This is a genomic window from Enterobacter sp. C4G1, assembly GCF_052886895.1.
Genome location: NZ_JBQVVV010000002.1, coordinates 1,304,917 through 1,420,259, shown reverse-complemented (window position 1 = coordinate 1,420,259; position 115,343 = coordinate 1,304,917). Strand labels below are relative to the sequence as shown.

At 53.6% G+C, this 115,343-nt stretch carries 96 protein-coding genes and 1 riboswitch (1 of these 97 running past the window's edge); of the genes, 63 read left to right on the top strand and 33 right to left on the bottom strand.

The genetic code is table 11. From position 1 onward, the window contains the following. Positions 1-21: 21 nt before the first annotated feature. On the bottom strand, positions 22-270 hold the full coding sequence (locus tag ACT9TW_RS20710; RefSeq protein WP_446493568.1) for a hypothetical protein: 249 nt from the start codon (positions 268-270) through the stop codon (positions 22-24). On the opposite strand from ACT9TW_RS20710, the gene ACT9TW_RS20705 reads away from it, so the two are divergent. From ACT9TW_RS20705 to ACT9TW_RS20675, 7 genes are all read left to right on the top strand, one after another. Next, entirely contained in the window at positions 269-1,594 is a 1,326-nt protein-coding gene (locus ACT9TW_RS20705) for a glycoside hydrolase family 28 protein (protein ID WP_446493567.1), read from the top strand. The two genes, ACT9TW_RS20710 and ACT9TW_RS20705, sit on opposite strands and share 2 nt — an antisense overlap. 23 nt (positions 1,595-1,617) lie before the next feature. Then, positions 1,618-3,177, top strand: coding sequence for an MFS transporter (locus ACT9TW_RS20700; protein WP_446493566.1), 1,560 nt, complete (start codon positions 1,618-1,620; stop codon positions 3,175-3,177). Positions 3,178-3,228: 51 nt separating this feature from the next. Next, on the top strand, positions 3,229-4,464 hold the full coding sequence (locus tag ACT9TW_RS20695; RefSeq protein ID WP_446493565.1) for an MFS transporter: 1,236 nt from the start codon (positions 3,229-3,231) through the stop codon (positions 4,462-4,464). A 70-nt stretch (positions 4,465-4,534) separates the two neighbouring features. Further along, positions 4,535-5,452 (top strand): glycine betaine ABC transporter substrate-binding protein OsmF, encoded by a 918-nt coding sequence (osmF, locus tag ACT9TW_RS20690; protein ID WP_446493564.1) that lies wholly within the window; start codon positions 4,535-4,537, stop codon positions 5,450-5,452. A 12-nt stretch (positions 5,453-5,464) separates the two neighbouring features. Next, positions 5,465-6,622, top strand: a complete 1,158-nt coding sequence (locus tag ACT9TW_RS20685) for an ABC transporter permease (protein WP_446493563.1) — start codon at positions 5,465-5,467, stop codon at positions 6,620-6,622. Beyond that, positions 6,615-7,565 carry an ABC transporter ATP-binding protein gene (locus tag ACT9TW_RS20680; RefSeq protein WP_446493562.1) on the top strand — a complete coding sequence of 317 codons (951 nt, stop codon included), beginning with the start codon at positions 6,615-6,617 and terminating at the stop codon, positions 7,563-7,565. Before ACT9TW_RS20685 ends, ACT9TW_RS20680 begins: the two co-directional genes overlap by 8 nt. Continuing rightward, a complete protein-coding gene (locus ACT9TW_RS20675; protein ID WP_182061731.1) occupies positions 7,549-8,286 on the top strand; it encodes an ABC transporter permease in 738 nt (245 codons plus the stop codon). Before ACT9TW_RS20680 ends, ACT9TW_RS20675 begins: the two co-directional genes overlap by 17 nt. On the opposite strand, the gene ACT9TW_RS20670 is transcribed toward ACT9TW_RS20675, so the two are convergent. Both ACT9TW_RS20670 and mlrA read right to left on the bottom strand, forming a co-directional pair. Then, on the bottom strand, positions 8,261-8,374 hold the full coding sequence (locus tag ACT9TW_RS20670) for a protein YohO (protein ID WP_010433613.1): 114 nt from the start codon (positions 8,372-8,374) through the stop codon (positions 8,261-8,263). The two genes, ACT9TW_RS20675 and ACT9TW_RS20670, sit on opposite strands and share 26 nt — an antisense overlap. Before the next feature lie 70 nt (positions 8,375-8,444). Beyond that, positions 8,445-9,185, bottom strand: coding sequence for an HTH-type transcriptional regulator MlrA (mlrA, locus tag ACT9TW_RS20665; protein WP_446493862.1), 741 nt, complete (start codon positions 9,183-9,185; stop codon positions 8,445-8,447). Between the two features lie 218 nt (positions 9,186-9,403). On the opposite strand from mlrA, the gene ACT9TW_RS20660 reads away from it, so the two are divergent. Genes ACT9TW_RS20660 through ACT9TW_RS20650 form a run of 3 tightly spaced genes read left to right on the top strand, consistent with a single transcriptional unit; the run spans position 9,404 to position 12,319 of the window. Further along, the gene (locus ACT9TW_RS20660; protein ID WP_182061730.1) at positions 9,404-11,089 is read left to right on the top strand and encodes a sensor histidine kinase; all 1,686 of its coding nucleotides are present in this window, start codon (positions 9,404-9,406) and stop codon (positions 11,087-11,089) included. Then, complete coding sequence (btsR, locus tag ACT9TW_RS20655; protein ID WP_315686168.1) at positions 11,083-11,802, top strand: two-component system response regulator BtsR; 720 nt, start codon at positions 11,083-11,085, stop codon at positions 11,800-11,802. The genes ACT9TW_RS20660 and btsR overlap by 7 nt, the downstream gene beginning before the upstream one ends. A 46-nt stretch (positions 11,803-11,848) precedes the next feature. After that, the gene (locus ACT9TW_RS20650) at positions 11,849-12,319 is read left to right on the top strand and encodes a DUF1456 family protein (RefSeq protein ID WP_446493561.1); all 471 of its coding nucleotides are present in this window, start codon (positions 11,849-11,851) and stop codon (positions 12,317-12,319) included. Between the two features lie 78 nt (positions 12,320-12,397). Here the strand turns inward: ACT9TW_RS20650 and metG are convergent, their stop codons facing one another. Then, positions 12,398-14,431, bottom strand: a complete 2,034-nt coding sequence (gene metG, locus ACT9TW_RS20645) for a methionine--tRNA ligase (RefSeq protein WP_446493861.1) — start codon at positions 14,429-14,431, stop codon at positions 12,398-12,400. 137 nt (positions 14,432-14,568) lie between these two features. Between metG and apbC the strand changes: the two genes are divergently transcribed. Continuing rightward, a complete protein-coding gene (gene apbC, locus ACT9TW_RS20640) occupies positions 14,569-15,678 on the top strand; it encodes an iron-sulfur cluster carrier protein ApbC (protein ID WP_182061727.1) in 1,110 nt (369 codons plus the stop codon). An 82-nt stretch (positions 15,679-15,760) separates the two neighbouring features. Here the strand turns inward: apbC and ACT9TW_RS20635 are convergent, their stop codons facing one another. Together ACT9TW_RS20635 and ACT9TW_RS20630 are read right to left on the bottom strand one after the other, a co-directional pair. After that, on the bottom strand, positions 15,761-16,216 hold the full coding sequence (locus tag ACT9TW_RS20635; protein WP_446493560.1) for a GNAT family N-acetyltransferase: 456 nt from the start codon (positions 16,214-16,216) through the stop codon (positions 15,761-15,763). Further along, positions 16,191-16,523 carry an RcnB family protein gene (locus tag ACT9TW_RS20630; RefSeq protein ID WP_182061725.1) on the bottom strand — a complete coding sequence of 111 codons (333 nt, stop codon included), beginning with the start codon at positions 16,521-16,523 and terminating at the stop codon, positions 16,191-16,193. The genes ACT9TW_RS20635 and ACT9TW_RS20630 overlap by 26 nt, the downstream gene beginning before the upstream one ends. Before the next feature lie 417 nt (positions 16,524-16,940). On the opposite strand from ACT9TW_RS20630, the gene ACT9TW_RS20625 reads away from it, so the two are divergent. The 3 genes from ACT9TW_RS20625 to ACT9TW_RS20615 are packed head-to-tail and all read left to right on the top strand — an operon-like array spanning position 16,941 to position 20,736. Beyond that, a complete protein-coding gene (locus ACT9TW_RS20625) occupies positions 16,941-18,074 on the top strand; it encodes a polysaccharide export protein (protein ID WP_182061724.1) in 1,134 nt (377 codons plus the stop codon). After that, positions 18,062-18,508, top strand: a complete 447-nt coding sequence (locus ACT9TW_RS20620; protein WP_446493559.1) for an arsenate reductase/protein-tyrosine-phosphatase family protein — start codon at positions 18,062-18,064, stop codon at positions 18,506-18,508. The genes ACT9TW_RS20625 and ACT9TW_RS20620 overlap by 13 nt, the downstream gene beginning before the upstream one ends. A gap of 11 nt (positions 18,509-18,519) precedes the next feature. Beyond that, positions 18,520-20,736, top strand: a complete 2,217-nt coding sequence (locus tag ACT9TW_RS20615) for a polysaccharide biosynthesis tyrosine autokinase (protein WP_446493558.1) — start codon at positions 18,520-18,522, stop codon at positions 20,734-20,736. A gap of 53 nt (positions 20,737-20,789) precedes the next feature. On the opposite strand, the gene ACT9TW_RS20610 is transcribed toward ACT9TW_RS20615, so the two are convergent. The 3 genes from ACT9TW_RS20610 to ACT9TW_RS20600 form a co-directional block, all read right to left on the bottom strand. Further along, on the bottom strand, positions 20,790-22,256 hold the full coding sequence (locus ACT9TW_RS20610) for a pyridoxal phosphate-dependent decarboxylase family protein (RefSeq protein ID WP_446493557.1): 1,467 nt from the start codon (positions 22,254-22,256) through the stop codon (positions 20,790-20,792). A gap of 18 nt (positions 22,257-22,274) precedes the next feature. Beyond that, on the bottom strand, positions 22,275-23,651 hold the full coding sequence (locus ACT9TW_RS20605; RefSeq protein WP_182061721.1) for a diaminobutyrate--2-oxoglutarate transaminase: 1,377 nt from the start codon (positions 23,649-23,651) through the stop codon (positions 22,275-22,277). Positions 23,652-23,963: 312 nt separating this feature from the next. Next, complete coding sequence (locus tag ACT9TW_RS20600; protein ID WP_446493556.1) at positions 23,964-24,425, bottom strand: hypothetical protein; 462 nt, start codon at positions 24,423-24,425, stop codon at positions 23,964-23,966. A 593-nt stretch (positions 24,426-25,018) separates the two neighbouring features. Continuing rightward, a riboswitch (TPP riboswitch) is annotated at positions 25,019-25,116 on the top strand. Positions 25,117-25,151: 35 nt separating this feature from the next. On the opposite strand from ACT9TW_RS20600, the gene thiM reads away from it, so the two are divergent. Genes thiM through ACT9TW_RS20585 form a run of 3 tightly spaced genes read left to right on the top strand, consistent with a single transcriptional unit; the run spans position 25,152 to position 27,507 of the window. After that, positions 25,152-25,922, top strand: coding sequence for a hydroxyethylthiazole kinase (thiM, locus tag ACT9TW_RS20595; RefSeq protein WP_446493555.1), 771 nt, complete (start codon positions 25,152-25,154; stop codon positions 25,920-25,922). Continuing rightward, positions 25,919-26,719, top strand: a complete 801-nt coding sequence (gene thiD / locus ACT9TW_RS20590; protein ID WP_446493554.1) for a bifunctional hydroxymethylpyrimidine kinase/phosphomethylpyrimidine kinase — start codon at positions 25,919-25,921, stop codon at positions 26,717-26,719. Before thiM ends, thiD begins: the two co-directional genes overlap by 4 nt. A gap of 41 nt (positions 26,720-26,760) precedes the next feature. Continuing rightward, a complete protein-coding gene (locus tag ACT9TW_RS20585) occupies positions 26,761-27,507 on the top strand; it encodes a GntR family transcriptional regulator (protein ID WP_014070981.1) in 747 nt (248 codons plus the stop codon). On the opposite strand, the gene ACT9TW_RS20580 is transcribed toward ACT9TW_RS20585, so the two are convergent. From ACT9TW_RS20580 to ACT9TW_RS20570, 3 genes are read right to left on the bottom strand one after another with little or no spacing between them, the layout of a single operon-like run. Beyond that, complete coding sequence (locus ACT9TW_RS20580; protein WP_446493553.1) at positions 27,481-28,437, bottom strand: PfkB family carbohydrate kinase; 957 nt, start codon at positions 28,435-28,437, stop codon at positions 27,481-27,483. The genes ACT9TW_RS20585 and ACT9TW_RS20580 overlap by 27 nt on opposite strands. After that, a complete protein-coding gene (locus ACT9TW_RS20575; RefSeq protein ID WP_446493552.1) occupies positions 28,434-29,438 on the bottom strand; it encodes an ADP-ribosylglycohydrolase family protein in 1,005 nt (334 codons plus the stop codon). The genes ACT9TW_RS20580 and ACT9TW_RS20575 overlap by 4 nt, the downstream gene beginning before the upstream one ends. After that, positions 29,435-30,712, bottom strand: coding sequence for a nucleoside permease (locus ACT9TW_RS20570; RefSeq protein WP_446493551.1), 1,278 nt, complete (start codon positions 30,710-30,712; stop codon positions 29,435-29,437). Before ACT9TW_RS20570 ends, ACT9TW_RS20575 begins: the two co-directional genes overlap by 4 nt. 250 nt (positions 30,713-30,962) lie before the next feature. Here ACT9TW_RS20570 and fbaB point away from each other — a divergent pair, with 250 nt between their 5' ends. The 7 genes from fbaB (at position 30,963) to ACT9TW_RS20535 (ending at position 38,665) form a co-directional block, all read left to right on the top strand. Then, positions 30,963-32,015, top strand: a complete 1,053-nt coding sequence (fbaB, locus tag ACT9TW_RS20565; RefSeq protein WP_014070977.1) for a class I fructose-bisphosphate aldolase — start codon at positions 30,963-30,965, stop codon at positions 32,013-32,015. A gap of 294 nt (positions 32,016-32,309) precedes the next feature. Then, positions 32,310-33,464: a mandelate racemase family protein gene (locus ACT9TW_RS20560; protein ID WP_446493550.1), complete on the top strand. Its 1,155-nt coding sequence runs from the start codon at positions 32,310-32,312 to the stop codon at positions 33,462-33,464. A 33-nt stretch (positions 33,465-33,497) separates the two neighbouring features. Then, entirely contained in the window at positions 33,498-35,114 is a 1,617-nt protein-coding gene (locus ACT9TW_RS20555) for an ABC transporter substrate-binding protein (protein WP_446493549.1), read from the top strand. Then, complete coding sequence (locus tag ACT9TW_RS20550; protein ID WP_446493548.1) at positions 35,111-36,148, top strand: ABC transporter permease; 1,038 nt, start codon at positions 35,111-35,113, stop codon at positions 36,146-36,148. Before ACT9TW_RS20555 ends, ACT9TW_RS20550 begins: the two co-directional genes overlap by 4 nt. After that, positions 36,145-37,050 carry an ABC transporter permease gene (locus ACT9TW_RS20545; RefSeq protein ID WP_446493547.1) on the top strand — a complete coding sequence of 302 codons (906 nt, stop codon included), beginning with the start codon at positions 36,145-36,147 and terminating at the stop codon, positions 37,048-37,050. Before ACT9TW_RS20550 ends, ACT9TW_RS20545 begins: the two co-directional genes overlap by 4 nt. Then, positions 37,022-37,882 (top strand): ABC transporter ATP-binding protein, encoded by an 861-nt coding sequence (locus ACT9TW_RS20540; protein WP_446493546.1) that lies wholly within the window; start codon positions 37,022-37,024, stop codon positions 37,880-37,882. The genes ACT9TW_RS20545 and ACT9TW_RS20540 overlap by 29 nt, the downstream gene beginning before the upstream one ends. A gap of 9 nt (positions 37,883-37,891) precedes the next feature. Then, positions 37,892-38,665: an ABC transporter ATP-binding protein gene (locus ACT9TW_RS20535; protein ID WP_446493545.1), complete on the top strand. Its 774-nt coding sequence runs from the start codon at positions 37,892-37,894 to the stop codon at positions 38,663-38,665. Between the two features lie 97 nt (positions 38,666-38,762). On the opposite strand, the gene yegS is transcribed toward ACT9TW_RS20535, so the two are convergent. The 9 genes from yegS to yegD all read right to left on the bottom strand — a co-directional run bounded on the left by yegS (position 38,763) and on the right by yegD (position 53,969). Next, entirely contained in the window at positions 38,763-39,662 is a 900-nt protein-coding gene (yegS, locus tag ACT9TW_RS20530; RefSeq protein ID WP_446493544.1) for a lipid kinase YegS, read from the bottom strand. 249 nt (positions 39,663-39,911) lie between these two features. Continuing rightward, positions 39,912-41,273, bottom strand: a complete 1,362-nt coding sequence (trhP, locus tag ACT9TW_RS20525) for a prephenate-dependent tRNA uridine(34) hydroxylase TrhP (protein WP_182061711.1) — start codon at positions 41,271-41,273, stop codon at positions 39,912-39,914. 171 nt (positions 41,274-41,444) lie between these two features. Continuing rightward, positions 41,445-42,167, bottom strand: coding sequence for an envelope stress response regulator BaeR (baeR, locus tag ACT9TW_RS20520; protein ID WP_182061710.1), 723 nt, complete (start codon positions 42,165-42,167; stop codon positions 41,445-41,447). After that, positions 42,164-43,567 (bottom strand): envelope stress sensor histidine kinase BaeS, encoded by a 1,404-nt coding sequence (gene baeS, locus ACT9TW_RS20515; protein WP_446493543.1) that lies wholly within the window; start codon positions 43,565-43,567, stop codon positions 42,164-42,166. The genes baeR and baeS overlap by 4 nt, the downstream gene beginning before the upstream one ends. Then, positions 43,564-44,979: a multidrug transporter subunit MdtD gene (gene mdtD, locus ACT9TW_RS20510; protein ID WP_446493542.1), complete on the bottom strand. Its 1,416-nt coding sequence runs from the start codon at positions 44,977-44,979 to the stop codon at positions 43,564-43,566. The genes baeS and mdtD overlap by 4 nt, the downstream gene beginning before the upstream one ends. After that, a complete protein-coding gene (mdtC, locus tag ACT9TW_RS20505) occupies positions 44,980-48,057 on the bottom strand; it encodes a multidrug efflux RND transporter permease subunit MdtC (protein ID WP_446493541.1) in 3,078 nt (1,025 codons plus the stop codon). Continuing rightward, positions 48,058-51,180: an MdtB/MuxB family multidrug efflux RND transporter permease subunit gene (locus tag ACT9TW_RS20500; RefSeq protein WP_446493540.1), complete on the bottom strand. Its 3,123-nt coding sequence runs from the start codon at positions 51,178-51,180 to the stop codon at positions 48,058-48,060. Continuing rightward, complete coding sequence (locus ACT9TW_RS20495) at positions 51,180-52,427, bottom strand: MdtA/MuxA family multidrug efflux RND transporter periplasmic adaptor subunit (RefSeq protein WP_446493539.1); 1,248 nt, start codon at positions 52,425-52,427, stop codon at positions 51,180-51,182. Before ACT9TW_RS20495 ends, ACT9TW_RS20500 begins: the two co-directional genes overlap by 1 nt. Before the next feature lie 189 nt (positions 52,428-52,616). Next, a complete protein-coding gene (gene yegD / locus ACT9TW_RS20490) occupies positions 52,617-53,969 on the bottom strand; it encodes a molecular chaperone (RefSeq protein ID WP_446493538.1) in 1,353 nt (450 codons plus the stop codon). A gap of 131 nt (positions 53,970-54,100) precedes the next feature. Here yegD and alkA point away from each other — a divergent pair, with 131 nt between their 5' ends. Continuing rightward, complete coding sequence (alkA, locus tag ACT9TW_RS20485) at positions 54,101-54,973, top strand: DNA-3-methyladenine glycosylase 2 (protein ID WP_446493537.1); 873 nt, start codon at positions 54,101-54,103, stop codon at positions 54,971-54,973. Here the strand turns inward: alkA and ACT9TW_RS20480 are convergent. Further along, positions 54,938-58,267, bottom strand: coding sequence for a diguanylate cyclase (locus ACT9TW_RS20480; protein WP_446493536.1), 3,330 nt, complete (start codon positions 58,265-58,267; stop codon positions 54,938-54,940). The genes alkA and ACT9TW_RS20480 overlap by 36 nt on opposite strands. A 343-nt stretch (positions 58,268-58,610) precedes the next feature. Here ACT9TW_RS20480 and udk point away from each other — a divergent pair, with 343 nt between their 5' ends. From udk to asmA, 3 genes are all read left to right on the top strand, one after another. Next, the gene (gene udk / locus ACT9TW_RS20475; RefSeq protein WP_182061701.1) at positions 58,611-59,252 is read left to right on the top strand and encodes a uridine kinase; all 642 of its coding nucleotides are present in this window, start codon (positions 58,611-58,613) and stop codon (positions 59,250-59,252) included. 91 nt (positions 59,253-59,343) lie between these two features. Further along, positions 59,344-59,925: a dCTP deaminase gene (dcd, locus tag ACT9TW_RS20470; protein WP_182061700.1), complete on the top strand. Its 582-nt coding sequence runs from the start codon at positions 59,344-59,346 to the stop codon at positions 59,923-59,925. Positions 59,926-59,947: 22 nt separating this feature from the next. After that, a complete protein-coding gene (asmA, locus tag ACT9TW_RS20465; RefSeq protein ID WP_446493535.1) occupies positions 59,948-61,798 on the top strand; it encodes an outer membrane assembly protein AsmA in 1,851 nt (616 codons plus the stop codon). Between the two features lie 86 nt (positions 61,799-61,884). On the opposite strand, the gene ACT9TW_RS20460 is transcribed toward asmA, so the two are convergent. Continuing rightward, positions 61,885-63,468, bottom strand: a complete 1,584-nt coding sequence (locus ACT9TW_RS20460; protein ID WP_446493534.1) for a TerC family protein — start codon at positions 63,466-63,468, stop codon at positions 61,885-61,887. A gap of 684 nt (positions 63,469-64,152) precedes the next feature. On the opposite strand from ACT9TW_RS20460, the gene ACT9TW_RS20455 reads away from it, so the two are divergent. The 34 genes from ACT9TW_RS20455 (at position 64,153) to ugd (ending at position 104,833) form a co-directional block, all read left to right on the top strand. Next, positions 64,153-65,292, top strand: coding sequence for a polysaccharide export protein (locus ACT9TW_RS20455; RefSeq protein ID WP_259830312.1), 1,140 nt, complete (start codon positions 64,153-64,155; stop codon positions 65,290-65,292). Positions 65,293-65,298: 6 nt separating this feature from the next. Next, positions 65,299-65,742, top strand: coding sequence for a low molecular weight protein-tyrosine-phosphatase Wzb (gene wzb, locus ACT9TW_RS20450; protein ID WP_166716174.1), 444 nt, complete (start codon positions 65,299-65,301; stop codon positions 65,740-65,742). Positions 65,743-65,744: 2 nt separating this feature from the next. Continuing rightward, positions 65,745-67,907 (top strand): tyrosine-protein kinase Wzc, encoded by a 2,163-nt coding sequence (gene wzc, locus ACT9TW_RS20445; protein WP_446493533.1) that lies wholly within the window; start codon positions 65,745-65,747, stop codon positions 67,905-67,907. Between the two features lie 88 nt (positions 67,908-67,995). After that, complete coding sequence (gene wcaA / locus ACT9TW_RS20440) at positions 67,996-68,838, top strand: colanic acid biosynthesis glycosyltransferase WcaA (protein ID WP_014070940.1); 843 nt, start codon at positions 67,996-67,998, stop codon at positions 68,836-68,838. Continuing rightward, a complete protein-coding gene (gene wcaB, locus ACT9TW_RS20435) occupies positions 68,838-69,329 on the top strand; it encodes a colanic acid biosynthesis acetyltransferase WcaB (RefSeq protein ID WP_446493532.1) in 492 nt (163 codons plus the stop codon). Before wcaA ends, wcaB begins: the two co-directional genes overlap by 1 nt. Next, on the top strand, positions 69,326-70,543 hold the full coding sequence (gene wcaC, locus ACT9TW_RS20430; RefSeq protein ID WP_446493531.1) for a colanic acid biosynthesis glycosyltransferase WcaC: 1,218 nt from the start codon (positions 69,326-69,328) through the stop codon (positions 70,541-70,543). Before wcaB ends, wcaC begins: the two co-directional genes overlap by 4 nt. Beyond that, complete coding sequence (gene wcaD, locus ACT9TW_RS20425) at positions 70,518-71,738, top strand: colanic acid polymerase WcaD (RefSeq protein WP_182061688.1); 1,221 nt, start codon at positions 70,518-70,520, stop codon at positions 71,736-71,738. The genes wcaC and wcaD overlap by 26 nt, the downstream gene beginning before the upstream one ends. 16 nt (positions 71,739-71,754) lie before the next feature. Next, entirely contained in the window at positions 71,755-72,501 is a 747-nt protein-coding gene (wcaE, locus tag ACT9TW_RS20420) for a colanic acid biosynthesis glycosyltransferase WcaE (protein WP_446493530.1), read from the top strand. A gap of 15 nt (positions 72,502-72,516) precedes the next feature. Beyond that, the gene (gene wcaF / locus ACT9TW_RS20415; protein WP_446493529.1) at positions 72,517-73,071 is read left to right on the top strand and encodes a colanic acid biosynthesis acetyltransferase WcaF; all 555 of its coding nucleotides are present in this window, start codon (positions 72,517-72,519) and stop codon (positions 73,069-73,071) included. A gap of 20 nt (positions 73,072-73,091) precedes the next feature. After that, positions 73,092-74,213: a GDP-mannose 4,6-dehydratase gene (gene gmd, locus ACT9TW_RS20410; protein WP_182061685.1), complete on the top strand. Its 1,122-nt coding sequence runs from the start codon at positions 73,092-73,094 to the stop codon at positions 74,211-74,213. Between the two features lie 2 nt (positions 74,214-74,215). Continuing rightward, positions 74,216-75,181, top strand: coding sequence for a GDP-L-fucose synthase (gene fcl / locus ACT9TW_RS20405; protein ID WP_182061684.1), 966 nt, complete (start codon positions 74,216-74,218; stop codon positions 75,179-75,181). A gap of 2 nt (positions 75,182-75,183) precedes the next feature. Next, positions 75,184-75,663, top strand: a complete 480-nt coding sequence (locus ACT9TW_RS20400) for a GDP-mannose mannosyl hydrolase (RefSeq protein WP_182061683.1) — start codon at positions 75,184-75,186, stop codon at positions 75,661-75,663. Then, complete coding sequence (gene wcaI / locus ACT9TW_RS20395; RefSeq protein WP_446493528.1) at positions 75,660-76,883, top strand: colanic acid biosynthesis fucosyltransferase WcaI; 1,224 nt, start codon at positions 75,660-75,662, stop codon at positions 76,881-76,883. Before ACT9TW_RS20400 ends, wcaI begins: the two co-directional genes overlap by 4 nt. A 3-nt stretch (positions 76,884-76,886) precedes the next feature. Continuing rightward, positions 76,887-78,323, top strand: coding sequence for a mannose-1-phosphate guanyltransferase (cpsB, locus tag ACT9TW_RS20390; protein WP_446493527.1), 1,437 nt, complete (start codon positions 76,887-76,889; stop codon positions 78,321-78,323). A 110-nt stretch (positions 78,324-78,433) separates the two neighbouring features. Further along, the gene (gene cpsG / locus ACT9TW_RS20385) at positions 78,434-79,804 is read left to right on the top strand and encodes a colanic acid biosynthesis phosphomannomutase CpsG (protein WP_182061680.1); all 1,371 of its coding nucleotides are present in this window, start codon (positions 78,434-78,436) and stop codon (positions 79,802-79,804) included. A gap of 47 nt (positions 79,805-79,851) precedes the next feature. After that, a complete protein-coding gene (gene wcaJ / locus ACT9TW_RS20380) occupies positions 79,852-81,246 on the top strand; it encodes an undecaprenyl-phosphate glucose phosphotransferase (RefSeq protein WP_315686133.1) in 1,395 nt (464 codons plus the stop codon). Positions 81,247-81,255: 9 nt separating this feature from the next. Continuing rightward, positions 81,256-82,734, top strand: a complete 1,479-nt coding sequence (gene wzxC, locus ACT9TW_RS20375; protein ID WP_446493526.1) for a colanic acid undecaprenyl disphosphate flippase WzxC — start codon at positions 81,256-81,258, stop codon at positions 82,732-82,734. Positions 82,735-82,748: 14 nt separating this feature from the next. Then, entirely contained in the window at positions 82,749-84,029 is a 1,281-nt protein-coding gene (gene wcaK, locus ACT9TW_RS20370) for a colanic acid biosynthesis pyruvyl transferase WcaK (RefSeq protein WP_182061677.1), read from the top strand. After that, entirely contained in the window at positions 84,026-85,246 is a 1,221-nt protein-coding gene (wcaL, locus tag ACT9TW_RS20365) for a colanic acid biosynthesis glycosyltransferase WcaL (protein ID WP_446493525.1), read from the top strand. The genes wcaK and wcaL overlap by 4 nt, the downstream gene beginning before the upstream one ends. 12 nt (positions 85,247-85,258) lie before the next feature. Further along, entirely contained in the window at positions 85,259-86,650 is a 1,392-nt protein-coding gene (wcaM, locus tag ACT9TW_RS20360; protein WP_446493524.1) for a colanic acid biosynthesis protein WcaM, read from the top strand. A 176-nt stretch (positions 86,651-86,826) separates the two neighbouring features. Next, positions 86,827-87,726: a GalU regulator GalF gene (galF, locus tag ACT9TW_RS20355; protein WP_446493523.1), complete on the top strand. Its 900-nt coding sequence runs from the start codon at positions 86,827-86,829 to the stop codon at positions 87,724-87,726. A 259-nt stretch (positions 87,727-87,985) separates the two neighbouring features. Then, positions 87,986-89,383 (top strand): mannose-1-phosphate guanylyltransferase/mannose-6-phosphate isomerase, encoded by a 1,398-nt coding sequence (locus ACT9TW_RS20350; protein ID WP_446493522.1) that lies wholly within the window; start codon positions 87,986-87,988, stop codon positions 89,381-89,383. Next, on the top strand, positions 89,383-90,768 hold the full coding sequence (gene cpsG / locus ACT9TW_RS20345) for a phosphomannomutase CpsG (protein ID WP_446493521.1): 1,386 nt from the start codon (positions 89,383-89,385) through the stop codon (positions 90,766-90,768). The genes ACT9TW_RS20350 and cpsG (ACT9TW_RS20345) overlap by 1 nt, the downstream gene beginning before the upstream one ends. A gap of 34 nt (positions 90,769-90,802) precedes the next feature. Continuing rightward, positions 90,803-92,119: an O-antigen ligase family protein gene (locus ACT9TW_RS20340; protein WP_446493520.1), complete on the top strand. Its 1,317-nt coding sequence runs from the start codon at positions 90,803-90,805 to the stop codon at positions 92,117-92,119. Then, positions 92,116-93,252, top strand: a complete 1,137-nt coding sequence (locus ACT9TW_RS20335; RefSeq protein ID WP_446493519.1) for a glycosyltransferase — start codon at positions 92,116-92,118, stop codon at positions 93,250-93,252. Before ACT9TW_RS20340 ends, ACT9TW_RS20335 begins: the two co-directional genes overlap by 4 nt. After that, positions 93,245-94,411 (top strand): glycosyltransferase family 4 protein, encoded by a 1,167-nt coding sequence (locus tag ACT9TW_RS20330; protein WP_446493518.1) that lies wholly within the window; start codon positions 93,245-93,247, stop codon positions 94,409-94,411. The genes ACT9TW_RS20335 and ACT9TW_RS20330 overlap by 8 nt, the downstream gene beginning before the upstream one ends. After that, a complete protein-coding gene (locus tag ACT9TW_RS20325) occupies positions 94,408-95,901 on the top strand; it encodes a lipid II flippase MurJ (protein WP_446493517.1) in 1,494 nt (497 codons plus the stop codon). The genes ACT9TW_RS20330 and ACT9TW_RS20325 overlap by 4 nt, the downstream gene beginning before the upstream one ends. A 12-nt stretch (positions 95,902-95,913) precedes the next feature. Next, positions 95,914-97,113, top strand: a complete 1,200-nt coding sequence (locus ACT9TW_RS20320; RefSeq protein ID WP_446493516.1) for a glycosyltransferase — start codon at positions 95,914-95,916, stop codon at positions 97,111-97,113. Then, positions 97,091-98,272, top strand: a complete 1,182-nt coding sequence (locus ACT9TW_RS20315; RefSeq protein ID WP_446493515.1) for a glycosyltransferase family 4 protein — start codon at positions 97,091-97,093, stop codon at positions 98,270-98,272. The genes ACT9TW_RS20320 and ACT9TW_RS20315 overlap by 23 nt, the downstream gene beginning before the upstream one ends. 44 nt (positions 98,273-98,316) lie before the next feature. Then, the gene (wbaP, locus tag ACT9TW_RS20310; protein ID WP_446493514.1) at positions 98,317-99,753 is read left to right on the top strand and encodes an undecaprenyl-phosphate galactose phosphotransferase WbaP; all 1,437 of its coding nucleotides are present in this window, start codon (positions 98,317-98,319) and stop codon (positions 99,751-99,753) included. Between the two features lie 157 nt (positions 99,754-99,910). Further along, positions 99,911-100,975 carry a dTDP-glucose 4,6-dehydratase gene (gene rfbB, locus ACT9TW_RS20305; RefSeq protein WP_446493513.1) on the top strand — a complete coding sequence of 355 codons (1,065 nt, stop codon included), beginning with the start codon at positions 99,911-99,913 and terminating at the stop codon, positions 100,973-100,975. 15 nt (positions 100,976-100,990) lie between these two features. Then, the gene (rfbA, locus tag ACT9TW_RS20300; RefSeq protein WP_446493512.1) at positions 100,991-101,857 is read left to right on the top strand and encodes a glucose-1-phosphate thymidylyltransferase RfbA; all 867 of its coding nucleotides are present in this window, start codon (positions 100,991-100,993) and stop codon (positions 101,855-101,857) included. Positions 101,858-102,008: 151 nt separating this feature from the next. Next, entirely contained in the window at positions 102,009-103,415 is a 1,407-nt protein-coding gene (gene gndA / locus ACT9TW_RS20295) for an NADP-dependent phosphogluconate dehydrogenase (RefSeq protein ID WP_446493511.1), read from the top strand. Between the two features lie 251 nt (positions 103,416-103,666). Continuing rightward, positions 103,667-104,833: a UDP-glucose 6-dehydrogenase gene (gene ugd, locus ACT9TW_RS20290; protein ID WP_182061662.1), complete on the top strand. Its 1,167-nt coding sequence runs from the start codon at positions 103,667-103,669 to the stop codon at positions 104,831-104,833. 70 nt (positions 104,834-104,903) lie between these two features. Here the strand turns inward: ugd and ACT9TW_RS20285 are convergent. Both ACT9TW_RS20285 and ACT9TW_RS20280 read right to left on the bottom strand, forming a co-directional pair. Further along, a protein-coding gene (locus ACT9TW_RS20285; protein ID WP_446491829.1) for an IS3 family transposase occupies positions 104,904-106,267 on the bottom strand; the annotation gives its coding sequence in 2 pieces (ribosomal slippage) (positions 104,904-105,790 and positions 105,790-106,267; 1,365 coding nt in all). 72 nt (positions 106,268-106,339) lie between these two features. After that, on the bottom strand, positions 106,340-107,344 hold the full coding sequence (locus ACT9TW_RS20280) for an NAD-dependent epimerase (RefSeq protein ID WP_182061661.1): 1,005 nt from the start codon (positions 107,342-107,344) through the stop codon (positions 106,340-106,342). A gap of 193 nt (positions 107,345-107,537) precedes the next feature. On the opposite strand from ACT9TW_RS20280, the gene wzzB reads away from it, so the two are divergent. Continuing rightward, entirely contained in the window at positions 107,538-108,518 is a 981-nt protein-coding gene (gene wzzB / locus ACT9TW_RS20275) for an LPS O-antigen chain length determinant protein WzzB (RefSeq protein WP_446493510.1), read from the top strand. A 40-nt stretch (positions 108,519-108,558) separates the two neighbouring features. Here the strand turns inward: wzzB and hisIE are convergent, their stop codons facing one another. The 8 genes in view from hisIE to hisG are tightly spaced (at most 5 nt apart) and all read right to left on the bottom strand, a layout consistent with a single transcriptional unit that may run on beyond the window. Next, a complete protein-coding gene (gene hisIE / locus ACT9TW_RS20270) occupies positions 108,559-109,170 on the bottom strand; it encodes a bifunctional phosphoribosyl-AMP cyclohydrolase/phosphoribosyl-ATP diphosphatase HisIE (RefSeq protein WP_182061659.1) in 612 nt (203 codons plus the stop codon). Next, positions 109,164-109,940 carry an imidazole glycerol phosphate synthase subunit HisF gene (hisF, locus tag ACT9TW_RS20265; protein ID WP_182061658.1) on the bottom strand — a complete coding sequence of 259 codons (777 nt, stop codon included), beginning with the start codon at positions 109,938-109,940 and terminating at the stop codon, positions 109,164-109,166. The genes hisIE and hisF overlap by 7 nt, the downstream gene beginning before the upstream one ends. Beyond that, a complete protein-coding gene (gene hisA, locus ACT9TW_RS20260) occupies positions 109,922-110,659 on the bottom strand; it encodes a 1-(5-phosphoribosyl)-5-[(5-phosphoribosylamino)methylideneamino]imidazole-4-carboxamide isomerase (RefSeq protein ID WP_446493509.1) in 738 nt (245 codons plus the stop codon). The genes hisF and hisA overlap by 19 nt, the downstream gene beginning before the upstream one ends. After that, positions 110,659-111,249 (bottom strand): imidazole glycerol phosphate synthase subunit HisH, encoded by a 591-nt coding sequence (hisH, locus tag ACT9TW_RS20255; RefSeq protein ID WP_182061656.1) that lies wholly within the window; start codon positions 111,247-111,249, stop codon positions 110,659-110,661. The genes hisA and hisH overlap by 1 nt, the downstream gene beginning before the upstream one ends. Beyond that, on the bottom strand, positions 111,249-112,316 hold the full coding sequence (hisB, locus tag ACT9TW_RS20250) for a bifunctional histidinol-phosphatase/imidazoleglycerol-phosphate dehydratase HisB (RefSeq protein ID WP_446493508.1): 1,068 nt from the start codon (positions 112,314-112,316) through the stop codon (positions 111,249-111,251). Before hisB ends, hisH begins: the two co-directional genes overlap by 1 nt. Further along, positions 112,313-113,374, bottom strand: coding sequence for a histidinol-phosphate transaminase (hisC, locus tag ACT9TW_RS20245; RefSeq protein ID WP_446493507.1), 1,062 nt, complete (start codon positions 113,372-113,374; stop codon positions 112,313-112,315). The genes hisB and hisC overlap by 4 nt, the downstream gene beginning before the upstream one ends. Then, positions 113,371-114,675 (bottom strand): histidinol dehydrogenase, encoded by a 1,305-nt coding sequence (gene hisD / locus ACT9TW_RS20240; protein WP_446493506.1) that lies wholly within the window; start codon positions 114,673-114,675, stop codon positions 113,371-113,373. Before hisD ends, hisC begins: the two co-directional genes overlap by 4 nt. Positions 114,676-114,680: 5 nt before the next feature. Then, positions 114,681-115,343 carry the 3' portion of an ATP phosphoribosyltransferase gene (hisG, locus tag ACT9TW_RS20235; protein ID WP_014070900.1) on the bottom strand. 237 nt of this gene lie beyond the right edge of the window, so only the last 663 of its 900 coding nucleotides appear in the window; the start codon falls outside the window, past its right edge; it ends in the stop codon at positions 114,681-114,683.

Sequence of the window (115,343 nt, the reverse complement as noted above, 5' to 3'; positions counted from 1 at the left end):
TGACCCACAACGCAACTTTTCTTACTCCTCACTACAAAAATCCCCAAAACCCGCTTTTTTCCCCTCTCTGCGCCCCTGAAATGTGAGGTTTTTCACACTTCTTTTTTGCGCCCCGGGCGAGAACGTGAACAACATCAAAAGTGTCGGCAATGCCATCAGACAGGCGTGATGACCTTCACTCTTCGTATAAATTCCCGCTGATTGCGCCACGAGCATGCGCTGAAATCCCCGTTTAATGCCTGTTAAATCAATACTGACAGGTAACGACATGAAACTCACATTAGAAAACGTCGAACTGGACCGTACCGGGGCTTCGCTCGTGACGGCGACCCTGCAGGGCTTAATCGACGAGCTGGCGATATCCGGGGGTGGCACGCTGGTGGTCACGCCAGGCATCTATCTGACAGGAACCCTGGTATTGTCCTCACATATCACGCTGCATCTGGAAGCTGGTGCCCGGCTGCTTGCCAGCCATCGCGAAGAGGATTACCAGGCGGCGGTGACGCAAAGCATGGCGGAGCTTTCGCACATGGCGCTGATATACGCCCGTGATGCGCGCGGCGTGACGCTGAGCGGGGCAGGCTGTATTGACGGGAATGCCACCGCCTGGTTTGAACCACAGGTGGATGAGCAGGGGTATCGCCAGCCGAAAACCCACCGTCCTCGTCTGGTGGTGTTCGAAGGCTGCGAGCAGGTGCGTATCAGTAATATCACCCTGTATGACTCACCCATGTGGACCGCCCATCTGGTGAGCTGCAACCACGTCTTTATCCGTAATCTCACCATCGATAACGACCTGACGCTCTCCAACACCGACGCGCTGGATATCGACAGCTGCCAGCATGTACACATCAGTGACAGCTACTTCAGCGCCGCCGATGACGGCATCTGCCTGAAAACAACCGCCAAAGCGCCTGAACTCCAGCAGCCAATTTATAACGTCACGGTGAATAACTGCATTATTCGCTCTAAAAGTTGCGCCATTAAAGTCGGGACTGAAACCCACGCGGACATCCGCAATATTGCCGTCAACAACTGTGTGATTTTTGAATCCAATCGCGGCATCGGCCTGGTGTCACGCGATGGCGGCGCGTTCAGCCAGATGGTCTTTAGCAATATCCTGTTTGATTGCCGTCATGGCGATCCCTGTCACTGGGGGAAAGCCGATCCGGTCTTTGTCTCCCTGCGTTACCGCGCGCCGGATGTCCGTCCTGGCAACATCAGTCAAATCACCTTCTCCGGCCTGAATGGCGTGGGCGAGGGCGCCATCAATCTTCACAGTGAAATACCCGATGCCATTTCCGGTATCACCTTCAGCGGAGTGACCTTCAACCAGATTTGTGGGCCGTCAGACGAACAGGGCTGCTACGACGTGCGCCCGCCATGTAACCCGGAACGACCAACCGGAATGGGGCTGGACAACGCCTATAAGGTGAACCCCGATACCGGGCGCGCCCACGGTGTAGAGCGTTATCCGCAAGGGCTACCTGCGATTTTCGCCAGCGGTGTCAGTCGGCTGCAATTAAGTGATTTACACATAACGCGTCCTTCACCGCTGCCTGAGGGTTGGGATGTTGAGGAAATCCGGGTTTAACACGGTAAATTCAGGGGATAAAAATGATAAAAAAAATACGTGAAATAAAGCTGCGTAACTATGTCTGTTACGGGCTGGCGGATGTGATTGGTTCTGGGGCCTTTACGCTTGTCAGCGCCTGGCTTTTGTTCTTCCTGACCACATTTTGCGGCCTGACGCCTCTCCAGGCGGGGTCGCTGTTTGCAGTGGCAAGGATTGTCGATGTGATTATGTGTCCGGTTATCGGTTATGTTTCCGATAACTTCCATAAAACCCGACTCGGACGTCGGTTTGGTCGCCGCCGTTTCTTCCTGCTGGCCAGTATTCCGCTGGTGTCGGTCTACAGCCTGCTGTGGGTGGAAGGGTTCAATTACTGGATGTATCTGCTGTTCTATATCCTCTTTGAAATCGTCTACACCATGATAATTATCCCGTACGACACGCTGTCGGCGGAGATGACCTCTGATTTCAAAAAACGCTCAAAACTGACCAGCGCCCGCATGTACATTGCCCAGTTGGCAGGGTTTGCGGCGGCATTCCTGCCCGGACGGCTGGTGGGTTACTTCGGCCAGGACTCTTCGGATTCCTTCTTCTACACCGGGGCCATTTTCACCGTGTCGTTCATGATAGTGCTGTTCTTTGTCTATTTCGGCACCTGGGAGCGCTCGCTGGAAGAAATTCAGCAAAACGAGCACCACGCGCAAGACGAGGAAAAGGAGCCGTTTGGGACCCGCATCTTCCATATCTACTACGATTTTGTCTCAACGCTTAAGATAAAAACCTTCCGTTCGCATCTGGGCATGTACCTTGGCGGCTCCGTCGCGCAGGACATCTTCAACTCGGTGTTCACCTATTTTGTGGTCTTCGCGATGATGACCTCATCCGTGATGGCCTCTAACCTGCTGGGGGTGATCAACGGCCTGCAATTCTTTGGCGTTGGTATCGCCACCTGGCTGACGCTGCGCTTCTCGCCTTCCCGGGCTTTCGCCACTCAGGCCACCATGGCGCTGGTCGCTTTTGCTCTGTTTGTTTCGGCGTACATCAGCGGCGTGGGTGGAATGACCCTTCTGTATGTGGGCGCTGCGGTTGCCGGTCTGGCGCGCGGGGGGATTTATGCCATTCCGTGGAACAACTACACCTTTGTGGCCGATGTGGATGAAATCCTTACCGGGAATCGTCGTGAAGGGATCTTTGCCGGGTTTATGAGCCTGCTGCGCAAAGCTTCTCAGGCGCTCTCGATCTTCCTGGTCGGGGTCGCGTTGCAGATGTCGGGCTTCGTCTCCGGGCAGAGCGCTCAGCCGCAGTCAGCTATCAGCATGATCATGATTATCATGATTGCCCTGCCGGTTGTCCTCACCCTGTGGGGGATTTGGTCTGCCTTCCAGTTCAGGGTGAACAGCCGTACGCACGCCATTCTGAACGAGGAAGTCGCGCGTCTGAAACAGGGCGGCAGTAAGGCCACCGTGAGCACAGAAAACCGGGCGGTGATCGAAAGCCTGACCGGGATGCCATACGAACATTGCTGGGGTGAAAACACCGTCGGCTACCTCAATCGCAAGCGGATGCTTGCCCGCAAACTGGCCGGGCAACTGGAAAACGCCTGACTTTCTGATTTGGCCGGGCTCGTGCGCCCGGCCTACTTAAGATGAACTGACATGACAGAACACAGTATGATTATCCAGCAGGGGATCTGGGCCCGGTTAGGGCTGCCCCGTGAGTTGTGCTGGGGATTTTTTGGCATTTTCTTGTTTATTACCGGGGCGACTATCGAACAAAGCTGGCTCGCCTCTTTGTTACAGCATCGTGGGTTTGATGCGGTGCATATCAGCCTGCTTTCGTCGGTCTTTGGCTTGTGTGTGGCGCTGGTGTCGTGGTTCTCCGGCATTGGCGCGGGCGTGCTCGGGCTGCGGCGTCTGATGTGGGTCGCTACGCTGATTTACTTTATCGGCTCAGTCCCGTTTATTGGCTGGGCGCTGCCGCAGGGGCATTACCCGCTGATGGTGGCGAGCTACGCTCTGCGCGGCGTGGCATATCCTCTGTTTGCCTACTCGTTTCTGGTGTGGGTCAACCAGCGCTGCGAGCCGGGCATTCTTGGCCGAGCGGTCTCCTGGTTCTGGATTGCCTTCGGCGTGGGGATGACCATTGTCGGGCCGTGGTATTCCGGCATGATGTTGCCTGTTATCGGCGAAACCGCCACGCTGCTTAGCGGCTTTGTATTTGTGGTGCTGGGGGCGTTTTGCGCGCTGGTACTCAACCGCGACCGTCCGCAGTGGCAGCACGAGGGCAGGCTTGGCACCGCGCTGGCGGAAGGAATACTGGTGCTGGTACGCGAGCCAAAAATGCGCCTTGCGGTTATCGTCAAAACCATCAATGACATCGGCAAGTTCTCGCTGGTGATCCTGATGCCGGTCTACCTGCCGCGCTTTGGTTTCAGCATCGCCCAGTGGCTGGGCATCTGGGGGCTGGTGAACGTGGTCAATATCTTCGCCAACTACTTCTTCGGCTGGCTTGGGGACACTATCGGCTGGCGCAATACGGTGGTCTGGTTCTCGGGCACTCTGTGCGGGCTGGCGATGCTTGCCGTCTGTTACGCGCCGGTGTGGTTTGGCAACAGTGAAACGGCCCTGTTTATGGCGCTGGTGTTATATGCCATTGGTCTTGGGGCGTTTGGCCCGCTGAGCGCGCTGATACCTTCTCTGTTACCTCACAACAAAGGGGCGGCCATCTCCTGTCTGAATCTGGGCTCCGGGTTAAGTAATTTTGTCGGGCCGCTGATTGTCACACTCTGCGTTGTCCCGCTTGGTGTGGAGGGCACGTTATGGGTGATCGCCATTCTCTATTTTGCCGCCAGCCTGCTGAGTGTGCCGCTGACCTTACCGGAAGAAGGCTGAGTTCTGGTTTTTAGGCTACGCTTTTCTCTCAAGCCTATGAAAAAGGCGGCAAAATAATGAGGAAAGCCCAATGACGATTACAAAGGGGATCACTGGCTCAGCGGTACTTCTGGCAGCGCTGAGCCTGCCGCTACAGGCGGCGGAGCCGGTGAAAGTTGGTTCTAAGATTGATACCGAAGGTGCGCTGCTTGGCAATATCATCTTGCAGGTGCTGGAAAGCCACGGTGTCAAAACGGTCAATAAAGTACAGCTTGGCACAACGCCCGTTGTGCGTGGTGCTATCACTTCTGGCGAGCTGGATATCTACCCTGAATATACCGGCAACGGGGCCTTCTTCTTCAAAGATGAGAACGATCCTGCCTGGAAAAATGCGCAGGCCGGCTATGAAAAAGTCAAAAAGCTGGATGCGGATCAGAACAAGCTGGTCTGGCTGACCCCAGCGCCTGCCAACAACACCTGGACCATTGCCGTGCGCAAAGATCTTGCCGAAAAAGGCAAGCTGACGTCGCTTGACGATCTGAGTCGTTACCTCAAAGAGAAGGGCGACTTTAAGCTCGCCGCGTCCGCTGAGTTTATCGAGCGGCCAGACGCGCTTCCGGCGTTTGAAAAAGCCTATGACTTTAAGCTTGATCAGAGCCAGTTGCTCTCTCTGGCCGGGGGCGATACTGCAGTGACCATCAAAGCGGCGGCGCAGCAAATCTCCGGGGTGAATGCCGCTATGGCCTACGGGACCGATGGCCCGGTTGCGGCGCTTGGCCTGCAAACCCTGACCGATCCGAAAGGCGTTCAGCCAATTTATGCTCCAGCACCTGTCGTGCGTGAAGCCACGCTGAAGGCGTACCCGGAGATTGGCGCGTGGCTCAAACCGGTCTTTGAAAAACTGGATGAGAAAACGCTGCAACAGCTCAACGCCAGTATTGCCGTCGAGGGGCTGGATGCCAAAAAAGTGGCTGCCGACTTCCTGAAACAACAAGGGCTTGCGAAGTAACAGGACAGGGCTGTGCCAATAAAATGTCATAACCGCGTTCTGCTGATGCTGACCGGTGTCGCTATCGTGGCCGTTGCGCTTCCGTTTGTGAATGTCGCGCCTAACCGCCTGGTGTCAGGTGAAGGGCGCGCGCTCTGGCAGGTCTGGTCATTTACGCCGCTGCTGCTGGCAGGGGCGCTGGGCGCGATTATTGCGTTATCGCTCTGGCAAGGACGTGCGGCCCAGTGGCTGACACTTATCCTCTGCGAAGCGCTGTTTATTGTGTTGTTCTGGGGCGCAGGCCTTGCGGCAACGCAGATGGTTTCTGCCGAAAGCCCGCTGGCGCGAACCTCTGTGGGGAGCGGCCTGTGGCTGTGGCTTGCGCTCTGTCTGCTGGCAAGCAGTGATGCCATTCGGCGTCTTACGCCGCACGCCGTCTGGCGCTGGGTGCTAAATGCGCAGATCTGGTCTATCCCGCTATTGCTGCTGTTCAGCGGTGCGCTGGATAATCTCTCATTGTTAAAAGAGTATGCCAACCGCCAGGATATCTTTGATGATGCCCTGGCCCAGCATCTGACTATCCTGTTCGGAACGCTGTTCCCGGCGCTGCTGCTGGGGTTGCCGTTGGGGATATGGTGTTATCGCCATCCCACTCGGCAGGGCGCGGTCTTTGCACTGCTGAACGTCATTCAGACTATCCCGTCCGTAGCGCTGTTTGGCCTGTTGATTGCACCGCTGGCAGGCCTGGTCAAATCATTCCCGCTGCTTGCTTCACTCGGCATCGCCGGTACGGGATTAACCCCTGCACTGATTGCGCTGGTGCTGTACGCGCTCTTGCCGCTGGTTCGCGGTGTGGTGGCGGGGCTAAGCCAGGTTGCACCGAATGTGCTGGAAAGCGCGCAGGCGATGGGAATGAGCACGCGCCAGTGCTTCTGGAAGATACAACTGCCCATCGCGCTACCGCTGCTATTGCGCAGCCTGCGGGTGGTGGCCGTGCAGACGGTAGGGATGGCGGTGATCGCGGCGTTGATTGGCGCAGGCGGGTTTGGCGCACTGGTATTCCAGGGCTTGCTCAGCAGCGCACTGGATTTAGTGCTGCTGGGCGTTGTTCCGGCGATTGCCCTGGCGGTGGTGGTGGATGCGCTGTTTGCCCTATGGCTCGCGCTGCTCAGGGGGAGGGAGAATGATTGAATTCCACGATGTAAGTAAAACCTTTGCGGGGCGTCCGGCGGTAAGCCATCTGAATCTGCATTTTGAGGAGGGGGCCTTTTCCGTGCTGATAGGTACCTCGGGTTCGGGAAAATCCACCACGCTTAAGATGATCAACCGGCTGGTGGAGCACGACAGCGGCCTGATCCGTTTTGCCGGTGAAGAGATCCGCAGCCTGCCGGTGCTCGAGCTTCGCAGACGAATGGGATACGCCATCCAGTCTATTGGCCTGTTTCCGCACTGGACGGTGGCGCAGAACATCGCCACCATACCGCAGCTGGAAAAATGGACACGGCAAAAAATCAATGCGCGTGTGGATGAGCTGATGGCGCTGCTGGGGTTAGAGCCTGTCCTGCGTGACCGTTATCCGCATCAGCTTTCCGGCGGGCAGCAGCAGCGGGTTGGCGTGGCGCGGGCGCTGGCTACCAATCCGCAGGTGCTGTTGATGGATGAACCTTTCGGTGCGCTGGATCCGGTGACGCGTAGTGCATTGCAGGCGGAGATGACCCGTATTCATCGTATTCTGGGGCGCACGATAATCCTCGTGACCCACGATATTGACGAGGCGCTTCAGCTAGCCGACCGGCTGATACTGATGGACAACGGCGAGGTCATTCAGCAGGGCACGCCGCTTGAGATCCTCACGCGCCCGGCGAACGCTTTTGTGCGTGAGTTTTTTGGCCGTAGTGAACTGGGCGTGCGCCTGCTTTCGCTGCGAACCGTCGGGGAGGCGATGCATCGGCAGGAGACGCAAACTGGTGGCGAACCGTTGCTGGAGCACATGAGCCTGCGCGATGCGCTATCGGCTTTTGTTGCCCGGCAGTGTGACGTTCTGCCTGTGGCGGACGCGCAGGGCAAACTCTGTGGCACGCTCTATTTTCGCGATCTGCTGGTGGGGGAGGTGGCGCGTGAAGTGGGTGCGTGATCCGCTTATCTGGCTGGTGCTGGTTTTTGCCGCACTGTTAATCCTGATGCCGCACAGCGCCAGGGTATTCAGCGCGCTTTTTCCCGGGCTGCCGCGCCCGGTCTACCAGCAGGAAAGTTTTATTAATCTGACGCTGGCGCACTTCTGGCTGGTGGCTGTTTCCAGTGTGCTGGCCATTGTGCTTGGCGTGGGTGCCGGGATTGTGGTCACACGGCCTTCGGGCCGGGAGTTTCGCCCGCTGGTTGAAACCATTGCCGCCATCGGCCAGACATTTCCGCCCGTAGCCGTGCTGGCGATCGCCGTCCCGGTGATAGGTTTTGGTCAGGAGCCTGCGATAATTGCCCTGATTTTGTATGGCGTGCTGCCCATATTGCAGGGGACGCTAGCAGGGATTTCGGCCGTGCCCGCATCGGTGATGAGTGTGGCAGAAGGGATGGGAATGAGCGCCTGGCAGCGGCTTCGCAATGTTGAGCTACCCTTGGCCGCCCCGGTCATTATTGCGGGGATCCGCACATCCGTAATTATTAACATCGGCACTGCGACCATTGCCTCCACGGTAGGGGCAAACACCCTGGGCACGCCGATCATTATCGGCCTAAGCGGCTTTAATACGGCCTATATCGTTCAGGGGGCAGTGCTGGTTGCGCTCGCGGCCATTGTGGTTGACCGCGGTTTCGAGCGTCTGGCGAATTACCTCAGCCGACACCGCCGCGAACAATAAACGAGTAACCTGCCAGCATAACACCGCCGATCCCGCTGACGGCCATCAGGACGAAAAGGGTGATCACGGCCAGTTTAGTTGCCTTCATAAATGTGCTCCTGTTGTTAACGGAGCAATTATACGGTGAAGCGTAGCTGTTAATGAACCATTAAATGCCATTACGACTCATTCGGACCGAGCGAATAAATCGGGTAGCCGTGTTCGCGCCACTCCGTCAGCAACTGTTGCTGTGAGGCTGTCGGGACTTCGCCACACCAGACCAGTAGCGTCTGTCCGTCAAAGAATTCGGGCCGAAACTGGGCCAGAGAATGCGCCAGTACATCCACGCGCCAGCCCTGCTGGGTGGCTATCCACGCTTCCAGCCACAGACGGGTGGTATCGTGCACATTCCAGCCAACGACCAGCGCATCTTTCCCGTTTTTGTTTCTTGCCGAGGCCAGGCAAACGGAAATGTAATTGATCAGAACCCCATCGAGCATACTCAGCAGCGCCTGCAAGGTGGACTGCTGGCACTGAAGACGGCGGCGTAATGGGATAAAAAGATGCGTGATCAGGGTTTGCGCAGGGTAGTCGCGCCCTTGCTCTTTAATCCACGCACGCAGGCGTTGCAGATTCCCCGCCTGTAACAGACGTAGCAGGGTTTCTTGTTGTTCGCGCCAGATATGCTGTGTGTCAGGATCGTCCTGGCTGAGTAACGATTTAACTTTCCCTACCTGAACACCGTTGTCGATCCAGCTTTTGATCTCGCGGATCCGGTCGATATCCGCGTCATTAAACAGGCGGTGACCACCGTCTGTTCTCTGCGGTTTCAGTAATCCGTATCGTCGTTGCCAAGCCCGTAGGGTCACGGGATTGATATCACAAAGGAGTGCCACTTCACCTATTGTGTAAAGCGCCATATTCGCCCCCTGGCTTACGCGTTCCCAGCTTAACTGTAGACCCAGAATGGTGAACCAGGAAGGATTGGCGACTTTTTGAACAAATAATGCGAAGGTAACGTTATGTTCAGCAAAAGATGTGATGCCGAACACGAATTACATCTTTTTCGGTACGCTTCAAAGAAAGTTTAACCACATCAGTGTATGTTACGCGTTTTTAGAACGTGCGGTTTGCGAGTATGTACGAGTTTAACCTGGTGTTGCTGCTGCTTCAGCAGATGTGTGTTTTCCTTGTCATCGCCTGGTTGATGAGTAAAACGCGCCTGTTTATCCCGTTGATGCAAGTTACCGTACGACTGCCGCACAAGCTCCTCTGTTACGTTACCTTCTCTATTTTCTGCATTATGGGGACTTACTTTGGTCTTCATATCGAAGATTCTATCGCCAATACGCGCGCCATCGGTGCGGTGATGGGCGGGCTGCTCGGGGGGCCGGTTGTTGGCGGCCTTGTCGGGTTAACTGGTGGCCTGCATCGTTATTCGATGGGCGGCATGACGGCGCTAAGCTGCATGATCTCGACGATCGTCGAAGGGCTGCTCGGCGGCCTGGTTCACAGCTACATGATTAAGCGCGGTCGCCCGGATAAAGTCTTTAGCCCCATTACCGCGGGTGCTATTACGTTTGTCGCAGAAATGGCGCAGATGGCCATTATTCTGCTGATTGCCCGCCCGTTTGAGGATGCGCTGCATCTGGTGAACAGCATCGCCGCCCCAATGATGGTGACGAATACCGTAGGCGCGGCGCTCTTTATGCGTATCCTGCTGGACAAGCGCGCCATGTTTGAGAAATACACCTCGGCGTTTTCCGCTACCGCTCTGAAGGTTGCCGCCTCTACGGAAGGCATTCTGCGCCAGGGGTTTAACGAAGAAAACAGCATGAAGGTGGCGCAGGTTCTTTATAAAGAACTGGATATTGGCGCGGTGGCGATAACCGACCGCGAGCGGCTGCTGGCGTTTACCGGAACAGGGGATGACCACCACCTGCCAGGCAAACCGATTTCGTCCACCTATACGCTACGTGCCATTGAAACCGGCGAAGTGGTATACGCCGACGGTAACGAGGTGCCATACCGCTGTTCGCTGCATCCTCACTGCAAACTCGGTTCTACTCTGGTGATCCCGCTGCGTGGGGAAAACCAGCATGTGATGGGAACCATAAAGTTGTACGAGGCAAAAAACAGGCTGTTTAGCTCAATCAACCGCACGCTGGGTGAGGGGATTGCGCAGCTGCTTTCGGCGCAGATCCTGGCCGGGCAATATGAGCGACAAAAAGCGCTCTTAACCCAGTCGGAGATCAAACTTCTTCATGCGCAGGTGAACCCGCACTTCCTGTTTAACGCCCTGAATACGCTAAAAGCGGTTATTCGCCGTGACAGCGACCAGGCCGCGCAGCTGGTGCAGTATTTATCGACATTTTTCCGTAAGAACCTCAAACGCCCTTCGGAAATTGTCACCCTGGCCGATGAAATTGAACATGTGAACGCCTATCTGCAAATCGAGCAAGCGCGTTTTCAGTCGCGGCTGCATGTGTCGTTATCCGTGCCGGACGAGCTGGCGTATCAGCATCTTCCGGCCTTTACCCTGCAACCTATCGTGGAAAATGCCATCAAACACGGCACGTCGCAGCTGCTGGGCATCGGGGAGATAACCATATCGGCCAGCTGTTTTAATCACCATCTGGTGCTGGATATTGAAGATAACGCCGGGCTCTATCAGCCAACCGCCTCGGGCGGATTAGGGATGAGCCTGGTGGATAAACGCCTGCGCGCTCACTTCGGCGATGCGTGCGGCATTACCGTCGCCTGTGAGCCGGACCGATTTACCCGCATTACCTTACGATTACCGCTGGAGGAAAACGCATGTTGAAAGTGCTGATTGTTGATGATGAGCCGTTAGCACGAGAAAACCTGCGCATTCTGTTGCAGGAGCAAAGCGATATCGAGATCGTTGGTGAGTGTGCTAACGCTATAGAAGCGATTGGGGCCGTACATAAACTGCGCCCGGACGTGCTGTTTCTGGATATCCAGATGCCGCGTATCAGCGGGCTGGAGATGGTCGGGATGCTTGACCCGGAACATCGTCCGTATATTGTGTTTTTGACGGCGTTTGACGAATACGCCGTGAAAGCCTTTGAAGAACATGCCTTTGATTATCTGCTTAAACCGATAGAAGAAAAAAGACTGGAAAAGACGCTCATCCGCCTGCGCCAGGAGCGTACCGTGCAGGATGTTACCCTGTTACCGGAAAACCAGCAGCCGTTGAAGTTTATTCCCTGTACCGGTCACAGCCGAATTTATCTGCTGCAAATGGACGATGTGGCTTTTGTCAGTAGCCGCATGAGCGGCGTGTTTGTCACCAGCGCCGAAGGTAACGAAGGCTTTACCGAGCTGACCCTGCGCACGCTGGAAAGCCGCACGCCGTTGATTCGCTGCCATCGTCAGTACCTGGTTAACATGGCGCACCTGAAAGAGATCCGCCTGGAGGATAACGGCCAGGCTGAGCTGGTATTGCGTGCAGGACAGACCGTACCGGTGAGCCGTCGCTATCTGAAAAGTTTGAAAGAGGCGATTGGCCTGTAAAGCTGGTACACTGCGCGCCATTGCATCATCGACATTCGAAGGCTCTATGCTCAGTAACGATATACTCCGTAGCCTGCGCTACACCCTGAAAGCAAACAACAACGATATGGTGCGTATTCTTGCGCTGGCCGATATGGAATCCACGTCAGCCGGTTTCGACACCTGGATAACCAAAGAAGATGAAGAGGGCTTTGTGCGTTGCCCGGACATCATTCTGTCTGGTTTCCTGAACGGCCTTATCTACCATAAGCGCGGCAAAGATGAATCTGCGCCGGAGCTGGCGCTGGAGCGTCGTGTGAACAACAACACGGCGCTGAAAAAGCTGCGTATCGCGTTTTCACTGAAAACCGACGATATTCTGGCGATCATGACCGAGCAGAAATTCCGCGTGTCGATGCCGGAAATCACCGCGATGATGCGCGCCCCGGACCATAAAAATTACCGCGAGTGCGGCGACCAGTTTATGCGTTATTTTTTACGCGGGTTGACGGTACGCGAGCACGCCAAAAAAGCGTAGGTTGCAGACCGGGTAAAGCGGAGTCGCCACCCGGCAAAAAAGCTAAAAAAAAGCCGGAGATTATCTCCGGCTTTTTTATTATTTCACCTGCTGACCAGGTTTCGCGCCTTCATCAGGGCTTAACAGGAAGATATCTTTCCCGCCAGGACCTGCGGCCATCACCATGCCTTCAGAAATACCAAAGCGCATTTTACGCGGTGCCAGGTTAGCAACCATGACGGTCTGACGACCAATCAGTACCTGCGGATCAGGATACGCAGAACGGATACCAGAGAAGACGTTACGCTTCTCGCCGCCCAGATCCAGCGTCAGACGCAGCAGTTTATCGGAGCCATCCACAAATTCCGCGTTTTCAATCAGCGCTACGCGCAGGTCAACTTTCGCGAAATCATCAAAGGTAATGGTTTCCTGAATCGGATCGTCAGCCAGCGGGCCGGTGACCGGTGCAGCAGCGGCTTTCACTTCTTCTTTCGAGGCTTCAACCAGCGCTTCAACCTGTTTCATCTCGATGCGGTTATACAGCGCCTTGAAGGTGTTCACTTTGTGGCTGAGCAGCGGCTGAGCGATCGCATCCCAGGTCAGTTCAGTGTTCAGGAACGCTTCTGCACGGGTGGAAAGCTGAGGCAGAACCGGCTTCAGATACGTCATCAGCACGCGGAACAGGTTGATACCCATAGAGCAGATGGCCTGCAAATCGGCATCACGGCCTTCCTGCTTCGCCACAACCCACGGTGCCTGCTCGTCCACATAGCGGTTAGCCAGATCTGCCAGCGCCATGATTTCACGTACGGCTTTACCGAACTCACGTGCTTCCCACGCTTCGCCAATGGTCGCAGCCGCGTCGGTGAAGGTTTTGTACAATGCAGGGTCAGCCAGTTCAGCCGCCATCACGCCGTCAAAACGCTTGGCAATAAAGCCTGCGTTACGGGAAGCCAGGTTCACCACTTTGTTCACGATGTCTGCGTTCACGCGCTGCACGAAATCTTCCAGGTTCAGGTCGATATCGTCGATGCGTGAAGAGAGTTTCGCGGTGTAGTAATAGCGCAGGCTGTCCGCGTCGAAGTGGTTCAGCCAGGTGCTGGCTTTAATGAACGTACCACGAGATTTGGACATCTTCGCGCCGTTGACCGTCACATAACCGTGCACGAACAGGTTGGTCGGCTTGCGGAAGTTGCTGCCTTCCAGCATTGCCGGCCAGAACAGGCTGTGGAAGTAAACGATGTCTTTGCCGATGAAGTGATACAGCTCGGCATCGGAGTCTTTCTTCCAGTATTCGTCAAAGCTGACGGTGTCGCCGCGCTTGTCGCACAGGTTCTTGAAGGAGCCCATGTAGCCGATTGGCGCGTCAAGCCAGACGTAGAAATATTTGCCCGGTGCGTTCGGAATTTCGAAGCCGAAGTATGGTGCATCGCGGGAGATATCCCACTGCTGCAAACCAGACTCGAACCACTCCTGCATTTTGTTCGCCACCTGCTCTTGCAGCGCGCCACTGCGGGTCCACGCCTGCAGCATTTCGCTAAACGACGGCAGGTCGAAGAAGAAGTGTTCGGAATCACGCATCACCGGCGTTGCGCCAGACACTACCGATTTTGGTTCGATAAGCTCGGTTGGGCTGTAAGTCGCGCCGCACACTTCGCAGTTATCGCCATACTGGTCGGGTGATTTACATTTCGGGCAGGTGCCTTTCACGAAACGATCCGGCAGGAACATGCCTTTTTCTGGATCGTACAGTTGAGAGATGGTGCGGTTTTTAATAAAACCGTTCTCTTTCAGACGCGTGTAGATAAGCTCCGACAGCTCACGGTTCTCGTCGCTGTGCGTGGAGTGGTAGTTGTCGTAGCTGATGTCAAAGCCAGCAAAATCAGTCTGATGTTCCTGACTCATTTCGGCAATCATCTGCTCTGGAGAAACACCCAACTGCTGTGCTTTCAACATAATTGGCGTGCCGTGGGCATCGTCCGCGCAGATGAAGTTGACCTGATGGCCGCGCATTCGCTGGTAACGGACCCAGACATCAGCCTGGATATGCTCCAGCATGTGGCCGAGGTGGATTGAGCCGTTGGCGTACGGCAGTGCGCACGTTACCAGAATTTTTTTCGCGACTTGAGTCATAGTAGTCATTACTTCTTTTAACTGTGAAAAGGGTTTTTGATATTACCAAATGGGGCATTATTAAGTAAGCACAAACCGCGGCCTTTCAGGTAAACTTGTTCAACTAAGGTCTTATTCACAAGAACAAAGGAGTCGGGATGAGTTCGCAATCCCAGGCCAAATCACCGGAAGTCCTACGCGCAATGGTTGCCGGGATCCTGGCTAATTTTCAGCATCCAACCCTGAAGCACAATCTCACTACGCTGAAAGCGCTGCATCATGTCGCCTGGCTGGATGAAACGCTGCACATTGAACTGCAAATGCCGTTCGTGTTCACCAGCGCCTTTGATGCGTTAAAAGAGGAGTGCAGCTCTGATCTGCTGCGCATCACCGGGGCGAAAGCCATTGACTGGAAGCTGACCCACAACATCGCCACGCTTAAGCGGGTGAAAAACCATCCGGGTGTGAACGGCGTGAAGAATATCATCGCGGTCAGCTCCGGTAAGGGTGGGGTGGGTAAATCCTCCACGGCGGTAAACCTGGCGCTGGCGCTGGCTGCCGAAGGGGCAAAAGTGGGTATTCTGGATGCTGATATCTACGGCCCGTCGATTCCCAACATGCTGGGCGCAGAAAACCAACGTCCAACTTCGCCAGATGGTACGCACATGGCGCCTATAATGGCGCATGGCCTGGCAACCAACTCGATTGGCTATCTGGTAACAGACGATAACGCGATGGTCTGGCGTGGCCCGATGGCCAGTAAAGCGCTGATGCAGATGTTGCAGGAAACGATGTGGCCCGATCTGGATTACCTGGTTCTGGATATGCCGCCGGGTACGGGTGACATTCAGCTCACTCTGGCGCAGAACATTCCGGTTACTGGTGCCGTTGTGGTGACCACGCCGCAGGATATCGCGCTGATTGATGCCAAAAAAGGGATCGTCATGTTCGAGAAAGTGGACGTACCGGTGCTCGGTATTGTCGAGAACATGAGTATGCATATTTGCAGCAACTGCGGACACCATGAGCCAATCTTTGGCACCGGTGGCGCAGAGAAACTGGCTGAGCAATATCACACTCAACTGCTTGGTCAGATGCCGCTGCACATTACGCTGCGTGAAGATCTGGACAGCGGTAAACCGACGGTCGTGAGCCGCCCTGAAAGTGAATTTGCTGATATGTATCGCCAGCTGGCAGGACGCGTTGCGGCGCAACTCTACTGGCAGGGTGAAGTCATTCCGGGTGAAATCGCCTTCCGCGCGGTGTAATTTCAGCTGGATTGCCGGGTGGTGGCTTCGCCTTACCCGGCTCATCACGTAGGTCGGGTAAGGCGAAGCCGCCACCCGACTTTTAACGCAACCGGTAATGCATCAAATAATACTCTCCGTCCGGAGAATCTCCCGATGCCTCGATATGCCAGCCGTGGCGCTGGTAAAAGACGACGGCCCGTTTATTTTTCACCAGACACTTTAATGCCCCGGTACTGGTAAACGTCTTTTGCGCCTGTTCCAGTAGCAATCGTCCCACGCCCAGACTCTGGTACTGCGGGTCGACAAACAGGTTGTGCAGAAAGTTATCGGTAATCCAGATGGATGCAAAACCCAGGCGATGGCCGTCTTGCACAGCGACCCAAATCTCTTCGTCGCGGGTTGCTGCGTCAAAGTCTTCAGGTTGCCATTGCGAACTGTTTAACCACGGCCAGGCATCACGGCGCGCGTGTAGGTAGAGCGTGCGCAGGAAAGGACGGTCGCTTTCCTGCCACGGGCGGATCGTTATTGAATCAGCGGTGATAGAAAATATCTCCATTGTACGCTTTATAGATTTTGCCATCGGCATCACCGATCAGAACGTAATTCTCGCCCATATAGGTCCAGTGCGTGCCCGCATCCGGTGCTGGAAGGTTACGCAGTTGATACTGTTTGATGGTGTATTCCGGTGTCTGGTACAGCGCAGGCGCCGTGTCACCGATCTTGAATTTCGTGAAATCGGCAATGAACTCTTGTTCTGCGTATGCCTGGATGCCCGCAGGGGCTGCCGCCGCCTCTGGCGCGGAAAACGCGATACCTGCAACTGACATCAACGCGCCCAGAAGCAGTAATTTACCTTTCGACATTGTTTCTCCGATGTTTCATTTAGCGATAATCTGGCCTGTGGTTCCGTGACCAGCCAGAAACAGTGTATCTTATGACTGGCAGTGTGACTCGTTTGAGAAAAAATGTAACAAATGGTTGTGTCTTGTCTTTATCAGAAAGAGCGATGTGATAGCGCTGGCTATCGGACGAGCGAACACTCCACTCTCGCTGTAATAGTCTGTTTATTCTCCTTAGCGCTGTTTCCGTTAATTTCTATTACCTGCCTGTTTTTTGGATAGTTTTTCGGGTCGCTTTCTGAATTTCTATTATTGTTGGGCGCAATTCTTGTATTAGCACACCCTCTAACTTAGGATGCAGACTTTATCACTCGCTGATATTTAATATTTATTTCCTAAATATTTCAGGCGATTAACCCATGCCTATCATCAATATAAAAAATGAAATTAATAAGAATTCCCTTGCTTATATCGGCCATTTTTATCGCGGGCTGCCAGATGGCACCGGGGCAGTATTTAAATACATTCGGAAAAAATAAGCCCCCGGTTATTGACGAAGAATTTGATCTGAATAAAAGAGTCGATATTTATCCTCTTACACCTTCAGTTATTGAAAACCTGCGCACTGCGCCACTGAAATCACAGACTAATCCTGGACTGGACGAACAACTAAAGCGGTGGGAATACCGTATCGGTCCGGGGGATGTACTGATGATTACAGTCTGGGATCACCCTGAGTTGACCACACCTGCCGGGCAATACCGTAGTGCCAGCGATACCGGAAATTGGGTTGGGGCAGACGGGACGCTGTTTTATCCGTATGTGGGGAAAATATCAGTAGCAGGCAAAACGATAGCGGAGGTGCGCGACAGTATTACTGCGCGCCTGGAGCAGGTGATTGAAAGCCCGCAGGTGGATGTCAGCATTGCCGCTTTCCGCTCGCAAAAAGCCTATGTCACCGGCGAAGTGGTGAAATCAGGGCAGCAGCCGATCACCAACATCCCACTGACCGTGATGGACGCGGTGAACGCAGCTGGCGGCTTGTCTGCAGATGCTGACTGGCGTCACGTGGTGTTAACCCATGAGGGTAAAGATGCACCCATTTCACTCTATGCGCTTATGCAGCATGGCGATTTAACACAGAATCATCTGTTATTACCGGGCGATATTCTGTTTATTCCGCGTAATGATGCCCTGAAGGTCTTCGTCATGGGGGAGGTGGTTAAACAGAGCACCCTCAAAATGGATCGCAGTGGCATGACCCTTGCCGAGGCGTTGGGAAATGCCGGTGGGCTAAATATGAATATGGCGGATGCCAGTGGGATCTTTGTTATTCGTTCCGTGTTGCGTAGCAGCGACAAAGAGAAAATAGCCAGGGTGTACCAGCTGAACGCGCGGGATGCTTCAGCCATGGTTCTGAGTGCTGAATTTCAGCTTGAGCCCTACGATATTGTCTATGTCACCACAGCGCCACTTTCGCGCTGGAATCGCATCGTCAGCCAGCTGGTACCAACGATTAGCGGTATTCACGACCTGACCGAAACGGTCCGCTATATCAAGTCGTGGCCACAATGATTATCCAGTCAATATTGGTTGTGTGCACTGGCAATATCTGCCGCTCCCCGGCAGGGGAGCGTCTGCTGCAAAAATACTTTCCCCTTATCCGCATTGAATCCGCAGGAATTAATGGTCTTGAAGGACAGGCTGCCGACTGCTGCGCAGCAGATACGATCCTTCAGTACGGTGTTTCGCTGCAGGGACATGTGGCGCGTAAATTGACGCACGCGATGATGCGCCAGTCTGACTTGATCCTGGTGATGGAGAGCCGGCAATTAAATTATATCTCAGCGATTGCCCCCGAGATGCGAGGCAAAAGCCTGCTGTTTGGACGGTGGCTTGATAACAAAGAAATACCCGATCCGTACTGTAAAAGTCCGGATGCATTTGAATACGTTTTTGACCTGCTGGTCAGGGCAAGTCAGGAGTGGGCCAGACGGCTCAACAGGTAAAGGATTAACCGATGTTATCGAAAAATGAGTATGCCTACGGCGAATCTACTGAGATTCAGCAGCTGGATATGGGGCGTCTTTTCGCCGAACTGTTTGACCATCGGCTGCGCATTATTTTCGTCACCCTTTGCTTTGCATTTTTTGGGGGGATGTACACGCTGTTTGCAACGCCGCAGTACAGTGCTGATGCCCTGATCCAGATTGAGGACAAACAACAAAACAGCCTGCTGAAGTCTCTTAACCAGCTGACGCCGGGTTATACGCCAGACTCAATGGCGGAAATACAGCTGCTCAAATCGCGCATGATCCTCGGAAAAACCATCGATGATCTCGGTTTACGTTATCAGGTCATTCAGTCACGACTCCCGATTCTGGGGGCCGGTTGGGCCAGGCTTACCGGTGAAAAACCGGGCGCGCTGAGCCTGACATTCCTGCAATTCCCGGCTCAGCAAGCCGGTGACAAAAACCTGACTGTCATTGCCGAAGGTCAAAACCGTTTTCGGGTGGAAGCTGCGGGGATCCGCGCTCAGGGAAAAACAGGACAACTGCTGAAAATGGCTGGCGTATCGCTGCTGGTCAGCGAACTAGACGCCCCGGTGGGCACGCGTTTTCAGGTAAAACAGCGTTCTTTACCGCAAACCATCAATGATTTGACCACGCGTTTTAACGTAAAAGAGATGGGAAAAGACAGCGGCATTCTGAGCCTGAGCCTGACGGGCGCTAGCCCGGAGCTTATCACCCGGACACTGAAAAGCATTGCCGATAACTATCTTCAGCAGAACATCGCCCGCCAGGCTGCCCAGGATTCGCAAAGTCTGGATTTCCTGCAGCGGCAGCTGCCCAGCGTGCGGGCCGATCTGGAACAGGCAGAAAAACGCCTGAATACTTATCGCCAGCAACGTGACTCGGTTGACCTGAGTCTTGAGGCGAAATCTGTGCTCGAGCAAATAGTGAATGTGGATAATCAGCTCAATGAACTGACATTTCGCGAGGCGGAAATCTCGCAGCACTTCAAGAAAGATCACCCAAGCTACCGCGCCCTGCGCGAGAAACGGCACACGCTGGAGAATGAACGCGCAAGGCTGAGCAGGCGTGTCTCGGGAATGCCCTCAATGCAGCAAGAAATATTGCGTCTTAGCCGTGATGTCGATTCAGGCCGGGCTATCTATCAGCAACTGTTGACCCGCCAGCAGGAGCTGAATATCTCCCGCTCAAGTACGATAGGTAATGTGCGCATTATCGATGAGCCGCTTATGTCTCCTGAACCTGTTCAGCCGCGTAAGTTATTGATTGTTCTTCTCTCAACGCTGATAGGACTGATTCTGTCTGCCGGTTCGGTCATGGTGAAAGCAGCCTTTAAGAAAGGGATAGATACCCCGGAACTGCTGGAAGCCCACGGGATGAACGTCTATGCCACGCTGCCCCGTTCATCCTGGCTGAGAGATAAAACCCGGATCCCGAAAGTGCATTTCTTTGGCGCTGCCGAGAAACACAAAACCACTAACGTACCCTTTTTACCCATCGACAGACCGCTGGATATTTTCGTCGAGGCAGTGCGTGGGCTGCGAACCAGCCTGCACTTTGCGATGATGGAGGCTGAAAACAACATTCTGATGTTCAGTGGGCCGACGCAAAACTGCGGCAAGACGCTGGTCAGTACCACCCTGGCGGCACTGGTGGCTCAGGTGGGGGAGAGGGTATTACTGGTGGATGCCGACATGCGTAAGGGCTATGTTCACAACATTTTTCCGCTGAGAAATGATGCGGGGTTATCCGACGTTCTTTCCGGGAAAGTGTCATTCCAGCAGGCAATCCAGACTTATGAAACCGCGAATTTTGATGTAGTGACTTGCGGGCAGATCCCGCCAAATCCCGCGGAATTGCTGATGCACGATCGCTTCCGCAAATTTATACAGTGGGCCAGTGAACGCTATGACATGGTGATTATTGATACGCCGCCTATCCTGGCAGTGACGGATGCCGCACTGGTTGGAAGCCTTGCTGCATCGACACTGTTGGTGGCGCGTTATAACGTCACCAGTGTGAAAGAGATGCTTGCCTGTACGCGGCGACTGCAAAAAATGAACGTGAATATTAAGGGCGTTATCGTCAATGACGTGGTGAGATCGGCAGTGAGTTATTACAGTGCAGGCTACAATCTGCAAGGCGATGATTATGAGAAGGTTGCTTACGCGAAAGGGAAAAAACGCAGGGCGGGAAACAGATAAAGGGTGGGCAAGAACAAACGGGTGCGGGCGAATGCTCGCACCCGTTAGGGATATTACTTCGCCAGAACTTCCTGCGCAGTACGCTCAACCAGAGACAGCAGGATTTTGATGTCCTCCAGCGTCACGGTTGGGTTCAGCAGCGTCAGCTTCAGGCAGGTGATACCGTTATGCTCGGTGACACCGACGTTGGCACGGCCGGATTCCAGCAGTGCATCGCCGATTTTCTGGTTCAGCAGCGCAATGCCCGCATCATCCATCTGCATTTGCGGACGGAAGCGGAACAGCACGCTTGCCAGCTGAGGTTGCATCACCAGTTCAAGAGCTGACTGCTCTTTCACATAGGCAGCAACCTGCTGCGCCAGGGTCACACCGTGATCGATGACAGCAGCGTACTGCTCCTGACCCAGTGCTTCCAGGCTCATCCACAATTTAAGCGCATCGAAACGACGCGTGGTTTGCAGAGACTTGGATACCAGGTTAGGCACGCCAGCTTCTTCGTCGAACTCAGAGTTCAGGTACGCAGCCTGATAGCGCATCAGCTCATAATGACGCGCTTCTTTCAGCAGGAACGCGCCGCAGCTGATAGTCTGGAAGAACTGTTTGTGGAAGTCCAGGGTAATGGAATCCACCAGCTCGATACCGTCCAGATAGTGGCGATACTGCTCAGACATCAGCAATGCGCCGCCCCAGGCCGCATCAACGTGTACCCAGATATTCTGCTTCGCCGCCAGCTCAGCAATCGCACGCAGCGGATCGATAGCACCGGCATCGGTAGTACCTGCTGTCGCGACAATCGCCAGGATCTGTTCGCCGTTGGCATTACACTGCTCAATTTTCGCCGCCAGATCGGTCAGATCCATGCGGGAGAATTCGTCAGTTTTCACCTGTACCACGGACTGGTAACCCAGGCCCATCAATGCCATGTTTTTCTGCACGGAGAAGTGCGCGTTTTCGGAGCACAGCACACGAATTTTACGCAGATCGCCAACCAGACCGTCCTGCTGGACAGAGTGGCCCAGACGCGCAAAGAACGCATCACGTGCCAGCATCAGCCCCATCAGGTTGCTCTGGGTGCCGCCGCTGGTGAAGACACCTGCGTCGCCAGCCTGATAACCCACGCGGGTACGCAGCCATTCAATCAGTTTGATTTCGATAATGGTTGCGGACGGGCTTTGATCCCAGGAGTCCATACTCTGGTTAGTTGCGTTAATCAGCACTTCCGCGGCCTGGCTTACCACCAGGCTTGGGCAATGCAGGTGCGCAACACACTGCGGGTGATGAACGGACAAACTGTCTTTCAGGAAGAACTCAACGGCGCGTTCAATCGCCGCGTCGTTGCCCAGCCCCTTCGGGTTGAAATCCAGCTTAATACGGTCGCGCAGTTCTGCGACCGTTTTGCCCTGGTACATCTCAGGCTGTTTCAGCCACTGCATCACAGCCTGAGTGCTTTGTTCAATCGCCTGCTGGTAAGCTTCAATGCTCTGCGCAGAGGAGAACAAAATTGGGTTTGAATCAGACATCGTAATCAATAACTCCGGTTACGCCGGGCGAACGCCCGCAGCAAGCAGTGCCTGCTCGAATTTATCCAGGAAGATCTTCAGCTCTTCATCGCTGATCAGCAGAGAAGGCAGCAGACGCAGCACAATGCCGTTACGACCGCCACGTTCCAGAATCAGACCAGCTTCGAAGCACTTCTTCTGAATCAGCGCAGACAGCTCGCCATCGCCCGGGTAGCAACCCATGTGGTCAGCCGCTTCGTGTGGCTTAACGATCTCGATACCGATCATCATGCCCAGACCACGAATATGACCGATTACCGGATAACGTTTTTGCAGCTCAGCCAGCTGTGCTTTCAGCCATTCGCCTTGTGCAGCCACTTTGCCTGCGATGTTCTGGTCTTTGAGGATTTTCAGCGTCGTCAGACCGGTTGCCATCGCCAGCTGGTTGCCGCGGAAAGTACCGGTGTGGTGACCTGGTGCCCATGCATCGAACTGCTTTTTGATACCGAGCACGGCCAGTGGCAGACCGCCACCAACAGCTTTGGACATCACGATGATATCTGGCTCGATACCTGCGTGTTCGAAGGCGAAGAATTTACCTGTACGGGCAAAGCCTGCCTGAACTTCGTCGAGGATCAGCAGAATGCCGTGTTCCTGAGTCACTTTACGGATGCGCTGCAACCACTCAGCCGGAGCCGGGTTCACGCCGCCTTCGCCCTGAACCGCTTCCAGAATAACGGCAGCAGGTTTGCGCACGCCGCTTTCTACGTCGTTGATCAGGTTATCGAAGTAGTAGGTCAGCGCTTTCACGCCCGCTTCACCGCCGATACCCAGTGGGCAACGGTACTGATGTGGGTAAGGCATGAACTGAACTTCTGGCATCATGCCGTCAACCGCTTCTTTCGGAGACAGGTTGCCGGTCACGGACAGTGCGCCGTGAGTCATACCGTGGTAGCCACCAGAGAAGCTGATGATACCGCTACGGCCGGTAACTTTTTTCGCCAGTTTCAGCGCTGCTTCAACAGCATCAGCACCAGATGGGCCGGTGAATTGCAGGCAATACTCTTTGCCCTGACCAGGCAGCAGAGACAGCAGATATTCGGAGAACGCGTCTTTCAACGGCGTAGTCAGATCCAATGTATGTAACGGCAAGCCGCTGGTAATGACATTTTGGATGCTTTTCAGCACATCAGGGTGGTTATGGCCAAGCGCAAGGGTGCCTGCGCCTGCTAAACAGTCAAGGTATTCTTTATTATCTGCATCGGTGATCCACACGCCGTCTGCTTTAGTGATAGCTAAAGGCAGCTTGCGCGGATAACTCCTGACGTTAGATTCAAACTCGGCCTGACGGGCCAGATAGGTTTCGTTGCTTTTATGGGCATCTACGGTGTCAATACGGACTTTATCCGTCATCATATCACTCCTACAACCGCCGCTTCGTTATGAGCCACGATTGAATAAAAAGTTAAAAAACAGATGGGGCCTGAAAAAAACGCCGCCAATATAGAGCCTTTTGCCACGGGGCTCAATGGTTAATTTGTTTACTGTTTTGTTACATGGCGCTCAGGGGGAGGAATATCCTCGTTTTGAGAATGAAAGTAGTGGGTTCCGGGTAATAAAAACAGCACGTTACGCTGACTTCGCTGTGACCGTAAAAGTCGGGGGGAGAGTGTTACAAATCGTGCCTTTTTTTGCTGGAAAAGGAGGCTTATTGCCTCCTCCGCTTCGTTATTTCTGTGTCACCTGTAAAAGTCCGTGCTCGCGTCCTTTGGTTTTATTCCACGAAGCATCCGTAATACCGTTCTCATCAAGGCTAATGGATATAACAAATCCGTTACCATGTATTTCATAAAAATTTGCATTTAAGCGTTTAACGGTCGCTTTTTTGCTATTAACCGTTGCGCTAAAAAAGCCGTTCGAAATGGTGGCATTAAGTCCGTTCGATGAGAACGAGGCTTCACGCATGGGATCGTGGATCTTGGCTTCTTGCGCATGTTGTACCGCTGCTGCGGCATTCTCCATCGCTTGCTTTTCAGCCGCTGCGTTTACCGCTGCCGTCCGGTTTTGCTCGGCAAGGTAGCAGGTATCGCGGCTGATGCCCTGCGCTTCGCATTTCGCCATCCGATCCGCCTGGGTTGTACAACCTGCCAGCGTTGAAAGGGCCACGGCTATCATCACTAATTTTTTCATTATATGACCTTGATTATTGAAAACGACACAGAGTCAATTCGTTTATTTACCTGACAACTATAAGCACTGGTTTATTTGCGTAAAATAAATCATGCCAATAAAAATGCCCGTCGCGACCAGGCACAAAGAAACTATTGCGCTATATATAATTAATTTCATCGAACAGTATCAATATGGCGATTAAGGAATATCGTAAATATTATGAATTTTCGAAGAGCTTATTTTAGTATGCGTTTCTTTAGTAGCGACACTGGTTACGGAGGACAACTATCCAATATCAGGACTGACTCCATTTTGATGTAGATCACATTTGATACTGTTAGATAAGCCTATGACTACATGAATATTACTGTCGTAACACATTGTTTTTAATTGGTATTTGTGAGTGGCGCACAAGCGGAATAAATCAGGCTGAGCGTTTAATTACTCATAAATCAATAACATTAAATGTATGCATTTAAAAATAGTTGCGGCAAAAAATAATGGATAAAAATTTGATTGTTTAGCGTGGGTATCGCTGGGGATGTTGAAAGGGGCAGGGCTTGCTATTGCGTGCAGCTTACCTTAGTCTGCCTCTGTTACATTATTTTGTGTAATTTGACTCGGGGTGCCCTTCTTCGATGAAGGCTGAGAAATACCCGTATTACCTGATCTGGATAATGCCAGCGTAGGGAAGTCAGATGCCTTCCCGGTCATCGCTTCTTCACGCAAGGCAGGAGCGACACCATGCAGCCTGACCTGCTCGACTTACACGTTTTACATCAGTTCCGAACCCGTTCCCCGCTCACGCACTGCATGACTAACGATGTCGTGCAAACTTTTACCGCTAACGTGCTGCTGGCGCTTGGTGCTTCTCCGGCGATGGTCATTGAAGCGGAAGAAGCTGAACAGTTCGCTACTTTTGCAGATGCATTGCTGATTAATGTCGGCACGCTTACCGCCCCCCGCGCGCAGTCGATGCGCCGGGCGATAGAGAGCGCCGTTGCCGCAGGTAAACCCTGGACGCTCGACCCGGTTGCGGTCGGCGCGCTGACGTTCCGTACCCGATTTTGCCATCAAATCCTCGCGCTCAAACCTGCCGCTATTCGCGGTAATGCCTCGGAAATTCTGGCGCTTGCCGGAATGAGTGCCGGTGGCCGTGGCGTTGATACCACCGATACGGCCGCAAGCGCGTTGCCCGCGGCGCAAGCGCTGGCGCGACAGACCAACGCCATCGTGGTGGTTACCGGGGAAGTCGATTATGTGACTGACGGGCTGCGAACCCATACGGTGAAAGGGGGTGATCCGCTGATGACGCGCGTTGTGGGAACCGGATGCGCGCTTTCGGCGGTGGTGGCCGCCAGCTGCTCATTGCCAGGTGATAGGCTGGATAACGTGGCGGCAGCCTGTGGGTTTATGAAGCGTGCAGGAATGGTCGCCATTAAACATTCTCGCGGCCCGGGCAGCTTTGCCAGCGCGTTTCTCGATGCGCTTTACACCCTGGAGGAACAGGCATGAAGCGGATTAATGCACTGACCATTGCCGGCACTGACCCAAGCGGAGGCGCGGGTATTCAGGCCGATCTGAAAACCTTCTCGGCGCTGGGGGCCTATGGTTGTTCTGTTATCACTGCTCTGGTGGCGCAAAACACGCGCGGCGTGCAGTCGGTTTATCGCATTGAGCCTGATTTTGTCGCAGCGCAGCTGGACTCAGTGTTCAGCGATGTGCGCATCGACACCACAAAAATCGGGATGCTGGCGGAGACAGATATTGTCGAAGCGGTGGCCGAGCGGCTTAAACGCTACCAGATACAAAACGTGGTGCTTGATACTGTGATGCTGGCCAAAAGCGGCGATCCGCTGCTGTCTGTTTCTGCTGTCGAGACGCTGCGACAAAAACTGTTGCCGCAGGTGGCGTTGATCACGCCAAACTTGCCAGAAGCCGCAGCGCTGCTGAATGCGCCGCACGCGCGCAATGAACGCGAGATGAAAGAGCAGGGCAGTGCGCTGCTGGCAATGGGCTGTGGCGCGGTGCTGATGAAAGGCGGCCATCTTGATGATGCCGAAAGCCCGGACTGGCTCTTTACCTGTGACGGAGAAATGCGTTTTACCGCGCCGCGGGTGCAGACCAAAAATACGCACGGTACGGGCTGTACGCTTTCGGCGGCGCTGGCGGCACTGCGCCCGCGACATAACTCCTGGGCCGATACGGTGCAGGAGGCCAAAACCTGGCTCTCTGCGGCACTGGCAAAAGCCGATACTCTGGAAGTGGGTCACGGTATTGGGCCGGTTCATCATTTTCATGCATGGTGGTAAGCCGTATACTTACAGGAAACACCACGCCTGAGAAAACACAGATGGAACAAGCGCATACCCGGTTAATCGAGCAGCTTAACGAACGGATCGCCGCGCCGGACAATACGCCGCTGTATCTTAAGTTTGCCGAAACGGTCAAAAACGCCGTGCGTAGTGGCGTGCTGGAACACGGGAATATTTTGCCGGGTGAGCGCGACTTGAGCCAGCTGACCGGGGTATCGCGCATCACTGTGCGTAAAGCGATGCAGGCGCTGGAAGAAGAGGGCGTGGTCACCCGCGCCCGGGGTTATGGCACGCAAATTAATAATATCTTTGAATATTCCCTCAAAGAGGCGCGCGGGTTTTCTCAGCAGGTGGTGTTACGCGGGAAAAAGCCCAATACGCTGTGGGTCAATAAGCGAGTGGTGAAATGCCCGGAAGAGGTCGCCAGCCAATTATCACTTGCGCCGCAAAGCGATGTCTTCTTACTTAAACGTATTCGTTACGTGGATGATGACGCCGTGTCGATTGAGGAATCCTGGGTTCCGGTGGGATTAATTCACGACCCGGATGCGATTGGCATCTCGCTGTATGATTATTTCCGCAGTCAGAATATCTTCCCGCAGCGCACCCGTTCCCGCGTCAGCGCCCGGATGCCAGACAGCGAATTTCAGACGCATATAAAAATGGACGATAAAATACCGGTGCTGGTGATAAAGCAGGTTGCGCTTGACCAACAACACCGGCCCATTGAGTACAGCATCAGCTATTGCCGAAGCGATCTATACGTCTTTGTGTGCGAGGAGTAACGCGTCCCGCGTAGGGGCGCAATCGCCGCCCCGATGGCTGACCACCCACGCCGCGACCGCATTGCCAAGCTGCACCGAGTCGGCCAGACTCCATCCCGCAGCCAGCCCGGCAAGCGTACCGCCTGCATGACTATCGCCCGCGCCGATGGTGTCCACCACCGTGGCAGGAAAGGCTGGAACATACCCGCTCTCTTCCCCGTTAAAATACCCGGCGCCGTCTTTATCGTGACGCACAATCAGCGCTGAGGCGAACCGCTTTTGCCATTGCGCGCCTAATGACTCCGGATCCATGCCAAACCTTTCGGCGGCAAAGTCTGCCTCCTGGCGATTCAGGGATACGATAGGCTGACGGGCCATAATGCGTGCCATCAGCGCGTCGGGAATATCGGCAATGCGCGGGCCAAAGTCGATAAACGCAGTCACGTTATGCAGGCCTTCCAGCCATGTCGTGAGCAGCTCGCCGCAGGGTGACGCCAGCTGGTAGCCGGATAAATAAACCAGGCTTGCGGGCGGTACGCTGAGCGCATCCAGCCAGGGTTGCTGCCACTGGTTTTCCACGCCGCTGAACGACATAAACGTGCGTTCACCGTCAGGCTCGACCAGCGCCAGACACCAGCCGTTATCGCCTGTTTCGGCTTCCACCGCGCTGTGCAGATCCTGTTTTGCCATCGCGTTACGGATGATATCTGCCCATACGCCGTGGCCGACGGGCAATGCGTTTTGCGCGGTAATGCCAAGTCGTTTCAGCGCAATGGCAATGTTCAGCGCACAGCCACCAATGTTCACGCCCTGCTGCTTGAGCTCGATATCACACCCGCGCCAGGGCAGGGCGTAGGCATCAGCAATGACGTCAATCACTGCTGCGCCCAGTACCGTTACCGGGCGTGTAGCCTGTAATGTCTCAAGGTGACGGACAAAATCTGACGTCATACGCCCTCCCTTTGCTCCCGGTAGTGCAGTAATTTTTCGCAGTAATGACCAAAGTCGAGCTGGTTAACGGCATCGAGTTCATCCTTAAGCGCCGGATCAATCGCCTGCACACCATGCAGCGCGCCGCAGATGGCCGTTGCCATCGCCCCGATGGTGTCAGTATCACCACCCAGGTTGGCACATAAAATGGCGCAGCGGTTCGGATCGGTTCCAGCCAGTTCAACCATCGCAATGGCTGCCGGAACAGATTCAATGGTACTGGTGCCCGCCCCGACGAGTTGATAAACCTGCTCGCTGGCGGACTCGATCCCCTTTGCAGTACGCACGGTGTGCAGCGCCAGTTCGATACGTGCGGCCAGAGAAGCGCTGAATGTGGTGGGCTTCGCTTCCTGGGCGTAACGGGCGATGCCGGGCAGAGCATCAACAATGTTTTGCCAGCGCTCACCATCAATGGCACGCGAAATCGCCCAGGCAATCACCACCGCTCCGGCAATCGCGAGGTCAGATTTATGCGTGGGGCTGGACGCCAGCGCCACCTGTTCGACAAAGTGCTCAAGACGGGTCGCGGGCAGCAAACATCCCAGCGGGGATGCGCGCATGGCCGCGCCGTTGGTTACGCCGTTGTTCTCAAGCGCACTCACCGGTTTACCGTCGCGGATGGCATTCAGCGCTATTTTGGACGTTGGGCCAAGCACGTTTTTGTTAAACGCGTCGAACGACTCGGCCCAGTGCAGAATATGTCTGCCGATGACATCAGCATTGATCTTCCCGTCGCATTCGATAATCGCATCGGCCAGGCACAGTGCCATTGAGGTGTCATCAGTAAACTCTGCCCGGTCAAAATAGCAGGCCGCGTTGTTCTCGGCCGGCCCTGGTAAGAAGCGGTCTATCCAGCCGAAGTGGGCTTTTACACGGCTTCTTGGCCACAGCTCCGATGGCATCCCCATCGCATCCCCTAACGCCTGCCCGTAAAGAGCCCCGAGAACACGTTCGTGTTTCATTTCACTTCCCCTTGTGTCAGCGCGGCATCGCCATCAACCACCTCAATTGCGGTGATCTCATTATCCGATTCGCGGAAAAACAGCATAAACATCACGGCGATCACGGCAATCATGATCCCACCAAATGCCCACATTCCGGCCCAGTTGAAGGTCAGCCCGTTCACCGGCTCTTTGTATGCGAACATTTTTTCCATCATCACACCGCCCAGGCGGTAACCCAGCAGGCTACCAAAGCCCTGACAGCACAGCGTGATCAAACCCTGCGCGGCAGTACGCATGTGCGCGGGCGCTTTTTTATCAACGTAGATGTACGCGGTTACGTAATAGAAGTCATAGCTCACGCCGTGCAGCAGAATACCGAGGAACAACAGGGCGTAAGTGAAGTATTGCTCGGCGCCGCCGTACACAAAGAAACCATAGCGGACTGCGGCGGTGATAAGCCCCAGAAGTAATACCTTCTTAATACCAAAGCGTTTGGTGAAGAATGGCAGCGCCAGCATAAAGAAGATTTCAGAGAACTGGCCGAGCGTCATCCAGCCGGTGGCGTTTTTCATGCCCACTTCGGTGAGATACCCGTTGGCGAAGATGTAGTAAAATGCCAGCGGCATCGCGAACAGGAACGAGCAGAAGAAGAACACCAGAAAGTTCTTGTCGCGCAACAGGATCAGCGCATCAAGCCCCAGCATCACTTTGATGTCCAGCTTGCCGGTGCTCTTCGGTGGCGTATTCGGCAGAAACAGCGCAAACACGCCAAGCAGCGCGGAGCTGGCGGCGGTCATCAGCAGCGGGATGTTGGTATCAGAGATGTCGCTATAGCCCATCATTTGCGGCAGAAAACCACAGGCCAGGCCGGAGGCGATCCAGCCGATAGTGCCCATCACGCGGATACGCGGGAAATCGGCCTCCACATCGTCCACGTTAGAGAAGGCGATACTGTTGGTCAGGGCGATGGTGGGCATATAGGTCAGGGAATACGCCAGCAGCAGCGGGAAAAAGGTGGCGAACTGGGTCTGCTGCGCGGCGAAGTACATCAGCACAGCCCCGGCAAACATCAGCACTGCCAGCACTTTCTGGGCGGCAAAGAAGCGGTCGGTTAACGAGCCGACAAGAATCGGCGAGAGGATCGCGGCGATCGCGGTACAGGCGTAAGACCAGCCAATTTCCCCGGCGCTAAAGCCGCTTTTGCTCAGCCAAAGCCACAGCGGCACAAACCACGCGCCCCAGATAAACCATTCAACAAACATCATGAATGACAGTTGGACTTTCGTTTTCATTGTTTAATCCTGCATGTCAGAGAGGGTACTCCTTTAACATACCATTCAATAATACCTTTTAAATACCTTTGTGGTGATTGTTTGATCAATGTAACATTTTTGTTGTACACGAATCGAGCCAGCGGATTGTGCTGAAAAAATCCCTGCTGGTGGAAAATCTGTTAAGTCAGTACCAGGCTTAGTCTGCCCGCAAAAATGTGGGTCTGGATCTCACTCACCGACACGACGTCGGAATTACGGGAGCATCACTATGACTGATATTGCGCAGTTGCTTGGCAAAGACGCCGACAGCCTTTTACAGCATCGTTGTATGACCATTCCAGCCGACCATCTCTATCTGCCCGGTCACGACTATGTCGACCGCGTGATGATAGACAACAACCGCCCGCCAGCCGTACTGCGAAACATGCAGACGCTCTACAATACCGGGCGTCTGGGCGGAACCGGGTATCTGTCCATTTTGCCGGTTGACCAGGGCGTAGAGCACTCGGCGGGGGCATCCTTCGCGGCCAATCCGCTCTATTTCGATCCGAAGAACATTGTAGAGCTGGCGATTGAAGCGGGTTGCAACTGTGTGGCGTCGACTTACGGCGTGCTGGCCTCGGTGTCCCGCCGTTACGCGCACCGCATTCCTTTCCTGGTGAAGCTGAACCATAACGAAACCCTGAGCTACCCAACCGAATATGACCAGACGCTGTACGCCAGCGTCGAGCAGGCCTTCAACATGGGCGCGGTGGCGGTAGGGGCGACCATCTATTTTGGCTCTGAACAGTCGCGTCGTCAGATTGAAGAGATCTCTGCCGCCTTTGAGCGTGCGCACGAACTGGGGATGGTGACCGTGCTGTGGGCCTATCTGCGTAACAACGCGTTCAAGAAAGACGGTGTGGATTACCACGTCTCCGCTGACCTGACCGGCCAGGCAAACCATCTGGCGGCGACCATCGGCGCGGATATCGTGAAGCAGAAAATGGCCGAGAATAACGGCGGTTATAAAGCAGTTAACTTCGGTTACACCGACGATCGTGTTTACAGCAAACTGACTACCGATAATCCAATCGATCTGGTGCGCTACCAGCTGGCGAACTGCTATATGGGCCGCGCGGGGTTAATTAACTCCGGTGGCGCGGCAGGCGGTGAAACGGATCTGTCAGACGCGGTACGTACAGCGGTTATCAATAAACGCGCGGGCGGCATGGGGCTGATCCTTGGCCGTAAGGCGTTTAAGAAATCGATGGCCGACGGCGTGAAGCTGATTAATGCGGTTCAGGATGTGTATCTGGATAGCAAAGTGACCATAGCGTAATCTCTGACGTCTCCCTCTCCCTTTGGGAGAGGGCTGGCATGAGGGAATAAAACAGCATCTGATTCAATTCGAAATAACATTTCATTTCATTCAAACACCCGTCCCGATCGACATCACATTTCAGATCCCTTTTGTGAAAACTGTCACTCCCTTACGTGCATATGCACAAAAAATGGCCGATGCTTAGCGGAATTTGTCTAAGGCAGCGGACGAATTTTGCGCTTAAAGTTAGTTTCGAAACAGCTTTTCAAATTACAAAATCGCTCTGAACCTCTGTAGTGTTAAGGACTGATAATGAAAATAGAATCTGTAAACGTCACCGTCTTCCAGTACCCGACGCGTCGTGTTTCTGACAGCGCTGGGCATTCGCATCCAGGGCCGGAAAGCATGGCCAAAATGGCGATGCTGACCATCACGGCAGACGATGGCACCAAAGGGTATTCGTTCGCGCCGCCGGAAGTGGTGCGTCCCTTTGTGGTCAACACCTTCTTTCGCAAAGTGCTGGTCGGGCAAGATGCGTTCAACCGCGAACGTATCTGGCAGGATCTGGCGCACTGGCAGCGCGGCAGCGCACATCAGCTGACCGAGCGCGCGCTGGGCTTCGTTGAACAGGGGCTGTGGGATCTCATTGGCCGCAAACTCAACGTGCCGGTCTGGAAATTGCTGGGTGGCTACCGTGACAAAGTCCCGGCTTACGGCAGCACCATGTGCGGCGACGATCTGCCCGGCGGGTTGTCGACTCCGGAAGAGTACGCCAGTTTTGCCGAAAAGCTGGTGGCGCGCGGGTATAAGGCCATCAAGCTGCATACCTGGATGCCGCCGGTTTCCTTCGCCCCAAACCCGAAAATGGACGTCAAAGCCTGTGCTGCCGTCCGTGAAGCCGTCGGCCCGGATATTGACCTGATGATCGACGGCTACCACTGGTACAGCCGTACGGAAGCGCTCTACATCGGTAAAGAGCTGGAAAAACTCAACTTCGCCTGGTTTGAAGAGCCAATGGAAGAAGAGAGCATGGCCTCCTACGTGTGGCTGGCGGAAAACCTGTCGATCCCGATTATCGGGCCGGAAAGCCTGGGCGGAAAACACCACAGTCGTGCCGACTGGGTCAAAGCCGGGGCGTGCGACATTCTGCGTGCCGGGGCAAACGGCGTGGGCGGCATTTCACCCACGCTGAAAGTGGCACACCTGGCCGAGTCGTTCGGGATGGACTGCGAAGTTCACGGTAACGGCGCGGCAAGCCTTGCTGTCATCGGCGCGATTAAAAACTGTCGCTGGTACGAGCGTGGCCTGCTGCACCCGTTCCTCGACTACGACGAACCGGCGGCGTACCTCAACAGCCTGGTCGACCCGATGGACGAAAACGGCATGGTCAGCCTGCCGACCCGTCCGGGACTGGGCGAAGACATTAATTTTGCATATATCGAAGCCAATACCGTCAGCCACGACTGACAGATAAAAACGTACCCTACAGGCGATATATACATGAAACGAACTCCCTTGGCCGGAGCGTGTTTACTCGCGCTCGCGCTGATGATGGGGAGCGGTGCGGCGTACGCAAAAACGCCGCCCGATCAGCTCATCATCGGCATGAATATGAACAATCTGCTGACGCTCGACCCGGCGGCAATGACCGGTAACGAAGTGGTCGGCATTGTGGTTAACCTCTACGATTCCCTGGTAGAGCTTGATCCGAACGAACTCACCAACGTCAGGCCCGCGCTGGCGAAGTCCTGGGATATTGCCCCGGACGGTAAAACCCTGACCTTTCATCTGCGCGACGACGTGAAATTCCACTCCGGCAATCCGCTGAGGGCAGAAGATGTGGTCTGGTCGATGCGCCGCCTGCTGCACCTTAACCTTGCCCAGGCGTCGGTGTGGAAGTCCTACGGTTTCAGCAAGAAAAACATCGATAAACAGGTCAGCGCCCCGGATGATTACACTGTACAAATCGTCCTGCCTAAAGCCAATGACCCGCAGCTGGTGATCTACTCCCTGGGCGCGTTGGGTAACCTGGGTGTGCTCGACAGCAAAACCGTGCAGCAGCACGCAGCCAACAACGACTGGGGCAACCGATGGCTCACCACCAACGAAGCAGGTTCAGGCCCGTTTATGCTGGAAACCTGGCAGGCGAAAGATGTGCTGCGGATGCAGCGTAATCCGCACTACTGGCGTGACGAGCCGAAGATGAACCGCGTGGTATTGCGCCATTTTCAGGAGTCACAAACCCTGCGTCTGATGATTGAGAAAGGCGACCTCGACATTGCCAACAACATGGCGGTGGCGGACATCAATGCCCTGCGTAAAGACCCGCAACTCACCGTTGAAGCCGTGCAAAAAGGCACGGTCTACTACGTGGCGATGAGCATGAAAGAGGCGCATTTCGCCAACGCTAAAGTGCGTGAGGCGGTGCGCTATCTGATTGATTATCAGGGTATCAACAAGGCGCTGATGCCGGGTTACGGTGTGCTGCATCAGCGTCCGATCAAAGCGGGGATGCCGTCCACACTGCCGGATCCTGGCTACAGGCTGGATATTCCGCGCGCCAAAAAGTTGCTGGCAGAAGCGGGTTACCCGAACGGATTCGATACCACCCTGCGTGTGTTGGCGGATCAGCCGTTCCTCAATATCGCCATTGCCGTGCAGTCCACCCTGATGCAAGCGGGGATCAACGCCAAAATCATCACTGGTACCGGCAACCAGATTTACGGTGCCATGCGCGAGCGTAAGTTCGACATGCTGGTGGGGCGCGGCGGCAGCGGGGTTGAGCCACATCCGCACTCCAGCCTGCGCGCGCTGGTCTATAACCCGGACAACAGCGATGAAGCCCGGCTGACCAACTTCCAGGGCTGGCGCACCAGTTTCTATGATAAACCGCTCAACGAAATGATCGATAAAGCTCTGCTGGAGCGCGATCCACAAAAACAGGTAGCCGATTACCAGCAGATCCAGGTGCGTTACGATGAGCTGATCCCGGCGATGATCCCGCTCTCGCAAATGGTTGATTCCGTGGTGGTGCGCAACGAGGTGAAAAACTTCCAGTCGCACCCGTCGGCCACCACCTTCCTGCGTGAAGTCTACAAAACCGGAGGTGAACAATGAGTGTGGCGATCCTCGCGCCCGGCTCCCGTACCCGGCGCTTTTCAAAACGGTTGACGCAGGTCGTCATTACGCTGTTTGGCCTGCTACTGCTGACCTTTTTCATCGGCCGCGTAATGCCTGTCGATCCGGTGCTGGCGATAGTCGGCCCGGATGCCGACCACAGCACCTATCAGCAGGTGTATCACCAGCTGGGGTTTGATAAATCATTGCTGACCCAGTTTGGCATTTACCTGAATAACCTGCTGCACGGCGATTTGGGCAATGCGCTGCTGACCGGCAAACCGGTAACGGCGGATATCCTGCGCGTCTTCCCGGCCACGCTGGAGCTGGCGACGATGGCGATTATCGTCGGCGCTGGCCTCGGCATTCCGCTGGGCGTGCTGGCGGCGGCGCGTCGCAACAGCATTTCCGATTACGTGGTGCGTATCATCAGCCTGGCAGGTTATTCCACGCCGATTTTCTGGGTGGGGATGATGGGCCTGTTGCTGTTCTACGCCTGGCTTGGCTGGGTGGGCGGTGCAGGGCGTCTGGATCTGGGACTGGACGGTGTCGTCCCGCGCCGCACCGGGCTGATGACCGTCGATGCGCTGCTGGCCGGAAATGGTGAAGTGTTCTGGAACGCCATTAACCATCTGGTTCTGCCTGCTTCGCTGCTCGGTTTTCACTCGCTGGCCTACATCAGCCGTATGACACGCAGCTTTATGCTGGCGCAGCTGTCGCAGGAGTTCATCATCACCGCACGGGTAAAAGGCTTAACCGAGCGCCAGGTTATCTGGAATCACGCGTTTCGCAACATCCTCGTACAGTTGCTGACGGTCGTCGCGCTGGCCTACGGCTCGCTGCTGGAAGGGGCGGTACTGATTGAAACCGTCTTCTCCTGGCCGGGCTTTGGCTCGTACCTCACCGGTAGCCTGCTGCTCGGCGATATGAATGCGGTAATGGGCTGCGTGCTGCTGGTGGGCATTATCTTTGTGATGCTCAACCTGCTCTCCGACATGCTGTATCAACTCTTTGACCCGAGGACGAAATCATGACCGTTTCTCTGGATACGCCGCTGGGAGCCGGGCAGTCTGAAGGCCGCCAGCGTATCAAACGCACGTTTGCCCGTGCTGCTGGTTTTATCGGCAAAATGGCGCGCAATCCGCTCACCGCTATTGGCGGCGGCATTATCCTGCTGCTGTTGATTGTCGCGGCCTTCGCGCCGCTGATTGCGCCCTATAACCCGCTGGTGCAGGACCTGAACAATGCGCTGGTGGCACCGAATGCGCAGCACTGGTTCGGCACTGATGAGTTTGGCCGCGATATCTTCAGCCGCCTGGTGTATGGCTCGCGCATCACGCTCTATATCGTGCTGCTGGTCTCCGTCACCGTGGGGCCGCTGGGGCTGCTGCTGGGTGTAGCCGCCGGCTATTTTGGCGGCAAAGTGGATGCGGTCCTGATGCGCGTCACCGATATTTTTATCTCCTTCCCAAGCCTGGTGCTGGCGCTGGCGTTTGTGGCGGCGCTCGGCCCGGGGCTGGAACACGTGGTGATTGCCATTACGCTGACCGCATGGCCGCCGATTGCTCGCCTGGCGCGTGCAGAAACGCTTTCTCTGCGGCAGGCCGATTTTATCTCCGCCGTGCGTTTGCAGGGGGCATCGCCGGTGCGCGTATTGTGGCACCACATTGTGCCGCTGTGCCTGCCGTCGGTGATTATCCGTATTACCATGAACATGGCGGGGATCATCCTTACCGCAGCCGGTCTGGGCTTCCTCGGCCTTGGCGCACAGCCGCCGGAGCCAGAGTGGGGGGCGATGATTTCAAGCGGCCGCACCTACATGATGGAGTGCTGGTGGGTGGTGACTATTCCGGGGCTGGCAATTCTGATTAACAGCCTGGCTTTTAACTTCTTAGGAGATGGCTTACGTGACATCCTCGATCCTCGCAGCGAATAACCCTTTGCTAGACGTGCGCGATCTTCACGTCGATTTTATCAACGGCGGCGCAGTGACTCACGCCGTGCGCGGTGTCTCTTTCCAGCTCGGGCGTGAAAAGCTGGCAATTGTCGGCGAATCCGGTTCCGGGAAATCCACCGTCGGGCGGGCGCTGCTGCGCCTGCATCCGGCTAAAGCACAAATCAGCGCCACCCGGATGCAGTTTGGCGATATGGATTTACGTAATGTCAGCGAGGCGCAGATGCGTGCCATTCGCGGTAAGCGTATCTCGATGATCATGCAGGACCCGAAATACTCGCTCAACCCGGTGGTGTGCGTGGGCGATCAGATTGCCGAAGCCTGGCTGACCCATCATCCGGGGCGTAAAGCGGAGGCGAAAGCCAAAGTGCTGGAGATGCTCGACGTGGTGCGCATTCGCCAGCCGGAGCGCGTGTATCACCTCTATCCGCATGAGATTTCCGGCGGGCAGGGGCAGCGCATCATGATTGCGATGATGCTGATAACCGACCCGGAACTGGTCATTGCCGACGAACCGACCTCGGCGCTGGATGTGTCGGTGCGCTTGCAGGTGCTGGGTTTGCTGGACGATCTGGTGCAGTCGCGTGGTCTGGGGCTGATTTTTATCAGCCACGACATCAACCTGGTGCGCAGCTTCTGTGACCGGGTGCTGGTGATGTACGCCGGGCGCGTGGTGGAGTCCATTGCGGCGAAAGATTTGCATAACGCGCAACATCCTTATACGCAGGGCTTAATCAGCGCGCTGCCGGAAATTAACCATCGCCGCCCGACGCTGCCGGTACTGCAGCGCCAGGCCAGCTGGCTCACCGAGTAAGGAGCAGAGATGATCGAGATTAAACACCTCAACCTGGCGTTCGGCGAGGGTGAGAAGCGCAATCAGGTGCTGGATGACGTAAACATCAGCGTGAAAGAGGGTGAAATTTACGGTCTGGTGGGGGAGTCCGGTTCAGGCAAAACCACGGTGCTCAAATGCCTGGCCGGGCTGTTCACCCACTGGGACGGCGAGCTGGCGATTGACGGTAAGCCGCTGGAAAAACGTATCAGCCAGGAACGCTGTCGGCGGGTGCAGATGGTGTTTCAGGACCCCTACGGCTCGCTCCATCCACGTCATACCATTGGCGATATTCTGGAAGAGCCGCTGCAAATCCACGGTTTCAAAGAGCGCGACCGACGTATTCATGCGTTGCTGGATAAAGTAGGGCTGAACCGGGCGTTTCGCGACCGTTATCCGCATCAGCTTTCTGGCGGGCAGCGTCAGCGTGTGGCGATTGCCCGGGCGTTAATTCTGGAGCCGCAGGTGCTGTTGCTGGACGAGCCGACCTCGGCGCTGGATGTGTCGGTACAGGCGGAGATCCTGAACCTGCTGGCGGAGTTGCAGCGGGAGTCGAATTTGACCTACCTGATGGTGACGCACGATTTAGGCGTTATCGCGCATTTGTGTCAGAAGGTGGCGGTGATGCAATACGGCAAAATCCTCGAAAGCCTGACCGTGGACGAACTGGTGGCCGGGCAGGCCAGAACCGACTATACGCGGATGCTGGTGAATGCCAGCCAGCAATACAGCCGCGAGATGGCGCGGGAGGTGGCGGTGTATTAGGTTTGTGCGGTCTTTAGCCGGGTGGCGCTTCGCTTACCCGGCCTACACGCACGGTACTGTAGGCCGGGTAAGGCTTAGCCGCCACCCGGCAAAAACATCAGCGCAAAAGCACACAGTCCGGCGGCAACCGGCACTGCAGCGCGCCAGGCAAAACTTCGATGCGGAACCGCTCTCCGCTCAACGGCTCTCCGTCGAGGTTAAAGGTCATGCCGTGTGGGGCATTCACCTCAAACCAGGCCGATTGACCGTCGATAATATTCGGGCTTTCCTGCGGCTGAGTAAGCGTGGTGAACAGCGCAGGCAATAGCCCGTCACCAGTGAAAATACGCAGTTCTAACAGACCGTCGTTAATCAGAGCCCCCGGGCACAACTGCTGCCCACCGCCTGCCTGACGCCCGTTGCCGATACCGATCACCAGGGCATCCCCTTGCCAGTGAAAATCATCCCCGGTGATTTCGCAGCGATCCGGTTTCAGGGTGTCCATACGCATCAGGCCGTGGATCAGATAAGAGACACCGCCAAGCGCCGCTTTCAGTTTTTCCGGCGTTTCACTGGTGATCCGCGTACCAAATCCGCCCGTCGCCATATTGATAAAACAGGTCTTATCATTCACCAGAGCGATATCTACAGCGGTGGTTTTTCCAAGAATGGCCAGCTGGAGCGCTTTCGCTAAATCCTCCGGGATCCCGGCGCTGGTGGCAAAATCGTTAGCCGTTCCAAGCGGCAAAATGCCCATTGCCGGGCGCTGGGGCGTCTCCAGATGAATCAGCGCGGTGGCAATTTCGTTAATGGTCCCGTCGCCACCGCCGGATATCACGGTGTCCACGCCAAGCTCGCACGCCTCGGCAATATACCGGGCGACATCGCCTTTTTCCCACGTGACACGAACGTGAATACAGGCGCCGTCGTTTCGCAAGTTAACAATTGCCTGACGCAGGATATCGTTACCGGCACTCTTGCCGTTCAGAATTAATAAACTGGCTGGATAGGTTGCCATCCGCATCGCTCCCTTTTTTGCTTTATCAAAAGTGTATCTCAGGGAGGAAAAAAGCGGGTAAGAACAGGACGAAAGGCAAAAAAATAAGCCCGCGTAAGGGAGATTACGCAGGCTAAGGAGGTGGTTCCTGGTACAGCTAGCATTTATGGGTTATGTTTTTCAGCGCTGTGGATAATACCCGTATTGAACGAAGCGGTATGTGATCCGATTCTAAGAATCATCCCAACCTGAAAAAATCCCCATTATTAACTATTTGCTGTGCGGATTTCGGGTGCTTTCTCCGTCGAAATTACGCATCAGAAGCGCAAATTCCAGATCTACTTCTTCCGGGACTGGCAGCCAGACAACGTGACCGTCTCCTGGAGCCACCTCAATCGCTTCGCCTTTTTTGTTTTCCAGATGCTCCAGGCGGAAGTTCATGTTGCCTTGTGGGGTCATCAGCTCCAGGCTGTCGCCTTTGGTGAATTTGTTTTTCACGGCAACCGCAGCCAGCGGGCCTTTGCGCTCGCCGGTGAAATCGCCGACAAACTGCTGGCGCTCAGAGATCGAATAGCCGTGCTCGTAGTTCTGGTAGTCGTCATGGGTATGACGGCGCAGGAAGCCTTCGGTATAACCGCGATGCGCCAGGCCTTCGAGTGTTTCCAGCAGGGACGTGTCGAACGGTTTACCGGCTGCGGCATCGTCGATGGCTTTACGGTAAACCTGCGCAGTACGGGCGCAGTAGTAGTAGGACTTGGTGCGGCCTTCGATTTTCAGCGAATGCACGCCCATCTGGGTCAGGCGTTCAACGTGGGCGATGGCACGCAGATCTTTGGAGTTCATGATGTAAGTGCCGTGTTCGTCTTCAAAGGCGGTCATGTACTCGCCCGGACGTTTGGCTTCTTCAATCATAAACACGCTGTCGGTTGGTGCGCCGATACCGAGCGTTGGTTCGACGTTGGTGACCGGGATAGGCTCGTGCTTGTGCACGATATTCCCGATGTCATCCTCTTTGCCTTCCTGAACGTTGTATTCCCAGCGGCAGGCGTTGGTGCAGGTGCCCTGGTTCGGGTCTCGCTTGTTGATATAGCCAGAGAGCAGGCAGCGGCCGGAGTAAGCCATGCACAGTGCGCCATGAACGAAAATCTCGATTTCCATTTCCGGCACCTGGGTGCGGATCTCTTCGATTTCTTCCAGCGAAAGTTCACGAGACAGGATGACGCGGGTCAGCCCCATCTGTTTCCAGAATTTCACCGTTGCCCAGTTGACGGCGTTAGCCTGTACCGAGAGGTGAATATCCATTTCCGGGAAGTTCTCCCGAACCAGCATGATTAAACCCGGGTCTGACATAATCAGCGCATCTGGCCCCATATCCACTACCGGCTTGAGGTCACGGATGAACGTTTTCAGCTTGGCGTTGTGCGGCGCGATGTTTACCACCACGTAGAATTTTTTGCCCAGGGCATGTGCTTCATTGATGCCGAGTTGCAGGTTCTCGTGGTTGAATTCGTTGTTGCGCACGCGCAGTGAGTAGCGCGGCTGGCCCGCGTAAACAGCATCGGCACCATAAGCGAAAGCGTAACGCATATTTTGCAGCGTTCCCGCCGGGGAAAGGAGTTCCGGTTTAAACATGTTTGTTCTCGTTCTGATGACAGGTCAGATCCGCGTACACCTGGTGCAGCGGTAAGGGGAGATCCCCCACTTTAAGGGCGGGCATTGTAGCGCTGCGGGGCAGGGAGGTAAAGCGATTGTGGCCGGGCGGCGGCTGCGCTTGACCCGGCCCGAAACGTCAGAGTCTGACGATCATGCAATCCTGCACGCATCCGCTTCCCAGCGATACCCTACACCATACACCGCGCGAATAAATGACTGGTCGGTGTCGAGCGCTTCCAGCTTGCGGCGCAGGTTTTTGATGTGGCTGTCGATGGTACGGTCGGTGACGACGCGGTAATCGTCATACAGATGATTCAGCAATTGCTCGCGGGAGAACACTTTTCCCGGCTCGTGAGAGAGAGTTTTCAGCAGGCGGAACTCGGCGGGAGTGAGATCCAAAAGCTTGCTGCGCCAGCTCGCCTGGAAGCGGCTTTCATCGACAATCAGCGGGCTTTCGGCATCCAGCGCCTGCAATTCGCGATGCGGTTTGCAACGGCGGAGAATGGTTTTCACGCGGGCCACCACTTCACGGGGGCTGTATGGTTTACAGATGTAATCGTCGGCACCGATTTCCAGGCCCAGCAAACGGTCGATCTCTTCGATTTTGGCGGTCACCATAACGATGGGGACGTCAGAGAAACGGCGAATCTCACGGCACAGCGTCAGACCATCGGTGCCCGGCAGCATCAGGTCCAGCAGGATCAGGTCCGGCGGTGTCTGGCGCACGTAGGCCAACACCTGATCGCCATGGCTGATAAGCGATGGGGCGTAACTTGCCGCACGTAAATAGTCGATCAGTAACTGCCCAAGCTTAGGCTCGTCTTCCACGATCAGAATACGTGGTGTGTTTTCGTCAATCGGTAACTCGGTCATACTTCTCTCGATATATCCCGTTCCAGCGGTAACTCTACTGTAATGCTTACCCCGCCAAAAGGCGAATGGGCGGCGCGGATTGTGCCGTTATGAGCCTCAACGATGTTGACGCAAATCGCCAGCCCAAGCCCGGAGCCACCGCTGGCGCGGTTGCGCGAACCTTCGGTACGATAAAAGCGCTCAAACAACCTTTCCAGTTGTCCATCCTGCACGCCGGGTACCGAATCCGCAAAGGTGAGGGAAAAGCGCCCGTTTTCGCGCTTGCCGGAGATATGCAGCCCGCCACCGCTGTCGGTATAGCGCAGGCTGTTTTCCAGAAGGTTGTTGAACAGCTGCATCAGGCGGTCGCGGTCGCCAAACACGATGGCGCTGTCTGGCAGCGAGAGGTCAATTTGCAGGTTGCGGCTGGCAAAACGTTCGCGGAAGGCGCCGCTGGCGACTTCCAGCACGTTAATCACATCGATCGGTGCTTTCTGGTAGGCCAGTGCCCCTTCATCGGACATCGAAAGCTGGTGCAGATCGTCAACCAGCTTGGTCAGTGTGCCAACTTCGGCCTGCAGAGAGGTGACAGATTCCGGAGTAAACTGCCGCACGCCGTCCTGAATGGCTTCCAGCTCCCCGCGCAGTACCGCCAGCGGCGTGCGCAGCTCGTGCGAAATATCGGCCATAAAGTCGCGGCGCATCTGCTGGTTTTTCTCAAGCGTGCTGGCCAGCTGGTTAAAATCCTGCGCCAGTTTGCCCAGTTCATCCTGGCTGCGGGTGTCCACGCGGGTTGAGAAATCCCCGGCCGCCAGCTTGTGCGTGCCTTCTACCAGCCGTTTAACCGGTGCAAGCAGGCCGCGTGCCAGCGGGAAGGTGGCCAACGCGGCAAGCAGCGTCGAAAGCGCGACAATCAACCAGCTGGTCTGGCGCTGCTGTTTGTCGAAGTTGATATCCGTGTTGCGCGTCAGGCGTTCAACCGGGGAGGCGATCACCCAGCCGACCGTCGCGTTATTCACTGTGATGGCGCGCTTTGTGCCATCAGGCGGGACGGGCGCACGCGGGCCCACAAGCACACGCATGTCCTGGTCTATCACCCAAAACTGGGTACGCCAGCCGTGCGGCGGCATCCCGGGGCCGGGACGATCGTCGTCGGTATCGTGCTCAAGCGAGCGGAGGATTTGAAAAACAAAGCGGTCGTTATTACGCAGAAAACGCCAGTTGCCGTGCAGGGCATACTGTTCACCCAGCGCATCGCTCAGCCCCTGTAAACGCTGTTCGTTCCCGTGTTTGATGTAGTCAATAAAACCGCGCTCAAAGCTAACCCGCACCGCCCAGTGCATCGTGATCAGCAGAACGATACAGGTGGCAAAAATCGCCACAAACAGCTTTCCGGTGATCCCGGGACGCCAGAATTTCATGATGCACTCCTTTTGCCACGACGGATAACAACATTCTTACTGGTATCGTCCGGTACTCTGGCGAAGATAATCGCGGGCAGGGCGATAATTACCGCCATGCTGAGATAGGTATATAAAAACACCTGATGCGCGACCGGCGTGTCGACGCTGAGATGCTGCTGCCCGTACATGCCGAGCAGCAGGCCCGCCACGGTAACACCCACGCTCATGGAAAGCTGCATGATCATCGACAGCAGGCTGTTGCCGCTGCTGGCCAGTTCGTCCGGCAGATCTTTCAGCGTCAGGGTGTTCATCGACGAGAACCGCATCGAGTTGATAATGCCCTGGCAGAACAGGACCAGCGGCAGTGCGTAGTACCAGCCCATCAGCGCTACGCCCATAAACAGCAGGCTGATGATGGCCAGCCCCAGGGTGGCTGTGACCAGCACGCGACGGTAGCCAAAGCGGTTTACAACCTGCACCACAATGCGTTTCATCCCCATACTGCCAAGCACCATCGGGATCATCATTAAGCCCGCGTGGAACGGTGAAAAGCCCATCCCGATCTGGAGAAAAACCGGCGTCATAAACGGCAACATACCGCTGCCGACGCGCCCGGCAAAGCTGCCAAACAGCCCAAGACGGTAGGTAGCGTTTTTAAACAGCGACAGGCTGAACAGCGCCTGATCGTTATCCCGCGCATGGTACAAATACCACAGCACAGACATCACGCCGAGGGCGACAAGCATGCCCAGCGTCAGGGAGGAAATCCCCAGCCCTTTTTGCCCATCGAGCGCCAGGGTCAGGGTCGCCATACCGGCAGCCAGTAAGGTAAAGCCAACGAAATCAAAGCGCCGGGTTTGCATGGTGTAGTTAGGCATCAGCACCAGCGTGGCGATAGCCCCCACGATACCCACCGGCAGATTGATCAGGAAAATCCAGTGCCAGGAGGCGTATTCCACCAGCACACCGCCCAGCGCCGGGCCGAGCAGCGGGCCGACCTGGCCGGGCAGGGTGACAAAGGTCATCGCCGCCATGTACAGTTCGCGCGGGACGATTTTCATCACCGTCAGCCGGCCGACGGGCACCATCATCGCCCCGCCAACCCCCTGAAGGACACGCGCCATCACCAACTCATTGAGCGTGTTGGCTTGGGCGCAAAATAGCGAGCCCGCGGTAAACAGGATGATGGCGGTGAAAAAGATATTTCGGACCCCCACTTTGTCTGCCAGCCAGCCGCTTGCGGGCAGCATGACGGCAACCGTCAGCACGTAAGCGACGATCACCATATGCATGTGCAGTGGGCTCTCCCCCAGGCTTCTCGCCATAGAGGGGAGGGCGGTATTAACGATGGTCGTATCCAGCGACTGCATAAAGAAGCCGAAGGCGACAATCCATAACTGCCAGCGGACATTTTTGGGGAGTTCTGTCATTTACCCGTTTACCGTTTCTCTGTTTTTACGTGAAAAACGCACCCGCAGGCGGTCGAAGAAGAGATAGACCACGGGGGTGGTGTAGAGCGTTAACAACTGGCTCATCACCAGACCACCGACAATCGTTATCCCCAGCGGCTGACGCAGCTCTGAGCCGTCGCCACCGGAAATCACCAGCGGCAGGGCGCCAAACAGCGCCGCCAGCGTGGTCATCATGATCGGGCGAAAACGCAGCTGGCAGGCCTGGAAAATGGCTTCTTCCGGGCTCAGATTGCCGTGACGCTGCGCCACCAGCGCGAAGTCGACCATCATAATGGCATTTTTCTTCACTATGCCTATTAATAGCATGATACCGATTAGCGCGATTAGGCTGAATGGTGCACCGAACAGCTCCAGCGCCAGCAATGCCCCCACACCCGCCGAAGGCAGGGTAGAGAGGATTGTCAGCGGATGAACGTAACTTTCATACAACACCCCCAGCACGATATACACCGTGGCGATGGCCGCCAGGATCAGGATCACTTGTGAGTTCATCGTCTCCTGGAATACCTGTGCCGTTCCGGCAAAACTGCCGCGCACGGTGGACGGCACGCCAAGCTGGGTCATAGTGCGGTTGATGGCATCGCTCGCCTCAGACAGCGACGAATCGGTTGGCAGGTTAAACGAAATGGTTGAGGCGGCGGAAAGCCCCTGATGGTTAACAGAAAGAGGGGCGTTTGCGGGCTGCCAGCTGGCGAAATAAGAGAGCGGGATCGCCTTGCCATCGCTGTTAATCACAAACATTTTGTCCAGCGCGCTGATGTCCTGGGTGTAGCGCGGATCCACTTCCATCACTACCTTATACTGGTTCATCGGCTGGTAAATGGTGGAGATCTCGCGCTGACCAAAGGCGTTGTTCAGCAGGCTGTTGGCGGCTTCAACGTTAATGCCCAGCCGCGACATGGTTTCACGATCGTAGGTCAGATCCATCTCTGCGCCGTTGTCCTGCTGATCGGAGTTCACGTCTGCCAGTTGTGGCAGCGCCGCCAGCGCTTTGCGGATCTTCGGCTCCCATTCGCGCAGGGCGGCAAGGTCGTCAGACAGCAGGGTGTACTGATAGCTGGCGTTGGCCTGACGTCCGCCCACGCGGATATCCTGAACGGCCATCAAAAACAGATTGGCTCCCGGCTCTTTGGCAAGCTTCATGCGCAGGCGGTCGATAACCTGCTGCGCAGTTTCGTTGCGCACATCCCGGGGCTTGAGGGTAATAAACATCATCCCGCTGTTCACACGCGAACCGCCAGTAAAACCGGTGACATTATCCACGGCTTTGTCTTCGCGGATGATTTTCATAAAGTCCTGCAATTTACCGCGCATCGCCTGGAACGAGATGCTTTGGTCAGCCTGAATGCCGCCCATCAGTACCCCGGTATCCTGTTCCGGGAAGAACGTTTTCGGGATAGAGATGTACATCCAGACGTTGAGCACAATGGTGCCAATCAGCACCAGCCCGACAATCCGCGTGTGGTTCAGCACCCATTTCAGCGACTTGCCGTAGCTCTCCTGCATGGCCATCAGGACGCGGCCAAAACCTTTACGCCGTGGCTGCGAATGCGGTTTGCTGCGCTTAAGCATCCAGCCACACATCATCGGCGTTAACGTCAGCGAGATGGCCAGCGAAATACCAATGGCGACGGAGAGCGTAACGGCAAACTCCCGCAGCAGGCGGCCAGGCAGCCCGCCCATCAGCAGCAGCGGCAGGAACACCGCGACCAGAGACAGGCTCATAGAAAGCACCGTGAAGCCCACTTCGCGCGTACCCTGAAGCGCCGCCTGGAGCGGTTTCACGCCAGCTTCCAGATGGCGCGAGATATTCTCCAGCACCACAATGGCGTCATCCACAACGAAGCCCGTGGCAATGGTCAGCGCCATCAGCGAAAGGTTGTTCAGGCTAAATCCGCACAGGTACATGGCGGCAAAGGTGCCGATCAACGACACCGGAACGGCCACCGCCGGGATAAGCGTGGCGCGCCCCGAGCGCAGGAACAAAAACACCACCAGGATAACCAGCGCCACAGAGATAATTAACGTCTGCTCCACCTCTTCGAGCGAGGCGCGGATCGTCGGAGAGCGATCCTGGGCAATCTGCAAATCAATGGCCGCCGGAATGGTTTCCTGCAATTCCGGCAGGCGCGCGCGGATGCTGTTGACCGTCTGGATGATATTGGCTTCCGGCAGTTTGCGGATCATCAGCAAAATAGCCGGTTTGGCGTTGGTCATCCCGGCGTTACGCACATCCTGCACCGAATCGGTAACGCTGGCGACATCGCTTAAGCGTACCGCCGCACCGTTGTTGTAGTGAATGATCAGCGGTTGATATTCCGCGGCGGTTTTCAGCTCGTCGTTGGTCTGGATCTGCCAGCGATGGCTCTGGTCATCGATCGCTCCTTGCGGCTTGCGAACGTTCGCGTTGCTGATGGCAGTGCGCACGTCATCCAGCGACACGCCCTGGTTGAACAGCGCCTGCGGGTTTAAACCCACGCGTACTGCGGGCAGGGAGCTGCCGCCGACGTCAACGTCACCCACACCGTCAATCTGGGCGATGGTCTGCGCCAGTTGGGTGGAGGCAAAGTCGTAAAGTTGCCCCTGAGAGTAAGTATCCGAGGTGAGCGTCAGGATCATGATGGGCGCGTCAGACGGGTTGGCTTTACGATAGGTCGGACGGCTTGGCATCCCGCTTGGCAACAGGCTTTGCGCGGCGTTGATCGCGGCCTGTACGTCGCGTGCGGCACCGTTAATATCGCGGTCGAAGCTGAATTCCAGAATGATACGCGTGCTGCCAAGCGAACTGCTGGAGGTCATTTCGTTCACCCCGGCAATACGCCCCAGCGAGCGTTCCAGCGGCGTGGCCACCGAAGAGGCCATCGTTTCTGGCGAAGCGCCCGGCAGCGAGGCGCTGATCATGATCACCGGGAAATCCACCTGTGGCAGCGGGGCAACCGGCAGCAGCCGGAAGCCAAGCACGCCGCACAGGGTGATTGCGAGCGAAATTAATATCGTCGCGACCGGGCGGTAAATGAAGAGGGCGAAAAACTTCACTTACGCCTCCTCTTCACGTTTCGGGAAACGGCTTTTGGCCCAGATAGCCAGCTGGTCAAAGAGCAGGTAAATCACCGGGGTGGTAAACAGCGTCAGCACCTGGCTCACCAGCAGACCGCCGACCATGCCAATCCCCAGAGGGCGGCGCAGCTCAGCGCCCACGCCGGTACTCAGCATCAGCGGCAGGGCACCCAGTAGCGCGGCCAGCGTGGTCATCAGGATTGGGCGAAAACGCAGCAGACACGCCTGGAAGATTGCATCCCGCGGCGACATGCCCTGTTCGCGTTCGGCGGCAAGGGCAAAGTCGATCATCATGATGGCGTTTTTCTTCACGATGCCGATAAGCAGGATGATACCGATTATCGCGATCACATCCAGTTCACTGCCTGACAGCATCAGCGCCAGAAGGGCACCAACGCCTGCGGTCGGCAGGGTAGAGAGGATAGTTATCGGGTGAATAAAGCTTTCGTACAACACGCCGAGCACGATATACATCGCCACCACGGCGGCGACAATCAGCCAGATGGTATTCCCCAGTGCCGCCTGGAAGGCCAGCGTGCTGCCCTGGAACTGGGTCTGAATGTCTGACGGGAAGCTCAGCTCTTTTTCTGCCGCAAGAATGGCCTCTACGGCTTCACCCAGCGAGTATGCGTCTGGCACGTTGAACGAAATGGTGGTGGACGGGAACTGATCGAGATGGTTAATCGCAAGTGGGGTGTAGCGCTCTTCCACGCTGGCAATGGCACTTAACGGCACAATGCCGCCATCTTTACTGGTCAGGCGTACTGTATCCAGCGCGGCAAGCCCCGGTGTGTTTTCGGTGTTGTGCTCCAGCACTACGCGATACTGGTTCGCCTGGGTATAAATCGTGGAGATCAGCCGCTGCCCGAACGCGTTGTACAGCGCGTTATCAACATCCGCCATCGTGATGCCCAGACGGCTGGCACTGTCGCGGTTAACGTTCACATAGGCCGCCAGTCCTTTGTCCTGCCAGTCGCTGCTGACGTCGGAAATTTGCGGCAGCGCCTTGAGTTTGTTCACCAGCTGCGGCACCCAGGTGCTGAGCGCATCAAGCGAAGTGGCCTGTAACGTGAACTGATACTGGGTGCGGCTCACCTGGGTATCGATGGTTAAATCCTGAATCGGTTGCAGATACAGCTCGATTCCCGGCACGCGGGCGACGGCAGTTTGCAGACGCTTAATCACCGTTTGTACGCGGTCATCCCGGTCACTCAACGGTTTGAGATTGATTTGCAGACGCGCGCTGTTCAGCGACGGGTTGGTTCCGTCAACGCCCACGAAAGAGGTCAGGCTTTCAACCGCCGGGTCTTTCATGATGAGCTCAGACACCTGCTGCTGGCGCTGCGCCATGCTGGCAAAGGAGACGGACTGCGGAGCCTGAAGCGTGCCCTGAATGATGCCGTTATCCTGAATCGGGAAGAATCCTTTCGGGATGAAAATCCACAGCATCACGCTCAGCGCCAGCGTACCCAACGCCACGCCAAGGGTGGCCCACGGATGATTCAGCACTTTTGCCAGCAGGCGGCCGTAGGCGGCGATGATGCGTTCGAACATCCGCTCCGACGCCCGCGAGAAGCGGTTTTGTTTGCGCAGGGACTCAACGCTCAACATGCGGGCGCACATCATTGGCGTAAGCGTCAGAGACACTATCGCTGAGATTAAAATCGCGACCGCCAGGGTGACGGCAAATTCGCGGAACAAGCGGCCGACAATATCCCCCATAAACAGTAGCGGGATCAGTACGGCAATTAATGAGAAGGTGAGAGAAATAATGGTAAAGCCGATTTCTCCCGCCCCTTTCAGCGCGGCGGCTAACGGTTTTTCGCCTTTTTCGATGTAGCGGGAGATGTTTTCGATAACCACGATGGCGTCATCCACCACAAAACCGGTGGCGATAGTGAGCGCCATCAGCGTCAGGTTGTTGATCGAAAAATCAAGGAACACCATCACGGCAAACGTACCCACCAGCGATAACGGCACGGCGACGGCAGGGATAATGGTGGCCGGTACGTTACGCAGGAACAGGTAGATGATCATAACTACCAGCGCAATGGCCAGCATCAGCTCAAACTGGGTGTCGGAGACGGACGCGCGAATATTGGTTGTGCGGTCGGAAAGCACTTTCACGCTGACGGACTTCGGCAGGCTTTCAATCAGTTGCGGCAGCATGGTGCGGATGCTGTCGGCGGTATTAATGATATTGGCACCAGGCTGGCGCTGTACGTTCATTACAATCGCCTGCTGTTTGTTGGCCCAGGCACCAAGCCAGCTATTTTCTGCGCCTTGCTCAACGGTTGCCACATCGCCCAGGCGAACGGGTGCGCCATTTTGATACGCTACAATCAGCTGGCGATATTCATCGGCAGACTGCATCTGGTCGTTCGCAGAAAGCGTAACGGCACGCGTCGGGCCATCCAGCGAGCCTTTTGCGGAATTGACGTTCGCATTGCTTATCGCCGTGCGAATGGTTTCGCTGGTTAACCCCAGAGAAGCAATTGCCTGGGCGTTCAGCTTCACGCGCACAGCCGGGCGTTGCCCGCCTGCCAGTGTCACCAGACCCACCCCGGACACCTGCGAGATTTTCTGCGCCACGCGGGTTTCTACCATATCTTCCACCTGGGTCATCGGAATGGCAGATGAGGTGACCGCAAGGGTCATGATTGGCGGATCCGCCGGGTTAACCTTGCTGTAAACCGGTGGGTTGGGCAGGTCGGACGGCAGAAGGTTAGTGGCGGCGTTAATCGCGGCCTGCACTTCCTGCTCGGCAACGTCCAGCGACAGCGTCAGCTGGAACTGGAGAGTTACCACAGAAGCGCCGCCCGAGCTTTGCGAGGACATCTGTTTTAAGCCGGACATCTGGCCAAACTGACGCTCCAGCGGCGCGGTAATGGCAGAGGTCACGACATCCGGGCTGGCCCCAGGATAGAGCGTAATAACCTGAATGGTGGGGTAATCGACTTCTGGCAGCGCCGAAACGGGCAGAAAACGGTAACCAATAATCCCGGCCAGCAGAATGGCCACCATCAACAGCGTGGTGGCAACGGGGCGCAAAATGAACAGGCGTGACGGCCCACCTGTAGAGCTCGGTGGCATCACCTGCATCAGGAAGCCGCTCCCTGTTTTTTATGTTCGCGTCTGGCGGGTTGTTCCGCGGCGGTGGTGCTGTCATGCGCTTCAACCACTTCGACTTTGGCGCCTTCGGTCAGGCGGTCAATGCCGTCGGTCACCACGCGGTCGCCTGCGGAAATCCCGGCGCTGATAACCACCGTCTGGCTGTCCTGGATCCCGGTTTTCACCAGATGTTTGCTGACCTTGTTCTCACTGTTCAGCACCCAGACAAAGTTGCCTTCATTCCCCATTTGCAGTGCCGCTGCCGGAATGACTACGGCATTTTCTTCCGTGGCTACCAGCATTCGTGCATTCACAAACTGGTTCGGGAACAGGGCATCGTCCTGGTTGTTAAAGCGGGCTTTGAGCTTGATGGTGCCAGTGGTGGTATCAATCTGGTTATCAAGGCTCAGGAGAGAGCCTTGGCTCAGTTTCTGTTTGTTGGTGCGATCCCAGGCTTCGACGACCAGCCCCTGACCGGCCTTTTGCGCCTGCACAACGGTTGCGATATCGCTTTCCGGCAGGGTAAAGATCAAATCGATAGGATGGGTCTGGGTTATCACCACAATACCGGTGGTGTCGCTGCTGGAGATTTGATTTCCGATGTCGACCTGTTTCAGCCCCACGCGGCCATCGATGGGCGCGGTGATGCGACTCCAGTCGAGCTGTAACTGTGCACTGGCGACGGAAGCTTCATCAGCTTTTATTGTGCCCTGGGTTTCGCTCACCAGCGACTGCTGGGTATCAAGCTCCTGGCGTGACACCAGATTGGTTTTGACCAGCTGTTGATAGCGTGCTAAATCACGCTGCGCATTCGCGAGCGTGGCTTTATCTTTTGCGAGCTGCCCCTGAGCCTGGGCGAGGGCGACTTTGAACTGGCTCGGATCGATCTCTGCCAGTAAATCACCGGCTTTAACCTGCTGGCCTTCCTGGAAATGAATGGCCATCAACTGACCTTCGACACGGCTGCGGACCGTTACCGTGTTTGCCGCCGTTATGGTCCCCAGGCCGGAAAGATAACGAGGAACGGCTTTGTTTACCGCCGTCGCAGCCTGCACCGGCGCCAGCACGCCGCCGCGCATCCCGTGGCGGCCACCGCCCACAGGGCGCTGTGGCTGGGAACTTGCTCCAGCGGGTGTCGCAGTACCGGAAGATTGACTGTGCCAGTACCAGGCGGCGGCAAGGACCACCACAATGATGCCAGCGGCGATTGCCCAGCGGGATTTTTGACTGCCTTTCATCGTTATACGTTCTCATCCTGAAACACTTCGGGGAATGATACTAGTTTAGTCAGGCAAGACGGCAGAAAAATGGAGGAAATATGGAAGACTGTCTGGAATTGTCTGAGTGTGGTGCTTTTACTTACCCGGCCTGCGGTTCGAGGATTTTATAGGCCGGGTAAGGCGGAGCCGCCACCCGGCACAACGGCATTAGCTAAACATCACCTGCGCCCAGCGCGCCAGACCTGCGGTAACGGATCCAAAGTCATCGCCGCCCGCAATCGGTATTCCCGGCAGTTGTTCCGCCAGTGCTTTCTTGATGAGCGGTGAGCGGGCGCTCCCTCCCGTCAGGTAAATTACGTCCGGCTTCTCTTTGCCATTTTCCAGTGCCAGCTGAACCTGCTCCAGAATGCGCTGTAACGGCTGCGTGAGCGCCGTTTCCAGCCCGTCCTGCGTAATGGCAGTGGCAAGGTCATCGCTAATAAACGGCAAGGTCACCGCGTGCTCAGGGATTGCCGAGAGCGCAATTTTACTCTCTTCAGCGGTACGCACCACGCGATAGCTCAGGCGCTGACGCCACACTTTATGCAGCAGGGCGACTTTCTCTGCGTCCTGGGCATCGCGCACCAGATCATTCAGGAAACGTCCGTTAGCGGTGCTGTAGAAATCACTTTGTGCCGGCACGTCGTTGATGGCGATAGCATTCCACCACGGCAGGATCGGCAGGGCAATCCCTTTTTCCGTCTGCCCGCCCATGCCCAGCAGCGGCATCAGGCTTTTAAACGCCAGAGCGATATCCAGATCGTTACCGCCCACGCGGCAACCACTGTGCCCCAGCAGGCTATTTTCGCGGTCACGGCGCGCGTGCCATTGTGGCCCCATCAGCAGCAGGGAGCAGTCTGTCGTTCCCCCGCCGATATCCACCACCAGAACCCGTTTTTCTTCCGTCAGGGTGGCTTCAAAATCCAGCCCTGCGGCAACCGGTTCATACTGGAACACCACATCGCGGAAGCCCGCGCGGTGTGCGGCACGCTCAAGAATGCCCTGCGCCTGCTGGTTGGCTTCTTCGCCGCCTAATCCCTGGAAGTTAATCGGACGACCAATCACCGCCTGGGTGATGGCATCAGTAACCTGGGTCTGCGCCTGATTGCGGATATGCAACATCATGGCGCACACCAGGTCTTCAAACATGGCCACCTGCTGCGGTTTCAGCCCGCTTGCGCCCAGGAACGACTTCGGTGATTTAACGAAGTAGACCTCTTCAGGATCTTCAACGTAATGACCCAGCGAAGAGAGGCCAAACTGCACGCTGGATGGCGTGACGTCGATATCCTCTTCGCGGTTAAAACTGACTGCACGGCGCAGCAACGCCTGCGATTCCGCGCCAGTGGCCGGAACCTGGTGATGACGGAACAGCCATTCGCTGACCGCTTCACGAGTGGGAGCGCAAAGCATGGACGGCAGCAACGTGCTCTCTTTTTCCATTTTCAGGAGCTGTGGTTGCCCGTTTTGCATGATGGCAACTGAACAGTTAGCCGTACCGTAGTCAAATCCAATAAACACGTAGACATCCCCATGCCAGTGAGAAGGGGCGAGACTTTAGCGAAATGTCCGGCCTGCGACAACAGGAATATGAAAGCAAGGCGAAACAAGCCTGTTCGGTTTATGCTGTGGTGAACCTAAAAGGAGTCGCGATGTACACCCTGAACTGGCAACCCCCTTACGACTGGCAATGGATGTTTGGCTTTCTTGGCGCGCGTGCGGTCACGGGCGTTGAAACCGTCACGGATACCTTCTACGAGCGGAGTTTCGCCTGTGACGGGCATCAGGGCGTGTTTCGCGTCACTCCTGATACCGACACCTGTACCCTGAAGGTTACCTTAAGCCCGGGGCTGGTTCCTGTGTCGTCGGCCTGCCTGGCGCGGATTGAACGTCTGTTCGATCTTGCCTGCGAACCGCAACGCGTCCTCGCAACGCTCGGTGAGCTTGGCGCAGCCCGGCCAGGGCTTCGTTTGCCGGGCTCGATGGATGCCTGGGAGCAGGGCGTAAGGGCGATTCTGGGGCAACTGGTGAGCGTGGCGATGGCGGTGAAACTGGCCGCGCGCGTGGTGGCACTGTGTGGCGCGCCGGTGAAAGATTTCCCTGACTACCTTTGCTTTCCCTCCCCTGATGCGCTGGCAGCCGCCGATCCGCTGGCGCTGAAGGCGCTCGGGATGCCTGTTAAGCGGGCTGAGTCGCTGATTCATCTGGCGCAATCTGTGGTCAACGGGACATTCCCGCTCACGCCGCCGGATGATATTGACGCGGGAATGAAAGCGTTACAGCTGCGGCCCGGGATTGGCCGCTGGACGGCCAACTATCTTGCGCTGCGCGGATGGCAGGCAAAAGATGTGTTCCTGCCGGATGATTATCTGATTAAGCAGCGTTTTGCCGGGATGACACCGGCGCAAATCCGGCGCTATGCCGAGCGCTGGCAGCCGTGGCGTTCCTATGCGCTACTGCACATCTGGTACACCGACGGCTGGACGCCGTTAGTTGATGGCGAAGTAACTGGTGTTCAGCAGTAACTCCAGCGGCTGCGGTTCGGCGATGGTGTCGCCATAGATAAAGTCGATGCCAATGCCGGATAAGGTGTCCATCATCATCGGCTGATTGCTTGGGCCGGCAATGGTTTTCATGCCCAGGCGCTGGGCGTGGCCCTGAATAATGGTCACCATCATCTCATCCATCAGATTACCGTGAACGTTGGTCACCACTTCGGCATCCAGCATCAGGTAATCGGCCATATTGATGCTCAGCTGGTTGAACACATCCATATTGCGCCCCACCTGGCTTAACACCACACGACAGCCAACGTGACGGAGTTTTTGCAGCCCATTCTGTACGTTTGGATCTGGGTTGTTCAAAACGTCAATGGTGATAATCAGATGCAGCAGACGCCCCGGGAACGGGCCTTTCTCCAGCAGTTCGAGCAGTTCGTCTACCAGCGTGACGCTGGCTAAACCCGCCTCTGAAAGCGGCAGGGCAACGCCCATTCCTTTGCTGGCAACCTGGGCCGCATAGGTACGGAAAAACTCACTGAAAATACGTCTGTCGAGGGCGTGAAGCAGTTCAGGTTCGGCCAGCCCGGCACGGAACGCGTGTTCTTCCTGCACTTCGCCCTGGCTGGTCCACAGGCGCAGTGAAATCAGCCAGAAATTACTGCTTTCCGGGATGCGCGGCGAGGCCACGCTGCGGGCAATCATCATCAGGTGGTTGTCTTTGATCATGTGCCACTGCTCATCGAGCGACATCATGCCGCGCGTGGTGTGAACACGTTCCTGCTGAGGCTCGTAGACCGTAACTACACCACGGCCGTTGTTCTTGGAGGCGTAACAGGCGATATCCGCCTGGGACATCACTTCCGCTGCCTGGTAGTTATTTTCGTCAATCAGGGTGATGCCCGCACTGGCGCCGATACGATGCAGGCGACCTTCCCACATGAAGTGATAGTCATTAATGGCGTGGATCAAACGCCCAGCGATATAGCGTGCGCTTTCGATATTACAGTCAGGCAGCAGCAGGCCAAACTCATCGCCGCCCAGGCGCGCCAGAACATCGCTTGAACGGAGCATGGTCAGCATTAATGATGAAAGCTCACGCAGCAGGGCATCGCCCGCCGCATGGCCTGCCGTATCGTTGACGGCTTTGAAGCGGTCAAGATCGATAAAGACCAGCGCATGACGCTGGCGAGTTTCCTGAACCGTCTGCAACAGCCGCTTGAGATGGCTTTCAAAGCTCACGCGGTTTGCCAGGTGGGTGAGGGCATCGTGAGAAGCGCTATAACTCAACTGGCGCAGCATTTTGCGTGATTCGGTGACGTCCTGGATAACCAGCACCGAGCCGATATTTTGTCCATCCAGCGTACTGAGCGGCGTGATGCTGTAATGAATGTCAAAACTCCCGCCGCTGCGGCAGTTCAGCACCACATCCTGTTCGATATCGGAGCGAGACATATCACCGCTGTGGATGTTTTCCATCAACGGGCCGTTCTCACCAAAGGTAATATGCAGAACTTTCAGGATCGGCTGACCAATGGCTTCAACCTGAGTCCAGCCGCTCATCTTCTCGGCGACAGGGTTCATGAAGGTGACGTTCATGTCGACATCGGTACAAAGTACCGCTTCGCCGATGGAATCAAGGGTAATGTGCAGCCGCTCTTTTTCCTGGAATAACGCCTCGTTAAGCTGTTTAACTTCGGTCATATCCATGTTGATGCCAAGCAGACGCTCAACTTCCCCTTGTTTATTCAGCACCCGGTTGGCGAGAGAGCGGATATGGCGCACACCTTCTTTCACCCGGATACGGAATTCCAGCTTAAACGGCAGCCTTGCCATCAGCGAATCGCGGATCACCTGTTCAGCATAGGGACGGTCTTCCGGCACCATCGCTTCATGCCAGATTTGCCACGTAGGTTTGATATGCGGCGGGATTTCATACAGCTCGAACATTTTTTTGTCCCAGCTGATGATGTCAGGTTCAAGATCCCATTCCCAGATACCAATACCACCCGCTTCATTGGCGAGCGTAATACGCTCCATCAGACGTTTATTTACCCATTCCGTCTGTTTCAGGTCGTTAATGTCTTCAATCTGGGCAATAAAATAGAGGGGAGTGCCATCCGCATGGCGCACAACCGAGACGGCGAGCAACGCCCAGACCACTTCCCCGTGACGGGTGTAGTAGCGTTTTTCCAGCGAATAGGTGTTGATGTCCCCGTTGATCAGCTGTTCCAACTGTTCGAGGTCGGAGTTTAAATCGTCAGGCCAGGTCAGTTGCTGGAAGGTGAGCGACTGCAGCTCGGTCTGGGTATATCCCAAAAAGTTACACAGCGCTTTGTTGGCCTGGAGCCACTGGCCTTCAATGCCGACTAATGCCATACCGATGGCGGAATATTCCATCGCGTTGCGAAAACGCTCTTCGCTTTCGGTGATGTGCTTACGTTCCGCCCGAAACGCATACATCACCATGGTCATCACGTTGGCCGGCAGCAGCATCATCAGGAACGGCAGCCACGGCGCGTTGACCATTGCGCTGGCATTTTGGGTGGCCATTGGCGCGGGGTTTTGCGCAATCATCAGCGACACCATCATCACGGTGACCAAAAATACCAGGAACGCTTCCAGGCGCGGCAGGCGTACCGCGCTCCACATCAGCAGGACAATGACACAGGTGAACGGCCACGGAAGCCAGGTAATAGCAACCCAGCTCAGGACCAGCGTGATCGCCATGGTCACGAGCGTTTCCAGCAGCAGTCGCGGGTTACGGTGGCGCAGCAGATAGTGCGGTTTAAACAGTAACCCTAATGGCACCAGTGCCAGTGCTCCGATGGCCTCTGATAATACCCAGACCAGAAAGTTACGCAGCGGCTCCGGGCTCGGAACGATGAAGTAAACCAACACGCCACCTACCAGCGGCGGTATCAGGGCGCTGCCGATGGCCAGACGGATCCAGTCATTCAGGTTTTGTAGCGGGTTGTACCAGGGCAGCAGTTTTCGTAGCAGTAATGCGCCGACACAGGCTTCGATAACGTTAATGACCGTGTAGGCGAGGCTGATTTCGCCCCATGAGAGGATCATCCAGGAGGCGAAAACATTGCCAAAGGAGCAGGCCAGCGCAATGCCGGGCCACATTTTCCCCGCGTGACGGTAAAACGCGACCATCATAATTGACGTCGGGAACCATAATGGCGCCAGCAGCGTTCCAAAACGGGTCAGTTCAAGCGAGAACAACGTAAAGATAAAGGTGACCAGGCCCAGAAAGACAAGTCGCAGTAAAGGATGTGGGGTGGTAACCAAAACCCGCTGGTATTGTTTATTCATTACCGCTTTATCCAGGGACGCGAGGCCGTCCGGAAACAGGTCCAGACGAATGAATTTATGAATTTCGTTTATGCTAGTACAAACAATTTACAATTCATATGGCGACTGCTCATAATTTGACATCATAGACTTATTAAATAGTTACTCTGCAAAAAATTCATGTTAAACGCTGAAAAATTGGTCATTTAAATTTCATTAAGGGAGTGAAAAGGCACTTTTGAGGCTGTCTCGCATAACCTGTGTATTCGACTGGTATCACGCCCACGAAATCCCTATAATTGCCGCGTTTGACGCTCCGGCGTCGTCCTTCCTTAACATCCAGGTTAATCAGGTCGCTAAATTTATGACTGATAAGTCTCATCAGTGCGTCATTATCGGCATCGCCGGCGCATCGGCTTCAGGTAAAAGTCTTATTGCCAGTACGCTTTATCGCGAACTGCGGGATCAAGTTGGTGATGAGCACATCGGTGTCATTCCCGAAGATAGTTATTATAAAGATCAATCGCATCTCTCGATGGAAGAGCGCGTTAAAACCAACTATGACCATCCGAATGCAATGGATCACAGCCTGCTGTTCCAGCATTTAGAAGCGCTTAAAAGCGGCCAGGCGATCGAACTGCCTGTTTACAGCTATGTTGAGCATACCCGTACCAAAGAAACGGTACGTATTGAGCCGAAAAAGGTCATTATCCTTGAGGGCATTCTGTTACTGACGGACGCTCGCCTGCGTGAATCAATGAACTTCTCTATCTTTGTTGATACCCCGTTGGATATCTGCCTGATGCGTCGTATTAAGCGTGACGTTAACGAACGTGGCCGTTCGATGGATTCCGTTATGGCCCAATACCAGAAAACCGTCCGTCCGATGTTCCTGCAATTTATCGAACCGTCCAAGCAATACGCCGATATCATCGTGCCTCGCGGCGGTAAAAACCGTATCGCCATTGATATCTTAAAAGCGAAAATCAGCCAGTTTTTTGAATAAACCGCGCGAATTGTGTACCGTTCAGAGATAACCTGGTTTGCCCTGGAGCCTGACAGGCTTCAGGCATTGATGCACGAAAGGAGAAAGTGCCATGCGTCTTTGTGACCAAGATATAGAAGCCTGGCTGGATGAAGGCCGCCTGTCTATTACTCCTCGTCCGCCAGTGGAGCGAATCAACGGTGTGACCGTTGATGTGCGTCTGGGGAATAAATTCCGTACGTTCAGTGGTCATACTGCGCCATTTATCGACCTCAGCGGGCCGAAAGATGAAGTCAGCGCTGCGCTTGACCGCGTAATGAGTGATGAAATTGTACTTGAAGAAGGTGACGCGTTTTACCTTCATCCGGGCGAGCTCGCCCTGGCAGTCACCTTTGAGTCCGTCACGCTTCCGGCTGACCTGGTTGGCTGGCTGGATGGCCGTTCCTCTCTGGCGCGTCTGGGGCTGATGGTACACGTGACCGCACACCGTATCGATCCGGGCTGGTCTGGTCGTATTGTGCTGGAGTTTTTCAATGCCGGTAAACTGCCGCTGGCACTGCGTCCTGGTATGATGATTGGAGCGCTGAGCTTCGAGCCGCTGTCCGGTCCGGCAGCACGTCCTTACAATCGCCGTCAGGATGCTAAATACCGCGATCAGCAGGGTGCCGTCGCCAGCCGTATCGATAAAGACTGATTGTTAGTCCACTGAGGATGCCATGAGAAGAGTTCTGACAACGCTGATGATTTTGCTGGTGGTGCTGGTAGCTGGCCTTTCGGCGTTGGTTCTGCTGGTTAACCCAAATGATTTTCGCGCCTACATGGTGCGTCAGGTCGAGGTGCGCAGCGGATATCAACTGAAGCTTGATGGGCCGCTGCGCTGGCACGTCTGGCCGCAGCTCAGCATCCTCTCTGGCCGCATGTCGTTAACGGCGCCAGGGGCGTCAGCGCCGCTGGTGTCGGCAGACAATATGCGTCTTGATGTCGCTCTGATCCCGCTCTTTTCGCATCAGCTCCAGGTCAACCAGGTGATGCTCAAAGGTGCGGTGATCCAGCTTACACCGCAAACCGAAGCGGTCCGTACATCCGATGCGCCGGTTGCGCCGCGTGAAAATACCTTACCGGATGCGCCGTCTGATACCGGCTGGTCGTTCGATATCGGCAGCCTGAAAGTGGCCGACAGCGTCCTCGTGTTTCAGCATGAAGATGATGAACAGGTCACCGTGCGCAATATCAGCCTGAAGATGGAGCAGGATGCAAACCACCAGGCAGCCATTGAATTCTCCGGTCGTGTCAATCGCGATCAGCGGGATCTGACGGTGTCTCTGGACGCAAACGTCAACGCTGCAGATTATCCGCATCAGCTGACGGCGGATATCCAGCAGCTTAACTGGCAGCTCACGGGCGCAGACCTGCCGACACAAGGTATTACCGGGCAGGGCACATTACAGGCGGTCTGGCGTGAAGAGCTTAAACAGCTTGAGCTGGATAATCTTAATTTGCAGGCCAATGACAGCAACCTGAAAGGGCAGGCGAGCGTCACGCTTGCTGAAAAACCGAAGTGGGTGTTCAACCTGCAATTCGATAAGCTCAATCTGGAAAATCTGCTCGCGGCCCCTTCGCCGGATGCCGCCAGCGCTGATGCACCGCAGAACGGTCAGAGCCAGGTGAAGCAGCCGCGTCCTGTTATCTCGTCGAATCTTGACCAGCCCGATTACAACGGGTTGCGTGGCTTTACCGCCGATGTCTTGCTCAAGGCTAACAGCGTGCGCTGGCGTGGTATCGACTTCACTGACGTCAGCAGCCAGATGTTCAACCATAATGGCCTGCTGGTTATCTCTGAACTCAGTGGCAAAATGGGCGCAGGGCACCTTTCATTACCCGGTACTCTGGACGTACGCAACGATAACCCGACGGCAGAATTCCAGCCGCGTCTCGAAAACGTTGAGATTGGCACCATCCTTAAAGCCTTCAATTACCCGATCTCACTGACCGGGCAGATGACGCTGGCGGGGGATTTCTCTGGCACCCGAATTGATGCTGATGCTTTCCGTCGCGAATGGCAGGGGCAGGCGCATCTTGATCTGAAAGACACCCGCATGGAAGGGCTGAACTTCCAGCAACTGGTGCAGCAGGCGGTTGAACGCAGCAGCGATGTGAAGGCTCAAGAGAATTACGACAGCGCAACGCGTCTTGACGCATTTACCACGGACCTGACGCTGGACAACGGGCAGCTTTCGCTGGACGGCATGGAAGGGACATCATCCTTACTGTCTTTGACCGGTGCCGGTACGCTCGACCTGGTGAAAGAGACGGCGGATACGCGTTTTAAAGTGCGTGTGTTATCCGGCTGGGAAGGCGAAAGCAAGCTGATCGACTTCCTGAAAGAAACGCCGATCCCGCTGAACGTGTACGGTAAATGGCAGGCGCTGAACTACAGCCTTCAGGTGGATCAAGTGCTGCGTAAGCATTTGCAGGATGAAGCGAAGCGTCGACTGAATGACTGGGCGGATCGTAATAAGGATTCGCAAAGCGGGAAGGACGTGAAGAAGCTGTTAGATAAGCTTTGATGGATGTTGTGCCGGGTGGCCTGTGCGGCCCCGGCCCAGGGGAGCAAACTCTAAAAACGGCAACGGGGTTGCCGTTTTGTTTTTACCTACACCTCAAAATCCAGTTCGTCCTCACTGCGCAGCGGTATCAGCTGCACTTTCTGCACGCGATGGCTCTCAACCTGTAGCGTTTTGATCAGGTAATCACCCACCTGCACCTCTTCGCCAGGCTGCGGAATACGTTGCAAATACTCCATCAACAGGCCCGCGATGGTGTGGTATTCGCGCTTTTCATCCAGCGGCAGCGGCACATACTGCACCAGATCTTCCAGCGGCATATGGCCGTTGGCCGTCCAGGAGCCGTCCGGGTTTTTCTGGATATCATGGCGGGCGTCAATTTCATCAACTTCGTTCGGCAGATTACCGGCGATGGTTTCCATCACGTCACTGAGGGTGACTAGCCCTTCAACCGAGCCAAATTCATCCACCACAAAGGCAAAGTGGGTGCGGGCATTACGGAACTGTTCCAGCGCAGAGAGCAACTGCAACGTCTCCGGGAACACCAGCGGCTGGCGCACCAGCGCGCGTAAATCGAGCGTCTCACCGCGCAGCTGCTGCTGAAGAAGGTCGATAACGTGCACCACACCAAGCAGGTCTTCTTCCTCTTCTCCGCCGGTGACCACCACACGGGTGTGCTGGTTTTTGTCCAGCAGGGCACGGATTTGGGACTCCGGTGCCGTCAGATCGATATGCTCAATATCATGGCGGGAGGTCATGATACTGCTGACCGAGCGCTGATTGAGGTTGAGCACGCGCTCAATCATCAGGCGCTCCTGAGGATTAAAAATCTGGTTATCGTTGTGGTCGGCCAGCAGAGAGGCGGACTCCGCATCAAGCTCGGCATCCTCTTTTTGCCCGCTGAGCAGGCGCATAACCGTGTCGGCGGTGCGCTGGCGCAGGGTCTGGTTGGCAGACAGAAAGCGACGACGGTTGAAAATGGCCAGTTGGTTAAGCGACTCGATGATCACCGAGAAGCCGATTGCGGCGTACAGATAGCCTTTCGGAATGTGGAACCCAAAACCGTCGGCGACAAGGCTAAAGCCAATCATCAGCAGGAAGCTGAGACACAGGATCACAATCGTCGGATGGCTGTTCACAAACCGAGTGAGCGCTTTGCTGGCCATCACCATCAGGGTAATAGCAATAATCACCGCTGCCATCATCACGGCCAGATGGTCCACCATGCCAACCGCGGTAATCACGGAGTCCAGCGAGAAGACCGCATCCAGCACCACGATTTGCGCAACGACGGGCCAGAACTTCGCGCCCCGGCGCTGGGTTGGGTTTTCGCTGTCTTTGCCTTCGAGCCGTTCGTTGAGTTCGACCGTGGCTTTAAACAGCAGGAACAACCCGCCGAACAGCATGATCAGATCGCGGGCGCTGAAACTCAGGCCATGAAAGACAATCAGCGGTTTTGTGAGCGTCACAAGCCAGGAGATAGAGGCCAGCAGCAGTAAACGCATCACCATCGCCAGCAGTAAGCCCGTTACGCGCGCGCGGTCGCGCTGTGAAGAGGGCAGTTTTTCGGCGAGGATGGCGATAAAGACCAGATTATCAATCCCGAGCACTAATTCGATGACCACCAGAGTGACCAGCCCGGCCCAGATTGATGGATCGGCAATCCATTCCATAGTAATAGCAATACCTTCTGTTATATGACAGATGTCACACTTCGATCATGGATAAAGCTGGACGAAATTGCAATGACGACCTGAGATTTATCTCAATAACCGACTGAGTGCTGCGCAGGAAAATAGCCTTATTATTTTCATGTTAAATATCGTTTTATCTGATAATGAATAAAAATAAGAAATATCGCAGGGAATGGTTTTTAATTTAATTATGTCAATATAAAGAAAATCCTAAAAGGCGAAAAATTTGCTCTTAATATTATTCTTAAAAAGCCATTTCCGGACGGTTGTTACCTTGCCTGCTATTACGTTAGCTGCAACAATTCCTCCAGTATCAAATTTCTTGTTGCTATTACCATGCTTACGGAATGGTAAGGGATTCATTATCAAAGCGGCCCTAATTGCGCCTGATATATTTTCATCTCAACCGAATCAAAGAAGGTGTTTATCCATAACATATTGTTTAGACAGTGTATTGGTAACTGAAAGCCAAGGGCGGTAGCGTGCCTGAAAGCGTGTGAATCGGCCCCGATTATTCTGTCAATAGCCAATGGGTGAATAAGCTTTTTTTAGGACTGATGCCAGTTATATTTCTATTTTATTAACTGCATTCTGAGTGTCGTTTCAATCCGCGCTTATTTAAATTGCACAGGATAATTACTCTGCCAAAGTGATAAATAATCAATGATGAAATCCAAAATGAAACTGATGCCATTATTGGTGTCTGTGACCTTGATGAGTGGTTGTACGGTTTTTCCCGGCAGCAATATGTCAACCATGGGAAAGGATGTGATCAAACAGCAGGACGCTGATTTCGACCTCGACCGGATGGTGAATGTTTATCCACTGACCCCGCGTCTGGTGGAACAATTACGTCCACGGCCAAATGTGGCCCAGCCAAATACATCCCTGGACCAGGAAATTGCCGCCTACCAGTATCGCGTCGGGCCAGGGGATGTGATTAACGTGACCGTCTGGGATCACCCGGAGCTGACCACGCCAGCAGGCCAGTACCGCAGCTCCAGCGATACCGGGAACTGGGTTCAGCCGGACGGAACCATGTTCTATCCCTACATCGGTAAAGTCCACGTGGTGGGGAAAACCCTTGCCGAAATTCGTAGTGATATTACCGGCCGCTTAGCGCAGTACATCGCTGACCCGCAGGTGGACGTTAATATCGCCGCATTCCGCTCGCAAAAGGCCTATGTCTCCGGGCAGGTGAATAAATCGGGTCAGCAGGCCATCAGCAACGTGCCGCTGACGGTGCTGGACGCCATCAACGCCGCAGGCGGCCTGACCGATGCGGCAGACTGGCGCAATGTGGTGCTGACTCACAATGGCCAGGAGCAGCGCATTTCCCTTCAGGCGCTGATGCAAAACGGCGACCTGAGCCAGAACCGTCTGCTCTATCCGGGCGACATTTTGTTTGTTCCGCGCAATGACGATCTGAAAGTGTTCGTGATGGGCGAAGTGAAAAAACAGAGCACGCTCAAAATGGACTTCAGCGGCATGACCCTGACCGAAGCGCTGGGGACGGCTGAAGGCATCGATCTCACCTCGTCTAACGCCAGCGGTATTTTCGTCATCCGTCCGCTGAAAGGCGAAGGCAGTGCGAAAGGGAAGATTGCCAACATTTACCAGCTGGATATGTCCGACGCGACCTCCCTGGTGATGGCAACCGAATTCCGCCTCCAGCCGTACGATGTGGTGTATGTCACAACCGCACCGGTTGCCCGCTGGAACCGCCTGATCAACCAGTTGCTGCCAACCATCAGTGGCGTTCGCTACATGACGGATACGGCGCGCGACATCCATACCTGGTAATCCGCGATGTTTAACAAAATTCTGGTGGTGTGCGTGGGGAACATTTGCCGTTCCCCAACGGGCGAGCGGTTGTTGAAAAACTATCAACCCGCTCTCACGGTTGACTCCGCGGGGCTTGGGGCGCTGGTGGGTAAAGGTGCCGACGAGCGTGCAGCGAACGTGGCGTTGGATCATAACCTCTCTTTAGACGGGCACTGCGCCCGTCAGGTCTCCGGGCGCATGTGCCGTGAATATGACCTGATCCTGACGATGGAAAAACGCCACATTCATGCCCTGTGTGAAATCGCACCTGAAATGCGAGGCAAAGTGATGCTCTTTGGTCACTGGGACAATGAACGCGAAATTCCCGATCCGTATCGCAAGAGCCGAGAGGCATTTGAGGCGGTTTATACCTTACTTGACCAGTCTGCCCGTCAGTGGGCGCAGGCACTGAAAGCTCAGCAGGGATAACAATGACAGAAAAAACAAAACCTTCTGCCGCCCCGATATCGGGCAGTGATGAAATCGATATTGGTCGTCTGGTTGGCACGATTGTAGAGGCGAAATGGTGGGTTCTGGGCATAACTGCCGTGTTTGCCGCGGCGGCCATTGTTTACACTCTGTTCGCCACGCCAATCTACAGCGCCGATGCGCTGGTGCAGATTGAACAAAATAGCGGTAGCTCACTGGTGCAGGATATTGGCTCTGCGCTGGCGAACAAACCGCCGGCATCCGATGCCGAAATTCAGCTGATCCAGTCGCGTATGGTGCTGGGCAAAACGGTTGACGATCTCAATCTGGATATTGCCGTCACCAAAAAAACCTTCCCGGTCTTCGGCGCGGGATGGGACAGGCTGATGGGGCGCCAGAACGACACGGTAAACGTGACCACCTTTACCCTGCCAAAAGGCGGTGCCGATCAAACCTTCACGCTGACCGTGCTTGGGCCAAAGCAGTACCAGCTTACCAGCGACGGTGGTTTTAGCGCGCGCGGTGAAGTGGGACAGATGCTGAGCAAAAATGGCGTCAGCATGATGGTAAGTGCCATTCAGGCGGCTGAGGGCAGCGAGTTTACCGTCTCGAAATTCTCCATGCTGGGGATGATCAACAACCTGCAAAACAACCTTAGCGTCACCGAAAACGGCAAAGACACCGGCGTGTTGAGCCTCAGCTTTACCGGTGAAGATAAGGATCAGATCCGCGACATCCTGAACAGCATCACCCGCAACTACCTTGAGCAGAATATTGCGCGTAAATCGGAAGAGGCGGCCAAAAGCCTGGCTTTCCTGGCAAAACAACTGCCGGAAGTGCGTCAGCGTCTGGACGTAGCCGAAGAGAAGCTCAACAGCTATCGCCAGAAGAAAGACTCGGTGGATCTGCCGCTGGAAGCGAAGTCGGTACTGGATTCGATGGTGAATATCGATGCCCAACTGAACGAGCTGACCTTTAAAGAAGCGGAGATCTCCAAGCTCTACACCAAACGTCACCCGGCGTACCGCACCTTGCTGGAAAAACGCCAGGCGCTGGAAGATGAAAAAGCCAATCTCAACAAGCGTGTGAACTCCATGCCGGAAACCCAGCAGGAGATCGTTCGTCTGACCCGTGATGTGGAATCTGGCCAGCAGGTTTACATGCAACTGCTGAACAAGCAGCAGGAGCTGAAAATCACCGAAGCCAGTACCGTGGGCGATGTGCGCATTGTTGACTCCGCCATCACGCAGCCCGGCGTGCTGAAACCGAAAAAAGCGCTGATTATTCTGGGCAGCATTATTCTCGGCCTGATGCTTTCGGTGATGGGTGTGCTGTTGCGCTCGCTGTTTAACCGCGGTATCGAAAGCCCGCAGGTGCTGGAAGAGAATGGCATCAGCGTTTACGCCAGTATTCCGCTGTCGGAATGGCAGAAATCGCGTGATAGCGTCAAAACGGTTAAAGGCGTTAAGCGCTATAAGCAGAGCCAGTTGCTGGCGGTGGGCAACCCAACTGACCTTGCCATCGAGGCGGTTCGTAGCCTGCGCACCAGCCTGCACTTCGCCATGATGCAGGCCAAAAATAACGTGCTGATGATGACCGGGGTGAGCCCGTCAATCGGTAAGACGTTTGTCTGTGCCAACCTGGCGGCCGTGGTGAGCCAGACCAACAAACGTGTTCTGCTGATCGACTGCGACATGCGTAAAGGCTACACCCACGAACTGCTGGGCACCAATAACGTCAATGGCCTGTCGGAGATCCTGCTTGGTAAAGGGGAGATTGAACAGTGCGCCAAACCGACCTCAATCCCGAATTTCCATCTTGTTCCACGTGGCCAGGTTCCGCCAAATCCGTCTGAACTGCTGATGAGCGAACGCTTCAGCCAGCTGGTGGAGTGGGCGAGCAAACACTACGACCTGGTGTTGATTGATACCCCACCAATTCTGGCCGTAACCGATGCTGCCATTGTGGGTCGCCATGCGGGCACCACGCTGATGGTGGCGCGCTATGCGGTGAATACCCTGAAGGAAGTGGAAACCAGTCTGGGCCGCTTTGAGCAGAACGGTATCGATGTGAAAGGGGTGATCCTGAACTCTATCTTCCGTCGCGCGAGCAGTTATCAGGATTACGGCTACTACGAGTACGAATATAAATCTGACAGTAAATAAAGCCCCTCACCCAGACGGTGCGGGATATAACGACATGTTGCCTTTCACCCTCTCCCCAAAGGGAGAGGGCTGGGGTGAGGGGAATACCATGACCACACAACGCCCTTTGATTTCTATTTATATGCCGACATGGAATCGTCAGCAGTTGGCGATCCGCGCAATTAAGTCGGTCCTGCGTCAGGACTACGATAACTGGGAGCTGCTCATTGTTGATGACTGTTCCTCTTCATACGAACAACTGCAAAAGTTCGTGACTGACCTCAATGACCCACGGGTGATGTACACGCATAACGCCATCAACTCCGGGGCGTGTGCGGTACGTAACCAGGCGATATTGCAGGCGCAAGGGCAGTATCTGACCGGGATTGACGACGATGACGAATGGACGCCCAACCGTCTGTCGACCTTCCTGTCGCACCAGCATCAGCTGGTTACACATGCGTTTCTGTATGCCAACGACTATGTTTGCCAGGGTGAAGTCTATTCGCAGCCAGCGAGTCTGCCGCTGTATCCGAAATCACCGTACTCCCGTCGCCTGTTTTACAAGCGCAATATCATTGGTAATCAGGTCTTCTCCTGGTCCTGGCGCTTCAAAGAAAACCTGTTCGATACCGAACTCAAGGCGGCGCAGGATTACGATATTTTCCTGCGCATGGTGGTGGAGTATGGCGAACCCTGGAAAGTGGAAGAAGCCACGCAAATCCTGCATATCAATCACGGGGAGATGCAAATCACCTCGTCGCCGAAGAAATTTTCCGGCTACTTCCACTTTTACCGTAAGCACAAAGACAAGTTCGACCGTGCCAGCCGTAAGTATCAGCTCTTTACCCTCTATCAGATCCGCAATAAGCGCATGAACTGGCGCACACTGCTGACGCTCTTTTCCGTGCGCAATACCAAGCGTCTGGCTGATGGACTTCGGGGGAAATAATGTTTCTTGAAGACTGCCGCGCGAACAGCTGGAGCCTGCGCCCTTGCTGCATGGTTCTGGCCTATCGCATCGCACATTTTTGCTCGGTATGGCGCAAAAAAAACGTGCTGAACAATATCTGGGCAGCACCGGTTCTGGTGCTGTACCGCATCATCACCGAATGCTTTTTTGGCTACGAAATTCAGGCTGCCGCCACCATTGGCCGCCGCTTCACCATCCACCACGGCTATGCCGTGGTGATCAATAAGTTTGTGGTCGCGGGTGATGACTTCACCATTCGCCACGCGGTGACCATTGGCAACCGTGGGCCGGCGAGCCTTACGTGCCCTGTCATCGGGAATAACGTCGAGCTGGGCGCCAATGTGGTGATCATTGGTGACATTACCGTGGGTAACAACGTAACCATTGGTGCCGGCAGCATGGTGCTGGACAGCATTCCTGATAACGCGCTGGTGGTGGGCGAAAAAGCCCGCGTGAAGGTGATCAAATGAATATTCTGCAATTTAACGTTCGTCTGGCTGAGGGCGGGGCGGCAGGCGTGGCGCTGGATCTTCACCAGCGCGCGCTGGAAAAAGGATTACAGTCGCGCTTCATATACGGCTATGGCAAAGGTGGCAAAAAAAGTGTCAGCCACGATGACTACCCGCAGGTGGTGAAACAGACCCCGCGCGTGACTTCCATCGCCAACATTGCACTTTTCCGTCTGTTCAACCGCGATCTGTTTGGCAATCTGAACAACCTGTACCGCACGGTAACGCGCTCGGCCGGGCCCGTGGTGCTGCATTTTCATGTGCTGCATAGCTACTGGTTGAATCTGGAAGAGGTTGTGGCCTTTTGCGAAAAAGTGAAAGCACATAAACCAGACACCACTTTTGTCTGGACGCTGCATGACCACTGGAGCGTGACCGGACGCTGCGCCTTTACCGACGGTTGCGAAGGCTGGAAAACGCACTGCCAGAAGTGCCCAACGCTGACCAACTATCCACCGGTAAAAGTGGACCGGGCGCATCAGCTGGTGGCGGGAAAACGCCAGCTGTTTCGCGAGATGCTCGCGCTCGGCTGCACGTTTATCTCCCCCAGCCAGCATGTGGCCGATGCCTTCAACAGCCTGTACGGGGCAGGGCGCTGCAAAATCATCAATAACGGGATCGACGTGGCAACCGAAGCTATCCTGGCAGAGCTGAAACCCGTGGCGCACACCGCAGGCAAACCGAAAATTGCCGTGGTGGCACACGATCTGCGTTACGACGGCAAAACCAATCAACAGCTGGTGCGCGACATCATGGCGCTCGGCGACAAGATAGAGCTGCATACCTTCGGCAAGTTTTCCCCGTTTGAAGGGGCGAACGTGATTAACCACGGATTCGAAACCGACAAACGTAAACTGATGAGCGCGCTGAACGGCATGGATGCGCTGGTCTTTAGCTCCCGCGTGGATAACTACCCGTTGATCCTGTGCGAAGCGTTGTCGATTGGCGTGCCGGTTATTGCCACCCACAGCGACGCGGCGCGTGAAGTGCTGGAAAAATCTGGCGGCAAAACCTTCAGTGAAAATGAGGTGCTGCCGCTGGTGCAACTGCCAAAGCCCGCCGTCGCGCAGGCCGTGTTTGGCACTGACCTGGAATCGTTCCGCAACCGTAGCCGCAAGGCGTACAGTGGCCAACAGATGCTGGAGGAATATGTCTCGTTCTATCAGAATCTGTAGTTATCTGCTGCTGCCGCTGATCTACCTGCTGGTCAACGTCAAGATTGCCCAGCTCGGCGAAAGCTTCCCCATTACCATTGTGACGTTCCTGCCGGTCTTACTGCTGCTGTATGTCGAAAAAATCAGCCTGAAAAAGCTGATGATTGCCCTCGGCGTTGGATTTAGCCTGACGGCATTTAACTACATCTTTGGTCAGTCACTGGATGCCAGTAAATACGTCACCTCGACCATGCTGTTTGTTTATATTGTCATTATTATTGGCATGGTCTGGAGTATTCGCTTTAAAACTATTTCACCGCACAATTATCGGAAAATCCTTAGGTTCTTTTATATTGCCGTTACGTTAATTGTCATGCTGGCTGCACTGGAAATGGCGCAAATTATTTTGACCGGTGGCAGTAGCCTGATGGAGATGATTTCGAAATATCTCATTTACAGTAACAGTTATGTACTGAACTTCATTAAGTTTGGCGGCAAGCGTACTACCGCACTCTATTTTGAGCCGGCATTTTTTGCTCTGGCGTTAATCTCAATTTGGCTCAGCATCAAACAGTTTGGTATCAAAACCCCCAAGACCGATGCTATGATTCTTGCAGGGATTGTTCTGTCGGGTTCTTTCTCGGGGGTAATGACATTTATATTGTTCTACCTGCTGGAATGGGCATTTCAGTATCTGAACAAGGATGCGATAAAGAAAAAACTGCCGCTGGCGATTATCTCCCTGACGGTGTTTTTAGTCGGCGTAATATTTGCATTCCCGTACATCTCAGAACGTCTGGGTGATTTGGGAACGGAAGGTTCGTCGTCCTATTATCGCATTATTGGGCCGCTGGTCATGGTGGGCTATTCATTAACCCATATTGATGGCGTAGTCAGATTTGGCTCACTTTACGAATATGTTGCATCATTCGGAATCTTTAACGGTGCAGATGTCGGTAAAACCATAGACAATGGTCTGTATCTGTTAATTATTTATTTTTCGTGGTTCGCCGTATTGTTGACGCTGTGGTATCTGTTTAAAGTTTTCAAAATGATGATTAACGCGTTTGGGGATAATCAGAACTTTCGCGTGCAGCTTTATCTTTTTACGCCAGTGTCGTTGTTCTTTACGGGGTCAATATTTAGCCCGGAATATGCTTTTTTGATTGTCTGTCCGTTTATTCTGCGCAAGGCACTCAATATTACGCGCGTATGACGAAATGAGGTGGTTTATGTTTCTTAGCGTGATTACTGTCGCCTTTCGCAATTACGAAGGCGTGGTAAAAACCTGGCGCTCGCTACGCAACCTGGCACGCGATCCAAGCCTCACATTTGAATGGATTGTCGTGGATGGTGGCTCGAATGACAGTACGGCTGAGTTTTTGAAAAAACTCAACGGGGAGTTCAACTTACGTTACATCAGCGAGAAAGATAAAGGCATCTACGACGCCATGAATAAAGGCATCGACATGGCCCAGGGGCGCTATGCCATCTTTCTGAATTCCGGTGATGTGTTCCATGAAGATGTTGCGCTCTTTGCCCGTCAGCTGGCGCGGCAGAAAGAGGACGCCATGTATATTGGTGATGCGCTTCTGGACTTCGGCGATGACCATAAAGTTCTGCGTAGTGCAAAGCCAGGCTGGTATATCTACCACAGTTTACCGGCCAGCCATCAGGCTATTTTCTTCCCGACCGTGGGGCTGAAAAAACAGCCGTATGATTTGCAGTATAAAGTGTCATCAGATTATGCACTGGCAGCAAGTTTGTATAAGTCGGGTTACCCGTTTCGTCGAATTAAAGGCACGGTGTCTGAATTTTCGATGGGTGGTGTGTCAACTTCGAATAATCTGGAATTGTGCCAGGATGCAAAAAACGTACAGCGCAATATATTGCGAATGCCGGGGCCACTGGCGGAATTATCTTATTTATTGCGTCTGAAAACGACGGGTAAAACGAAAGCCTTATATAACAAAGCCTGAATATAAGGAAGCGTAATGCAGGAACTCAATGGGTTCTCCGTGCCGAAAGGTTTTCGGGGCGGGAACGGTATTAAGGTGCAGTTATGGTGGGCGGTGCAGGCCACATTATTTGCCTGGTCACCGCAAATACTGTATCGCTGGCGCGCATTTTTATTACGCTTGTTCGGTGCAAAAATCGGAAAAAACGTAGTCATTCGCCCGTCAGTCAAAATTACTTATCCGTGGAAATTAACGCTCGGTGATTACGCCTGGGTGGGTGATGACGCGGTGTTATATAGCCTGGGTGACATCACCATTGGCGCAAATTCAGTGGTATCACAGAAGTGTTATTTGTGTGCCGGTAGTCACGATTTTATGAGTCAGCATTTTGATATTACCGCTTCGCCTATTGTGATTGGTGAAAAATGCTGGCTGGCGACAGATGTGTTTGTCGCACCGGGTGTTTCTGTTGGTGATGGTACCGTTATTGGTGCCCGCAGCAGCGTTTTTAAATCGCTTCCGGCAAATAAAGTTTGCCGTGGCAATCCCGCAGTGGTGATACGCGAACGCGTAGAAACTGAAAAACTTTGATAAGTACAGAGGAAATTAATATGTCTAAAGTCGCTCTCATCACCGGCGTTACCGGACAGGATGGTTCTTACCTGGCAGAATTGCTGCTGGAGAAAGGTTATGAAGTACACGGTATTAAACGTCGTGCCTCTTCGTTCAACACCGAGCGTGTGGACCATATCTATCAGGATCCTCATGCGAAAAACCCGAAATTCCATCTGCACTACGGCGACCTGACGGATACCTCCAACCTGACCCGTATTCTGCAAGAAGTGCAGCCGGATGAAGTCTACAACCTGGGTGCGATGAGCCACGTGGCCGTGTCGTTTGAATCCCCGGAATATACCGCTGACGTTGATGCCATGGGTACGCTGCGTCTGCTGGAGGCGATCCGCTTCCTCGGTCTTGAGAAGAAAACCCGTTTCTACCAGGCGTCTACCTCTGAGCTGTATGGCCTGGTGCAGGAAATCCCGCAAAAAGAAACCACCCCGTTCTACCCACGCTCACCATATGCGGTAGCCAAACTGTACGCCTACTGGATCACCGTAAACTACCGCGAATCCTACGGCATGTATGCGTGTAACGGCATTCTGTTCAACCACGAATCCCCGCGCCGTGGTGAAACCTTCGTGACCCGTAAAATTACCCGCGCGATCGCCAACATTGCACAGGGTCTGGAGTCTTGCCTGCACCTGGGCAACATGGATTCCCTGCGTGACTGGGGCCATGCCAAAGACTACGTGAAAATGCAGTGGATGATGCTGCAACAGGACAAGCCAGAAGACTTCGTTATTGCGACCGGCGTGCAGTATTCCGTGCGTCGTTTCGTTGAAATGGCAGCGGCACAACTGGGTATCAAACTGCGTTTCGAAGGCACTGGCGTTGACGAGAAAGGCATCGTGGTTTCCGTGACGGGCCATGATGCACCGGGCGTGAAACCGGGTGATGTGATTGTTCAGGTTGACCCGCGTTACTTCCGTCCTGCTGAGGTAGAAACCCTGCTGGGCGATCCAACCAAAGCGCACGAAGTGCTGGGCTGGAAACCGGAGACCACTCTTCAGGAGATGGTGTCTGAAATGGTAGCCAAAGACCTTGAAGCGGCGAAGAAACACTCACTGCTGAAGTCCCACGGCTACGAGGTTGCCATCGCGCTGGAGTCCTGAGAATGACCAAACAACGTATTTTTGTCGCCGGTCATCGCGGCATGGTGGGTTCCGCCATTGTCCGCCAGCTGGAACAACGTGGTGACGTTGAGGTGATTGTCCGTACGCGTGACGAGCTGAATTTGCTCGACAGCAAAGCCGTGCAGGATTTCTTTGCAGACTCGCGTATCGATCAGGTGTATCTGGCGGCGGCAAAGGTGGGTGGCATTGTCGCCAACAACACCTACCCGGCTGATTTCATCTACGAGAACATGATGATTGAGAGCAACATTATTCACGCCGCGCATCTGCACAACGTGAATAAGCTGCTGTTCCTCGGTTCATCCTGTATTTACCCGAAAATGGCGAAACAGCCGATGGCGGAAAGCGAGCTGCTGCAAGGCACGCTCGAAGCGACCAATGAGCCGTACGCTATTGCCAAGATTGCCGGGATCAAACTGTGCGAGTCCTATAACCGCCAGTACGGTCGCGATTATCGCTCGGTCATGCCGACCAACCTGTATGGGCCGAACGATAATTTCCACCCGAGCAATTCGCACGTGATCCCGGCGCTGCTGCGCCGCTTTCACGAAGCGACGGCTGATAACGCACCGGATGTGGTGGTGTGGGGCAGCGGTACGCCGATGCGTGAGTTCCTGCACGTGGACGACATGGCGGCAGCCAGCATTCACGTGATGGAGCTGGATCGCGAAGTGTGGCAGGAGAACACGCAACCGATGCTCTCGCACATTAACGTGGGCACCGGCGTGGACTGCACCATTCGCGAGCTGGCGCAAACCCTGGCGAAAGTGGTGGGTTACAAAGGCCGCGTGGTGTTCGACGCCTCAAAACCCGACGGCACACCACGTAAATTACTGGATGTAACGCGCCTGCATCAGCTGGGCTGGTATCACGAGGTGTCACTTGAGCAGGGGCTTGCCAGCACCTATCAGTGGTTCCTGGAAAACCAGCACCGCTTCCGGGGGTAGATATGTTTTTAAATCAGGAAGACTTTGCCACGGTAGTCCGTTCCACTCCACTTATCTCAATCGATTTGATTGTGGAGAACGAACGCGGCGAGTTCTTGCTGGGGAAACGAACCAACCGCCCGGCACTTGGGTACTGGTTCGTACCCGGTGGACGTGTGCAGAAGGATGAGACGCTCACCAGTGCTTTTGAGCGTCTTACCCTGGCGGAACTCGGGCTGCGCTTGCCGCAGTCTGCAGGCCAGTTTTACGGGGTCTGGCAGCACTTCTACGACGATAACTTTTCCGGGGCTGATTTCACCACACACTACGTGGTGCTCGGTTTTCGCCTGAAGGTGAATCAGGCAGACCTTCGTCTGCCTGATGCTCAGCATGACGACTACCGCTGGCACAAGCCAGAGGCGTTGCTGGCAAGTGACAACGTACACGACAACAGCCGCGCCTATTTTCTGGCGGAGCGTCAGGCTGAGGTGCCGGGCTTATGAAAATCCTCGTATACGGAATCAACTATTCGCCGGAATTAACGGGGATTGGTAAATACACCGGTGAAATGGTCGAGTGGATGGCAGACCAGGGTCATGACGTGCGGGTCATTACCGCACCGCCTTACTACCCGGAATGGCAGGTGGGCGAGCGCTACTCTGGTTGGCGGTATCGCCGCGAACAGGGCGCGGCAACGGTCTGGCGCTGCCCGTTGTACGTGCCGAAACAGCCTTCGACGCTGAAACGTTTAATTCATCTGGGCAGTTTTGCCCTGAGCAGTTTCTTCCCGCTGATGGCACAACGTCGCTGGAAGCCTGAACTCATTATCGGCGTGGTGCCCACGCTGTTTTGCACGCCAGGAATGCGCCTGCTGGGCAAGCTTTCGGGTGCGCGCACCTTGCTGCACATTCAGGACTACGAAGTGGACGCCATGCTGGGGCTGGGAATGGCCGGGAAAGGCAAGGGTGGCAGGGTGGCAAAACTGGCCAGCGCGTTTGAGCGTAGCGGCCTGCACAACGTGGATTACGTCTCGACCATCTCACGCTCAATGATGAATAAAGCGCAGGAGAAAGGTGTCGCAGCGGAAAAAGTGATCTTTTTCCCGAACTGGTCTGAAGTGGCGCGTTTTCGCAATGTGTCTGAACACGATGCATTGGTGCTTCGTGAACAACTCGGTTTGCCTGAAGATCAAAAAATTATTCTTTACTCGGGCAACATCGGGGAAAAGCAGGGGCTGGAAAGTGTGGTTGAGGCTGCCGGACAGCTTAGCCGTCATGCCCTGACGTTTGTGATTGTCGGGCAGGGTGGCGGTAAAGCGCGACTGGAAAAAATGGTCAGCGAACGTGGCCTGACCAACGTGAAATTTTACCCGCTTCAGCCGTACGAGGCGCTGCCGGCGCTGCTGAAGATGGGGGACTGCCATCTGGTGGTACAAAAACGCGGTGCAGCAGATGCCGTGCTGCCATCAAAACTAACCAACATTCTGGCGGTAGGCGGCAATGCGGTGATCACCGCCGAGGCCGATACCGAGCTGGGTCAGCTATGCGACAGCTACCCGGGAATTGCGGTTTGCGTTGAGCCGGAGTCCGTAGAGGCGCTGGTTACCGGGATCGAACAGGCGCTCGCGCTGCCTAAAGAGAACATCGTGGCACGTGAATATGCCGGGCGCACGCTCGAAAAAGAGAACGTCCTTAGCCAATTTATTGCAGATATACGGGGATAAATAATGAGTCAAACCAAACTTTTTCCGGTCGTGATGGCTGGAGGCTCTGGTAGCCGGTTGTGGCCGCTGTCCCGCGTGCTCTATCCAAAACAGTTCCTCTGCCTGAAAGGGGATCTCACCATGCTGCAAACGACAGTTTCTCGTCTGAACGGCGTGGAGTGCGAAAGCCCGGTGGTGATTTGTAATGAACAACACCGCTTTATCGTGGCCGAGCAGCTACGTCAGCTCAACAAGCTGACTGAAAACATCATTCTGGAGCCGGCAGGGCGCAACACGGCGCCAGCCATAGCACTGGCAGCGCTGGCGGCAAAACGCAGCAGCCCGGAGTGTGATCCGATGATGCTGGTGCTGGCCGCTGACCATGTTATCCAGCAGGAAGACATCTTCCGTGACGCGGTGCGTTCCGCCATTCCTTACGCCGAGAGCGGCAAGCTGGTGACTTTCGGGATCGTACCGGATCTGCCAGAAACCGGTTATGGCTACATCCGCCGGGGCGATGTCACGCCAGGTGAAGGCGAGAGCCTGGCATTTAACGTGGCGCAGTTTGTCGAAAAACCGAATCTGGAAACCGCGCAGGCCTATGTCGGCTGCGGCGAGTATTACTGGAACAGCGGTATGTTCCTGTTCCGCGCCGGGCGCTATCTGGAAGAGCTGGAAAAATTCCGCCCGGATATCCTCACTGCCTGTGAAAAAGCGATGGATGCGGTTGACCCGGATCTCGACTTTATCCGTGTGGATGAAGAAGCCTTCCTCGCCTGCCCGGAAGAGTCCATTGACTATGCCGTGATGGAGCGCACCGCGGATGCGGTAGTGGTGCCGATGGATGCGGGCTGGAGCGACGTTGGCTCATGGTCATCCTTGTGGGAGATCAGCGCACATACCCCGGAGGGAAATGTCCACCATGGTGATGTAATCAGCCATAAAACGGAAAACAGCTATGTGTACGCTGAATCCGGGCTGGTTACCACGGTGGGCGTGAAGGATCTGGTTGTCGTTCAGACCAAAGATGCCGTGCTGATTGCTGACCGTAACGCGGTTCAGGATGTCAAGAAAGTGGTCGAGAAGATCAAGGCAGATGGCCGACATGAACACCACATTCATCGCGAAGTGTATCGCCCGTGGGGCAAATATGACTCCATCGATTCCGGCGATCGCTATCAGGTAAAACGCATCACCGTGAAGCCAGGGGAAGGACTGTCTGTGCAGATGCATCATCACCGCGCCGAACACTGGGTGGTGGTGGCCGGAACCGCCAAAGTGACAATCGACGGTGAAATCAAACTGATTGGTGAAAACGAGTCCGTGTATATCCCGCTGGGGGCGACGCATTGCCTGGAAAACCCAGGGAAAATTCCGCTCGACCTGATTGAAGTTCGCTCAGGCTCGTATCTGGAAGAGGACGACATTGTGCGCTTCCAGGATCGCTACGGGCGGGTCTAGCACCGTCTTTAACGCCGGATGGCGCTTCGCTTATCCGGCCTACGAATGAATAAAAACAATTTTGCCTGTTAATCGGGCGGGCCAACTGTTGCCTGAAAAAAGGGGTCATCATGGAAAAATTAACCTGTTTTAAAGCCTACGATATTCGCGGCAAGCTGGGCGAAGAGCTGAATGAAGACATCGCATGGCGTATTGGTCGCGCGTATGGCGAATATTTAAAGCCGAAAACCATTGTTCTGGGCGGCGATGTGCGGCTGACCAGTGCGTCACTGAAAAGTGCACTGGCAAAAGGGTTGCAGGATGCAGGCGTCGATGTGCTGGATATTGGTCTTTCCGGTACGGAAGAGATCTATTTCGCTACCTTCCATCTGGGTGTGGACGGCGGTATCGAAGTGACCGCCAGCCATAACCCGATGGACTACAACGGCATGAAACTGGTGCGCAAGGGCGCGCGTCCTATCAGCGGCGATACCGGCCTGCGCGACGTGCAGCGTCTTGCCGAAGCGAACGACTTCCCGCCGGTGAACGAAACAAAACGCGGCAGCTACAAACAGATCAATCTGCAAAAAGAGTACATCGACCATCTGCTTGGCTACATCAACGTGGCAAACCTCAAGCCGCTGAAGCTGGTGATTAACTCCGGGAACGGTGCCGCTGGCCCGGTTGTCGATGCCCTGGAAGCGCGCTTTAAGGCGCTGAACGTCCCGGTCACCTTCATTAAAGTGCATAACACCCCGGACGGTAACTTCCCGAACGGTATTCCTAACCCGCTGCTACCCGAGTGCCGTGATGACACCCGCAACGCGGTGATCGAACACGGTGCGGATATGGGTATTGCCTTTGACGGCGACTTTGACCGCTGCTTTCTGTTCGATGAAAAAGGCCAGTTTATCGAAGGCTATTACATCGTTGGCCTTCTGGCGGAAGCGTTCCTCGAGAAAAACCCGGGAGCGAAGATCATTCACGACCCACGTCTGTCGTGGAATACCGTCGATGTGGTGGCGGCTGCGGGCGGCAAGCCGGTGATGTCCAAAACCGGCCACGCGTTCATCAAAGAGCGGATGCGTGAAGAAGATGCCATCTACGGCGGCGAGATGAGCGCCCACCACTACTTCCGTGATTTTGCTTACTGCGACAGCGGGATGATCCCGTGGCTGCTGGTGACGGAGCTGCTGTGTCTTAAAGGACAGACTCTGGGCGAGTTGGTACGTGACCGTATGGCGGCATTCCCGGCAAGCGGGGAGATCAACAGCAAGCTGGCGCTGCCGGCCGAGGCGATCGCCCGCGTAGAGCAACACTTCGCCCTTCACGCGCTGGAAATTGATCGAACCGATGGCATCAGCATGTCGTTCCCGCAGTGGCGGTTCAATCTGCGTTCTTCAAACACCGAGCCGGTGGTGCGCCTGAATGTGGAATCGCGGGCGGATGTCCCACTGATGGAAGCGCGAACGCAGGACATTCTGGCGTTGTTGAATCAGTAAAACTTGCCCCCTCCCAACGGGAGGGGGATCCGATAACAGGAACAACGATGACGAATCTAAGAAAGCGCGAGCGAGCCAGAACGAATGCATCGTTAATCTCTATGGTGCAGCGATTTTCTGACATCACAATCATGGTCGGTGGGTTGTGGGTGGTGTGCCGGATAAGCGGACAGCCATTCTTCTACATGCATTTGCTGATGGCGTTGATTGCACTGGTGGTGTTTCAGATGATCGGCGGGGTAACCGATTTCTACCGCTCATGGCGTGGCGTAAAAATCACCACCGAGCTGCTGCTGTTGATTCAGAACTGGACGTTAAGCCTGATTTTCAGCGCAGGTCTGGTGGCATTTAGCCATGATTTTGACACCCGTCTGGTGACGTATCTTTGCTGGTATGTGTTAACCAGCCTGGGCATGGTGGTCTGCCGTTCCCAGATTCGCTACTTTGCGGGCTGGCTACGTAACCGGGGTTACAACACGCGCTATGTGGCGGTTGCGGGCGATTTGCCGGTAGGGCAGGTGCTGCTGGACAGTTTTCGTAAAGAGCCGTGGCTGGGGCTGGAAGGGGTGGGGATCTACCACGATGCCAAACCGGGCGGCGTGCCTGCCGACTGGGCGGGCAACTTCGAACAGCTGATTGACGATGCGAAGGCGGGCAAAATCCACAACGTTTACATCGCCATGCAGATGAGCGATGAGTCGTACATTAAGCATCTGGTGCGTGAGCTGGCGGATACCACCTGTTCGGTGATCCTCATTCCTGACGTCTTTACCTTTAATATCCTGCATTCGCGTATCGATGAAGTAAATGGCGTGCCCGTTGTGCCGCTGTACGATACGCCGCTTTCAGGCATTAACCGCGTGCTCAAGCGCGTGGAAGATATCCTGCTCTCCTCGCTGATTTTACTGCTGATCTCCCCGGTGCTGTGCTGTATTGCACTGGCGGTGAAGCTCAGCTCTCCTGGCCCGATTATCTTCCGCCAGACTCGCTACGGCATGGACGGCAAGCCCATCATGGTGTGGAAGTTCCGCTCCATGAAGGTGATGGAGAACGACAAAGTGGTAACTCAGGCGACACAAAACGATCCGCGCGTGACCCGGGTGGGTAATTTCCTGCGTCGTACCTCGCTGGATGAGCTGCCGCAGTTTATCAACGTCTTTACCGGTGGTATGTCCATCGTCGGCCCACGCCCACATGCGGTAGCGCACAACGAACAGTATCGCTCGCTGATTGAGGGTTACATGCTGCGCCATAAAGTGAAGCCGGGGATCACTGGCTGGGCGCAGATTAACGGCTGGCGCGGTGAGACTGACACCCTGGAAAAAATGGAAAAACGTATTGAGTTTGACCTGGAGTACATCCGTGAGTGGAGTCTCTGGTTCGATATCAAAATCGTCTTTCTGACCATCTTTAAAGGCTTTGTGAACAAAGCGGCGTATTAAGGAACGGTCATGAGTTTACGTGAAAAAACCATCAGCGGCGCTAAATGGTCGGCAATGGCGACCATTGTCATCATTGGCCTGGGGCTGGTGCAGATGACGGTACTGGCGCGCATTATCGATAATCACCAGTTTGGTCTGCTAACCGTGTCGCTGGTCATTATTGCGCTTGCTGACACGCTGTCTGATTTTGGTATCGCCAACTCGATTATCCAGCGTAAAGAGATTAGCCAGCTTGAGCTGACCACGCTCTACTGGCTGAACGTTGGACTGGGGATCTTCGTCTTTGTGCTGGTGTTCCTGCTGAGTGATGTGATTGCCAGCGTGCTGCATAACCCGGACCTGGCCCCGCTGATGCGCACCCTCTCTTTTGCTTTCGTGGTGATCCCGCACGGTCAGCAGTATCGGGCGCTGATGCAAAAAGAGCTGGAGTTCAACAAGATTGGCATGATTGAAACCAGCGCGGTGCTGGCGGGCTTTACCTTTACCGTGGTGAGCGCGCATTTCTGGCCGCTGGCGTTAACCGCGATCCTGGGTTACCTGGTGAACTCTGCCGTCCGGACGCTGCTGTTTGGCTACTTTGGCCGCAAGATCTACCGCCCGGGGCTGCATTTCTCGCTGGCGTCTGTGTCGTCGAACCTGCGCTTTGGCGCGTGGCTGACGGCCGACAGCATTATCAACTACGTTAACACCAACCTGTCCACGCTGGTGCTGGCGCGCATTCTGGGGGCCAGCGTCGCGGGCGGTTATAACCTGGCCTATAACGTTGCAGTTGTTCCGCCGATGAAGCTGAACCCCATCATCACCCGCGTGCTGTTTCCGGCGTTCGCCAAAATTCAGGACGACACGGAGAAGCTGCGCGTCAACTTCTACAAGCTGCTTTCAGTGGTGGGGATTATTAACTTCCCGGTACTGCTGGGGCTGATGGTAGTTTCCAGTAATGTGGTGCCGCTGGTCTTCGGTGAGAAGTGGGTCAGCATCATTCCGGTTCTGCAACTACTGTGCGTGGTGGGGTTACTGCGCTCCGTTGGTAATCCGATCGGCTCGCTGTTAATGGCGAAAGCACGCGTCGATATCAGTTTTAAATTCAATGTATTCAAAACGTTCCTGTTTGTACCGGCGATTATCGTCGGCGGGCATCTGGCGGGCGCGATTGGAGTCACACTGGGTTTCCTGTTGGTGCAAATCATCAATACCGTTTTGAGCTACTTCGTGATGATTAAACCGGTGCTGGGCTCCAGCTACCGACAGTACATCCTGAGCTTGTGGCTGCCGCTGTATCTGTCTTTACCGACGTTGGCGGTGAGTTATGGCCTAGGCGTGGTGTTGAACGGTCATCTGCCTTTAGCGGTGCTGCTGGCAGTGCAAATTGCGGCGGGTGCGCTGGCATTCGGCGTGATGATTGTGCTGTCGCGTAATGCGCTGGTGGTGGAGATGAAGCGCCAGTTTTGCCGTAACGAAAAAATGAAAATGCTGCTACGCGCAGGCTAATTTTAGAGGCCATTATGAAATTACTTATCCTTGGCAACCATACCTGCGGCAACCGTGGCGACAGCGCCATTCTGCGCGGTTTATTGGATGCAATTAACACTCTTGAGCCTGAGACAGAAGTGGACGTGATGAGCCGCTACCCGGTGAGTTCCTCCTGGTTACTGAACCGGCCAGTAATGGGCGACCCGCTGTACAGTCAGATGAAACAGCACAACAACGCAGCCGGCGTGATGGGGCGCGTAAAGAAAGTGTTGCGCCGTCGCTATCAGCACCAGGTCTTGCTGTCGCGCGTGACCGATACCGGAAAACTGCGCAACATTGCCATCGCCCAGGGGTTTACCGACTTTGTCCGTCTGCTGTCTGGCTATGACGCCATCATTCAGGTGGGGGGATCGTTCTTTGTCGATCTCTACGGCGTGCCGCAGTTTGAGCACGCGCTCTGTACCTTTATGGCCAAAAAACCGCTGTTTATGATTGGACACAGCGTGGGGCCTTTCCAGGATCCGCAGTTTAACCAGCTGGCTAACTATGTGTTTGGTCATTGCGATGCATTGATCCTGCGCGAATCGGTCAGTCTTGACCTGATGAAACGTAGCGAAATCGACACCTCTAAAGTTGAGCACGGGGTGGATACCGCCTGGCTGGTGGAAAATCAGAACGAACATTTCCAGGCAAGCTATGCGGTACAGCACTGGCTGGACGTAGCGGCAAAACAGAAAACCGTGGCGATTACCCTGCGCGAGCTTGCTCCTTTTGATAAACGTCTGGGGACGACGCAGGCGGCCTACGAGAAAGCCTTCGCCGGGGTGGTCAACCGCCTGCTGGACGACGGCTATCAGGTGCTGGCGCTCTCTACCTGTACCGGTATCGACAGTTATAACAAAGATGACCGTATGGTGGCGCTCAATCTGCGCAACCTGGTTAACGATCCGTCCCGTTATCACGTGGTGATGGACGAACTGAACGATCTTGAGATGGGCAAGTTGCTTTCTGCCTGCGACCTGACCGTGGGGACGCGCCTGCATTCGGCGATTATCTCCATGAACTTTGGCACTCCGGCGATTGCCATCAACTATGAACACAAATCGGCCGGCATTATGCAGCAGCTGGGAATGCCCGAGATGGCGGTGGATATCCGTCATCTGCTGGATGGCTCTCTCGCAGCGATGGTGGCGGATACGCTGGGGCAACTTCCGGCCATCAATGAACGCCTGGCGGTGGCGGTGAAGCTGGAGCGCGAAAAAGGTATCGGGATGGTGAAATCCGTTCTCGACCGCGTCGGGGAGGGGAAATGAAGGTTGGTTTCTTCTTACTGAAATTTCCGTTGTCGTCAGAAACCTTTGTTCTGAACCAGATAACCGCGTTTATCGATATGGGGTATGACGTAGAGATTATCGCCCTGCAAAAGGGTGATACGCAAAATACCCATGCGGCGTGGACCCAGTACGGGCTGGAAGCCAAAACCCGCTGGTTACAGGATGAGCCGCGTGGGCGGTTGAGCAAACTGCGCTATCGTGCCTGTCAGACGTTGCGCGGTATTCATCGCCCTGCCACGTGGCGGGCGTTGAACATTTCACGCTACGGTGCTGAGTCGCGCAATCTGATCCTCTCGGCAATTTGCGGGCAAACGCCCCGGCCGTATCAGGCGGATGTGTTTATCGCCCACTTTGGCCCGGCAGGTGTTACCGCAGCGAAATTGCGCGAGTTAGGCGTTATTGACGGTAAAATCGCGACCATTTTCCACGGAATTGATATTTCAAGCCATGAGGTGCTGAACCACTACACCCCGGAGTACCAGCAACTTTTCCGCCGGGGCGACATGATGCTGCCGATCAGCGAGTTGTGGGCCGGGCGCCTGAAAAACATGGGATGCCCGGGAGAGAAGATCACCGTTTCGCGCATGGGCGTGGATATGGAACGCTTCACCCAGCGCCCGGTCAAGGTGCCGGGTAAACCGCTGCAAATCATCTCTGTTGCGCGTCTGACCGAGAAAAAAGGACTGCATGTGGCCATCGAGGCCTGTCGGCAGTTGAAAGAACAAGGGGTGGCGTTTCACTATCGCATTCTGGGTATCGGCCCGTGGGAACGCCGCCTGCGCACGCTTATCGAACAGTATGAACTTGATGGATATGTCGAGATGCCCGGTTTCAAACCGAGTCATGAGGTCAAAGCGATGCTGGATGAGGCGGATGTCTTCTTGCTGCCTTCCGTAACCGGCACGGATGGCGATATGGAGGGGATCCCGGTTGCGCTGATGGAAGCTATGGCTGTGGGCATCCCGGTGGTATCGACTCTACATAGCGGGATCCCTGAGCTTATCGAACCTGACCACTCCGGCTGGCTGGTTCCTGAAAACGATGCACCGGCACTGGCCGACCGTCTGGCAGCCTTTAGCCATATCGCCCCGCAGGAACTGATCCCCGTGCTGCATAACGCGCGGCAGAAGGTAGAAGCTGAGTTCAACCAGCGCGTGATAAACCGCGAACTGGCCTGCCTGTTACACACGCTTTAACGCCGAGGCTGTATGCTGAAAAAAATTACCCGACGCTCATTTATTTCGACTTGCTCTGTGCTGGCCGCTGCCCCGTTGTTCTCTTCTCCGATGGCAAGGGCTGCTGGCAGCCGTACGGTGAACATCAACCAGTACAATAGTCAGGACTGGATCGCCGCGTTTAAGCAGGCATTTGCCGAAGGCGATACCGTAGTGGTTCCCGCCGGATTAACCTGTGACAACATCAATACCGGCATTTTTGTTCCTGCGGGTAAAACACTGCTGATCCGTGGGGCACTGACGGGCAATGGCCGTGGCCGCTTTGTGTTGCAGGATGGCTGCCAGGTGATCGGCGAAGCGGGGGGGCGCAGCGAGAATATTACTCTGGACGTTCGCGGATCGAATTGTGTTATCCGCGGGCTGGCGATGAGTGGTTTTGGTCCCGTTACCCAGATTTATATTGGGGGTAAAAAGCCACAAATTATGCGTAACCTTATTATTGATGACATTACTGTGACGCAGGCGAATTACGCTATCCTGCGCCAGGGATTTCATAATCAGGTGGCAGGCGCGCGCATTACCAACAGCCGTTTTAGCCATTTGCAGGGGGATGCTATCGAATGGAACGTGGCCATTAACGACCAGGATATCCTGATCTCTGACCATGTTATCGATAACATCAACTGTACCAACGGCAAGATCAACTGGGGCATCGGCATAGGCCTTGCAGGGAGTACCTATGACAATGATTATCCTGAAAAGCAGGCGGTGAAGAACTTCGTGGTGGCGAATATTACCGGCAGCAATTGCAGGCAATTAGTCCATGTGGAAAACGGCAAGCACTTTATTATTCGTAATGTCAAAGCCAAAAATATCACCCCTGATTTCAGTAAAAAAGCGGGAATTGATAATGCCACGGTAGCTATTTACGGCTGCGATAATTTTGTTATTGATAATATTGATATGGTCGATAGCGCTGGTATGTTAATTGGCTATGGGGTAATTAAGGGAGATTATCTTTCGATCCCGCAGAACTTTAAAATCAATGATATTAGCCTGGATAATAGGCAGCTTGATTATAAGTTGCGCGGCATCCAGATTTCATCCGGCAATGCCACCTCTTTTGTCGCCATCACTAACGTCAACATGACGCGCGCCACCCTCGAACTTCACAATAAACCGCAACACCTTTTTTTGCGCAATATCAATGTTATGCAAGAGTCAACTATCGGCCCTGCACTGAAGATGAACTTTGATCTCCGCAAGGATGTACGCGGGAAGTTTATGGCCAAAGAAGAGACGCTGCTGTCTCTGGCAAACATCAAGGCAGTAAATGAGAAGGGGCAAAGTTCGGTAGATATTGACCGGGTTGATCAGCAAATCGTGAATACAGATCGGCTAAATTTTAGGCTGCCACACGGTTAACCCGGCTTTTGCTATTTTGCGATAATTCCTGGTATGAATTCACGCGCTATTCAGAATGCAACTACTGTAATTTGTGATGGTAAAGCGTAATATCACCTGAAGGTTACGGTAAATCATGCTGGCGAAAACAGGTTAAAGAGCTATAATTCGTCAACCATTTTAAGGTGGAAGAAATAATGATTAATTTGAAAGCAGTCATTCCGGTGGCGGGCCTGGGTATGCATATGCTGCCAGCCACTAAGGCAATTCCTAAAGAGATGCTGCCAATCGTTGATAAGCCAATGATTCAGTACATCGTTGACGAAATTGTTGCCGCAGGGATCAAAGAAATCGTTCTGGTGACGCACTCATCCAAGAATGCCGTAGAAAACCACTTCGACACCTCTTACGAACTCGAAGCGCTGCTTGAACAGCGTGTTAAACGCCAGCTGCTGGCCGAAGTTCAGTCTATCTGTCCTCCTGGCGTGACCATCATGAACGTTCGTCAGGCGCAGCCACTGGGTCTGGGGCACTCCATTCTTTGTGCACGCCCTCTTGTGGGTGACAATCCATTTATTGTTGTTCTACCGGACATCATTCTGGACACCGCAACCGCCGATCCGCTGCGTTACAACCTCGCCGCGATGGTTGCGCGTTTCAATGAAACCGGCCGCAGCCAGGTTCTGGCCAAGCGCATGAAGGGCGATCTGTCTGAATACTCCGTCATCCAGACCAAAGAGTCCCTGGATTCGGAAGGCCAGGTGAGCCGTATCGTTGAGTTTATCGAAAAACCGGATCAGCCACAGACTCTGGATTCCGATCTGATGGCCGTTGGCCGCTATGTTCTGAACGCCGACATCTGGGCTGAACTCGAGAAGACTGCCCCTGGCGCATGGGATCGTGTTCAACTGACTGACGCCATTGCAGAGCTGGCGAAGAAACAGTCCGTTGACGCCATGCTGATGACCGGCGACAGCTACGACTGCGGTAAGAAAATGGGTTACATGCAAGCTTTTGTGAACTACGGAATGCGCAACCTGAAAGAAGGGCAGAAGTTCCGCGAGAGCATTAAGAAGCTGCTAGAAACGCATGACTAAACGACCGTTGTTGATGGCGTAGTAAAACAGGAGACTACCCTGAAATTTCAGTGTGGTCTTTTGTCTTATATAAAGCATACAAACACGATTTCAGCATAAACGCTGCCAAATACCTTATTGTCAATCTCGCCTGCAACCGAACGACACATGTAGCCCGAGATAAATCAATTTCGAATATTGCTTCTGGTAGCGTAAGCCAGGGGCGGTAGCGTGCCTTTTTTACACACAAACCCGTATTGAGCAAAGCAGGAGAAGCAGGATGTTACTTCCAGTGGTGATCGCAGGAGGAACAGGGAGTCGACTTTGGCCGATGTCTCGAGAGTTGCAGCCCAAGCAATTCCTTTCATTCCATCAGGGGGGGTCAATGCTGCAAAACACGATCTCGCGTCTGAATGGGCTGGACGTGGCAGATCCGATTGTCATCTGTAACGAAGATCATCGTTTTCTGGTGGCGGAACAGTTAAGGCAAATGCACAAACTGGCCGGCAACATCATCCTTGAACCTGTTGGTCGTAATACCGCTCCGGCTATCACTCTGGCGGCCTTACATGCGCTGGAAACAGGGGACGATCCTGTGATGTTAATTCTGGCCGCCGACCACTTGATCGCCGATACCGCTGCATTCCATTCGGTTATTACCGACGCAATTCCTTTCGCCAAAGACGGAAAACTGGTTACGTTTGGCATCGTGCCAACGCAGCCTGAAACCGGCTATGGCTATATTCAACGCGGCGAAGTGCAGCACGCGGGGAATTCAACGGCGTGGAAAATTAAGCGATTTGTTGAAAAGCCCGACCAGGCAACCGCAGTTTCTTACCTCGAAAGCAAAGAGTACCTGTGGAACAGCGGCATGTTCATGTTCCGCGCTTCTGCTTATCTGAACGAAGTGGCGAAGTTTTGTCCGTCGATCCTCGATGCGTGCAAAAATGCCATGCAGCAGCCTGTCAACGATCTCGACTTTATTAAACTCGATAAAGAGATTTTCAACTGCTGCCCTTCCGATTCAATCGATTATGCCGTGATGGAACATACTGAATTAGGCATTGTGACGGCAATGGATGCTGGCTGGAATGACGTGGGTTCGTGGTCCGCTCTGTGGGAAACCTCTGCCCATGATGCGCAGGGTAACGCGCTGATTGGCGATGTATTTACCCATAAAACGCGTGATTGTTATATTCGTAGCGAAGGTAAATTGACGGCGGCGTTAGGGGTTGATGACCTGATTATCGTGAATACCAAAGACGCGCTTCTGGTATCCCATAAAGATAATGTCCAGGATGTTAAAGTTGTCGTTGAACATCTTAAAGCAAATTCGCGAAGCGAATGTCGTGAACATACCACGCGCTATATGCCGTGGGGCCATGTAGAAACCCTGGTCCGTGATGCACGATATAAAGTGAATCGCGTGACTATTATTCCTGGCGGCGAGCTTTCTCTTCAGTTGCATCATCATCGTATTGAGCACTGGGTTGTCCTGACCGGGACTGCATTGATTGGTGTTGAAGGTAACGAAATTTATCTCACTGAAAATGAGTCAACGACTATTCCGGTTGGGAAAAAACATAAGCTATCGAATCCTGGAAAAATAAATCTGGAGATTCTGGAAATACAGTTTGGTAGTTATTTGGGCGAAGATGACGTACTAAGGATTTCGTAATGGAAGATAAAAATAATAACAAGTTAACCTGTTTTAAAGCCTATGATATCCGTGGGAAATTAGGTGAAGAACTTAATGAAGATATCGCCTGGCGTATTGGCCGCGCTTATGCGCAGTGTCTGGGACCAAAGCAGGTTGTCGTAGGCGGCGATGTGCGTCTGACCAGTGAGTCATTAAAGATGGCGCTGGCAGAAGGGCTGATGGATGGCGGTTGCGATGTGCTTGATATCGGGCTTTCCGGAACAGAAGAGATTTATTTTGCCACCTTCCATCTGAACGTTGATGGCGGTATTGAAGTGACGGCGAGTCACAACCCCATCAACTATAACGGGATGAAACTGGTTCGCAGCGGTGCCCGTCCAATCAGTGGTGACACCGGTTTAAAAGACATTCAGTGCCTTGCGGAAGCCAACGACTTTACCTCCCATGAAAGCAAAGGGAGCTACAGGAAGGTCACTATTCTGAATGAGTATGTTGATCATCTGCTGGGCTATGTGAATCTTGAGAATTTCCGTATCAAGCCAATGACGCTGGTCATTAACTCCGGTAACGGTGCTGCGGGCCACGTCATTGACGAAATTGAACGACGCTTCAAAACGGCAGGTTTGCCGGTGGAATTCCATAAAGTTCATAACGACCCGGATGGTACGTTCCCGCACGGCATTCCTAACCCTCTGTTACCTGAGGCGCGCCAGGATACGGCAAATGCTGTTTTAGCCACTCAGGCGGATATGGGCATCGCGTTTGATGGTGATTTTGACCGCTGTTTCCTCTTTGATGAAAAAGCAAACTTCATCGAGGGTTACTATATTGTGGGACTGTTGGCGGAAGCGTTCCTGAATAAGGAGCCTGGCGCGAAAATCATCCACGACCCGCGACTGACATGGAACACCGTTGATATTGTTGAGACGGCGGGCGGTATCCCAGTGATGTCTAAAACCGGACATGCATTTATCAAAGAGCGTATGCGCACAGAGAATGCGGTTTACGGGGGGGAAATGAGTGCTCACCATTACTTCCGGGAGTTTGCCTACTGCGACAGTGGAATGATCCCGTGGCTTCTGGTCGCTGAGCTTGTTTTAACATCCGGTCGCTCACTTGGCTCGTTGGTGAAATCACGTATTGCACGATTCCCTGTTTCGGGTGAAATCAACCGTAAAGTGGCCAATGCCGCAGCGTTAATTGCAGATATCGAAGCCCGTTATGCATCACAGGCGACCAATATTGATTATACGGATGGTCTGAGCATGTCGTTCCCCGACTGGCGTTTCAACATCCGTACGTCTAATACAGAACCGTTGTTGCGCCTTAATGTTGAAACGGATGCCGACTGGGATTTGATGGAAACAAAACGAGATGAGCTGTTAAGGCTGATAAATAGCTAATTATTAGAGTGCTTAATCGCGTGGGAAAATAGTAATGATAGAAGTGTTATTAGCAGCGTTAGGTTTAATTTTCTTTTTTGTTTTCCTCGCGCTTCCCTTACACATCAGGCTGTTACTGGTGCTGGTGTGTAGCGTTCCGCAGCTATATCTGGTGCAGCTGGGTGGGGCAGATGTCCCACTTGCGTTTTTGATCCCTGCACTGCTCCTGCCCGAGTTTATTATTAATGCAAACCGGTTCTTAGCTAAACCGACGAACATCGCGCTTATGGGGCTGATTTGTATTAGTACATTGAGTCTTGCGTGGTCGGTTGAAAAATCAATGGGCATTCGCGATATTGCTTACTTAACTGAGTTTATCGTGATCTCCAATGCCATCTATGTACTGGCATTAAAAGACCGGATAGCGCTCTATAAAACAATCAATGTGATGATATTTTTTATTTGCTTACAGGCAATTACCGTCATCATATTCAGGTTGAATGAGTCGCTGGAGTTGGCGATAGTCCTTTCACCGGTAAGCAAATTTACCATGGGGATGAACACACTCCAGGGCCTGCTGGATGGTGTCAGGAATAACTTCTACGATCCGGTTAAGTCTGGCGGTGTATTGTTTGTGAACGCCAACGCAGCGGCATGTTATACGGGTATTTCATCCTTTATGGCATGGGGTATTTATAAAGCGTTGAAGTCCAAAATAACGCTGCTCATGGCGATTCTGCTCTGGGTGACGGTCTTCTTTACCGGGTCAAAAGCTGGCGTGCTCTTTGCCGTACTGATCCCAGCCTTCATTTTCTACCTGAAATTACAACGATCGACAAAGGTGGTTGTTGGCTCGGTTGGAGCCTCTTTCGCCATTATTTTAATCGCCATTAGCGTCATTTTCAGCGTTGTGGAGCAGAGCGGCTTTTTGCAGGAGTCAACCGACACCGCGGAAACGCGCTATCAAATCTGGAACTACGCGTTTAATGCATTTTTAAACAGCCCGCTGATGGGGCAAGGCTTTGGTGGCTGGGAAGTGGATTACAGCAAACACAGTGACTATTTCCTCCCCCCCCATAACACCTTGATCTATCTCTGGTCGAAGTCCGGTGTCATTGCCTCCATCATGGGATTAGCGTTTATTCTGGGCAGCATCGGTATTGCATTACGCGCGATCCAAAATGCCAGTGAAGAACAGAAAAATATCGGCTTCTCGTTATTAATGGTGCTCTCCTGGCAGTTTGCTCACGGTTTTGGCGAAAACTTTGGCCTGATTGGTGAACAGCATCAGATGGTGGTATTGGCGGTCATGCTGGGGTTATGTATGGCAGGGAACGTACCGATAACTCGAAAAAATAAGGGACAAGAATGAAAACGGTCGGTATTTTCAGGAACCAGCTATTTAAAGGTTCAGAGGTTTTCATCCAGCAGCAGGCTGAGGCTATTCAGCATTTTGAAAAGTGTTATATCGGTCGGCGCATCATTGGTAAAAAACCTGAAGGCGCGATTGCCTGTGTATTAAATGAACGCGGGGATCTGCAAGGTAAAATGGCTGAGATGCTTAATGCGATCACCACTTCAGCCCTGCCTTATAAATCCGCCCTGAAAGGGCAGCCTTTAGATCTCATTCATGCACATTTTGCGATAGACGGGCTTTACGCGTTAAAGTTGGCACAACAGAAAAGCATCCCGCTGGTGACAACCCTGCACGGGTTTGATGTGACTGTCAGCAACAAAGATCTTCTGGCATCGCGTTCGCCTGCATGGATTAACTACCTCATTCATCAACAAAAAGTTAAAAGCCAGGGCGATAAATTTATTTGTGTATCCGATTTCATCGCCCAGCAAGCCCTGCGCCACGGCTTCCCTGAAAATAAGATAGTCCAGCACTATATCGGTATTGATGTCGATAAATACCAGCCTCGTGAAAGAGAAGACGATCAGGGCATCATCCTGCATGTGGCGAGACTGGTTGAGAAAAAAGGGACGGCCGTTTTAATTAACGCCATTAAGCATGTTAAAGCGCAATATGCGGAAGCGAAACTGGTCATCATCGGTGAGGGACCGTTAATGTCAGGCCTGAAGGCGCAGGTTATGTCATTAGGGCTCGAGCAAAACGTGACCTTCACTGGTGCATTACCACACACAGATGTCATGGCATGGATGCGTAGAGCCAGTATGCTTGTTTTACCCAGTATCACGGCCAAAACAGGGGATGCAGAAGGTCTGGGAATGGTACTGCTGGAAGCGGCAGTAACGGGCGTTCCGGTGATTGGTACCCGTCATGGTGGTATCCCGGAAGCCATCATCGATGAGCAGACCGGCTTTTTGGTCACAGAGCGTGATGATAGGCAGCTGGCCGACAGAATTTCCTTCCTGCTGAATGATGAACAAAAACGCGCTGAAATGGGCAGAAATGCACGCAACTTTATCAGCAAAAAATTCAATTTATCGACGCAAACCTTAAAGTTAGAAAAAATTTATCAGGAACTGATTCATGGCTGAAGAAGTTATTATTTTTGCGCGCTCCCTTCCATTCCACCATCTTGGTGGAATGGAAGTCGTGGCATGGGATCTTGCTGTGCAGTTACAGGTAAAAGGGTTCGATGTTAAGGTTGTCACGACAGATTTTGATGCAGACGTTCCCGCTTCAGAACATCTTCCTGAAATCATTAAGATTAAAAATATTCCCAGGGCTGCGTATTCGAAAGGATGGTGGTCTGAAACCGAGAAGTTAGTTGAGCGCTGGAGTAATAAAGAAAATGTCCGCGCGGTAATAAGTATCAGTGCCGGCGCATTTAGTACGCTGAAGCATAAAAAGCTGTTCCCTGACGCGACGTTTATCATGCAGGCGCACGGGACCTCGGTCGGTGAATTCGTTTCCAAACTGAAAACCCGGCAGATTAAAAAAATCCTGTCCAGTGTAAAAAACGTACTCGGATTTTACTCAGATGCTAAGCATTATTCCCACTTCGACTGGATTGTGGCAGTGGGTGAAGCTGTCCGGGCTGATTTAACGAATTTCCCGACTCGTCTTGTCTGTGGCAAGAGCAAGGTGGTGAAGATCGAGAATGGCATTGATGAAAAGCTATTCTCCGATGAGACATCGCAAAAACGCGCCTTGCGGGAACAACTGGGCATCGCGCCTGATGCACTGGTATTTTTGTCTGCTTCACGTTTGCATGAGCAAAAAGGGGTAGATAAGAACATTGAGCTGTTTGCTCTGGTCAATAAACTCAAGCCTGATTCAAAACTGCTGATATGCGGCAATGGCTCCTATGAACCGCAATTGCGTAAGAAAGTTGGCGAGCTTGCGTTGACCCAACAAGTTGTGTTTATGGGCGCGAAGACCAGAAATGAATTAGCGACTCTCATGCAATGTGCCGATCTCTTTTTATTCCTGACGAAAAGAGTGGAAGGGTTACCCCTAAACGTGCTTGAAGCCATGAGTGCAGGATTGCCATTAATTATATCTGAACATCTTACATTTAACGCAGGTGAAAAGATTTTCAAATGCAATCCAAATGAAATCCCTACAGGACAAGTGCTTGCTTATATTGATACGGTTAGCAACATGGAAAGAGAATCATATATTCCCGTTAAAAACACACTGAGTTACGCTGTGGGTGAATATATTTCATTATTTCAAAGAATCTCTAAATGAAAAAAGCCATTAGCCAGTTGCTTGGCGGAAATATGCTCTCAAAAGTTCTTGGGTTGGTGCGAGAAGTTTTGATGGCGAAGTTTTTTGGTACAGGTGATATCAACGGGGCTTACCGAATTGCCCAGACTGGCACCTTAGTACCCATCAACTTCATGACAAGCGATAGCCTGAATTCAGCATTTATTCCGTTATATAAAAGGTATCTCACAGAAAACGAGTTTCGTGCGTCAACGTTCAAGTTGTGCATGTTTATGTTCTTTGCTGTGATCTCGCTGCTGTTATTTTTTATTCTGTTCTTCTTGTCTGATTATTGGGTCGGCATTATGGCGCCGGGTATTAATGGTAATGCCCGTGAAATGACCAATGAGCTGTTCAAGATAATGGCGATTTGCTGCCCATTCTATCTCTGTTCTGGGTTGATAAACTACATATCAATGGCACATGGGGACTATAAACCCATGTCTATGCGTGCCTCTATTCAGAACGTGGGAATGCTGTTAGGGGTCGTTGCCGCCTATTACTATAATAATTATTTGTTGCTGGCATGGGGATTCACAGGCAGTTACATCGTCTTTAGCTTCTGGGCAGTGATGAGAGCCAAAAAAGGCAATATTCTCAACCTGCCGGAACGGTTTGAAATGTCGGAAGTTAAGTCGGTGATGAATAGCTTCTGGATAACATTACGTCCATTGCTGTTGCTGCCCTTAATTCTTCAGGGAAACATCACGCTAGAAAGGGCGCTGGCGTCGTTACTCAGTATCGATGTGGTATCTGGTCTGGATTATGCCCGCTTTATTACCGACACCGTCACCTTCATCCTGTCGGTACCTATTGCTTTTGCTGGTTTGCCTGTCTGGTCCTCGCAATCGCCTGAAGTTGTCCGTGAGAAAGTAACGACGATATATAACTGGCTGGCACTGCTTTCGATGAATATGTCCTTCTTCATCTTTGTGTATGCCAGGGACATTGTTGTTCTGCTCTTTATGCGCGGTCAGTTTAATGAACACTCAGTAACCGTAACAACTGACATTATCCAGGGGATGTGTATCGGGCTCTGGGCACAGGTTATCGGCTACATTTTTATTAAAGCACTCAGCGCCCATCTTAATAATAAGCAGGTCCTGATAGTGATGATCGTGGCACTGTTGAGTAACGCGCTGGTAAACCTGGCCACATACAAGATTTGGGGCGCGTTTGGTCTGGGGATCGGTAACTCGATTTATGGGCTGGTCATGTTCGTATGCAGTGCCTGGTATCTTAAAATTGCGAAAGACCTGATACCTGCGGCATTGAAGATTGTGCCAGGGTTGATGATATACACATTACTGATACTGGTTTTAGATCATGTCATTGTCGAACCTGGTAATGTGATGGTCAGATTGCTGGTGAATGGCACATTATTCGTGATGTTTAGTCTGTTATGGGCAATGTTGTTCCCTATGTACCGCGAGGGTATTAAAGGGATTTTCATCAAAAAGGGACTGAGATAACATATTAATCTTATGAAAAACACTACAGACATTAAAGACATCGTCGTCTTATCGACAGCAGACTGGGACAACCCTTTCTGGACGAACAAACAGCATGTTGCCGTGGAGCTGGCAAACCGCGGGCATCGCGTGCTGTATATTGAATCTCTGGGTTTACGCCGTCCAAGCGTGAACAAGAAAGATCTCTCGCGTATTTTCCGTCGGGTATTAAAAGCGATTAAAGCCCCTCGTCAGGTGCGTGACAACATCTGGGTCTGGTCGCCAATATCGATCCCGTTCAATAATTATGCGTTTGTCCGTAAGCTCAACAAGCTGATCCTCAGCAGCGCGCTCAAGTTCTGGTGCTGGCGATTGAAGTTCAAAGACGAAACGCTTTGGACCTATAACCCGCTAACTACCCGTTTTCTTGAACCCAGTGATTTCGGTTACGTTGTCTACCATTGCGTTGATGAAATTAAAGCGCAGCCGGGAATGCCGGTAGATATCCTCCAGGATGCAGAAGAAGAGTTGGTTCGTCGCGCAGATATCACCTTTGTGACCTCCCTGACGCTGCTCAAATCAAGACAGAAATGGAGCGATGAGGTTTATTACTTTTCGAATGTGGCTGACTACAACCACTTTTCTACCGCGCTTGACGAGAATTTGCCTGTACCCGCAGACCTTAGCCAGTTCCCGGAGCCAAGAATTGGTTTCATCGGTGCAATCAGTGGCTATAAGGTTAATTTCTCGCTTCTGGAAGAAATAGCACAGACGCATCCTGAATGGTCTATCGTGATGATCGGCGACGTCGGGGAGGGGGACCCTAACACCGATGCGACGCAGTTAACCCGTCATAAGAATATTCATCTGATTGGCCCAAGATCGTACCAGCAGTTGCCGGGGTATCTGAAAGGCTTCACGGCGACGTTGTTGCCGAACAATTTGAATGAATACACCGCCTCGATGTTCCCAATGAAGTTCTTTGAATATCTGGCTGCGGGGAAGGCCGTTGTGAGTGTGGACTTAGCGTCATTATGTGACTTTAAAGACTATGTTCGTATCGCGCATACGCCAGCAGATTTTATTTCAGCACTGGAAGATATTACGTCAGGTAACAGGATTTCTGTTGAGAAATGCCAGGAACTTGCCCAGCAGTATACCTACCAGTCACGTACTGAAAAAATGTTTAAGTTAATTGATGAGAAGCGTAATGAAAGTAGCAATCGTTCATGAGTGGTTCAGTTCCTATGCTGGTTCTGAAAAAGTAGTTGAGCAAATTCTGCGTTGCTATCCAGAAGCCGATGTATTTGCCGTATGTGATTTTTTAAAACCAAAAGACAGACATTTTCTGAATAATAAAAAAGTCGCGACGACCTTCATCCAGCGTTTACCTTTTGCCGCTAAAAAATTCCAGTCCTACCTGCCATTGATGCCACTGGCAATCGAACAACTTGATATGTCCGCTTATGATGTGGTGATTTCAAGTAGCCATGCGGTGTCTAAAGGGGTGATCACGGGTCCGGACCAGATCCATGTTTCTTATGTTCACTCACCCATCCGCTATGCGTGGGATTTCCAGCACCAGTACCTGCGTGAATCAGGCTTAAACAAAGGCCTTAAGGGCTGGCTTGCTAAGTATCTGCTCCACAAAATCCGTATCTGGGACTACCGTACCGCCGCGGGTGTAAATCACTTCATCGGTAACTCGCAGTTTATTGCTCGCCGTATCAATAAAGTCTATGGCAGACAAGCTGACGTCATTTATCCGCCAGTGAATACGGATAAGTTTGAATTTAGCGACAGCAAAGAAGACTTTTATCTGGCCGCATGTCGTATGGTTCCTTATAAGCGTGTCGATCTTATCGTCAGCGCGTTTGCCAAAATGCCGGATAAAAAACTCATCGTTATCGGTGATGGTTCAGAAATGGACAAGATTAAGCAACTGGCAACCAGCAATATCACCTTACTGGGTTACCAGGATGACGCGGCTTTGGTGGACTACATGAAGCGGGCAAAAGCGTATGTCTTTGCTGCGGAAGAAGACTTTGGTATCTCTCCTGTAGAGGCGCAGGCAAGCGGCACCCCGGTTATCACTTATGGCAAAGGTGGATGTCTTGAAACCGTTAAGCCACTTGGTAGCGAAAAGCCAACGGGCCTGTTCTTCTTCGAACAAACGGCGGAGTCCATTTGCGACGCTGTGAATACTTTTGAGAAATACGCGGATGAAATTAAGCCGGAAGATTGCCGCGAACATGCGTTGAGCTTCTCTGAGCAACGTTTCCGAGATGAGATTAGCAGTTATGTTGATAACGCCTGGGCTCAATACTCTGAGTCGTTGATTAATACTCAGGCTGCCAGAGTGCAGAACGGCTATACTCACCCCGAGAAATAATGACCATGGGCATAAATCGAGTGATTTATGCCAGGGAATGAATAATGAAAAGTAGCGTATTTAAAGATCAAAAGAGAGAGTTTATCTGTCGGGTCGCGTTAATGGCGTCCGATTTTTTCTGGCTTAATATTTCTTTAGGTCTGTCTTTTTTAACTATCATGTTTTTTATTGGCGATTTAAATACTTTTATGCCAATTCGTCAGATTGATGTCCGACTGCTGTCGCATTTTATTCTGACTGCATTATGTGTCTTTTGGTTTGGTGTTCGTTTGCGTCATTATGCGCAGAAAAAACCCTTTTGGTCTGAGTTAAAAGAAACACTGCGTACCATTGTCATTTTTTCAGTATTTGACCTGGCGCTGGTTGCGTTCTCCAAGTGGCACTTCTCGCGCTATATCTGGGCCTATTGCTGGATGTATGCCATCATTATGGTGCCGGTATCCCGTGAAATAACCAAAGTTCTGTTGAATAAACTGGGCTACTGGAAAAAACGTACTGTAATACTAGGGGCAGGGCGTAATGCCCGGGAAGCCTATTATGCCTTGCAAAGCCATGAAGTCTCTGGTTTCAAAATTGATGCGTTTTGCGATTTTGATGCAACGGCAGATATGATGGAAGAGTGTCCAGTCATTAAAGATGAAGCCACTCTTCTTACGCAGTACAATGCGTTTTCGACCCAGTTCGTTGTCGCTTGCGATTTTGATGAAAAAGATAAATTTGAAAGCTGGTTACGCTTCTTAGCCAAACATAAATGCCGTAACGTTATTATCATTCCTTCGCTGCGAGGATTCCCACTTTACGGTACCAGTATGTCCTTCATCTTTAGCCATGAAGTATTGCTGTTGCAGGTTCATAATAACCTCTCGAAAGCGACCTCGCGTTTTATCAAACGAACCTTCGATATTGTCTGTACGTTAGGTATTCTACTTGTCTCATCACCACTGTTTGTCTACCTCTGGTACAAGGTCTCTCGTGATGGTGGCCCGGCTATCTACGCGCACAGCAGAATAGGGCGTCGGGGTGAGAAATTTGATTGCTACAAGTTCCGCTCAATGGATATCAACTCTAAAGAGATCCTCGAAAAGCTGCTTGAAAGCGACGCTGAAGCCCGGGCCGAGTGGGAAAAAGATTTCAAACTTAAGAATGACCCGCGCATTACGGCTATCGGCCGCTTTATTCGTAAAACGAGCCTCGATGAGTTACCGCAGCTATTTAACGTGCTTAAAGGCGAGATGAGCCTGGTTGGCCCGCGTCCGGTTATTCATGAAGAGCTGGAACGTTATGCTGATGACGTTGATTACTACCTGATGGTGAAGCCGGGAATGACTGGGTTATGGCAGGTGAGTGGGCGTAATGATGTTGATTACACCACCCGCGTGTACTTCGACTCCTGGTACGTTAAAAACTGGTCGTTGTGGAATGATATCGTCATCTTATTCAAAACCGTAAATGTGGTTCTGTTCAGAAAAGGTGCTTATTAATTTTCAGCGTAATCCACCGTTGAGAACGGCTGATATTGATATCAGCCTGTCATCGTGCACCTTTTGAAGGGAGACGTTATGGCATGGCAAGAAACCCCGGGTTTCTTGCGTTTGCTCCTGAGTCTCCTTTTATTAACTGACTGAAAGTGAATGAAATATGAAAATACTCGTAACAGGTGGCGCAGGATTTATTGGGTCCGCCGTTGTTCGTCATATTATTAACAATACTCAGGATACGGTTTGTGTCGTAGATTGCTTAACCTACGCTGGCAACCTTGAATCCCTGGCATCCGTAGAAAATAATCCTCGTTATTCATTTTCGCGTACGGACATCACAGATGCTAAAGGTATTGGCACACTTTTCAGCGAGTTCCAGCCTGATATCGTCATGCATTTGGCCGCAGAAAGTCATGTCGATCGCTCTATTGATGGCCCGGCTGCTTTTATCCAGACCAACGTGATCGGCACCTTTACGCTGCTTGAAGCGGCGCGTAGCCATTACGCGTCACTGGACGGTAAACAGAAAGACACTTTCCGTTTCCACCATATTTCCACCGATGAAGTATTTGGCGATCTGCACGATGCTGAAGGCCTGTTCACTGAGCAAACGGCTTATGCGCCGAGCAGTCCTTATTCCGCATCAAAAGCAGGAAGCGACCATTTAGTACGTGCATGGAATCGTACTTATGGCTTGCCGGTGGTGATCACCAACTGTTCCAATAACTATGGCCCGTATCATTTCCCTGAAAAACTGATCCCCCTGATCATCCTCAATGCGCTGGCGGGTAAACCTCTACCGGTTTATGGCAATGGTGAACAGGTCCGTGACTGGTTATATGTCGAGGATCATGCCCGCGCACTTTACAAAGTTGCGACGGAAGGCAAAGAGGGGGAGACATACTGTATTGGTGGTCACAACGAGCGCAAAAACATCGACGTGGTGAAAACCATCTGCGCAATTCTCGATAAGATTATTGATAAAAAGCCCGCGAACATCCTCAGTTTCGCAGAGCTGATAACCTTTGTAGCCGACCGTCCTGGACATGATCTTCGCTACGCCATTGATGCCAGCAAAATTAAGCACGATCTCGGATGGGTGCCGCTGGAAACGTTCGAAAGTGGCATAGAGAAAACGATCAACTGGTATCTGACCCACGAAGGATGGTGGAAGCGGGTGCTCGATGGCTCTTATGCTGGCGAGCGTCTTGGACTGAGCAAATAATCGAGGTATAGCGCGATGAAAGGAATTGTATTAGCGGGTGGGTCAGGGACCCGTCTGTATCCAATCACACAAGGTGTGTCGAAACAGTTGCTACCGATTTACGACAAACCGATGATTTTCTATCCCGTGTCAGTCCTGATGCTGGCCGGGATCCGCGATATTTTAATCATCACCACGCCAGAAGATATGCCCGCTTTTCAGCGTTTAATGAAAGACGGCTCCCAGTTCGGCGTGAATTTCACCTATGCAGTGCAACCTTCGCCAGACGGCCTTGCTCAGGCGTTTATCATCGGTGAGAAGTTTGTTGGCAACGACACGTGTGCTCTGGTGCTGGGGGACAACATCTTCTTTGGCCACGGTTTCAGTAAGAAACTGGAAGATGCAGCCAGCAAAACCAAAGGGGCCACGGTATTTGGGTATCAGGTTCAGGATCCTGAACGTTTTGGCGTGGTGGAGTTTGATGAGCATTACAAAGCCATCTCCATTGAAGAAAAACCGCTGAAACCAAAATCGAACTGGGCTGTGACGGGTCTCTATTTCTACGATAATAACGTGTTAGATATGGCGAAAGAGGTGAAACCTTCTCCCCGGGGTGAGCTGGAAATCACGACCCTGAATCAGATGTATCTCGAACGCGGAGAGCTGGAAGTTGGGCTTCTCGGTCGTGGCTTCGCATGGCTCGACACCGGGAATCACGATAGCCTTATTGAAGCCTCCCAGTACATTCACACCATCGAAAAGCGCCAGGGAATGAAGGTGGCTTGTCTTGAAGAAATTGCATTTCGCAAGAAATGGCTGACGGCAGATGACATCGCTGTTCAGGCTGAAAAACTCAAGAAGACGTCATATGGTCAATATCTGGCAATGTTGATTAAAGAGTAACACCTACCTGCTCACTTATTTGCCCCATTTTCTTCTGTTGATAGCGTTAGCGCACCAAAGGCTATCCATAAGTAACAGGCTTGAGTTAACATCATAGACACATTCAAACTGCATCGCACCGCAGTGATTATCCCCAAGACAGGAGTATGTAATGTCCAAGCAACAGATCGGCGTTGTCGGTATGGCAGTGATGGGGCGCAACCTGGCGCTCAACATCGAAAGCCGTGGTTATACCGTGTCCGTTTTCAACCGCTCCCGTGAAAAAACCGAAGAAGTGATTGCTGAAAACCCAGGCAAGAAACTGGTTCCGTTCTACACGGTTCAGGAGTTTGTTGAATCGCTGGAAACGCCTCGTCGTATCCTGTTAATGGTTAAAGCGGGCGCTGGCACAGACGCAGCCATCGATTCCCTGAAGCCATATCTGGAAAAGGGCGACATCATTATTGATGGCGGTAACACCTTCTTCCAGGACACCATTCGTCGTAATCGTGAACTGTCTGCTGAAGGCTTTAACTTCATCGGTACCGGTGTTTCCGGTGGTGAAGAAGGCGCGCTGAAAGGCCCATCTATCATGCCTGGCGGTCAGAAAGAAGCTTACGAACTGGTTGCCCCAATCCTGACCAAAATCGCAGCTATCGCTGAAGATGGTGAGCCATGCGTGACCTATATCGGTCCGGACGGTGCGGGTCACTATGTGAAGATGGTGCACAACGGTATCGAATACGGCGATATGCAGCTGATTGCAGAAGCATATTCCCTGCTGAAAGGCGGCCTGAACCTGTCTAACGAAGAACTTGCTCAGACCTTCACCGACTGGAACAAAGGTGAGCTGAACAGCTACCTGATCGACATCACCAAAGATATCTTCACCAAGAAAGATGAAGAAGGTAAATACCTGGTTGATGTGATTCTGGATGAAGCTGCGAACAAAGGCACCGGTAAATGGACCAGCCAGAGCTCTCTGGATCTGGGCGAACCACTGTCTCTGATCACCGAATCTGTATTTGCACGCTACATCTCTTCTCTGAAAGAGCAGCGCGTTGCGGCTTCTAAAGTACTGTCTGGCCCGCAGGCTAAACCAGCAGGCGAGAAAGCGGAGTTCGTCGAGAAAGTTCGTCGTGCACTGTACCTGGGTAAAATCGTCTCCTACGCGCAAGGTTTCTCTCAGCTGCGCGCAGCTTCTGACGAGAACAACTGGGATCTGAACTACGGCGAAATCGCGAAGATCTTCCGTGCTGGCTGCATCATTCGTGCGCAGTTCCTGCAAAAAATCACCGATGCCTACGCTGAAAATACCGGTATCGCAAACCTGCTGCTGGCACCGTACTTCAAGAAAATTTCTGACGAATACCAGCAGGCACTGCGTGACGTAGTCGCTTATGCAGTACAAAACGGTATTCCGGTTCCAACCTTCTCTGCCGCTGTGGCGTACTACGACAGCTACCGTGCTGCCGTTCTGCCTGCCAACCTGATTCAGGCACAGCGTGACTACTTCGGTGCGCATACTTACAAACGTACTGACAAAGAAGGTGTGTTCCACACCGAATGGCTGGATTAATCTGATTTAAACCAGTCTGATAGCCAGGCCCGGTGAAATCCACCGGGCTTTTTTTATCGCTCCGCCCCCTTGTTGACTTGCTTCGTGCAACAAGGCTCTCTCAACGCAGAATAAACCTCTGTATTATCTCACTCCTGTAGCAAGGCATTCGCCTTGACAGCTGATAAACATAAGAGGTAAAAACCTCAACAGTTGTTTATTGCGGTGGTGCGAACGCGCTTCCTGACACTCATACTTGAAGAAGTTGAACGATGAAAATAACAATCTCCGGAACAGGCTATGTTGGTCTTTCAAACGGTATTCTGATTGCGCAGAATCACGAAGTGGTCGCGCTGGATATCGTGCAGGCCAAAGTGGATATGCTTAATCAGAAAGTCTCCCCGATTGTTGATAAGGAGATCCAGGATTATCTTTCCAATAAACCTCTGAATTTCCGCGCAACGACGGATAAAGAAGACGCATACCGCAACGCGGACTACGTCATCATCGCTACGCCAACCGATTACGATCCGAAAACCAACTACTTCAACACCTCCAGCGTCGAAGCGGTGATTAAGGACGTTACGGCGATCAACCCGAATGCGGTGATGATTATCAAATCGACCATTCCTGTAGGCTTCACCAAATCCATCAAGGAAAAGCTGGGTATTGATAATGTCTTCTTCTCGCCAGAGTTCCTGCGTGAGGGAAGGGCGTTATACGATAACCTGCATCCGTCCCGTATTGTGATTGGCGAGCGTTCTGAGCGTGCTGAGCGTTTTGCTGCGCTGCTCCAGGAAGGAGCGATTAAGAAAGATATCGCGGTACTGTTTACCGATTCCACCGAAGCCGAAGCGATTAAACTCTTCGCGAACACCTATCTGGCGATGCGCGTTGCGTACTTCAACGAGCTGGACAGCTATGCCGAAAGCCTGGGTCTGAACACCCGACAGATTATCGAAGGTGTCTGCCTGGATCCGCGCATTGGCAACCACTACAACAACCCGTCGTTTGGTTACGGCGGTTATTGCCTGCCGAAAGACACCAAACAGCTTCTGGCAAACTATCAGGCTGTGCCAAACAACCTGATCTCAGCGATTGTTGATGCTAACCGTACGCGTAAAGACTTTATCTCTGATTCCATCCTTGCGCGTCGCCCGAAAGTTGTGGGTGTGTATCGTTTGATCATGAAAAGCGGCTCTGATAACTTCCGCGCCTCTTCTATTCAGGGGATCATGAAGCGTATCAAGGCGAAGGGTGTGCAGGTTGTGATTTATGAGCCAGCGATGAAAGAAGATGAGTTCTTCCACTCCCGTGTGGTTCGTGACCTGGATGCCTTTAAGAAAGAGGCGGATGTGATCATCTCTAACCGTATGGCGGATGAGCTGGCAGATGTGGCGGATAAAGTGTATACCCGCGATCTGTTTGGCAGTGACTGATGGTTATTGCAGATAACGCGTAAAAAAATGCCCGGCACTGGACTGACCCCATAAAGTTGGACAGTTCATGTTAAGCGGCTATCAGGGCCTGGGTTCGGTATTCTACCGGACTCAGGCCTTTTAATTTCAGGCTGATCCGCTCGTTGTTATAGTAATGGATATAGTCCACTATCGCCTTCCTCAGTTCATTCAGATCGCTGAACCTGTTCAGGTAAAAACACTCCGATTTCAGTGTGCCGAAGAAGTTCTCCATCACCGCGTTATCCAGGCAGTTTCCCTTGCGCGACATGCTTTGTGTTATACCCTGCGCCTTTAACTTTGCCTGATAGCCTGCCATTCGGTATTGCCAGCCCTGATCCGTGTGCAGCAACGGTGCATCCTCCGGTCCGAGCACTGAGAACGCATCGTGCAGCATCGTATTAACCATCTCCATCACCGGCCTTTCCGACAGGCTGTAGGAGATAATCTCCCGGTTAAACAGATCGAGAACCGGCGACAGGTACAGCTTTTTACCCTGCACCGAGAACTCTGTAACATCCGTGACCCATTTTTCGTTGGCTTTCGATGCACCGAAGTTCCGGTTCAGGATATTGGGCGCAGCCTTGCCCACTTCCCCTTTCCAGGCACGATATTTCTTCACCCTTATCAGAGAGCGGAGTGACAGCGCTGCCATCAGTCGCTGCACTGTTTTATGGTTTACCAACAACCCCTGTTTTCTCAGTGAGAGCGTGATCCTGCGGTAGCCATAACGCCCTTTGTGATAGTGGTAAATCTCTCTGATTTTGTCTTTCAGACTGGCATGACTGTCCACTCGTTTCAGCGCATTCATATTGTGATACCACGTACTGCGGGACATACCTGCTGCACGCAGAAGATCACCGAGCGCATACTCCTGCCTTAGCTCACTGATTATTCCGGCTTTCTGCCGCTTTTCTCGCTTTGAACTAAGGCCTTCAGCTTTTTTAGATAGGCATTCTCTGCGCGCAGATAACGGAGTTCAGCCCGCAGTTCTTCGGGAGATAACTTTTCCAGTGCAGCATCGGTAAGTGGCGGTGTTTTTTTGGGTTTTGTCATGTCCTTGCTCCGACCTGGTTTTATGCTCAGAAGTCCTTTCTCACCTGCGTCTTTGTAAACATTCACCCAGTGCCTGACAACGGTTTCAGTTGAGATATTAAACCGTGCGGCAGCTTCACGCATCGAAAGTTCTTCACTGAGAACAGCCTGGACAACAGTTATCCGGAACGCCGGAGAATGGCGGTCATTTTTCCAGGTAATGCCATCAATACCGTGGAGTTGCCAGGCTCTTACCCAGCGTCGCACTGATGTTCTCTCAACACCAAAGCGTTCAGCTGTTCGATGTGTTCCATCTTTTCCGGCAAGGTAGTGATTAACTACAGCTAATCTGGTTTCGAGGGAAAATTTTGGCTTTGCCATAAAAAACTGCACCTTACTCAGTTGGGTGTCCAACTTTTGGGGTGCAGTCCACACTGCCGGGCATTGTTGTTTTTAGACGTTGTAGAAATTGCGATACCAGTCCACAAAATTCTTAACCCCTTCTTTTACCGAGGTTTGTGGCTTAAAGCCAACCACATCCTGAAGGGGTTTGGTGTCTGCGCTGGTTTCCAGCACATCACCTGGCTGTACAGGCATCATGTTCTTTTTCGCTTCGGAGCCCAGGGCTTCTTCGAGTGCGGTGATGTAATCCATCAGCTCAACAGGCGCGCTGTTGCCGATGTTGTAAATATGGTACGGCGCGGAACTTGACGCAGGAGAACCCGTTTCAACAGTCCACTCCGGATTTGGCTGTGGGATGACGTCCTGAAGGCGAATGATACCTTCGACGATATCGTCGATATAGGTAAAGTCGCGCTTCATCTTGCCGTAGTTATACACATCGATACTGTTACCTTCGAGCATCGCTTTGGTAAACTTAAACAGCGCCATGTCCGGGCGACCCCACGGGCCGTAAACGGTAAAGAAGCGCAGCCCGGTGGTTGGCAGACCGTAAAGATGCGAATAGGTGTGCGCCATCAGCTCATTTGCTTTCTTGGTGGCCGCGTACAGAGAAACAGGGTGATCCACTGAATCATCGGTAGAGAATGGCATCTTGCTGTTCAGACCATACACGGAGCTGGAAGACGCATAAACTAAATGCTGAACCTGGTTATGGCGGCAGCCTTCCAGAACGTTCAGGTGCCCAATCAGGTTAGATTCGGCGTATACATGAGGGTTTTCCAGCGAGTAACGCACGCCTGCCTGAGCAGCCAGGTGAATAACCCGGTCAAACTTCTCTTCAGCAAAGAGCGCAGCCATCCCTTCACGGTCGGCGAGGTCAAGTTTGCGGAACGTAAAATTCTCAGACGCCAAAAGATCCAGTCGGGCTTGCTTCAGGCTCACATCGTAGTAGCTGTTCAGGTTATCAATACCCACAACCTGATGGCCCGCCTTCAGAAGTCGTTCGCTGACGTGAAAGCCAATAAAACCAGCGGCTCCGGTGACCAAAAATTTCATACCAATCCTCTTCAGTAACAAATATCGCGATGCGCTATGCGCAAAAGATGGTGTGCATCATACCGCTAAGTGCCAGGTTAGCAAAACTTCACCAGTCAGCGGATAACTCATAGGATTCTTATAGAAAAATCGTCAGTACAGGATAAACTATACAAATAATATTTTTTTGTGCTTTTTACCTGTTAAGGATTGTATGACGCATAACAACAATAACGTGGTCAGTAGAAGCAATGACCCGGAGCAATTTGATTTACTTGATTTAGTAATGCAACTTTGGCACGGCAAAAAGACAATATTCACCTGTGTCGTTGTTGCCATCGTGCTGGCGGTTATTTACATCTTCGTCGCAAAAGAGAAATGGACCTCCACGGCGATTATCACCCAGCCAGATGCTGCCCAGGTCGCGACATACAACGGCGCGCTGAACATTCTGTATGGCAGTGCTGCGCCATCGTTATCGGATGTTCAGTCACGTGTAATCGGCCGTTTCAACGCGTCCATTTCAGCGCTTTCTCAGGCGCTTGATAACCAGCTGGTTCCTGAAAAATTATCCATTGAACCTGCGGTGAAAGGGCAGGCGCTGCCGTTGGTGATCACTTATGTCAGCAGTACGGCAGAAGGGGCGCAGAAGCAGCTGAATCAATATATTAGCCAGGTAAATGAACAGACAGCAAAAGAGCTGGGCGTTGACCTGAAAGACAACATTACACAGCAGATTTCAGCCCTGAATGACTCCCTCGAAAACCAGCAGAAAGTTGCTCAGGAACAAAAGCAGCTGCGTATTCAGCAGATCTCTGAAGCGTTAAAATTTGCGCAAGCCGCGAAGGTCGTGACACCGCAGATCCAGCAAACCCAGGATGTCACGCAGGAAACGATGTTCCTGCTGGGAAGCGAAGCGCTGCAATCGATGATTGACCACGAATCGACACGCCCACTGGTATTCTCGCCAGCGTATTACCAGACCAAACAGAACTTACTGGATATCGAGAAACTTCACGTTGATCCGTCCACTATCCATGCTTACCGTTATGTCATGCAGCCAGACCTGCCCGTGACGCGCGACAGCCCGAAAAAAGCCATTCTGCTGATTCTGGCGGTGCTGCTGGGTGGGATTATCGGTTCATGTGTGGTGTTGGTTCGTAACGCGTTACGCAGCTACACACCAAAAGCCTGATAAGCAGACAAAAAAAGACCGGGTTTCCCCGGTCTTTTTTTTATTTGTGGCGTTTACGCAGATTCTCAATAACCGCAGTTAAATCGAGATCCTGGTCTTGCAGTAGCACCAGCAGGTGATACATCAAATCCGAGGCTTCGTTAGTCAATTCTTCGCGGTCATGTACGGTCGCCGCCAGAGCCGTTTCTACCCCTTCTTCACCCACTTTCTGCGCAATACGTTTCGTACCGCTGGCGTACAGCTTCGCGGTATACGAGCTTTGCGGGTCCGCCGTTTTGCGTTCCGCTAACAGCTGTTCAAGCTGATACAGGAACAACCACTGGTGGCTAGCATCACCGAAGCAGCTGCTGGTGCCTTTATGGCAGGTCGGGCCAATTGGGTTTGCCAGGATAAGCAGGGTGTCGTTATCGCAGTCCGGCGTAATGCTGACCACGTTCAGGAAATGGCCCGAAGTTTCACCTTTGGTCCACAGGCGCTGTTTGGTGCGCGAGAAGAAAGTGACTTTACCGCTGTCGACCGTTTTAGCCAGCGCCTCCTGGTTCACATATCCCAGCATCAGGACTTCACCTGATACGGCATGTTGTACAACGACTGGCAATAATCCGTCAGTTTTTTCCCAGTCCAGCTGTGCCTGTTGTTGCTCTGTTAACATACCCTTATCTCCACGCCCTGATTTGCCAGGTACGTTTTTAACTCACCAATATTGATAATTTGTTTATGGAACACGGATGCGGCAAGCGCGCCGTCTACGGATGCATCGCGGAAGGCTTCCAGGAAGTGTTCCATGGTTCCCGCGCCACCGGAGGCAATCAGCGGCACATGGCACACCGAACGCACTTTTTTCAATTGCTCCAGGTCGTAACCGTTACGTACGCCGTCCTGGTTCATCATGTTCAGTACGATTTCGCCTGCGCCGCGTTTCTGGACTTCCTGTACCCAGTCCAGCGTCTCCCACTGGGTTACGCGGGTACGGCTTTCGTCACCGGTATACTGGTTAACGTGATACTTGCCCGTTGCGTCGTCAAACCAGGTATCGATACCCACCACAATGCACTGCACGCCAAAGCGGTCAGCCAGACGGGTGATTAACTCAGGGTCTGCCAGTGCCGGTGAGTTGATGGAGATCTTATCTGCCCCGAAGGAGAGAATTTTGGCAGCATCTTCCGAAGACTTGATACCGCCAGCCACGCAGAATGGAATATCAATCACTTCCGCCACGCGTGCAACCCAGCTTTTGTCCACAACACGTCCATCGCTGGATGCGGTGATATCGTAAAATACCAGCTCGTCAGCACCTTCATCGGCATAACGTTTTGCCAGAGGGACGATGTCACCAATGATTTCGTGGTTGCGGAACTGCACGCCTTTCACTACCTGGCCGTCACGTACGTCCAGGCAAGGGATTATCCGTTTTGCCAGCATTGAATCGCCTCCGTCACAGTAAATTTTTCTTCCAGTAAGGCGCGTCCAACAATCACGCCGCGAACACCTGTGCCGCGTAGAGCGGCGATGTCGGCCAAATCCCCAATACCGCCAGAGGACTGGAAGGCGATCTGTGGATAACGCGCGCAGACTTCGTCGTACAAAGATACATTCGAACCTGCCATCGTCCCGTCGCGTGAGATATCCGTGCAAAGGACATGTTTCAGGCCTACTGGCAGATAAATATCAACCAGCTCTTCCAGCGTCACACCGGAGTTTTCCTGCCAGCCGCTGACGGCAACCTGTTTGTTGCCCTGTTCGTCGATACGCACGTCCAGCGCCAGTACCAGCGCATCCGCACCGAAACGGCGGAACCAGCCTTTGACCATTTCGGGGTCTTTGACGGCGGTAGAGCCAACGACAACGCGCGCCACACCCGCTTCAAGCAGGGCCGCAACGTCCTCTTCTGTACGCACGCCACCACCCACCTGAACGGGCACATTCACGCCCGCGACCAGCTTTTTGAGCAGAGGGATCTGGCGTTTCGCCGGGTCCTTCGCCCCCGTGAGATCCACCAGGTGCAGCACTTCAGCGCCCTGAGCGGCGTAATCCTGCAAACGTGGCAGCGGATCATTACCATAGTCACGTTGCTGAGCGTAATCACCCTGGTGGAGCCGGACGACGGTGCCGTCAATTAAATCTAATGCGGGAATAATCATCACATCTCCAGGAAGTTTTTCAGCAACTGCGCGCCTGCGGCGCCAGAGCGTTCCGGGTGAAACTGCACGCCGTAGAAATTGTCTTTCTGAACCGCAGCGGTAAATGGCTCGCCATAGTTGCACTGGGCAATGGTGTATGGGTTGACCGGCATCGCGTAGCTGTGCACAAAGTAGAAATAGGCACCGTCTTCAATGCCGCGAAACAGCCTGTCTCCTGCTTTCGGGTACACACGGTTCCAGCCCATATGCGGCAGTGGCAGACCGTGGTCGATCATTTTCGGCACATCCTGATCGATAATACCCAGCAGGTCGACGCCGTTGTTCTCTGCACTGTGACGACCCAGAAGCTGCATCCCCAGGCAGATCCCCAGCACTGGCTGAGTACAGGCTTTAATCAGGTCAACCAGTTCACGCTCGTGGATCTGATCCATGGCTGCCTGCGCCGTTCCTACGCCGGGTAAAAAGAGTTTGTCTGCGCGTAACACCACGTCCGGATCACGGCTGACCACAGGCTCATAGCCGTGGCGCGAAATAGCCGATTTAACGGAGTTCAGGTTGGCGCATCCGGTATCCAGAATGACCACGTTCATTACAACACTCCTTTAGACGAGGGCAGGGCATCACCTTCCACACGAATTGCCTGACGCAGGGTTCGACCAAACGCTTTGAACAGACTCTCTACGCGGTGGTGGTCGTTCTTGCCTTTGGTTTTCAGGTGCAGCGTCAGACCCATGGTGTAGGAAAGTGAACGGAAGAAGTGTTCAACCATTTCAGTGCTGAGATCGCCTACGCGCTGGTATGCGAAATCTGCTTTGTACTCCAGGTGCGGGCGGCCAGAAATATCCAGCGCACAGCGCGCAAGACACTCGTCCATTGGCAGAACAAAGCCAAAACGGTTGATACCGCGCTTGTCACCCAGCGCCAGCTTGAGCGCTTCGCCCAGCGCCAGGCCAGTGTCTTCAACAGTGTGGTGATCGTCGATGTACAGATCGCCTTTTACGGCAATTTCCATGCGGAACCCACCGTGGGTGGCAATCTGATCCAGCATGTGATCGAAGAAGCCGACGCCGGTGTGGATCTTGCTGCTGCCTTCACGATCCAGCCACACCTTCACGTCGATCTGCGTCTCTTTGGTATTACGTTCAACGTGGGAGTAACGATCGCGTTTGGTCAGCTGTTCGCCAATCTGCGCCCAGTTGAGATCGCTGCGGTTATAGCGCAGGCCAGAAATACCCATGTTCTCAGCCAGCGTGATGTCGGTGGCGCGATCGCCAATGACATAGCTGTTGGCTTTATCCAGCACGGCTTCGGCCAGGTAACGCTCTACCAGTTTTACCTTCGGCTTACGGCAATCACAGTTATCTGCCGGGAGGTGCGGACAGATCAGCACCTCTTCAAATTCCACACCCTGCGAGGTCAGAATTTGCATCATCAGATTATGCGGGCCGTCAAAATCCGCCTGCGGGAAGCTGCTGGTGCCCAGACCATCCTGATTGGTGATCATCACCAGCTTAAACCCGTTTTTTTGCAGTTTGAGCAATACCGGGATCACATCAGCTTCAAAAGCCAGTTTGTCGAGACGATCGACCTGAAAATCGGTTGGTGGCTCGGCAATAATGGTGCCGTCACGATCGATGAAAAGGTACTTCTGGCTCATACTTTCTCCGCATTCAGGGCGTCAATAACGCGCTGGCTCTCTTCACGGGTCCCCACGGTAATACGCAGGCAACCGCTCAGTGAAGGTTGTTTATTTTGATCTCGTAAGATAATGCCCTGATCCCACAAGGATTTAAATACCGCACTGGAGGCGATAAACCGCACCAGGATGTAATTTGTTTCAGAGTCGAAAACCTGTTCAACGCAGGCTATCTCTCTTAGCGCATTGACCAGATACTGACGCTCATTCAGGATTTGCGCCACTCTGCCGCGCATTGCCTCAAGCCCTTGAGGTGTCAGTGCCTGAGCGGCAATATCCGCAACAGGGGTGGACAGTGGATAAGGGGCAATCACTTTCATCAGCAGGTCGATGACCTCTTTATTGGCCAGCGTAAAACCACAACGAAGGCCAGCAAGGGCAAAGGCTTTCGACAGTGTGCGCAATACGACCAGATGCGGATACTCTTCGAGCCAGCCGGCGAGGGATGCCTGCGGGCAGAATTCAATATAGGCCTCATCCGCGACAACCAGAGCTTTGCCACGGGTCATCTCCAGCAGCGTACGGATATCCTGCGGGTTGATAATCTGCCCGGTCGGGTTATTTGGGCTGCACACAAACACCACTTTCACGCCATCGAGGTTTTTCGCAATACCGTCAAGATCCAGCTGCCAGTCGTCCAGCGACAGCACGTTACGACACGCCACGCCGAAGGTTTCTGCGCTCACGCTGTACATGCCGTAGGTTGGCTGGCAGTACATAACGGCATCTTTGCCCGGCTCGCAGAAGGCGCGGATCAGCAGCTCAATGCCTTCGTCGGCGCCACGGCTGACCAGCACCTGCTCAGGTTTTACGCCAGCATAGGCGGCATAGTTCTCAATAACCGCTTTTGGCTGGCACTCCGGGTAGCGGTTCAGCGTTTGCTGAGACAGCTCAAACTTCACCGCCGTCGGGAATTCATTGGCATTCAGCCACACATCACCGTTACCGCCCAGGCGGCGCGCTGACTGATACGGAGTCAGTCGACGGACATTTTCGCGAGCTAATTCTTCGATGTTCATGCTTGCTCCTTCAGGGCTGCAACGCGCAGCGTAACGGCATTTTTGTGGGCGGTCAGACGTTCTGCGGCGGCCAGGGTTTCAATGGTGGATGCCAGTGATGCAAAACCTTCGCGGGAGAGTTCCTGCACGGTCATGCGTTTCTGGAAATCCGCCAGCCCCAGGCTGGAACAAGTAGACGTATAGCCATAAGTGGGCAGCACGTGGTTTGTCCCGGAGGCGTAATCGCCAGCTGATTCTGGTGACCAGTCACCCAGGAAGACAGAGCCCGCGCTGGTGATGCCATCAACCAGTTCACGCGCGTTGCGGGTCTGAATAATCAGGTGCTCCGGACCGTACTGGTTAGAGATGGCAATACACTGCTCAATACTGTGCGTCACAATCAGGCGGCTGGCGGACAGCGCCTGGCGGGCGGTGTCGGCACGGGGCAAATCAGCGAGCTGGCGTTCCACGGCTTCGCCTGTGCGTCTGGCCATGTCGGCGTCCGGCGTCAGCAAAATCACTTGTGAATCAGGGCCGTGTTCAGCCTGAGATAACAGGTCGGACGCCACAAAATCAGGAGTTGCGCCGCTATCGGCAATCACCAGCACTTCAGACGGGCCGGCAGGCATATCGATTGCAGCACCGTCCAGACGTTGGCTGACCTGGCGTTTGGCTTCAGTCACATACGCATTGCCAGGCCCAAAAATCTTATCGACTTGCGGGACAGATTCAGTGCCGAAAGCCAGAGCAGAAATGGCCTGCGCGCCGCCCACTTTAAAAATCTCCTGCAAGCCACAGAGCTTAGCGGCATACAGAATTTCATCGGCAATCGGCGGTGGGGAGCAGAGGACCACTTTCTGACACCCGGCAATACGCGCCGGGGTGGCCAGCATTAATACGGTTGAAAACAGAGGCGCCGAACCGCCAGGAATATAGAGCCCCACAGAGGCGACCGGGCGCGTTACCTGCTGGCAGCGCACGCCTGGCAGGGTTTCCACATCAACGATTTGCAGCTTTTGCGCGGTGTGGAAGGTATCGATGTTTTTCACCGCCACAGCCATCGCCTGCTTGATCTCATCACCCAGACGGTTGCTGGCATCGGCAATTTCTTGTTCGGTGACTTTCAGCGCGCCAACTTCGGTTTTATCGAACTTTGCGCTGTATTCGCGCAGCGCTTCATCGCCGCGGGATTTAACGTTGTTGAGGATCTCCGCCACGGTGCGAGTAATGCTCTCTGAGGCGGAAATCGCCGGGCGCATCAGCAGTTCACGCTGTTGCTCTTCGGTACACGTATTCCAGTCGATGATTGTGTTAAAGCTCATGGCAATTACTCCATCATCTTCTCAATTGGCAGCACCAGAATAGAGCTTGCGCCCAGTGCTTTCAGTTTTTCCATGGTTTCCCAGAACAGGGTTTCGCTGCTCACCATGTGCATCGCCACACGCTGCTGATCGCCTGCCAGCGGCAGAATGGTTGGGCGTTCAGCGCCAGGCAACAGGGCGATAACTTCATCAAGACGTTCTGTTGGTGCGTGCATCATGATGTATTTTGATTCGCGAGCCTGAATCACACCCTGAATACGGGTCAGCAGTCTGTCGATAAGCTGCTGCTTGGCGCTGTCCATTTCGCCATCGCGCTGGATAAGGCAGGCTTTGGAACGGTAAATCACTTCCACTTCACGCAGGCCGTTTGCTTCCAGAGTTGCGCCAGTAGACACCAGGTCGCAAATGGCATCAGCGAGGCCAGCGCGTGGAGCAACTTCAACAGAACCGTTCAGCAGACAGGATTTGAACTGCACGCCTTTTTGATCCAGATAACGCTTCAGCAGGTGAGGGTAAGAGGTTGCGATACGTTTGCCGTTCAGTGCCGCCGGGCCATCCCATGCTTCATCCGCCGGGGTCGCAAGAGACAGACGGCAACCACCGAAGTCCAGACGACGCAGGGTGAAGTAGCGCGGGTCTTCACCCTGTGCGCGGCGGGTCAGTAACTC

Coding starts and splice junctions, on each gene's coding strand:
- ACT9TW_RS20705 (WP_446493567.1), top strand. CDS start 269: ATGAAACTCACATTAGAAAACGTCGAACTGGACCGTACCGGGGCTTCG.
- ACT9TW_RS20710 (WP_446493568.1), bottom strand. CDS start 270: ATGTCGTTACCTGTCAGTATTGATTTAACAGGCATTAAACGGGGATTT.
- ACT9TW_RS20700 (WP_446493566.1), top strand. CDS start 1,618: ATGATAAAAAAAATACGTGAAATAAAGCTGCGTAACTATGTCTGTTAC.
- ACT9TW_RS20695 (WP_446493565.1), top strand. CDS start 3,229: ATGACAGAACACAGTATGATTATCCAGCAGGGGATCTGGGCCCGGTTA.
- osmF (WP_446493564.1), top strand. CDS start 4,535: ATGACGATTACAAAGGGGATCACTGGCTCAGCGGTACTTCTGGCAGCG.
- ACT9TW_RS20680 (WP_446493562.1), top strand. CDS start 6,615: ATGATTGAATTCCACGATGTAAGTAAAACCTTTGCGGGGCGTCCGGCG.
- ACT9TW_RS20670 (WP_010433613.1), bottom strand. CDS start 8,374: ATGAAGGCAACTAAACTGGCCGTGATCACCCTTTTCGTCCTGATGGCC.
- mlrA (WP_446493862.1), bottom strand. CDS start 9,185: ATGGCGCTTTACACAATAGGTGAAGTGGCACTCCTTTGTGATATCAAT.
- ACT9TW_RS20660 (WP_182061730.1), top strand. CDS start 9,404: ATGTACGAGTTTAACCTGGTGTTGCTGCTGCTTCAGCAGATGTGTGTT.
- btsR (WP_315686168.1), top strand. CDS start 11,083: ATGTTGAAAGTGCTGATTGTTGATGATGAGCCGTTAGCACGAGAAAAC.
- ACT9TW_RS20650 (WP_446493561.1), top strand. CDS start 11,849: ATGCTCAGTAACGATATACTCCGTAGCCTGCGCTACACCCTGAAAGCA.
- metG (WP_446493861.1), bottom strand. CDS start 14,431: ATGACTCAAGTCGCGAAAAAAATTCTGGTAACGTGCGCACTGCCGTAC.
- apbC (WP_182061727.1), top strand. CDS start 14,569: ATGAGTTCGCAATCCCAGGCCAAATCACCGGAAGTCCTACGCGCAATG.
- ACT9TW_RS20635 (WP_446493560.1), bottom strand. CDS start 16,216: ATGGAGATATTTTCTATCACCGCTGATTCAATAACGATCCGCCCGTGG.
- ACT9TW_RS20630 (WP_182061725.1), bottom strand. CDS start 16,523: ATGTCGAAAGGTAAATTACTGCTTCTGGGCGCGTTGATGTCAGTTGCA.
- ACT9TW_RS20625 (WP_182061724.1), top strand. CDS start 16,941: ATGAAATTAATAAGAATTCCCTTGCTTATATCGGCCATTTTTATCGCG.
- ACT9TW_RS20615 (WP_446493558.1), top strand. CDS start 18,520: ATGTTATCGAAAAATGAGTATGCCTACGGCGAATCTACTGAGATTCAG.
- ACT9TW_RS20610 (WP_446493557.1), bottom strand. CDS start 22,256: ATGTCTGATTCAAACCCAATTTTGTTCTCCTCTGCGCAGAGCATTGAA.
- ACT9TW_RS20605 (WP_182061721.1), bottom strand. CDS start 23,651: ATGATGACGGATAAAGTCCGTATTGACACCGTAGATGCCCATAAAAGC.
- ACT9TW_RS20600 (WP_446493556.1), bottom strand. CDS start 24,425: ATGAAAAAATTAGTGATGATAGCCGTGGCCCTTTCAACGCTGGCAGGT.
- thiM (WP_446493555.1), top strand. CDS start 25,152: ATGCAGCCTGACCTGCTCGACTTACACGTTTTACATCAGTTCCGAACC.
- thiD (WP_446493554.1), top strand. CDS start 25,919: ATGAAGCGGATTAATGCACTGACCATTGCCGGCACTGACCCAAGCGGA.
- ACT9TW_RS20585 (WP_014070981.1), top strand. CDS start 26,761: ATGGAACAAGCGCATACCCGGTTAATCGAGCAGCTTAACGAACGGATC.
- ACT9TW_RS20580 (WP_446493553.1), bottom strand. CDS start 28,437: ATGACGTCAGATTTTGTCCGTCACCTTGAGACATTACAGGCTACACGC.
- ACT9TW_RS20575 (WP_446493552.1), bottom strand. CDS start 29,438: ATGAAACACGAACGTGTTCTCGGGGCTCTTTACGGGCAGGCGTTAGGG.
- ACT9TW_RS20570 (WP_446493551.1), bottom strand. CDS start 30,712: ATGAAAACGAAAGTCCAACTGTCATTCATGATGTTTGTTGAATGGTTT.
- fbaB (WP_014070977.1), top strand. CDS start 30,963: ATGACTGATATTGCGCAGTTGCTTGGCAAAGACGCCGACAGCCTTTTA.
- ACT9TW_RS20560 (WP_446493550.1), top strand. CDS start 32,310: ATGAAAATAGAATCTGTAAACGTCACCGTCTTCCAGTACCCGACGCGT.
- ACT9TW_RS20555 (WP_446493549.1), top strand. CDS start 33,498: ATGAAACGAACTCCCTTGGCCGGAGCGTGTTTACTCGCGCTCGCGCTG.
- ACT9TW_RS20550 (WP_446493548.1), top strand. CDS start 35,111: ATGAGTGTGGCGATCCTCGCGCCCGGCTCCCGTACCCGGCGCTTTTCA.
- ACT9TW_RS20545 (WP_446493547.1), top strand. CDS start 36,145: ATGACCGTTTCTCTGGATACGCCGCTGGGAGCCGGGCAGTCTGAAGGC.
- ACT9TW_RS20535 (WP_446493545.1), top strand. CDS start 37,892: ATGATCGAGATTAAACACCTCAACCTGGCGTTCGGCGAGGGTGAGAAG.
- yegS (WP_446493544.1), bottom strand. CDS start 39,662: ATGGCAACCTATCCAGCCAGTTTATTAATTCTGAACGGCAAGAGTGCC.
- trhP (WP_182061711.1), bottom strand. CDS start 41,273: ATGTTTAAACCGGAACTCCTTTCCCCGGCGGGAACGCTGCAAAATATG.
- baeR (WP_182061710.1), bottom strand. CDS start 42,167: ATGACCGAGTTACCGATTGACGAAAACACACCACGTATTCTGATCGTG.
- baeS (WP_446493543.1), bottom strand. CDS start 43,567: ATGAAATTCTGGCGTCCCGGGATCACCGGAAAGCTGTTTGTGGCGATT.
- mdtD (WP_446493542.1), bottom strand. CDS start 44,979: ATGACAGAACTCCCCAAAAATGTCCGCTGGCAGTTATGGATTGTCGCC.
- ACT9TW_RS20500 (WP_446493540.1), bottom strand. CDS start 51,180: ATGCAGGTGATGCCACCGAGCTCTACAGGTGGGCCGTCACGCCTGTTC.
- ACT9TW_RS20495 (WP_446493539.1), bottom strand. CDS start 52,427: ATGAAAGGCAGTCAAAAATCCCGCTGGGCAATCGCCGCTGGCATCATT.
- alkA (WP_446493537.1), top strand. CDS start 54,101: ATGTACACCCTGAACTGGCAACCCCCTTACGACTGGCAATGGATGTTT.
- ACT9TW_RS20480 (WP_446493536.1), bottom strand. CDS start 58,267: ATGAATAAACAATACCAGCGGGTTTTGGTTACCACCCCACATCCTTTA.
- udk (WP_182061701.1), top strand. CDS start 58,611: ATGACTGATAAGTCTCATCAGTGCGTCATTATCGGCATCGCCGGCGCA.
- dcd (WP_182061700.1), top strand. CDS start 59,344: ATGCGTCTTTGTGACCAAGATATAGAAGCCTGGCTGGATGAAGGCCGC.
- asmA (WP_446493535.1), top strand. CDS start 59,948: ATGAGAAGAGTTCTGACAACGCTGATGATTTTGCTGGTGGTGCTGGTA.
- ACT9TW_RS20460 (WP_446493534.1), bottom strand. CDS start 63,468: ATGGAATGGATTGCCGATCCATCAATCTGGGCCGGGCTGGTCACTCTG.
- ACT9TW_RS20455 (WP_259830312.1), top strand. CDS start 64,153: ATGATGAAATCCAAAATGAAACTGATGCCATTATTGGTGTCTGTGACC.
- wzb (WP_166716174.1), top strand. CDS start 65,299: ATGTTTAACAAAATTCTGGTGGTGTGCGTGGGGAACATTTGCCGTTCC.
- wzc (WP_446493533.1), top strand. CDS start 65,745: ATGACAGAAAAAACAAAACCTTCTGCCGCCCCGATATCGGGCAGTGAT.
- wcaA (WP_014070940.1), top strand. CDS start 67,996: ATGACCACACAACGCCCTTTGATTTCTATTTATATGCCGACATGGAAT.
- wcaB (WP_446493532.1), top strand. CDS start 68,838: ATGTTTCTTGAAGACTGCCGCGCGAACAGCTGGAGCCTGCGCCCTTGC.
- wcaC (WP_446493531.1), top strand. CDS start 69,326: ATGAATATTCTGCAATTTAACGTTCGTCTGGCTGAGGGCGGGGCGGCA.
- wcaD (WP_182061688.1), top strand. CDS start 70,518: ATGTCTCGTTCTATCAGAATCTGTAGTTATCTGCTGCTGCCGCTGATC.
- wcaE (WP_446493530.1), top strand. CDS start 71,755: ATGTTTCTTAGCGTGATTACTGTCGCCTTTCGCAATTACGAAGGCGTG.
- wcaF (WP_446493529.1), top strand. CDS start 72,517: ATGCAGGAACTCAATGGGTTCTCCGTGCCGAAAGGTTTTCGGGGCGGG.
- gmd (WP_182061685.1), top strand. CDS start 73,092: ATGTCTAAAGTCGCTCTCATCACCGGCGTTACCGGACAGGATGGTTCT.
- fcl (WP_182061684.1), top strand. CDS start 74,216: ATGACCAAACAACGTATTTTTGTCGCCGGTCATCGCGGCATGGTGGGT.
- ACT9TW_RS20400 (WP_182061683.1), top strand. CDS start 75,184: ATGTTTTTAAATCAGGAAGACTTTGCCACGGTAGTCCGTTCCACTCCA.
- wcaI (WP_446493528.1), top strand. CDS start 75,660: ATGAAAATCCTCGTATACGGAATCAACTATTCGCCGGAATTAACGGGG.
- cpsB (WP_446493527.1), top strand. CDS start 76,887: ATGAGTCAAACCAAACTTTTTCCGGTCGTGATGGCTGGAGGCTCTGGT.
- cpsG (WP_182061680.1), top strand. CDS start 78,434: ATGGAAAAATTAACCTGTTTTAAAGCCTACGATATTCGCGGCAAGCTG.
- wcaJ (WP_315686133.1), top strand. CDS start 79,852: ATGACGAATCTAAGAAAGCGCGAGCGAGCCAGAACGAATGCATCGTTA.
- wzxC (WP_446493526.1), top strand. CDS start 81,256: ATGAGTTTACGTGAAAAAACCATCAGCGGCGCTAAATGGTCGGCAATG.
- wcaK (WP_182061677.1), top strand. CDS start 82,749: ATGAAATTACTTATCCTTGGCAACCATACCTGCGGCAACCGTGGCGAC.
- wcaL (WP_446493525.1), top strand. CDS start 84,026: ATGAAGGTTGGTTTCTTCTTACTGAAATTTCCGTTGTCGTCAGAAACC.
- wcaM (WP_446493524.1), top strand. CDS start 85,259: ATGCTGAAAAAAATTACCCGACGCTCATTTATTTCGACTTGCTCTGTG.
- galF (WP_446493523.1), top strand. CDS start 86,827: ATGATTAATTTGAAAGCAGTCATTCCGGTGGCGGGCCTGGGTATGCAT.
- ACT9TW_RS20350 (WP_446493522.1), top strand. CDS start 87,986: ATGTTACTTCCAGTGGTGATCGCAGGAGGAACAGGGAGTCGACTTTGG.
- cpsG (WP_446493521.1), top strand. CDS start 89,383: ATGGAAGATAAAAATAATAACAAGTTAACCTGTTTTAAAGCCTATGAT.
- ACT9TW_RS20340 (WP_446493520.1), top strand. CDS start 90,803: ATGATAGAAGTGTTATTAGCAGCGTTAGGTTTAATTTTCTTTTTTGTT.
- ACT9TW_RS20335 (WP_446493519.1), top strand. CDS start 92,116: ATGAAAACGGTCGGTATTTTCAGGAACCAGCTATTTAAAGGTTCAGAG.
- ACT9TW_RS20330 (WP_446493518.1), top strand. CDS start 93,245: ATGGCTGAAGAAGTTATTATTTTTGCGCGCTCCCTTCCATTCCACCAT.
- ACT9TW_RS20325 (WP_446493517.1), top strand. CDS start 94,408: ATGAAAAAAGCCATTAGCCAGTTGCTTGGCGGAAATATGCTCTCAAAA.
- ACT9TW_RS20320 (WP_446493516.1), top strand. CDS start 95,914: ATGAAAAACACTACAGACATTAAAGACATCGTCGTCTTATCGACAGCA.
- ACT9TW_RS20315 (WP_446493515.1), top strand. CDS start 97,091: ATGAAAGTAGCAATCGTTCATGAGTGGTTCAGTTCCTATGCTGGTTCT.
- wbaP (WP_446493514.1), top strand. CDS start 98,317: ATGAAAAGTAGCGTATTTAAAGATCAAAAGAGAGAGTTTATCTGTCGG.
- rfbB (WP_446493513.1), top strand. CDS start 99,911: ATGAAAATACTCGTAACAGGTGGCGCAGGATTTATTGGGTCCGCCGTT.
- rfbA (WP_446493512.1), top strand. CDS start 100,991: ATGAAAGGAATTGTATTAGCGGGTGGGTCAGGGACCCGTCTGTATCCA.
- gndA (WP_446493511.1), top strand. CDS start 102,009: ATGTCCAAGCAACAGATCGGCGTTGTCGGTATGGCAGTGATGGGGCGC.
- ugd (WP_182061662.1), top strand. CDS start 103,667: ATGAAAATAACAATCTCCGGAACAGGCTATGTTGGTCTTTCAAACGGT.
- ACT9TW_RS20280 (WP_182061661.1), bottom strand. CDS start 107,344: ATGAAATTTTTGGTCACCGGAGCCGCTGGTTTTATTGGCTTTCACGTC.
- wzzB (WP_446493510.1), top strand. CDS start 107,538: ATGACGCATAACAACAATAACGTGGTCAGTAGAAGCAATGACCCGGAG.
- hisIE (WP_182061659.1), bottom strand. CDS start 109,170: ATGTTAACAGAGCAACAACAGGCACAGCTGGACTGGGAAAAAACTGAC.
- hisF (WP_182061658.1), bottom strand. CDS start 109,940: ATGCTGGCAAAACGGATAATCCCTTGCCTGGACGTACGTGACGGCCAG.
- hisA (WP_446493509.1), bottom strand. CDS start 110,659: ATGATTATTCCCGCATTAGATTTAATTGACGGCACCGTCGTCCGGCTC.
- hisH (WP_182061656.1), bottom strand. CDS start 111,249: ATGAACGTGGTCATTCTGGATACCGGATGCGCCAACCTGAACTCCGTT.
- hisB (WP_446493508.1), bottom strand. CDS start 112,316: ATGAGCCAGAAGTACCTTTTCATCGATCGTGACGGCACCATTATTGCC.
- hisC (WP_446493507.1), bottom strand. CDS start 113,374: ATGAACATCGAAGAATTAGCTCGCGAAAATGTCCGTCGACTGACTCCG.
- hisD (WP_446493506.1), bottom strand. CDS start 114,675: ATGAGCTTTAACACAATCATCGACTGGAATACGTGTACCGAAGAGCAA.